Source organism: Pseudomonas sp. LBUM1646 (assembly GCF_059716165.1).
The window spans coordinates 1,145,296-1,260,363 of the sequence record NZ_CP166810.1; the positions used below are offsets into that span (position 1 = coordinate 1,145,296).

A 115,068-nucleotide genomic window follows, 5' to 3' on the forward strand; every position below is an offset into this window, starting at 1 on the left:
CGCCGAACCTTTGGCAGCTCCTACGAGGGGATCAGGCATTGACGATCGTTCCCACGCTCTGCGTGGGCATGCAGCCCGGGACGCTCCGCGTCCCTTCGGGAGCCGAACACGGAGCGTCCGTTGAGGCATTCCTTTGCTGCGCGTGGGAACGATCAGATCGGGCGTTGGCTAAATGGCGATCAGTTCGCCAACCGCGCCCCGCCCAGACTCCCACTCAATTCATACGCCGCCAATTCCGCCTGATGCGCCGCCAATATCTCCGGCAACGACCCGCGCAAGTACTCGACCCAGGTCTTGATCTTCGCATCGAGGTACTGCCGCGACGGGTAGATCGCGTACAGGTTCAACTCCTGCGAGCGGTAGTTCGGCATCACCCGCACCAACGTGCCGTTGCGCAAGCCTTCAATCGCCGCATACACCGGCAACACGCCCACGCCCATGCCGCTGGTGATTGCGGTTTTCATCGCATCGGCGGAATTCACCAAGAACGGTGAGCTGTTAATGGTGACCATTTCCTGGCCTTCGGGGCCGTCGAAGGTCCATTTCTCCAGGGGGATTACCGGGCTGACGAGGCGCAGGCAGGCGTGGTTCAGCAGGTCGCTGGGTTTGTGTGCGCAGCCGTTGGCTTTCACGTACGCCGGGGAGGCGCAGACGATGCTGTAGGTGATGCCCAAACGCTGGGAGACGAAGCCCGAGTCCGGCAGTTCGCTGGCGAGCACGATGGACACGTCATAGCCCTCGTCGAGCAAGTCCGGCACGCGGTTGGCCATGGTCAGGTCGAAGGTGACGTCAGGGTGAGTCTTGCGATAACGGGCGATGGCGTCGATCACGAAATGCTGGCCGATGCCGGTCATGGTGTGCACTTTCAACTGCCCGGCCGGGCGTGCGTGCGCGTCGCTGGCCTCGGCTTCGGCTTCTTCGACATAGGCCAGGATCTGCTCGCAACGCAGCAAGTAGCGCTTGCCGGCCTCGGTCAGGGCGATACGGCGTGTCGTTCGGTTGAGCAGACGGGTTTGCAGGTGGGCTTCCAGGTTGGAGACCGCGCGCGAGACGTTGGCTGTCGTGGTGTCCAGTTGCACGGCGGCGGCGGTAAAGCTGCCGGCTTCGGCCACGTAACTGAAGGCGCGCATGTTTTGCAAAGTGTCCATGGGGTGCTCTCGGGTTCGATGGCAAATTGTGACACAAGGTTTCAAGGTCGGAGACCCCGACCAAGGGATTATCGCAGTAACGGTAACAAAGATTCACAGGAATCCCGGCTTATCGCCGTTCAGGCGTGCCCATAGAATTGCGCCCACCTCCGTAGGCGCTGCCGCAGGCTGCGATCTTTTGATCTTGCTTTTAGAAACAAAGATCAAAAGATCGCAGCCTGTGGCAGCTCCTACAGGGACCGTATTTCAAGCGTATTGAAAGGCGGTCCATGCATGAAACATCCCCCACCTCAGGAATTTGCAGCAGTGCCGCGTCGCATTAACAGAGCGCTCAAGACGCTCAGTGTTTTGGCTTTAACCCTGGCAATCAGCGGCTGCATCGGTACCGGAGGCATTGCCCCACAGGGCAAGGCGCTGGAGGCTGATTCACTGGCCACCGACGAAGCCATCCAGAACGCTGCACAGGACGCTCACTGGCCCACCGCGCAATGGTGGCAGGCCTATGGCGATCCGCAACTGAACCGCTGGATTGACCTCGCCGTACAAGGCAGCCCGACCATGGCCATGGCCACCGCGCGGGTGCGTCAGGCCAAGTCCATGGCCGGTATCGCCGAGGCTGCCGAGTCGTTGCAGATCAATGGCGAATCGACCCTCAAGCGCCACAACTGGCCCACCGATCAGTTCTACGGCCCTGGCGAACTCTCCAATACCACGACTTGGGATAACAACGCCGCGCTCGGCTTCAGCTACGCCCTCGATCTCTGGGGCCGTGAAAGCAACGCCACCGAGCGCGCCGTGGACATGGCACACATGAGCGCCGCCGAAGCGCGGTTGGCCCAGCTCGAATTGCAGAACAACATCGTGCGCGCCTACATCGAACTCTCGCTGCATTACGCGCAACGGGACATCGTTGCCGCGACGTTGCAGCAGCAACAGCAAATCCTCGACTTGGCGCAAAAGCGTTTGAACGGCGGCATCGGCACCCATTTCGAAGTCAGCCAGGCCGAAACGCCGCTGCCGGAAACCCATCGGCAGATCGATGCCCTGGACGAAGAAATCGCCCTGAGCCGCAATCAACTTGCCGCACTCGCCGGTAAAGGTCCGGGGGAGGGCGCGCAGTTGCAACGACCGATTCTGTCGCTGGGCGCGGCACTGAAACTGCCATCGTCGCTGCCCGCGCAATTGCTCGGCCAGCGCCCGGACGTGGTCGCCAGCCGCTGGCAAGTCGCGGCCCAGGCCCGAGGCATTGATGTGGCGCACGCCGGTTTCTACCCCAACGTCGACCTGGTCGGCAGCCTCGGCTACATGGCCACGGGCGGCGGGGCGCTGGAGTTTTTGACCGGCAAGAAGCTCAACTACAGCGTCGGCCCGGCGATCTCGCTGCCGATTTTCGATGGCGGCCGATTGCGTTCGGAACTGGGCGAAGCCTCGGCCGGGTATGACATCGCCGTGGCGAAGTACAACCAGACGTTGGTCAATGCGTTGAAAAGTATCTCTGACCAGTTGATCCGCCGTGAGTCCATGGACAAGCAACAGGTGTTCGCTGCCGAGTCGGTGGCTGCGGCGCAGAAGACTTACGACATCGCAATGATCGCCTATCAGCGCGGGCTCACCGACTACCTCAACGTGCTCAACGCCCAGACGTTGTTGTTCAAGCAGCAGCAGGTGCAGCAGCAGGTCCAAGCGGCGCGCTTAAGTGCTCATGCTGAACTGGTGACTGCACTTGGCGGCGGACTCGGTGCCGGCAGCGATGTGCCGAAAGACAGTCAGACCGCCGTGCCGAAAACCCCGGCCCTTCTCCAAGCACTCGACCACTGAGCAGGATTTGATGACTCCCTTGCCCGCACCTCTGCGCTGGCTTTACTCCCTCGAATGGCGTCGGGGTTTCTACGACTGGGCACGCAGCGATGGCGTGACCTGGGTCTACATTTTCAAGGTACTGCTCGCCGCGTTCCTGACCCTATGGCTGGCCATGCGCCTGGAGCTGCCACAACCGCGCACGGCGATGATCACTGTGTTCATTGTCATGCAACCGCAAAGCGGCCATGTGCTGGCCAAGAGTTTCTATCGCTTCCTCGGCACGCTTGCCGGGTCGGCGGTGATGGTCGCGCTGATCGCTTTGTTCGCGCAGAACACCGAACTGTTCCTCGGCTCATTGGCGATCTGGGTCGGCCTCTGCACCGCTGGCGCCGCCCGTTATCGCAACTTCCGCGCCTACGGCTTTGTGCTCGCCGGGTACACCGCGGCGATGGTCGGTTTGCCGGCATTGGCGCACCCGGACGGCGCGTTCATGGCGGCGGTCTGGCGGGTGCTGGAGATCTCGCTGGGGATTATCTGTTCGACCGTAATCAGCGCCGCGATCCTGCCGCAAACCGCCAGCGCCGCGATGCGCAACGCCTTGTACCAGCGCTTCGGCGTGTTCGCTTTGTTTGTCACCGACGGCTTGCGCGGTCGCAGCAAACGCGAGGCGTTCGAAGCCAGCAACGTGCGCTTCATCGCCGAAGCCGTGGGCCTGGAAGGCTTGCGCAGCGTCACGGTATTCGAAGACCCGCACATGCGTCGGCGCAACGGTCGGCTCAGCCGCTTGAACAGCGAATTCATGAGCATCACCACCCGCTTCAACGCCTTGCATCAACTGCTCGAACGCTTGCGCAGCAGCGAGGCGGACCACGTGGTGGTGGCGATCAAACCCGGTTTGCAGGACCTCGCTGAATTGCTCGACGGCTTCAGCGGCCGGGCGTTGACCAATGCCGATGCGGCACGCCTGGTCACGGCGTTGACGGCTTATAAGGAAGGCTTGCCAGCGCGGGTTCGCAGCTTGCGAGCGATCTTCCAGGAGAGCGACCCGAGCGACGCCGAGCAACTGGATTTCCACACCGCGTATGAGTTGCTCTATCGCTTCGTCGACGACCTGCACAGTTATGCACAGACCCACGCGTCCCTGGCCGATCACACTCATGCCCGCGAGCAATGGGATGAACCTTTCACCCCGCAAACCAACTGGCTGGCATCGGCCGCCTCGGGGATTCGCGCGGCGTTTATTCTCGTGGTGCTTGGCAGTTACTGGGTTGCTACTGCATGGCCGAGCGGGGCGACGATGACGTTGATTGCGGCTGCCACCGTGGGCCTGTCTGCGGCGACGCCGAACCCGAAACGCATGGCGTTCCAGATGGCTTGCGGGACGTTGCTCGGCGCGTTGATTGGCTTCGTCGAGATGTTTTTCATCTTCCCCTGGATCGATGGTTTTCCGTTGCTGTGCGTGATGCTCGCGCCGGTGATCGTGCTCGGTTCATTCCTCACTTCACGTCCGCAATACGCCGGGGTCGGCCTCGGGTTGCTGATCTTCTTCAGTACCGGTTCGGTGCCGGACAACCTCACGGTCTACAACCCCTACACCTTTATCAACGACTACATCGCCATGGTCCTCGGCATGCTGGTGTGCGCCGCTGCCGGGGCGATCATCCTGCCGCCGAACAGTCGCTGGTTGTGGCGTCGGCTGGAGCAGGACCTGCGCGAGCAAGTGGTGTACGCGATCAGCGGCAAGCTCAAGGGCTTGGGTTCGAGTTTTGAAAGCCGCACCCGGGATCTGCTGCATCAGGCTTACGGCTTGGCGGTAGGTTCGCCGCAAGTGCAACGGGACTTGCTGCGCTGGATGTTCGTGGTGCTCGAAGTCGGTCACGCGATCATCGAGTTGCGTAAGGAACAGGCGATTCTGCCGGTGCACCCGGCCTATGCCGAATCCCAACCGTGGCGCCAGGCGATCCGCGTGATGGGGCGTTCGCTGGTGCGGCTGTTTCTGCAACCGAGCCAGAGCAATCTGGAGCGCGGCTTGATCGCAGTCGATCATGCGATCAGCCGTGTGCAAGCGACCGACGAACCCTTTGCCCCGCACTTCGACACCTCCGCGTTGCGCCGGGTGAAGAGCTATCTGCACTTCATCCGCACCTCGCTATTGGACCCGCAATCGCCGCTCGCCGCGTATGCAATCACCAAGCCTCAAGGAGTTGAACATGCCGCGTGAAATCGCCTTCCACGGCGTGTACATGCCGACCATGACGCTGATGTTTTTCATCGCTGCGGCACTGGCCTGGGCGCTGGATCGGTTCCTGTCCGGGTTCGACCTGTACCGCTTCTTCTGGCACCCGGCGCTGCTGCGCCTGAGCCTGTTTACCTGTCTGTTCGGCGCCCTGGCGCTGACTGTCTACCGTTGACTCTCTATCACTGAAGAAGGCCCCGATGAAAAAGCTGTTCAGCCTGCTCGCCACCCTGCTGGTGCTGGCCCTCGCGATATGGATCGGCCGGACCCTGTGGGTGCATTACATGGACACCCCGTGGACCCGCGACGGCCGGGTGCGCGCCGACATCATCAACGTCGCTGCCGACGTTACCGGCGAAGTGGTGGACGTGCCGGTACGTGACAACCAACTGGTGAAGAAGGGCGACCTGCTGATGCAGATTGACCCCGAGCACTACCGCATCGCAGTCAAACAGGCGCAATCAATGGTGGCTTCGCGCAAGGCCACGTGGGAGATGCGCAAGGTCAACGCCCACCGCCGCGCCGACATGGACGCGTTGGTGATCTCCAAGGAAAACCGCGACGACGCCAGCAACATCGCCGACTCGGCCCTGGCCGATTACCAGCACGCCCAGGCGCAACTGGAAGCCGCCGAGCTGAACCTGAAACGCACCGAAGTGCGCGCGGCGGTGGACGGCTACGTCACCAACCTCAACGTCCATCGCGGCGACTATGCGCGTATCGGCGAAGCGAAAATGGCCGTGGTCGATATGAACTCGTTCTGGGTCTACGGCTTCTTCGAAGAAACCAAATTGCCCCACGTGCGGGTGGGCGATAAGGCCGACATGCAACTGATGAGCGGCGAAGTGCTCAAGGGGCATGTGGAGAGTATTTCGCGCGGGATTTATGACCGGGATAACCCGGAGAGTCGCGAGCTGATTGCCGATGTGAACCCGACGTTCAATTGGGTACGGCTGGCGCAGCGGGTGCCGGTGCGGATTCATATTGATGAAGTGCCGGACGGGGTGCTGTTGGCGGCCGGCATTACCTGCACGGTAGTAGTGAAACAATGAAGATCGTTCCCACGCTCTGCGTGGGAATGCATCCAGTGACGCTCCGCGTTACAGATTGGGACGCAGAGCGTCCCGGGCATCGCGCTACCACGCGGAGCGTGGGAGCGATCGGGGCTCACTCGCTACAAAACGTCTCGTGCAAATGCCGCCAAATCACCTTCCCGGACGCCTGTTTTTCAAACACCACCGTCGACCTCCGATCCGAGTGCAACCCCGTCGCATCGGTCTGCTGCTCGCGATAACTCACCGTCGCGCCGCGCTCATGCAAAGCAATCCCGCGTAGCTCGCTAAGCTCAATCCTGAACCCGCTCTTCTTCCCGCCCGCCATTCGAAGCAACGCGCTCAGCGCCTCCAGGTCCAGCACCCGGCCCAGCGGCGAGACCATGGAAAACTGCGGCGAGAAACGGGTCAGCAACCGATCCAGCGCGGCGTCGTCTGCTTCCACGGCAAACCACTGTTCAATGGCCACATGGGCCTGGATTACTTCGTCAAAATAGTCGGTGTAGTCAGTCATGCGGATTTTTCCTGAAGGGGAGGAGAGGTTAGCAGGGCCAGCACGTTCGTCGAGTCGAAGCGCAGGACGGCGGCCATTGGAACCAGGGTCAGCAGTGCGGCGGCGAGGAAGCAATAGTTGAAACCTTGAATACCCAGCGCCCCGAGCAATGAACTCAACAGCGCCGCGCCCAGGCAGAAACCGAGCTGGCGGTTGATGTTCCACAATGCACTGGAATGGCCCATTTTTTCCGGCGTTATGCCGACAAAGGCCAAGGTCTGCGCAGTGACGCTGCACAGGCTGCCGCCCAGGCCCATCACGGCGTAGGCAACGATCAGCAGCGCACCGGCGGGCTGTTCGATGCGCATCAGCAGCACGATGCCAAGGCATTGCAACAGCATTCCGGTGATCAGCAACGGCTTGGGGCCGATGCGATTGAAACTGCGTTTGCCCAGCATGATCGCCACCCCCGAGCCTGCCGCCCACGGCAACATCAGCGCACCGATTTGCGCGGCGCCGAAACCGAGCTCGTGCAGGTACAACACGGCAATCAGGTGGGTGCCGGTGAAGATGCCGGGTACGCAGAGGTAGATCAGCATCGCCAGGCGCAGTGATGGATTTTTGATCAGTTGCAGGTCGAGGATTGCACCGGGTTTACGCCAGCCGTCGCGCAGGTACAACGCCGCAATAGCGGCGCTGAGGATCAGCCCGAGCAGGCCGAAAATGCGCGTGTCGGGTTCGCTCAACAGGCTCACGGCGATCAACAACAGACTCAGGGCCGCGACGGCGAGCAGCAGGCCACGGGCGTCCAGTGTCGGGCGTTCGGTCGAGGCTTTTTCGGGTTTCAACCAGAGCATGCCGAGCCCGAAGGCAAGCAACGCCACTGGCAAATTCAGGTAGAAAATCCAGCGCCAGGACAACACCTGAACAATCAACCCGCCGGCCGCTGGCGACAGTGCCGGCACCATCAGCGCCACCAGCAACACCACGCCGGTGAAATGCGCACGCTGCGCCGGTGGAAATTGTCGATAGGCCAAGGCCTGACCGACCGGAAGTAACAACCCGCCACCGAGCCCTTGCAGCAGCCGCCAGCCGATCAGGCTTTCAATCGAGCCGGCCTGAGCTACCAGCGCCGAGGCAATCCCGAACAGCAGCAGCGAAGCAAGGATCAGTCGCCGCTCGCCCACCCGCGCCGCCAGCCACACGCTCATCGGAATGATCAGCGTCAGCCCGAGCATGTAGGCGTTGCCGATCCACGCCAGTTCTGTCACCGAGGCATGCAATTGCCGGGCGATGTCGGGGTAGGCGATGGTGGCGACAAACATGTTCAGCAGGTCGAGGGCGAACCCCAGCAAATACACCAGCGCGACTTTCGAGCGATAGGCCATGGCAGCTTCCCTGTAATGAGACGTGCAGGGTAGGGCGCTGACGGGGTTAGGAAAACGCTGGTTTGGCTGCTAGTTTGTCAAAATTATTTTGACAAAGGAGTGGAGCGAACATGGTCAGCCTGGACCGATTCGACACCTTCAAAGCCGTGGTCGAGGCCGGGTCGCTGACCGCTGCGGCTGATCTGTTGGGGCAGACCCGCGCGGTGGTGAGCTTCAATCTGAAGCGGCTGGAGGAGGAATTGGGCGTTACCTTACTGACCCGCAGCACCCGAAAATTAGCCATGACCGACGCTGGCGAGCGGTTTTATCGGCGCTGTTTGCGAACCCTGGACGAAGCTCGGCTGGCGATCGAGGAAGCCCGTTCGGAACATTCGCAGCTCAAGGGCACGTTGCGGATCACCACCACGGTGGAGTTTGCCTTGGCTCAGGTGGTGCCCGCGCTGGAAGTGTTTCGTGAACAGCAACCGCAACTGAATATTCACTTATCCACATCCTCTACTCACGCTGACCTCATCTCCGAACGCTTTGACGTGGCGATTCGGTTGGGACGGATGCTCGACTCCAATCTGCGGGCAGTACAGTTGTCGACGTTTGAGATTTTTGCGGTGGCGGCACCCGGGTTGGTCAAGCGTTTTGAGACTGTCACCTCACTGACGGCGCTGGAGTCGTTGCCGACGTTGGGGCACGGGCGAGTGCCGGAATTGACGGTGACCGACTCGACCGGGACTGAGCATCTGTACCAACCCAAACCGGGAAGAACCGCGATTGTCGCCGACAACTCGGCGACCCTGCGCGCCTTTGCGCTGACCGGGCAAGGGGTGGCGATCCTGCCGCAATGGCTGATTCAGGAGGATCTGGAGGCGGGGCGGTTACAGCGCTTGTTGGCGGATCACCGGTTTGCCCAGCAAGGCGTGTATGCGTTGTACCCGGACACCCGGCATCTTCCGCTGAAGGTGCGGGCATTTATTGATTTCATGAAGGGGTGGTGTTGAGGTTTTTGTGGTGAATGTTCGGGCCTCATCGCAAGCCCGCTCCCACAGGGTTTGGGTTTGCTGAGAAGAGGCCTGGGCTGGCCCCTGGCCTCTTCGTTGGCAAGGCGTCTTACAGTTGCGCCTGGCTGAGGATGACTTCGGCCTTCTTCACTGCATCAGCCACGTCCAGTTCTTTGTCACTGAGCAGCGCCATGACCTGCGGATTCTGCAGGACGTCCGCATTGGCGCTGTGCAACTGAGCCTGTCGTGAAATGATCACATATGCGTAAAGCTGATCACGGGTGCTGAACTCGGGACGAGCAATCACCGTGGCCAGTGCGTTCTCCATAAAGGCATGGCGATCTGTCGGCGACAATCCCTTGAAGGTGTCGGGGAACTGCAGATGGATGTTCGCCGAGTACGCCACGATGTTTTCCTCCCGCGCTTGCTTGCTCACCTCGTCCTTGCTGGTCACGTTCTTGCTCAGTTGCTCGTAACCTTTTTCGCCTTCGATGAGTTGCTGCGGGTTCATTTGTTGTTTCAGCGAGTCGACCTGTGCCGTGTCGTCGAGAACTCTGGCCCAACTGTAAGCCACGGGCAGATTGCCTTTGTGGGTATGCATGCGAATCAGGTTTTGCTGGGAGTCCGGATCGCCATGGCGTGCCGAGCGTTCCAGCCAACGTATACCGAGGTCGAGGTCCGGCGTCTGTCCGTACATGCCATAGGCAAAGCTCTGGAACATGCCGAACTCGGCGCACGAGTCATTTCTGACTGCGGAATACGCCATATAGCCGAAGGCTTCCCGGTCGCGCTGGGGGCTGTCCTTGCTCGTGTCCTGTTCCGCGATGCTGGCCAGATAACACAAGGCTCGCTCGTGGGTGGGCGCGGCCATGATCAGGCAACTGCGAGCTTGCTCGGGCTTTTTGTCGTTGTACAACTGGTAGCCGATGCCGTAGAGCAGATCGCTATCCATGTCGAGGTTGCAATACTCGTTGGCGACGGCTTGCGGCAACAGCTCCTTGAGGCTGAGATTGGGCAGGGTGGCGTTCAGCGTCTCATCCGGTGAAGCACCGCAGCCGACCAACAGGCTGGTCATGATCCATGGCAGTACGTTTAGCAATTTCAATGAAAGTTCCCTGATCGCAATGAGGTAACAGCGAGCATGAAGCGAGAGAGCAAGCTCCCTCGCCACCGCTGTGTCGGTTTACCTGTAGAACTTGTTGACCACCAGCAGGCCATGCTCGATGGTTTCAGCGACCGACAACTCGTCATCTTCCATGAGGGCGACGATCCTCTGGTCATTCGCGATATCCGTGTCAGGTTTTTTCAACTGAGCGGCTCGATTGATCACGATATAGCTCAGCACGTGACCACGGCTCTTGGTGAACGGCAGGTCAATGGCTTTGTACATCGACTGCTTCACGTAGTCGTAGCGCTCGGCAGACGACAGGCCTTTGAAGGTGTCCGGATAGTCTTGATAGATTTCGGCGGAGTAACGGCCGACGTCTTCTTCCCGCGCTTCGGCGAACATGGCTTTTTTGCTGGTGACCTGGCCAGCGAGCTCGGTATAACGCTTTTCACCGTCGGCGATTTGCGCGGCGGTCATCTTCGCTTTCAGGGCATCGGCAGCAGTCGAGTCATCGGCCTTGGCCATGATCTTCGTCCAGGCGTAGGCGGCGACCAGGTCGCCTTGCTCTTCGTACTGCTCGATCAGTTCCTTCTGAGCCTCGGGGTAACCATGCACCGAAGAACGCTCAAGCCAACGGCTGGCCAGCGCAGGATCTTGCTTGGCTCCGCTGCTGCCGTATTGGTAGGCCTGATACAGACCGTATTCTGCGCACCAGTCATTCTGCGTCGCCGAATAGGCCATGTAATTGAAGGCGTCGCTGTTGCGTTGATCCGGGGTTTTGCTTTCGTCCTGGCCGGCGATCATCGACAGATAGCAGAAGGCGCGAGGGTGTTTCGGCGCGGCCAGTTCCAGGCAGCTTTTGGCGGTGTCCCATTCCTGATCGCCGTACAGTTGAAAACCGAGACCGAACAGAATGTCGCTGTCCATTTGCGCATTGCACTGTTTATTGCTGGACGGTGACGGCAGCACACTTTGCAAGGTCAGCTTGGGCAGCGTGTCGTTGAGGGATGACGCTTTGCTGGTGGTGTGTTCGGAGCTGGCGCTGCAGCCGGCCAACAAGGCAACAAAGGCCAGTGGCAGCACGTTGAAAACGTTCAATGGATATTCCCTGATCTGCGATTGAATAAAGGTCGCATGGAACGGGCAGGGGAAGAGCGGGAAGGCAAAGCAATCCGTGCTTCAGTTTTAATGCCAGCGATTCCATGCTGTTTGAGTCGGCGTAAATGCGTCGAATGTCTCAAGTGCGCGCATTCTACTGAAAGCACCCGGGCATACAAACCTGTATCGAGGCAGCACCGGCGGTGTGATCGAGTTGTTGTTGCGCCATGGGCACCATGGCGCTGCTCAGTCTGATGATGATCGTGACGGTCTGGCGCGATTAGACCGGTTTGCCACGCTCAGAGTTGGCGATTCAAACCGAAGCGCTTCATCAGGGTCGACTCCAGCAAGCCCTGGGGCAGCAACGTTGCCAACAACGGCAACGCCCGGCTGCCATTGCCGATGCGGATCAACCGTGGCGGTTTGCTTTGTTGCACTGCTTTGAGCAGCTCAGCGGCAAACTCACGGGTTGGCGTGGGTTTGTCCTGCGACGCCTTGGCCCGTGCACGAATGCCTTCGCGCAGCGGCCACCAGGGCGATTGTTCGGTGATCAGTTGTTCGGCTTCTTGGCCGGCATTCTTGGCGAAGCTGGAGGCGATGGCGCCGGGCTGGACTTCCATCACGCGGATGCCGAACGGCGCCAGTTCCATGCGCAGCGCATCGCTCAGGGCATGCACCGCGGCTTTCGAGGCGCAGTAGGCGCCGGCGAACGGCGTGACCAGAACACCGGACACACTGCCGATATTCACCACCAACCCCTTGGCCCGGCGCAGTACCGGGAATAGCGCGCGGGTCACGCCAACCACCGCAAACACATTGGTTTCGAACTGGCGCTGCATCGCCGGCACGCCACCGTCGAGCAACGGACCCATGGCGCCATAACCGGCGTTGTTGATCAGCACATCGAGGCCGCCATGTTGTTGGTTGATTCGTTCGCTCAATTGTTCAAGCGCCGCGCCATCGTTGACGTCCAGTTGCACCGCCGTGAAACCGGCCGCCGCCAGAACGGCGACGTCTTCAGCCTTGCGGGCACTGGCCCAGACCTTGTATCCGGCGGTTTTGAACGCATCAGCCAGGGCGCGGCCAATGCCGCTGGAACAACCGGTAATCAACGCAACGGGCATGGCGCGGTCCTTGTGCAATAAGAAGTGGGGGGATCAGTCGGAGAAACTACCCTGCAATCGCTCGGCGCGAAACTCCAGGGTTTGCGGGCGGTAACCGGGGCGCAGCGGTGGCAATGGCAAACAATCTTCCCAATTGGCGCCGGCCTGCAATTCGCCGGGGCCGCGATAGCGCGGGGTGGCGTATTGATTGTCGGCCAGGTTCACCGTGTCACCCGGTGCGTAGGCGGCGATACGCCAGCGCAATTCGGTCAGCGGCACGTCGTTGCCGTTGTTCATGGTCAGCTGCAACGGGCGATCCGCAGGACAGTGTTCGGGGGCGTAGGTGATGCGCAACTCAAGGCGTGCCAGTTGCTTGACCTCGCGGTTGTCCATCCAGATGACCCAGGTGGCGACCAGACCCAGGCCAATGGCTGCGGCGATGGACACAGGCAAGGCTTTGGCGGGGTAGCGCAGCAACAGGATCAGCCAAGTAAGGACCAGCAGGACGCCGATGAACATGTTTGAACGCTCCGTGAACTCATGAGCACCATCCTACCGAAGGGCTTCGGGAATGGACATTCCAGATCAACGTCCACTGCCATTGGTCGGAACTGTAATTTATGACAGTAGCCATGACAGCCCTTTTTTCCTTAGATGGCAGCGGTAACCAGGGATGAAGGTCTGACCATGCACACTCCGGCGATCCACAACAGAACCCCTGACCTGCAGGCTATCGATCCGCGCGGATTGGTCGTGCGCAGGGTTGGCTATTGCCGCAAGACCGAGGGCGCAACCGCACAGGCCCATATCAACCGCACTTGTCACAACGCAGCGGGGCGAGCTGTTCAACAATGGGATCCGCGGCTGTGGTCGCAGGGTCACGACGACTCGGTCACTACGGCCAATGTCACCACCGTGTATTCGCTGTCGGGCCTGGTGCTGAACGAGGTCGGTGTGGATTCCGGGTTGCAGATCCATTTGTTCGGTGTAGCCGATCAAGCCGTATCGCGCTGGGACGGACGGGGTACCCGGCAGCGGGCCGAGTACGATCAGTTGATTCGCCCCCAGGTATTTTTTGAGCAACCGAAAGGCCTGCCGCAGGTGTGTGCCGAACGCTTTGAATATGGCACCGGGATGCCGGAATGGGCGCAAAGCAACCAGTGTGGAAAATTGGTTCGTCATGACGACCCGGCGGGCACATTGCACTTCAACGCGTTCAGCCTTCAGGGTGATTGTCTGGAACAACGCCGTTTATTCGAAGGCGCTGACGATGCGTGCACCACCCGCTGGCGTTTCAGTCCGCTCGGCGAGGTGCTGGAACAAATCGATGCCAGGGATAACCTTCAGGTCTTCGGTTTTACCGTGGACGGCAGGTTGCAAAACAGTCAACTGCAGTTGAAAGGCCAGAGTCGCTGGATGACCCTGGTGGGGGATATCCGTTATAGCGCCGAGGGGCAAATCGAGTGCGAAACCGCCGGGAACGGGGTCCGGACGACGCTGCTTTATCGCCCGCAAGACGGGCGTCTGGTGGAGCGACGAGCGTGCAGCCATGACGCCCGCCTTTTACAGCACTTGATTTACAACTATGACCCGCAGGGGAATGTTTTGGCGATCGAGGACAAGGCGTTGCCGGTTCGTTACTTTGCCAACCAGCGTATCGATCCCGTCAGTTGCTTTTCCTATGACAGCCTCTATCGATTGATTATGGCCACTGGCTGGGAGGCCGGGGGACTCAATCAGGGGCCGCAGTCCGGCACCGGTTTTGATCCGGGAGCCCTCAGCAATTACCGCCAGACCTACGACTATGACGAAAGCGGTAACTTGCTGAAGTTGACCCACGTCGGTGCGCAAAGCCCTGGGCATGAATTCAAGGTTGCCGACTACAGCAATCGTGGTTTGCCGTACCGCAACGGCAGGCCACCGACCGAAGACGAAATCGCCGCGGCGTTTGACGACAACGGCAATGTACTTGAACTGGGGCCGGGGCGCGCCGTGGTCTGGAATCCGCGTAACCAATTGCAGTCCGTCAGCCCGGTGCAGCGAGAGGAGGGCGACGACGATTGCGAGTGGTACACCTACGACGGTCAGGGGCAACGGGCGCTGAAGGTGCGGTCGCTGCAAACCCGTACCCGGACAGTCATCACCCGTGTGTGTTATTTGCCGGGGCTGGAGCTGCGCACAGACAGTGGCACCGGGCAGCGATGGCAAGTCATCAACGCCCGGGCGGGGCTCAATACCGTGCAGGTCTTGCACTGGGAAGTTGAGCCGCCGGCCGGCGTCAGCAACGATCAGTACCGGTGCAGCCTGGTCGATCAGTTGAACTCCTGCACCGTGGAGCTGACGGATGACGCCCGGATCATCAGTCATGAAACCTATTATCCGTTTGGCGAAACCGCCTGGTCATGCGCAGATGACAAGATTGAAGCCGACTATAAAACCATTCGTTATTCAGGCAAGGAGCGGGATGCGACAGGGCTTTACTACTATGGCCTGCGTTATTACATGCCGTGGTTGCAGCGCTGGCTCAATCCAGATCCCAAGGGCCAGATCGATGGATTGAATCTCTATCAAATGGTCGGTAACTCACCGTTGACCCATGTCGACCTGGAGGGTGACAAGAAAACCAAGGCCGAGCTCTTGCAAGTCAGTGTGGACAAGCAGGCAACGCTACTGGATGTGATTGGAGACCGAGCGTTCGATCTCAAGCATTCATTACTCAACACCGCTTATCTCAGCCATCGGTTGAAGGCGACAGCCAGACGGATGGGGGCTGCAGCGGGGCCGCAGCTTTTGAAGGGGGCGCTTGAAACAGGGGGTGCTGCCTTGGGAGCGACGGTGGCCGGACCTTTGGGAGCCAAGGGCGGAGAAATGGCAGGCGGGAAAATCGCCGACGCCGTTTCGGGGAATATCGTTACGAAATACCGAATGGACCGGCCGATCCGATTCACTGGGCACGAAATGAATCCGAAAGCGATTATCGAAGCAGTTGAGCCCTCAAAACCGATCAGCCTGGCGACGATAAAATTGAGCCTGGCGGCCATGGATCCGCGGGAAAAAGAAGGACGGATGCAATTGGGGAAAAACCTCGCCGAGGTCGTCCTTGATAAGGCGGTCAATAAAGTGGGTGGAAAACTGGGGGTGCTAGGCCCTGAGACCCTCAAGATAGGTTTTGAAGCCGCCAAGGCGTCGATGGGACTCAAGGCCGAGGCCCTGAGTGAGGTTTATGACGACACGTCGACGGACATTGATCTGCTGGCGTTTCGCATGGACGCAATAAGAACCGAGTTTGCAGCAGCAGGCAGTACAGACGAAGGACTCTTTACTCAGGTGGCAGATTTGTCACAACAGACACAGGATCGGGTCGAGATGCTGCAGGGGATCAAGACGACGATCGAGCTTCTGGCACCCAACCCTTATGCCGGGCGACGGCATTCTTTGAAGGGCCAGCGCGGGGGTCAACTTCTGACTCGCCAGGCATCAATCTGAAACCTTCAGGCGGGACGTAAAAAGCCCCCGACCAACCCACTGCGGATAGGGAACGCAGCGGGCTGGACGGGGGCTTCTGGTGTTACCGGTCAATCACTGCGCGATGGTTTTCACCGACACGCCGCGTTCGATCGGGGTGGAGCGACCGTAGATATCTTCAAACCGCTCGATATCGTCTTCGCCCAGGTAGCTGCCCGATTGCACTTCGATGATCTCAAGTGGAATCTTGCCCGGGTTGCGCAGACGGTGAACCGATGCGATTGGGATGTAGGTCGATTGGTTCTCGCAGAGCAGGAACACGTTCTCGTCGCAGGTCACTTCAGCGGTGCCGCTGACCACGATCCAGTGTTCGGCGCGGTGGTGGTGCATTTGCAGCGACAGGCACGCGCCCGGCTTGACCGAGATGTGCTTGACCTGGAAACGCCCGCCCATGTCCACCGAGTCGTAGGAACCCCACGGACGATAGACTTCGCAATGGTTCTGGGTTTCGCTGCGACCCTGTTCGTTGAGGGTGTTGACCATCTGTTTCACGCCTTGGACCGAGTCCTTGTGGGCGATCATCATGGCGTCCTTGGTTTCGACGACTACGATGTTTTCCAGGCCGATCACCGACACCAGTTTGCCGTTGCCGTGGATCATGCAGTTCTTGCTGTCCTGAATGACCACGTCGCCTTTGGACACGTTGCCGTTGGCGTCTTTTTCATTTACTTCCCACAGCGACGCCCAGCAACCGACATCGCTCCAGCCGGCGGTCAGCGGCACAACGCAGGCGCGCTGGGTTTTTTCCATCACCGCGTAGTCGATGGAATTGTCCGGGCAGCAGGCGAAGGTGGCTTCGTCGAAGGTAATGGTGTCGGCATCTTGCTCGCTGCGCTCGAGAGTCAGCATGCAGGTGTCGTAGATGTCCGGGTCATGCTTTTTCAGCTCTTCGAGGAAGCGGCTGGCGCGGAACAGGAACATGCCGCTGTTCCAGAAATAACCGCCGGACTCAACGTACTCGGTGGCGCGCTTGACGTCGGGTTTCTCGACAAAATGCGAGACGCGGCTGACGCCTTCGGGCAGCAACGAATCATTGGTCGACTTGATGTAGCCATAACCGGTTTCCGGTTTGGTGGCCGGTACGCCGAACAGCACCATTTCGCCGTTTTCCGCAGCGACGGTAGCCAGGGCCAACGCACGTTGCAGGGCTTTCTGGTCTTCCAGCACGTGGTCGGCCGGCAGCACCAGCATCAACTCATCGCGACCTTCATTAACCAGCATCATCGCGGTCAGGGCCACCGCCGGTGCAGTGTTGCGACCGAACGGTTCCATCAGGATGCGCTGCACTTCCAGTTTGCGAGTGCTCAGCTGCTCGTTGACGATGAAGCGGTGGTCTTTGTTGCAGACCACGATCGGGGTGTCCATGCCTTCGAACACCAGGCGTTCCAGGGTTTGCTGGAACAGGGTGTGCTCGCCGGTCAAGGCCAGGAACTGTTTAGGGAACTGTTTACGCGAAAGCGGCCAAAGACGTGAGCCGCTACCACCTGACAAGATTACCGGAATCATGTTGTTACTCCTTAAAATCGATTGGTTAGAGCTACTGCGTTCTGTCGTTTCACTCTTGTTCTTATTCCGTAGCCAGACCGGTTCATGTAGCAGCTGCCGAGCCTGCGAGGCTGCGTTCGGCGGCGGAGCCGTCGTCAATCCAGGCAACGCGATCTCTCTGAAAGACCGCATTGACCGGTTTTACGACGGCTTCGCCGTCGGACGCAGGCTTCGCCAGCTGCTACAAAGGGATCACCGTTCTGACGAATGTGTTAGCGCGTCGAAACCGGGCGTTTTACCCAGACTGGCGACAGGCTGCTGCCTTTGCCGGTGACGTACAGCACGGCCGCTTCACCGCGTTCCAGGGCAACCGGTTTCACTTCGCCGACTTTGGTGGCGCCGTCGTACAGGGCCAGGCTGACTTTCACCGGGTTGATTTCACGCTCGCCACGGCCTTTGGCCGCGACCGACGGAATCACTTCGGTCTTGCCGTCAGCGGTTTTCAGGGTCAGGGCCTTGTCGCTGAGGTTCTGCACGCGGACCAGGGATTTCTGCTTGTTCTTGAACGGCGGCTCTTCGATCAGTTGCGGCGCGCCGCTGGCGTTGTTGACCAGGGTGTAATAGTGGTCACCGGCGAGTTTGACCGGCAGGGTCTGGCTGCCGACCTTGGCGCTGTAGTCGCCGCCCGGCATGAAGCTGAAGTCGCTGCTGCCCAGTGGCGCAACATCGCTCAGGTTGGTGGTGCCGACGGTGGCGCTGACTTCAGCATTACCGGCGTTGTAGACCCGTACGAAGGACGAGCCTTTTGGTGCGGTCGGGCCGTAGAGTGCGGCGTCGCCAGCGAAGGCGGACATCGACAGAACGCTCATGCCTGCAACGAGTGCGAAGGTCTTGGCGAGACGGCGAGGAGTAGTAGTGAAAGTCATGGTAGTACCTCTCTCTTTCAGTTTTGCGCCCGGTCGGGCGTCTCGGATTTAGTGTTTGCGGCTACGTTTTGTTGGCGCACGCCAGCTTCTTTGAGCTCTGCGACCCACTGCGGGTCGGCGTCACCGATTTCGTTGTTCACAGGCAGATAACGTTCAGGAAACTCCCAGATCAGCACCTGTGGCGGGCTGTTCTTGAAAGCATCACTTTTCAGGTAGCTGAGCATCGGCAGAATCGGGCCATGGCCGTCTTCGGCGTAATTGACCACGTCGCTCTTCAGCGCTTGCTTCAGCGCACCGACGAAGTTCCAGTTCGGGTTGGCGCTGTAGCTGGTGCCAATCAGGGCCACCGGCACTTCGTTGTTGGCGAACAGGGCATCGTCAGCGGCGGGCTGGTCGTCAGCCGCCACGGTGTTGCGCTTCTGCAACGGCTCGGTGGCCGGCATCAGGTTTTCGAACAGCGGATCCAGCGGCAGGAACAGTCGCAGGTCGCCTTTGTGGGTGACTTTTTCCGCCGGTGTCGTGACGAACTTTTGCGGTTCGCCGCTGAGCGGGGTTTTCGCGGCAATGGTCTTGGCCAGGGTTTCGGCGGCGATTTGCGCGCCTTCCGGGGTCCAGTGAGTGTCGGTGCGCAGGAACACTTGTTCACCCGCGAGCTTGGCCTGATTGAACGGGCCGAGCAGGTCGGGAGCGAGGATCTTGTCGGCCGCTACACGAGCGTGGAAGTCCTGGTAGAGATTGGCGTGGATGCTCGCCGGTTTCACTTCACCCAGGTGTTCCGGGTACAGGCGAACCTTGGCCGGCACAATCGCCATCACCAGCTTCACGCCTTTGGCTTTCAACTGTTGGCGCACGCCTTCGACCAGCGCGTAGTTGCCTTGCAGGTTCAGCTCTTCGTTGACGATCGGGTTGAACTCTTCATCGCTGTACAACCATTGATCGCGACCGAGCACGACGCCCGGACGACCTTCGTTGAACAGTTTGAAATCCAGCGCGGCCCAGAGGTTGGTGCCCAGGCGCTTGATCGGGAACTCAGCGTCGTAGTGCGTCTCCACAGCTTTGGTCCAGCGGCCATTGAGCACCGTGGTTTCGGCACTGGTGCTGAAACCGAAGAAGCTGCGCGTGGACCACAGGCCCAGGACCAACAGGGTCACCAGGAACAGGGCGATGTAGAGAATGCGTAATGAGCGGGTCATGGTCAGATCCCTCAGAACTGGAAGTAAAGGAACGGCGAGAAGCTTTGCGCCGAGAGTTTGAAAATCGAGGCGATGAACAACACCAGCACCAGCGTGCGCATCACGTAACGCGACCAGTCAGCGGTCCAGTAGGCCGGTTGCACGGTGGCTTCAACGCCAACGGTGTAGCCCGGTTCGTGGATGCTGCCCGGGTTGTCGCCCGGTACGGCTTTGATCATTCCAGGCGTTGCGGTCGCCGGGCCATCGGCCTCGACATTCACCACAGGCTTGGTCTTTTCTGGCGGCAAGTTGGTGTAGAAATCACGGATGCCGAAGAACGCCAGGGTCATGTAAGCCACCACCAGGGTCGCGACTTGCAGGCCGGTGAGGCTGGCCTGGTTGAGTTCCGACAGCGACCATTCGCCGAAGCTGAACATCGCGCCGTACATGCGACCGGCAACGTGCAGGTTTTCCGAGCGGAAGATCACCCAGCCCATCACCACCAGCAGGAAGGTCAGTGCCCAGCGGATCGGGTTGATGCTGCGTGGCGAAGTGTTCAGGCCCAGGGCCTTTTCAATCGCCAGCCACATGCCGTGCCACGCACCCCAAACGATGTAAGTGATGTTCGCGCCGTGCCACAGACCACCGAGCAGCATGGTCAGGAACAGGTTGCGATAGGTCATCAGCGTGCCTTTACGGTTGCCGCCCAGCGTGATGTACAGATAGTCACGCAGCCAGGTGGACAGGCTGATGTGCCAGCGACGCCAGAACTCGGTGATCGACTGGCTGATGTACGGCTGCTTGAAGTTTTCCATGAAGCGGAAACCCATCATCAAGCCCAGGCCGATGGCCATGTCGCTGTAGCCGGAGAAGTCGAAATACAGTTGCGCGGTGTAGGCCAGGGCGCCGAGCCAGGCGTCACCCGTGGTTGGGGCTTGCAAGGCAAAGCAATGGTCAGCCACCACCGCGAGGGTGTCGGCAATGAAGACCTTCTTGATGAAGCCCTGCATGAACCGCGTGGCACCTTCGGAGAACTTGTCGAGGGTGTGGGTGCGGTTGTTGAACTGGTCGGCGAGGTCGCGGAAGCGCAACACGGGACCGGCAATCAAGTGCGGGAAGATCGCGACGAATGCGGCGAAGTCGATCAGGTTGCGGGTCGCCGGGGTGTCACCACGGTAGACGTCGATGATGTAGCTGATGGACTCGAAAATGTAGAACGAGATCCCGATCGGCAACAGCACGTGGGTCAGGATGAACGGCGACAGACCGACCGAGGTCATCATCGTATTGATACTGTCGACGCCGAAGTTGGCGTACTTGAAGTAGCCGAGAATGCACAGGTCGACAGCCACGCCCAGGAGCAACCAGCGCTGGGCCGGTTTGGTCCTGACGCCTGCGGCACCGACTTTGAGGCCGATCCAGTAGTTCCACAGCGTGACGGCCGCGAACAGCGCAAGGAAGTCCACGCGCCACCAGGCATAGAACACATAGCTGGCGAGCAGCAGCAGCAGGTTGCGATAGCGAATCCCGCTCAAGTAATACATGCCGAGAAAGATCGGCAAGAACAAAAACAGGAACACATTGGACGAAAATACCATCCCGATCTCTCCATGTTTAACCAACAGACAAGGGCCAACGGCCCCCCCAAACCCCCCACCGAAAACCGGAGAGCTACGATCGTTCCCACGCTCAGCGTGGGAATGCCTCAATGGACGCTCTGCGTCCGCTTCGGCATGTGACGCTGAGCGTCACGGGATGCATTCCCACGCAGAGCGTGGGAACGATCAAACCTAGGAGCCTTTGTTGCCTTTTTCATTGGCCGGGTCGTAGACCTTGGTCAAGTCACCACCGAGGCGGAAGGTCTTGAACGGCTGCATCTCGTGTTTTTTCTCAAGCACATCCGGCGTGCAGGTGTAGAGCGAGCAGAACGGTTCGAGCCAGGCGAATTTCGAATCGACCTTGAGGTCTTTCATGTCCTGTTCCTTGCCGTTCTTTTTCTCGAACTCTTCCGGATCTTTCACCCCGGAAAGCACTCGATCACCCAGGCGTTTCAGCGCGCCGTTGTTTTCCTGACGCAAATCCACACCGTTGACCAATGCGAAACTGGCGATCATCGACAGTGGCGGCAGGGCGTAGTTGTGATAGGAGAGGGCGCGTTGCTGGCGCTTCAGTTCGTTCGGCAGGAAGCCTTCGGCATCAATCTGATTGGCGCCGACTTTGTATTCCTTCACCGACCAGTCGAACAGGTCGCGACGGTTGGTGGCGATGGACGTTGCCATCACCGACCAGGCGGACCAGTACGAGTGGTTGTTGGTTTTGTCGAGCGGCAGGTTGTCCCAATCGCTGACCACCTGGTCCGCCATTTTGCTGAACCAGGCTTCGATCAACTGCGACTCTTGCTGGTGGTTGGCCAACGGATGCGAGTCGGAGAACTTCAGGCGAATGTACGACGACGCCATGCTGCCCAATGCCCATTTGCGCATCGACTTGCCGGTGTGGTTGAAGTCCTTGGACATCAACGCATCGGCCTTGGCCCACGCGGTCAGCCAGTTGAGCGTGCATTCGAGTTGTTCCGGGCGACCGTCACGCATGTACTGCATCACGCGCTTGCTGGTGCCGCGTTCCAGTTTGGTGATGTCGGCGGTGGTGTCGCGGAAGGCTTTTTCCGACTGCACGTTCAGGGTCGAACGGGCCTTGTCGGAACCTTCGTATTTGCTGCGAAATTGCAGGGCGCCGGTGTAGGGCGTCGGCATCGCGTCACAGCCTTCGCTCTTGTCGCCGGTTTTGACTTTTTCAATCGGCGCGAAGTAGCCCTGGGGCGGACGCAATGGCGCGGCGGCCTGGGTGGCGCCGGCGAACATCGCCAGCGTCAGCAGGGAAGGAGCGAGTAAATTCTTCAAAGTTCGGGTTTGCATGCATGTCATAAGAGGTGGCCTCATTGTCCGGCTTGAGCGGTGCGCTGCTCATTGCCAGGGAACACGTTGCGTTTGCAGATTTTCGCTTCGACTTTTTGTGGCGCGGCGCCTGCTTCAGGGCCCTGGACTTCGACGGCCAGCAGATTTTGCGAGGCCCAGTCTTCGTCCGTGCGCAACTCAAAGGCGAAACGCCCGTCGGTGTCGGAGGTTTCCGGTTTTTCGATCTTGATGTCCTCGTGGCGACCGTTCATGTACCAGAGGGTGGCTTGCAGGACTTTCACCGACGCATCGGCGAACTGGATGTCGACCTGGTGACTGCTGTTTTGCAGGTTCAGGTTCTTGCTGTTGACCATTAATTCGTTTTTGCCCGGCTTCAATGTGGCGCTACCGGTCATTTGTGTTTCCTTGCCTTCGCAACCGTTGTCCAACAGCGCCATCATCTGGCGGTAGATGGTTTCCTGGTCGAGGCGATAGAGCGGCGAGAATTCCCAGATGAGGATTTTCGGTGGCTTCTTCTGGAACTCGTCGCTGCCCAGGTACTGCAGCATCGAACCTTCCAGACCACCGCCGGGGAATGCCACGTTGAGGATGTCGGCGCCGATAGCCTCTTCGAGGAAACCGGCGAAGTTGTAGTTCTTGCCACTGTGGCTGGTGCCGACCAGGGTGATCTCCGGATTGCCGGAATCACTGAACAGATCGCCATCGGCCGCTTCGCCTTTTGGCTCCGTGGTGAACTGATCCATGTACTGGATCGCGTAGCTCGTGCCACAGAGTTGACCGGCCATGTTGTGTAATGTTCCGGTCTTGCCCATGCGGCCCGACTTATGGCTCTCGAATTCGCGTTTCGGCACGTCGGCGAAGGCCGGCATTTGCTTGATTTGCTCACCGACGATTTTCGCCGTGCGCTGGGCGCCATACGGCGTCCAGTGTTGGTCGCCGCGGAAGTAGAAATCGTGGGCCGGCAGGGTATCGGGCAGCGACTCGTTGGTCAGCGGCGACAGGTCCGGCACGGTGTAGCCCATGGCGGCGAAACGCCCGAGCATGGTTTTGTAGTTGCGCAGGGCCTTGTCGAAATCGTACTTGGCCTTGTCTTCCGGGTTGAGCTTGTTGCGGTTCACCAGGCCACGGGTCGGCTGGTAGACGACGACCAGTTCCACGCCTTTGCTCTTGAACGCATCGTGCAGTTCTTTCATGCGTTTGTAGCCGGCCGGGGAGGTGTCGAACTCGGTGCGCAAGTCTTCTTGCGTACGGAACAACCAGTCGCCCTGGGCCTGTACCAGCGTGGTGAAGTTCTGCTGATAACGGGTGGTGTAATTCTTCGCGTCGTGAGCTTCCGGGCACAGGTTGCAGCACGGGTCGGCGCTGAAGCTCGGTGCTTTGACGGCATCGGCATCGTCGGCACGGGCCCCGGCGCTGGCCGCGAGAATCCCGGCGGTCAGGGCCGACAGGCTGAGTAATTTGATCAAGTGTGGGTGCATAAAATTATCCTCAGTCCTGCATTTCGGTCTGGCGTTCGACAGGGTCGATCAGCACGGCTTTCTGCTGGCGCACCAGCAGGTCGAGAATTTCATCCTGGCGCTCGCCAAGAATCCCGTTGAAGCTGATGCCACTGGATTTGGTCGGCGCGAGCATGGACACGCGGTACAACTCGACGCTCAGCGGCGAGTCGATGGCCAGCGGTCCGCTGCCATTGCCGGCCAGTTCGCCGCCGACCACGATCAGCGACACCTGGGCGTCGAACGGGTCGAGCTTGATGTCCCGGTCGGTGTCGCTCAGGTCCTTGATGTGGCCGAAGACACCGGTCAGGCCGTTGGCCATGGCGAGGTTTTCGTACAGGCGAATGTTCACGCTGTTCCGAATCCGGATGCCGTGGCGTTTGTTGCCCATCACCTTGTTGCCCCACAGCAGGTTGTCGCCACTCTCGTAGAGGGTGATGCCGTCGGTGTGGTTCTTGTAGATCTCGTTGTAGGCGATCAGGTTGTTGACGCTGTTACGGTCGATCACCAGGCCCGACAACTTGTTGTCGTAGCTGCGGTTGTTGAAGATGAAGCTGTCGTTGACCTCACGGGAAATGATGATTCCGTGCTTCTTCTTGGTCCCGTGTACGGTGTTGTCCGCGATGATCAGACCGTGGGAACGGTCATGCGGGTCAATGCCGTAGACGATGTTGTCTTTGTAGGTGTTGCCCTTGACCACGAAGTCGCGGGTTTCGTAGCAGTAGAAGCCGTACCACATGTCCGAGAACTCGGAACCGACGATCCAGCCGGTCGGTTCGGAGCGCTTGAGCACCTTGGCCATGTTCGGCGTGTATTGGGAAATACTCACGCCGTAGGACTTACTGTTGGCGTAGCCGAAACTGGCGATCTTGCTGTTGGCGATGTAGGTCTCGGTGCCGCCCCAGGACAGCAGGAACGGACGGAATTCCTTCGGCGTCTTGAACAGCGCCGGGCCATTGTTCTTCTCGCTCCACCCAGTGATTTTGGTGTCACGTACAAACAACTGGCCGTCGTTGACCAGGAACGCACCGGCCTCTTGGGACAGGCGCAATTCCTGGGTCTGTTTGTCGATTTCGAGGATGCCCTTGCGACCGACCACGATCGGCAACTTCGCCAGGTACACACCCGGCGAAGGTTCGCTGATGTACTTCGGTTCTTTCTTGGCCAGGTCCTTGAGGTTCATGTAGCCGTCGTCGACGAAGATCGCCTGCGGGATGCCGTGCTGACGCACCACCCATTCGGCCATCTTGTTGTCGCCGCCGATGAAGTCCTTCAAGGCGTCTTCCTGCATCATCCGGCGCACGCTGACCTTGCCCGGTTTGGTGCGCACGACTTTCGCCGCAATGGCTTCGGCGGTGTAGCCGGAAGTGTCCGGCAGCTTGGGCTTGGCCAGTTCCAGCGGCGCGGTCGGTGCGCTGCTGACGGTGTAGGTCTTGGCTTGCTGCAGCCCCTTGGCCAGGGTACTCGGTTGGCCTTTTTGCACAGGCGCAACCGGCTCCGCACTGGCGAAGGCGACCGAGCTGGCCAGCAGCATCGCGCCGGCCAGCAAAGAGATCGAACCTCTCTTCGGATAGGTCATGTCGGGCACTCCTTTCGCGGCTCGCATCAGAAGCGCCAGATCACGTCGATGAACGCGCGGTGCATGTACGAATCGACTTCTTTGCCGTAGGCATCGCCGGGCTTGAACACACCGCCACGGAAACGCACCAGGGCCGAAGGCTCATCGATCGACTGGCTCAAAGCGGCAGGCAGCAGCCCTTGCTTGAAGTACTTGGTGACCACCAGGTCCATTTCCTGACCGAGGTCTTTGTTGCCATCTTCCAGTGGCAGGGAAGTGCTGGAGAGGATCGCGCCGGTCACATCGTCGGTGTTGTTCTCGACGGCGTTGATGCCGTTGCTGCCCACGGGCTTGTTGCCGTCCACGCGCCAGAACTTGTGGTAGATCAGGCTGGCGTCGTATTCGTCGTTGAGCATCCACGAACCGAACAGGGTCGCGGTTTGCATGTTGTTCATTTCGCCACGGAAGGCCTCGCCGAAACGGTGAACCCGCGAGCGAGTACCGGTGTAGTTCGAGCGGTTGCTTTCCAGGCCGTTCTGTTCGTAATCGGCGCTGGCACGGGCATACGCTGCACCGACTTGCCATTGCGGATCGAGGCGCAGACGCACGCCGACATCAGTGGCCCAGCCGTTGAGGTCTTCACCGGTCTTGGCTTCGGTCGGGCGGGTGCCATCGGCATTCAGCGCGTTGACCGTGTCGGTGTCGCCGCTCATACCGGTGATGCTGCCCCAGTAGTTGACGGTGTTGGTGTTGCGCCAGTTGTAGGCGTCGCTGTCGGCGGTGAGGCCGAGCCAGGTGAGGTCGCCGTTCTGTTTCTTGTCCAGCGAGTCGCTGGCCACGCCCGGTTCCGGGTAGTCGAGCTTGCCGTCATCGTGGGTGTGATGACCGCGAATGCCGACCCAGTTGCCCGGGGTCCACTGATACGCCGCATCGGCGTAAGCGTGCAGGCGATCCTTGTCTTTGGGCGCCAGCTCTTTCAAGTCGGTGCGGTATTCGCTGAAGCGTTCGGCAACACCGGCGTTGGCGCGCAACAGGGTGGTGTCGAAGGTCCAGTTCAGGGCTTCGATGTTGGTGTCGCGCCATTGCCCGTCGTCATTGCGCAGGCGTTGGCGACCGAGCTTGAGCATCTCGCCGGGGTAAGGCGTGAGGCCGCTGTAGCCGACCCAGAACTCGCGCATGGCCAGGTAGTTTTTCTTCGACTTGCGATCACCGTTGTCGGTGGCCTGGGTGGTGTCATCGGCCTGTTGCAAGGTGTCGGTTTCGATGATGTCGGTGGACGTTACCGCCTGACCCATCGCGTAGGCGCTCCACGCGCCGCTTTCACCGTAGACCCATGGACGCAGGTCGAGGCCCAGGCCATTGACGTCGCCGCCCTTGGCCGTACCGAGGTCGGCGTCGTCTTCCGACTGGCCGGTGACTTTCACTTCAAGACCGTAGTTCTTGGCTTCGGTCATCGCAGCCAGGGTCGGACACGACCACAGCAGCGCGAATGTCAGGCCAATACCGGCCTTAACGAATGGATTGAGCTTCATAGTGTTTCCTCGCCGTCTTCTTCTTGCAGGGCATGCAAATCCAGCTTGTTCTGGCTCGAGGAACCACGAACGGCCTGTTCTTGTTTCAACAGGCGTTGGGCCTCGGCGAGCTGGGCAGGCGGCAGTTGGGCTTCGAGTGTTGTCGCAAGCTCATTGGCTTGCGGGGTGTCCTGAGCCTTGGCCAACTGGCTGAAGACGTAAGCGTTGAGCGGGTTGGGCTTGGTGCCCTTGCCTTGGGAAAACAGCTGGGCGATGGCGAAGTCGGCGCTGTTCTGGCCGTTGCGCGCAGCGGTCAGCAGGTGATCCAGGGCTTTCTGCGAATAGACCTTGCCCAGGTAACCACGACGGTAAATCTGGCCGAGGTAGTAATCGGCGGCCACTTCACGGCCAACGGCTTTCTGGAAGTGTTCTTCGGCGACCTTGGCGTCGGCCGGCACCCATTTGCCTTCGTAGTAGAGCTTGCCCAGCAACAGTTCAGCGCGGGGTTGATCCGCGGCGCGACCGTTGTCCAGGTACTTCATCATCGTGTCGACGTCGCCCAGTTCCGGGAAGTCGTAGAGCAATTGCGCCAGGCTGACCCAGGAAGCGGGGTAGCCAGGGGCGATGCCTTCGAGCAGCGACTGCGCGGTTTTCTCGTCGGTCTTGCCCAGGGTCGCATCGCCCAGCACACGAGCCACACTGTCGACGCGTTGAGCGGAAACGGTGCCGCGAGCGTGAGCGGCTTGCATCTGCTTGATCAGCTCGGCGGTTTGTTCTGGCTTGGCTTGTTTCTGATAGACCGTGGCCAGTTCGACGTAGCAGATGTCGGTGGTGTTCAACGCGGCTTTGCAGATGGTTTCCACTTCGTCCAGGTGCTGGTCGTAAGTGCCTTGGGTGCGATACAGCAGCACTTGGGCCAGGCCTGCTTCCGGTTTGCCTTCGGCGCGCCATTGGCTGATCTGCTGCTGGGCGTTGACGTTCGGGAAACTGTGCGGGTATTGCAGGTACAGCATCGCCAGCGGGATCAGGGTGTTGCCTTCGCCATTGGCCCCGGCTTTTTTCAACAGGCCTTCGGCTTCGTGCTGTTCGGCTTCGGTGGAACCGGGCTTGGCCACCAGCAGGCGACCCAGGCGAGCCTGAGCCCGCGGCGAGACGTCGACCGCGGCGCGGTAAGTCGCCTCGGCCTGTTTCATCTGCGCCGGGTCACGGCTGTCGACCTGGATATCGGCGAGGCCAACCTGTGCTTCGCTGTAGCCCAGGTCTGCCAGTTGCTGGTAGTTCTGCTGAGCCAGCGCGGTGTCGCCGCGCTTGAGCGCTTCGTTCGCCAGGCGTTGGTCGGGCAGGCCGGCGCAACCGGCCAGGGCAATTGCCATGGCCAGAGTCAGCGGGACCGGCAGGATTCTGAGTGGGCTCGTCACAGGCATGTCCTCTGCTTAAATACCGGCGGCCATGGCTTTGTCGATCAGCCAGTTCAGGTTCGGGCCACGATTGCTGTTCACTTCCACCGGGCGACCGGCGAAGGTGGTGTCCAGCGGCTCGTCAGGCTTGATCTGTACGCGGATGTCGGAAGACAGGTCGGCACTTTTCAGGCTGGTGCTGCTGACGATCTTGCCGGTGCGGGTCTTGTCTTCGCCGGCGATTTCGAAAGTCACTGGCGCGCCTGGACGTACGTCGGCGAACTGGCGATAGGTGAAGCGCGCGTCGATGTTGGCTTCGCTGTTACGCGGCACCAGATTGAAGATCACATCGCCTTTGCTGGCGTACTGACCGTTGGCAACCAGTTGCTGGGCCACGGTGCAATCGCACGGCGAGGTCAGGGTGCCAGTCATTTGCTTGCCGAACAGTTCTTCAACCTTGGCCGGTTGCAGCTGGTCTTCGTCCAGATGGCCCTTGAGGACATCGAGCATGCTGGTGCTGAAGGTCGCCAACGGCGCGCCTTTGGCGGCAACGCCGTCGCTTTTGATCAGGCTCTGCACGGTGCCGTCGCGGGGCATGGTGATGTTCATGCCCGGTACGCTGACGATGCCGGCCTGGGCGTGGCTGACGAAGTACATGCCGTACACCGACTTGAAGATGAAACCGAAGGCGGCGAGGCCAACCAGGAAAATCGCGAAGCTGAAGGTCACTGCACGCAGACGTCCGAACGGGGTCATGCCGTGGCCGCCATCCTTGACCTTGCGCGCCTTGGTGAAGTTGTCGCGCTGCAGGGTCGCCAGCACTTCACCCATGCTGACGATGTCGCCGGCCAGGTGAGAGGTGATCAAGTGACGCAGGGTCGAGATGTCTTGCGATTCCAGGTTCTGGAACTGGCAGCCGACGCGCCCGGTCTGGCGATCGAAGGAGCGGATCTGCAACTCCACGTCCATGGCCAGGCCGAGGTTATCGATGACGAATTGCAGGCGAGCCTTGTACACCTCGCCGACTTTCAGCGGCAGCTGACCGGCGTTGAACGCCAGACCGCCAGCGGACAGGTCGATGACCCGGGCGTCTACCGGAGTCCGGTCGGGGCCGAAGAACCGCAGCTTGGCCGGGATTTTCACTCGGGCATGTTGGCGCTGGGCTTCGGATTCGTGCACTACGTTGGCGTTGACGGCGGTATTCATAGGGGCAATGTCCTGGTTAATTCAATAAGGGGGCGGTCAGACCATCATCAGCAGCACGGCGACGAAAACGCTGCCGGCGGAGAAGGTCATGGTCCGAGACGACCAGGTGTTGAACCAACGTTGAAAGCTGGCGAGATCACGGGTCAATTTGGTGTCCTGGCGAGTCCAGGATTGTTGGTCGAGGCGGAAGAACACGTAGATCTTCACCAGCGCGCCGACGATCTGGTTGTAATAGAGAATCATCGGGTAGGCCGGGCCGATCCGGTGACCGGAGCACGACAGCAGCAAGGTCAGGATCAGGCGGGTGATGCCGATCCACAGCAGGTACGCGAGGATGAACGCAGCGCCGTACTTGAAGCTGGCGATGATCGCCACCGTCAGGCCGAGCAGGGAGGTCCACATCGACACACGCTGGTCGAACAGCACCACCGAGGTGAACAGGCCAAGGCGTTTCATCCCCAGGCCCAGGGCGCGGGAGTTCTGGCGCAGGTTGTTGCCGTACCAGCGGAACATCAGTTTGCGGCTGGCTTTGATGAAGCTTTTTTCCGGCGGGTGTTCCACGGTGTGGATCGCCGCGTCCGGAACGTAGAAGGTGTCGTAGCCCAGGCGCATCAGGCTGAACCAGCTCGACTTGTCGTCACCGGTCAGGAACTTGAAGCGGCCCAGGCGCCAGTGTTGCAGCGAGTCGCTTTCCACGTCGGCGATGAAGTCCGGGTCGGTCACGACCGTGGCGCGGAACACCGACATCCGACCGGTCATGGTCAGTACGCGCTTGGACAAGGCCATCGAGCACATGTTGATGTGGCGTTGGGCGAAGCGCAGTTTGTGCCATTCGGCCATGACGTAGCCGCCGCGCACTTCGCAGAACTCGTTGGTGGTCAGGCCGCCGACATTGCCGAACAGCTGGAACCACGGCACGGTCTTGAGCACGACGCCCGGGGCGAGCACGGTGTCGCCATCGATCACTGCAACCACGGCGCGGTCGTCCGGCAAGTGGCGGGAGATGGCGCGGAAACCGTAGGCCAGGCCATCGCGCTTGCCGGTGCCGGGAATACGCACGAAGTCGAGCTTGACTCGATCCGGCGGGTTCATCCGGGACCAGAGGCTCTTGACCAGCTTCTCATCGGACATTTCCACGATGGAGCAGACCATGGTGGTCGGCAGGCCGCAGTCGATCGCTTCGCGAATCACCGAGGCGTAGACCTGGGCGGTGGTCAGGGCGTCGATGCGAAAACTGGTGACCATCAGGTACACATGGGACGGGTCTGCCGCTTTACCCAGCTTGCGCACTTTGCGCCGCAGGTGCGGGTAGACCACGTACAGGAACAGCATGCCGCGCAGAAAGTGCGTGGCACCCATCGAATAACGCCAGATCCCGATGAAACCGATCAGGAAAATAAAATCCTTCGAGTCGGAGTCGAACGTGGACGAAGGCAACGCCATGGCGATGCCCATCAATAAACTTAGGTAAAACAGCCAACCGGCGGCCTGTAGTAGGCCGTGCTTTAGCCTGTGCATAATCTGCATCCGTCTCTATCTCGGGCGAGCCTGTTGGGTGGCCCGATGGGGTTAAGGCAGGCGAAAGTCCGGCCGGAGGTTCAAATCCCCCGGCCGGAAAATTGACTTACCAGCAGATGCCTTCTGTGCGGCCGCTTACGCTGGTGGCTTTGGACATGAAGCCGACCAGGTCAACCACTTGCTTGCCGTGTGGAGCCTGTTCCGCCAGGGCGCGGAATTTCTCGTCACGGTTGCCGAGGATGATCACGTCGGAGTTGTTGATCACTTCGTCGAAGTCGGAGTTGAGCAGGGACGAAACGTGCGGGATCTTCGACTCGATGTAATCCTTGTTCGCACCGTGGACACGGGCGTACTCGACGTTGCTGTCGTAGATGCTCAGGTCGTAACCCTTGCCGATCAGCATTTCCGCCAGATCCACCAACGGACTTTCGCGCAGGTCATCGGTGCCGGCCTTGAAGCTCAGGCCCAGCAGGGCGACTTTGCGTTTGTCGTGGCTGGAGACGATGTCGAAAGCGTTCTGCACTTGCGACACGTTGCTGCGCATCAGCGAGTTGAGCAGCGGCGCATCGACGTCCAGGGAACCGGCACGGAAGGTCAGGGCGCGGACATCTTTCGGCAGGCAGGAGCCGCCGAACGCGAAGCCTGGACGCATGTAGTACTGCGACAGGTTCAGGGTTTTGTCCTGGCAGACCACTTCCATCACTTCGCGACCGTCGACGCCGACAGCCTTGGCGATGTTGCCGATCTCGTTGGCGAAGGTCACCTTGGTGGCGTGCCACACGTTGCAGGTGTACTTGATCATCTCGGCGACAGCGATGTCCTTGCGGATGATCGGTGCGTCGAGTTCTTCGTACAGGGCTTGCAGCACGTCGCCGCTGGCCTTGTCGAATTCGCCGATGACGGTCATCGGTGGCAGGTCGTAGTCGGCGATCGCAGTGCTTTCACGCAGGAACTCAGGGTTGACCGCAACGCCGAAGTCGACGCCGGCTTTCTTGCCGGAGCAGTCTTCGAGAATCGGGATGACAACGTTTGCGACCGTGCCCGGCAATACGGTGCTGCGAACCACGATGGTGTGGCGGGTGGTCTTGTCACGCAGGACAAAACCGATCTCGCGGCACACAGCTTCGATGTAGTTCAGTTCCAGGTCGCCGTTCTTCTTGCTCGGCGTACCGACGCAGATCATCGACAGGTCGGTGTCGCGAATCGCCTCGGCGAAGTTGGTCGTGCCGCGCAGTTTGCCCGTCTCGATACCCTTCTGCAGAAGCTCGCCCAGACCCGGTTCAACGATCGGCGATTTGCCGGCGTTGATCATATCGATCTTGTCTTTGGCAACATCGACGCCAATGACGTCATGGCCACGTGCAGACAGGCAACCGGCACATACTGCACCGACGTAACCCAAACCAAATATGCTGATGCGCATCGCATTTACCTCTGTAATTATCAAGCCATTAGATGGCCGGAGTTAATGGTGTTCAGCGGTCGTAGTGCACTCGCAAGTGCAGCCTTACAGGCGCCACAATGCAGCGTGCAGGCATACTAAGTTCCGAGTGACTAAATAAGTGCACTCAAGATGTGCGCAACTAGGCCTTATTATTGTGATGTGCCCTGTTATGCATCCAATCCCCTGTTCAGAGGATGTTCGTGCAAAAGTCTTGCGCGCTCAATGCCAGGTCGAAAGCCCGTAAATCAAGCGGTTGGGTGCTCAGGTGAGCACGTTTATAGGGGCGCTGCCTTGGCCGTGTAGGGGATAATAATGGTGCGTATCTCCTGTCCTATATGTGTTGCTCAAATAAGAGGCCATTAAGCGGAAGTTAGTGTGACAACTTGGCTACATGAATCTCGTCTCTGCGTAAGTTATCTCCTACACGCTCAAGGAGAATCGTTACCGGTGGTATGAGCGACGCATTTGGACATAGTTCCTGTCCGCCCATCGCGAATCCTGAAATTTCTTGAAATATTGAATAAGATGGCACTGCTTTCAAATTGATAGCACTTACGGTTTGGCCCTTTATATATAGGGTAATAATCTAATTGGATGTGTATGTGCCACTACCGATAAAAATTTTCGGTGCCACTACTGAAAAAAATGACGATTGTCGAGTGAAACTAAAGTTAGAAATTGGAGTGATGTATTTTTGGCGCCGGCTAAATGGCGAAATGGGCGGGGATTGTTAGACGATTAAGCAGTGCGCACGACCAACGGTCGTGCGCCGAATGAGTGCGTTACTCGGGAGCGTGATCGCGCAGGAAAACCAGATTGTCCGGTTTGGACTGTTCGGCGCTGTAGCGATAACCCTGGATGTCGAACTGCTTGAGGGCTGCCGGGTCGTTGATGCGCTCTTCGATGACGAAACGGCTCATCATCCCGCGGGCTTTTTTCGCGTAGAAGCTGATGATCTTGTACTGGCCGTTCTTCAGATCCTTGAAGTCGGTATTAATGATGCGCGCGTTCAAGGCGTTGCGTTTGACCGCCGAGAAGTACTCGTTGGAAGCCAGGTTCAGCAGTACGTCGTCGCCTTGATCGGCCAGCGCTTCGTTCAGCCATTCGCTGATCCGCGTGCCCCAGAAGGCGTACAGGTCTTTGCCACGGCCATTGGCCAGTTTGGTGCCCATCTCTAGTCGATAGGGCTGCATCAGGTCCAATGGGCGCAGCAGTCCATAGAGGCCGGACAGCATGCGCAAATGCTGCTGGGCGTAATCGAAGTCGGCTTCGCTGAAGGTTTGCGCGTTCAAGCCGGTATACACGTCGCCCTTGAAAGCCAGCAGCGCCTGCTTGGCGTTTTCCGGGGTGAAGGCGGGCGTCCAGCTGCCGAAACGCGCGGCGTTGAGCCCGCCGATCTTGTCGGAGACGTGCATTAACTCGCTGATCTGTGCCGGCGTAAGGTCGCGCAACTGCATGATCAGCTCCTGGGAATGGTCCAGGTATTGCGGCTGGGTAAAGCGTTGGGTCGCCGGCGGTGTTTCGTAATCGAGGGTCTTGGCGGGGGAAATCACCATCAGCATGAAGTCGTCTCCTTTAATCGTGGGGGCGATTCTAGGGGGTTGTCCGTGTTGACTCCAGCTATCACGTCCATAGGTGATCGGTGGTTTGCGCAGATGATCGTTCTCACGCTCTGCGTGGGAATGCGGCCAGTGACGCCCCGCGTCACCGCCAAAGCGGACGCGGAGCGTTCGGGGAGGCGTTACCACGCAGAGCGTGGGAACGATCATGTCGGCGGGATCAGCTATAGTGCCGCGCGGGTTTTGTTATGGAGACATCCCTTTGCGTATCGTTTTTTTATTCTCGGCCTGGCTCTTGAGCTTCGGTGCCCTGGCGGCACCCGGTGATGTGGCGACGCTGGATCGCAGCACTTGGCCGGAACAACTCACCAGCCCAACCCTGTTCGACGTCGCATCACGCGCCGAAATCCTCATGTTTGCCCGGGTGCTGCTGGCCAGCGAATCCCTGAATGAAGTGGGCCTGGCCCAACGCCTGGGCCTGCGCACCATCAATCTTGAGTCGGTCAACGCCCTGCGCGGGCGCCTGTGGCAGCGCTTGCTGACCAACTACAATTTCGCCCAGCAGAGCTGCGATCAGGATGCGTCGTTCTGTTTCCTGGTCGAAGACCTCCCGACCCTGCGCGAGCAAGCGGCCAAGTTCCAGGTCAGTGACGACAGCTTCTATACCAAGTGGTCCGAGCCGAGCCGTTTGTTTCACGCCCAGTACCTGGACGAGCAATTGCGCAAGGCCGCTCTGTTTCCGCAAACCAGCAGTGAAGTCGATCGTTTTGGCGACTACGAGCGCAATGGCGACGAGATGCATGACCGGTTGTTTTTGCTGACGTTCGACAGCGCCGCCAATGCCGTGCCAGACAACACCGCATGGGTGACCGAGTACCTGCGCAAGTCGAACATGAACGGCACGTTCTTCGTGCTCGGCAAGGACATCCAGGCGCGTCTGGCCGAACGTTCGGTGGCCGGGCTGCAAACGATGTATTCACAGCAGTGCATTGGCGTGCAGGGCTGGGAGTTCCGCTCCCACAGCCATTGGCAAGACTGGCAGGACTCGGTGCGGCGTAGCGCCGATCTGGTCAAAACCAAATTGCCGGAGAACTACGTGCCGCTGTTTCGCCCGCCCGATGGTCAGCGTCGTTCCGATGCGCAGGGCTTCTTTGAGTCCCAGGGTTTGCAGGTGGCCTTGTGGGACATCGATCCCCAGGACGGCGCCGGCAAGCTCAAGGGCCCACAAAGCGCGCAACGAGTGCTGACCCTGATGCTTTTATGGCGCCACGGTGTGATCAATTTCAATGTGAAGCAGGATGCGGTGAAAACGTCGATGCCCTGGCTGATCGCGCAAACGGCGCAAAGCGGGATCGGTTGGGAAGACTGTCAGGAGGCGTTTCGCTGAAATCGTGAAAAGCCCGCAATCATTGGGGCAGAGGGCTGGGCGGGGTGATTTTGAGAGGGATTTCGATGCAGGCGGACTTCCGACTTTAACGGCACAATGCCTGCACGCCAAGGGCTATTCGTCACTCTGAAAAATAAACTTCAAAAAAACGTCAAAGTGCTTTTTTCTGTCATGGGTTTTGGAGTATTACGAAGACAGACCGCCGAAACCTGCAACACAGGTGGCGTCTTCCAAGACCCTACTTGTTCGCAGTTCACTTGAGTCCCAACAGGTGAGTTCGGTGGCCACTTCGAGGCGCAGCACTGTCACGGTATTGCGTCGAATGGCTCCCACAAAGGTGACCGAGTATGGATGATCACGGACGTAGTTCTTCTTCCAACCAGCCAATCCTTTATGTACTCGATACCAACGTATTGATTCACGATCCAAACGCCCTGCTTAACTTCGAAGAACACCACGTTGCGATCCCGATGACCGTGCTTGAGGAGCTGGATAAGCTCAAGAGCGGGCATCACAGCGTTGCGGCCGAATGCCGTCAGGCGATCCGCCTGATCGACAAGACCCTGGGCGATGCCAGCCCCGAAGACGTCGAACTCGGTGTGCCGATCCAGCGCGGCAAGAGTGGGCCCAAGGGTTTGCTGTCAATTCTGATGAGCAAGCGCGCCGAGCCGAACATCATTCTGCCCGAGCACCTGAACGACAACATCATCATCAACCAGTTGATCGACCTGCACGCGCGCGAACCAAAGCTGCCTGTGGTGCTGGTCACCAAAGACATCAACATGCGCCTCAAGGCCCGGGCGTGCGGGATCGCGGCCGAGGACTACAGCACCGACCAACTGGTCGACGACGTATCGCTGCTGCCTAACGGCTATCACAACATGACCGGCTCCTTTTGGGACCTCGTGAGCAAGGTCGAAACCCGTCAGGATCATGGCCGGACCTGGCACCAGGTGAAGTTGATCGACAACTTGCCGGCGGTGCACATCAATGAATTCATCATCGACGAACAAGGGTTTGTCGGCTGGATCAAGGAGATCGAGGAAGACCGTCTGCTGATTCTCGACCTGCATCAGGAGCCCCTGTTGCACCAGGAAGCCTGGGGTCTGAAACCGCGTGACATCTATCAAAGCCTGGCGCTGTATGCCTTGCTTGATCCGGACATCCACCTGGTCAACCTGACCGGTGCTGCCGGTTCCGGTAAAACCATCCTGGCCTTGGCCGCAGCGATTGAGCAGACCATGGTCAGCAAACGCTATCGCCGCATTATTGCGACTCGTAGCGTGCAGGGCCTGGACCAGGAAATCGGTTTCCTGCCCGGCACTGAAGCGGAAAAAATGGAGCCTTGGCTGGGCGCCATCACCGATAACCTCGAAGCCTTGCACATGGATGACGAAAACACCCATGGCAGCGTCGACTACATCCTCAGCAAAGTGCCGTTGCAGTTCAAATCCCTCAACTACATTCGAGGCCGAAGCTTCCAGCAGAGTCTGATTTTGATCGATGAATGCCAGAACCTCACGCCGCACCAGATGAAAACCATCATCACCCGTGCCGGCGCCGGTTCCAAAGTGGTGTGCCTGGGCAACCTGGCGCAGATCGACACCCCTTACCTGTCCGCAACCAGTTCCGGGCTGACCTACCTGACCGAACGCTTCAAGGATTTCCCGAACGGTGTACACATCACCCTGCAAGGGGTGCCACGTTCGATCCTGGCCGAATACGCCGAATCGCATCTGTAACCGCTTGACCCGAACCGGGCGGCCCAACAGCCGCCCGGTTTTTTATGCCTGGCAAAATCTCCCGTGGGCGTGTCGATACGATAATCAAACGTGCGGAAAATTGACCCGCAGGTTTACAATCGACGCTCCTGATCAGGAGTAACCCTGTGCTGACTCATCTCGATTCCCAAGGTCGCGCCAACATGGTCGACGTCACCGAAAAAGCCGTGACGTTCCGTGAAGCGACCGCCCAAGCGCTGGTGCGCATGCAGCCCGAAACCCTGCAAATGATCGTCAGCGGCGGTCACCCGAAGGGTGATGTGTTCGCCGTGGCGCGCATTGCCGGCATCCAGGCGGCGAAGAAAACCAGCGATCTGATTCCCCTGTGCCATCCGCTGATGCTCACCGGCGTCAAGGTCGAACTCAGTGCCGAAGGCGACGACACCGTGCGCATTGTCGCGCGCTGCAAGTTGTCCGGGCAGACCGGCGTCGAGATGGAAGCCCTGACCGCCGCCAGCGTCGCTGCGCTGACCATCTACGACATGTGCAAGGCCGTGGACCGTGGCATGACCATCGAAAACGTGCGGCTACTGGAGAAAGTCGGTGGCAAGAGCGGTCATTTCCAGGCAGACCCGTCATGAACGTTACGGTGAAGTTTTTCGCCCGTTACCGTGAAGCGCTGGGCGTGGACTCGGTCAAGATTGAAGGCGATTTCGCCACGGTAGATGACGTGCGGGCGTTGCTGGCCTTGCGCGACGGTGCTGAGGTGTTGAGCGAGCAGAATCTGATGTGCGCCCGCAATGAAGACCTTTGCCAACTCGACGAGCCGGTGGTCGATGGCGATGAAGTGGCGTTTTTTCCGACCGTGACCGGGGGCTGATCATGGCGATTCGGGTGCAGTCCACGGCGTTCGATCCGGGCGCTGAAGTCAACGCCATGCACGCTGCCAATGTCGGCGTCGGCGCGGTGGTGAGTTTTGTCGGCTATGTGCGCGACTTCAATGACGGGCTCGATGTCGCGGGGATGTTTCTCGAGCATTATCCGGGCATGACCGAAAAAGCCCTGGGCAAGATTGCCACGGAGGCCGAACAGCGCTGGCCGCTGCTCAAGCTGGAAGTGTTGCACCGCATCGGCGCCCTGGAGCCGGGCGAGCCGATCGTCTTCGTCGGCGCGGCCAGCGCCCACCGCCAGGCCGCGTTCGATGCCTGCGCCTTTGTCATGGACTATCTGAAAACCCGCGCGCCGTTCTGGAAGAAAGAAAACACCAGTGATGGACCGCGTTGGGTGGAAGGGCGGGACAGTGATCATGCGGCGGCGGATCGCTGGAAGAAATAATTCGCCAGCCTGATCGTTCCCTCGCTCTGCGTGGGAATGCTGCCCGGGACGCTCTGCGTCCCTGCTTCTGATGTGACGCAGAGCGTCACGAGATGCATTCCCACGCAGAGCGTGGGAATGATCAACACCTCAAATCCCCCTGATTCTCCTCCTGACCAGAGGCATGGCAGATCCTTGCGCGCCCGATTGACGATTTATACATAAAAGTCCAGTATGGAATTATAAGTACAAAAAAGGTCTTCGCCCGTTTCTGCTCTTTCTTCTGTCTTGCCAAACCAACAACAACCGCGAGAAAACGAACATGAAGAAATTCCCCCTCATCACCGGTCTGGCCCTGAGCCTGTTGGCGTGCAGCACACTGTTTGCCGCCGAAAAAACCCTGCGCATTGGCATTGAAGCGGCGTATCCGCCGTTCGCGTCCAAAACCGATAAAGGTGAGATCGTCGGTTTCGACTACGACATCGGCAATGCCCTGTGCGCGCAGATGAAGGTCAAGTGCACTTGGGTCGAAGGTGAATTCGACGGTCTGATTCCTTCCCTGAAAGTGAAGAAAATCGACATGGCGCTGTCGTCCATGACCATCAATGAAGACCGCAAGAAGTCGGTGGATTTCACCCACAAGTACTACTTCACTTCATCGCGTCTGGTGATGAAGGATGGCGCGGTGGTGGATGACCAGTACGCCAGCCTCAAGGGCAAGAACGTCGGTGTGCAACGGGCGACCACCACCGACCGTTTCGCCACCGAGGTTTTCGAACCCAAGGGCATCAACGTCAAGCGTTACAGCAACAACGAAGAGATCTACATGGACCTGGCCGCTGGCCGTCTCGATGCGATTTTTGCTGACACCATCCCGCTCAATGACTTCCTGTCGATGCCGCGCGGCAAAGGCTACGCGTTTGTCGGGCCGGAGCTCAAGGACCCGAAATACGTGGGCGAGGGCGCCGGGATTGCTGTGCGCAAAGGTAATGCCGAGTTGGTCAGTGAGCTGAACACGGCCATCGATGGCATTCGCGCGAATGGCGAATATCAGAAGATTTCCGACAAGTACTTCAAGTCCGACATCTACGGCGACTGATCGAAAAAGATCGCAGGCTCCTACTTTGGAATGCATTCCCCTGTAGGAGCTGCCGAAGGCTGTGATCTTTTGATCTTAGCCCTTCAATTCCTTCAAATGCTTGTACACCGTCGCCCGCCCCATGTTCAGTACATTGGCCACATAGTTCGAAGCGCTTTTGCCCTTGAATGCGCCTTCGGCGTGCAGCGCCAGCACCAACTCGCGCTTGTGGTCACGGGTCAGCACATTCAGGCTCAACTGACGTTCCCGCAGCCACGCATGCAGGAAGGTGTTGATCCGCTCCTGCCAGTCATCGCGAAACAGTGAATCCGGTTGCGGGATCAACTTGGTCGGCGACAGGAACAGATCCAGCGCAGCCTTGGCATTTTCGAACAGCGAAATATTCAGGTTGATGCACAGCACCGCCAGTGGATGGCCGTCGCTGTCGCGCAGCACGCTGCTGAGGCTGCGAATCTTCTGGCCGTCCCAATTGAGCTTTTCGTACGGCCCGATGTTTCGTTCGCTGACATCCTCACTGAGCATGTCCTCCAGCGCCGAGTCATCGCCGATTTCCCGTTTCGACAGGTTGTTGGCGATGTAATCGACTTTTTGCGTACGCAGATCGTGCAGCACCACCTCGGCGTGAGGAAAGAACAGCGTGGCGATGGCATCGGCGATCGCCCGGAAGTTGTCCAGGGCCAGGTCTTGTTCAGGTGCATTCATACAGGGAGCTCCAGGCAACGTCAGCGCCCCATCAAGCAGGGCGCTGGAAGTTTGCCGCAATCGGGTCGGCACGTCACTCAAGTCTGTGGCTCAGCCCAGGCGTGCCGGGGAGAGCATCGCGGCGTCCAGGCCGAATCGGCGCAGCTGTTCGGGCAACGCTTCGCCGCGTACCAGCGCCGCGCTGGCCTGGCCCATGGCCGGTGAGGTCTGGATGCCGTAACCGCCTTGCGCCGCGACCCAGAACAGTCCGGGTACCCGGGTATCGAAGCCGGACAGCAAATCACCGTCGCCTACGAAACTGCGCAGGCCGGCCCACGTGCGGGTCGGGCGGCGGATGGACAGGGTGGTGGCTTCTTCTATCTGGTAGATGCCCATGGCGATGTCCAGTTCTTCGGGCTGTACGTCGTGCGGTTCTACCGGGTCGGCGTTGGCGGGCGAACCGAGGAACATGCCGGCGTCGGGCTTCATATAGAAGGATTCATCGAGCGCCACCAGCATTGGCCAATGGTGGATGTCCACGCCCTCGGGTCCGGCGAAGATAAACGCCGCACGGCGCTTCGGCTGCAGGCCTACTGACGCGGCGCCGGCCAGCTCACCGACCTTGTCGGCCCAGGCGCCAGCGGCGTTGATGATGACCGGCGCAGTGAAGGTCTGTGCGCGGGTTTGCACATGCCACTGGCCGTCGGCATCACGGGCCAGGCCCAGCACTTCGCTGTCGGTATGGACTTCACCTTTATTACGCTTGATACCCCGCAGATAACCCTGGTGCAAGGCATCGGTATCGATGTCGCTGGCGGTTGGATCGTAGATCGCACCGTGGACTTTTTCCCGACGCAGGATCGGCAGGCGCGCGCAGGCTTCTTCGGCGCTGAGCAGTTGCATCTCCGGCACGGTGGCTTTGGCGCTCAGGTATTGATTGTTCAGCTCGGCCGGGTCGCCAGTGAAATCCACGGTCATCTCGCCGCGCGGGGTCAGCAGCGGGTGATCGCAGAAGCCGCTGGGCGGGGCGTCGAAGAAGTCACGGCTGGCCTGGGTCAACGCCCGTACCTGCGGTGTGCCGTAAGCGGCGGTGTACAGCGCCGCCGAACGTCCGGTGGAGTGATAGGCCGGATGGGTTTCGCGCTCCAGCACGATGACGCGTGCGTGCTGCGACAGCCAGTAACCGGTGGAAGCGCCGGCAATCCCGCCGCCGATGATGATGAAGTCTGCCTGGCTCATGAACGTCTCCTGAAAAGGCGTAAATAATAATCCCGTGTAGGAGCAAGGCTTGCCCGCGATGGCATCACTGCGGTTTATCAGACAGACCGTGGCGTCTGCATCGCGGGCAAGCCTTGCTCCTACAGGGGCGTGGGGTTAGTGCTGGAGTTGGTAGATCGCATTGGCCAGCGCAATGTCTTCCAGGCCCAGGCCAATGGAGCGGAAGAACACATGGCGGTCGTAGCCCGGGCGCTGGACTTTTTCGCTGAGCAGATCGGGCAGGTCACCGACGATCGCGCGCTTGTCCCAGCCATGCTGTTCACCGGCAATCAGCATTTCACCGGCCGAGCCCGGGGTGGTCTGACGATAGTCGCAGAACACCTGCATGTCGTTGAGGCTCTGGGGCGGCACTTCGTGGGCGCGCGGTGCGTTGGTGCTGATCGAGGTGATAAGCGCAGGTTTGGTCAGCGTGGCCGGATCAATCACCGGACCGGCGGACGAGGTGCAGAGCATGATCACGTCGGCGTCTTGAATCGCTGCTTCGCGACTGTCGACGAGGCTCAGCCGTGGATCGAGGCTTTGCAGATGCGCCCGAGCGTCGGCATTCAGTGCGCTCAAGCCTGGCGAGTACAGGCTGATACTCTGCCAGTCCCGCAGGTCCTTGACGTAATGCAGATGCGCCAGGGCTACCTTGCCGCTGCCGATAATCGCCAGGCGCCGGGCTTGCAGCGGGGCAAGGGCATCGACGGCAACTGCCGTGGTCGCCGCAGTGCGGGCGGTGGTCAGTTCACCGGCATCGCAGAGCAGCAGCGGCTGCCCGGTCTGCATCGACATCAACAACGTCCACGCCGTGACCAGCGGACCTTGTTCGCGCACGATATAGGGCGAAGTCTTGACCCCGTAGACCCCATCTTCCGCCAACACGCCCAGGTAGTTGATGAAGTCGCCAGCGCTCTGGGGAAACTCCACCAGTTGTTGCGCCGGTTGCACGGCCTGCCCGGCAGCCAGATCACGGAACAGCTTGCGCAGGATCTTTGGCACGTCGATCTGGGTCAGCAGTTCACGAGCCTGCAGTTGGTTGATCACGTAGGGCGTACTGGACATGGCGGCTCCGGCGCTGAAAGTAAACTAATTTGTCTATTATGGACTTTTAGTTGTCTCGAGCAAGCGCCTGTTGAAAGCCAGACGAAAAAAAAGCGCAGTCCGTTACCGGCTGCGCCTCTTTCACTGCGTCCCGCGTTACGTGCGCTTGCGCTCGACCGCCCGCAATAGATGCGTCGGTGGCGTTTCACAGCTGATTTTTTTGCCCAGCAATGCTTCGATGGACGGTAGCTGGTAGGAGTCATCTTCACCGGCGAAGCTGATGGACACGCCATCGGCGCCCGCACGGCCAGTCCGACCGATGCGGTGCACGTAGTCGTCCGGGACTTCCGGCAGGGTGAAGTTGATCACATGGCTGATGCCGTCGATGTGGATACCGCGACCGGCAACATCGGTGGCCACCAGCACGCGGATCTTGCCTTCGCGGAAACCTTCCAGGGTCTTGATCCGCTTGTGCTGCGGCACATCACCCGACAGCTGCGCAGCGTTGACGCCATCGCGCACCAGGCGTTCTTCGATGCGTCGCACTTCATCCTTGCGGTTGGCGAAGACCATCACCCGCTCCCAACCGTTGTCGGTGACCAGGTTGTAGAGCAGTTTGTATTTGTCGGCACCGGCTACGGCGTAGATGTGTTGCTCGACGTTTTCGCTGGCCACGTTTTGCGCTTCGATCTCGACGATCGATGGCTCGGTGGTCCATTGCTTGGCCAGGTTCATCACGTCTTCGGTGAAGGTCGCGGAGAACAGCAGCGTCTGACGTTCGTTTTTCGGCGGGGTCTGGCGAATGATCTGACGCACTTGTGGGATGAAACCCATGTCGAGCATCCGGTCGGCTTCGTCCAGGACCATGACTTCGACCATGTCCAGGTGCACGTCGCCGCGCTGGTTGAAGTCCAGCAGACGGCCCGGGGTGGCGACGAGGATGTCGCAGTGACGGGCTTCGAGGTGCTTGAGCTGCTTGTCGAAGTCCATGCCGCCGACAAATGTCATGACGTTGAGGCCGGTGTACTTGGTCAAGTCGGCCGCGTCCTTGGCGATCTGCACCACCAGTTCGCGGGTTGGCGCGATGATCAACGCCCGCGGTTCACCCATGTAGCGTTCCTTAGGCGGCGGGGTTTCCAGCAACTGGGTGATGATCGAAATCAGAAACGCTGCGGTTTTGCCGGTGCCGGTCTGGGCGCGACCGATGGCATCTTTGCCAGCCAGGGTGAAGCCGAGGACTTGCGCCTGGATCGGCGTGCAGTACGGAAAGCCGAGGTCCTGGATGGCATGCATCAGTTCAGGGGCGAGCTTGAAATCGTGGAAACGGGTTTTGCCTTCTAGGGGCTCGACGGCGAAGTCTTCAAGTTTCCAGGGAATAACCGGCGCCTTTGGCTTCGGTTCGCGACGCGGTTTGGCAGGTTTCGGGGTTTCGGCGAGCGGTTGCTCGGCAACGATTGCCTCGACAGGTGGGGCGGCCGGTGTGGTCACGGGCTCTTGTTTCGGTGCCGCTGCGGCTGCGGTCCGGCCAGGCTGACGACCGTCGGTGCGGTGGCTGGGGGTGTGAGACGGAGCGCTGGCGACTGGCGCGAGCTGCTCAGTCTCGCTTTTACCGAACATTTTTTTGAGTGCTTTGAGCACGGTCATCTCATCAATTGGTTAAGGAATGTACGCCGGCCAGTGTAATGCAAGAAACGGGCGCGGCGTAGCGGGATGATCAAAGGAAGCTAAAGGACGTTCTGTTCATATAAAGAGTTAACCCAAGCGCTCGGCGAGCCAGGTACCAATGTCGCGAATTTCTTCGGGTAACACTTCGTGGCCCATTGGGTATTCCTGCCATGTCACGGTGACACCACGCTGCTTTAAATGCTCATAAGCGCTACGGCCCATGGCGTTTTGCACAACGTCATCGTACTGGCCGTGCAGGCATAGCACAGGAATGCGCTGCTGACTGGCGGAGAGCTCCAGTTCATCGCTGAAAGTCGGTGCATAAGTGGACAGGGCAAGTACGCCGCCCAGCGGTCCCTGCCATTTCAGGAAAGCGCTGTGCAACACCACCGCGCCACCCTGGGAAAAACCGGCGAGGAAAATCCGCGAGGCGTCTATTCCGCTGGCCTTCTGCTCTTCGATCAGATTAATGACCATTTTTGCCGACTCGTCCAGCTGCTCGCGGCTGATGGCGCGTGCCGGGTTCATGGCCAATATGTCGTACCAGCTAGGCATCTCGTAGCCACCATTAATGGTGACCGCGCGTGTTGGCGCCTGGGGCAACACGAAGCGGGTGGTCAGCAGGCTTTCCTGCAGCGCCTCGGCCACCGGGAGAAAGTCGTAGCGATCGGCGCCCAGGCCGTGCAGCCAGATAACGCAGGCGTCTACGGGCTTGCCGGGCTGAAGAATCAAGGGCTGGGTCATGTCTGCTCCAATTTTGTGCGTGCGCTCTCATTAAGTGCGAGATGTGAGTGCGCGTCTGGTTGATCAGTTAAGAAGATGTCGCAAGGCTACAAGTTTTGCTATTGACCTGTCGCTGAATCGCTTGAGCGAGCGGTGTGGTACGGGCTTTGCTATGGGGAAACCTGTGCAACCAATCTCGCGCCTGGCGGTAACACTATCAGTGTACTGCCGGAGACGGGATAGCAAAGAATCCGGTGATGGATGTTCGCCAGCGGCCGTTACGGGCTTAGCGAACGTGAAAGGGCTACAGCCCGTTCGGCCGATTGGTGAGAAGTGAGTGGTCCATGATGTGGATTTTCTCCTAATAGACTCATAGCTACGGTCCTGACGTCGGTTGACCCCAAAAAAAGCCAACACGGGTCAACAACGCCTCAAAAGGGTGCGACTGGACTGACGCTCCGACACAACAAGAGCAAAACTGGAGGTTTGAATGAAAATGTTGAAATCCACCCTGGCTATCGTGACTGCAGCCGCAGTGCTCGGTGTCAGCGGGTTCGCTCAGGCGGGTGCAACCCTGGATGCAGTGCAGAAGAAAGGTTTCATTCAGTGCGGCGTGAGTGACGGTCTGCCGGGTTTCTCGGTTCCGGACTCCACCGGCAAGATCCTCGGGATCGACGCTGACGTCTGCCGCGCTGTGGCAGCCGCCGTATTCGGCGACGCCACCAAGGTCAAGTTCAGCCAGTTGAACGCCAAGGAGCGTTTCACCGCGCTGCAGTCCGGCGAAATCGACATTCTTTCGCGTAACACCACCATGACCAGTTCCCGTGACGCGGGCATGGGCTTGAAATTCCCTGGCTTCATCACCTATTACGACGGCGTTGGCTTCCTGGCCAACAGCAAGCTGGGCGTGAAAAGTGCCAAGGAACTGGACGGTGCAACCATCTGCATTCAAGCCGGTACCACCACCGAGCTGAACGTTTCCGACTACTTCCGCGCCAACAACCTGAAATACACCCCGATCACTTTCGACACCTCCGATGAAAGCGCCAAGTCGCTGGAATCCGGTCGTTGCGACGTGCTGACCTCTGACAAGTCGCAGCTGTACGCACAGCGCAGCAAACTGGCTTCGCCAAAAGACTACGTGGTACTGCCGGAAACCATCTCCAAAGAACCACTGGGTCCAGTCGTACGTAACGGCGACGACGAGTGGCTGGCGATCGTTCGCTGGGTTGGCTACGCGCTGCTGAACACCGAAGAAGCTGGTATCTCTTCGAAAAACGTTCTGGCTGAAGCCAAGTCGACCAAGAACCCGGACGTTGCCCGTATGTTGGGTGCTGACGGCGAATACGGTAAAGACCTGAAGCTGCCGAAAGACTGGGTCGTCAAGATCGTTTCCCAAGTCGGTAACTACGGCGAAATCTTCGAGAAAAACCTCGGCAAGGGCACTCCGCTGGAAATCGACCGTGGCTTGAACGCCCTGTGGACCAACGGCGGCATTCAATACGCACCACCAGTGCGCTGATGGTTCTGTCACCCGGTGGGCCAACCACCGGGTGATGTTCTGTTCCATTATTTCCGGGGCACTTCATGCAAAAATCAATCGGCGCACCAAAGCAGAGGCTCAGCCTCAGCGATCCGAAAGTGCGTGCGTGGCTATTTCAGATCATCACGATTGTCGCGGTCGTCGCGATGGGCTGGTATCTGTTCGACAATACGCAAACCAACCTGCAACACCGGGGCATTACCTCCGGCTTCAGTTTTCTGGATCGCAGTGCCGGGTTCGGCATCGCTCAACACCTGATCGACTACACCGAATCGGACACGTATGCCCGGGTGTTTGTCATCGGTTTGCTCAACACGCTGCTGGTGACCGTCATCGGCGTCGTCCTGGCAACCCTGCTCGGTTTCATCGTCGGCGTGGCACGGCTGTCGCCGAACTGGATCATCAGCAAGCTGGCGACGGTTTACGTGGAAGTTTTCCGTAACATTCCGCCGCTGCTGCAAATCCTGTTCTGGTACTTCGCGGTGTTCCTGACCATGCCGGGCCCGCGCGCCAGCCATAACTTCAGCGACACCTTCTTCGTCAGCAGCCGTGGTCTGAACATGCCCGCCGCGCAAATGGCGGACGGGTTCTGGGCGTTCTTCGTCAGCGTCGTTATCGCCATCGTCGCCATCGTGCTGATGTGCCGCTGGGCCAACAAGCGCTTTGAAGCCACCGGCGTACCGTTTCATAAATTCTGGGTGGGACTGGCGATCATCGTGGTGATCCCGGCCCTGTGCGCGCTGATCTTCGGCGCCCCGTTGCACTGGGAACTGCCGAAGCTGCAAGGTTTCAACTTCGTCGGTGGCTGGGTATTGATCCCTGAATTGCTGGCGTTGACCCTGGCCCTGACCGTGTACACCGCGGCGTTTATCGCCGAGATCGTGCGTTCGGGCATCAAGTCGGTCAGCCACGGCCAGACCGAAGCGGCGCGTTCGCTCGGGCTGCGCAACGGTCCGACCCTGCGCAAGGTGATCATCCCGCAAGCCCTGCGCGTGATCATCCCGCCACTGACCAGCCAATACCTGAACCTGGCGAAGAACTCCTCGCTGGCGGCCGGTATCGGTTATCCGGAAATGGTGTCGTTGTTTGCCGGTACGGTGCTGAACCAGACCGGACAGGCGATCGAGGTGATTGCCATCACCATGAGCGTGTACCTGGCGATCAGTATCAGCATTTCCCTGCTGATGAACTGGTACAACAAGCGCATTGCGCTGATCGAACGGTGAGGAAACGCGCATGACATCCCATACTTTCAAACCCGACATGCCACCCCCGAGCAGCAGCATCGGTGTGGTGGCGTGGATGCGCGCCAACATGTTCTCCAGCTGGATCAACACCCTGCTGACCCTGTTCGCGTTCTACCTGATCTACCTGATCGTCCCGCCGATCCTGCACTGGGCCATCCTCGACGCCAACTGGGTCGGTACCACCCGCGCCGACTGCACCAAGGAGGGCGCCTGCTGGGTGTTCATCCAACAGCGCTTCGGCCAGTTCATGTACGGCTACTACCCGGTGGACCTGCGCTGGCGTGTAGACCTGACCGTGTGGCTGGCGGTTATCGGCGTGGCACCGTTGTTCATCTCGCGTTTTCACCGTAAAGCGGTGTACGGGCTGAGCTTCCTGGTGGCGTACCCGATCATTGCCTTCTTCCTGTTGCATGGCGGCCTCTTCGGCATGACCAACGTGGCGACCAGCCAGTGGGGCGGCCTGATGCTGACCCTGGTGATTGCTACCGTCGGTATTGCCGGTGCGTTGCCGCTGGGGATCATCCTGGCGCTGGGTCGTCGTTCGAACATGCCGGCGATTCGGGTGGTCTGCGTGACCTTCATCGAGTTCTGGCGCGGCGTGCCGTTGATCACGGTGCTGTTCATGTCCTCGGTGATGCTGCCGCTGTTCCTGCCCGAAGGCATGAACTTCGACAAACTGCTGCGGGCGCTGATCGGCGTGATCCTGTTCCAGTCGGCCTACGTGGCCGAAGTGGTGCGCGGCGGTCTGCAAGCGATCCCTAAAGGTCAGTACGAAGCGGCTGCGGCGATGGGCCTCGGTTACTGGCGCAGCATGGGCCTGGTGATTCTGCCGCAAGCCCTGAAGCTGGTAATTCCTGGCATCGTCAACACCTTCATTGCGCTGTTCAAGGACACGAGCCTGGTGATCATCATCGGCCTGTTCGACTTGCTCAACAGCGTCAAGCAAGCCGCCGCCGACCCGAAATGGTTGGGCATGGCGACTGAAGGCTACGTGTTCGCGGCCCTGGTGTTCTGGATTTTCTGTTTTGGTATGTCCCGCTACTCCATGCATTTGGAACGTAAGCTGGACACTGGCCACAAGCGTTAGGAGTTTTGTCATGAGTGAAGCGATCAAACAGCCTGTGAGCCCTGAAGGCATTATTCAGATGCAGGGCGTGAACAAGTGGTACGGCCAGTTCCACGTGTTGAAAGACATCAACCTGAACGTCAAGCAGGGCGAGCGTATCGTCCTGTGCGGCCCGTCGGGTTCCGGCAAGTCGACCACCATCCGTTGCCTTAACCGTCTGGAAGAACACCAGCAGGGCCGCATCGTGGTCGATGGTGTGGAACTGACCAACGACCTCAAGCAGATCGAAGCGATCCGCCGCGAAGTCGGCATGGTGTTCCAGCACTTCAACCTGTTCCCGCACCTGACCATCCTGCAGAACTGCACCCTGGCGCCGATGTGGGTGCGCAAGATGCCGAAACGCAAGGCCGAAGAAATCGCCATGCACTACCTGGAACGCGTACGCATTCCGGAGCAGGCGCATAAATTCCCGGGGCAACTGTCCGGCGGTCAGCAACAGCGTGTGGCGATTGCCCGTGCCCTGTGCATGAAACCGAAAATCATGCTGTTCGACGAACCGACTTCGGCGCTCGACCCCGAGATGGTGAAAGAGGTGTTGGACACCATGATCGGCCTGGCCGAAGACGGCATGACCATGCTCTGCGTGACCCACGAAATGGGCTTTGCCCGCACCGTGGCCAACCGCGTGATCTTCATGGACAAGGGCGAAATCGTTGAACAGGCTGCACCGAATGACTTCTTCGATAACCCGCAGAATGATCGGACCAAGTTGTTCTTGAGTCAGATTTTGCATTGATCGACGTCATGCAATGAAATAAACCCGGACAGTGTTCCGGGTTTGTTTTGTCTGATGTTCGGGATCAGGACGCCAGCACGGTTTCCTGTTTCGGAAAGCGTGCAGCCAGTAGCCGTTTCAAGTCAGTGCCTTCGTTCATCGCTTGTATTTCAGCCAGCAAGTGAGGATGACGATCCAGCAAGCGCATCAGCGTGAACAACGCTTGAGGCGGTTGCAGTTCGCCGCGCTCATATCGTGAAAACGCGTTGTGGCCAGCGCCGGAAAGCAGTTTCACCGCTTCCTTTTGCGTGAGGTGCAGTTTGCGGCGGATGCGTTTCATCTCGGTGCCCATGATCTGAAAGCAATCTTCGAGCAATTTGTCGCCAGCGTCAGAGTAGCGCTCGGCGCTGTCGGTATCATTGTCAAAAATGATTTCACCGCAAACCTTGCACTCCCAGCCGGCAATATCGTGCACCCATCGTGAAACGTTCTTGTAGTCGACACTGAGACTGCGACCTTCGAAATATTGCATTGAGTCTTGAGCGCCACAACTCATGCATTGCCGCGTGTTCATACGTTCTTCTCCTTGAAAGAGATCACAGGGGGCCCACCGTTGGAGCAGTAGGTCACTTTGATGTAGAGCTCCATGTCTTGAAATGTTGTGTGGTAGACGTCCTGCCAGTTTCGGTGATCGGTGTAGCACGTCATCGACTTGTAGAGCATCCGGCGCTCCAGCGAACAAATGACGGATTCCATATCTCGCAGGACCAATCCCATTCGCTTGCCGGAACTCAATGCGACGTGAGTAAACGCTTTGGCTCCTTGCCTCCGGACCTCATCCTTGATGACGGACAAGGCGTAATGGGGTGTGTTCTTTTCCATAAGAAGCCGTAAACCCTATCCCTGAAATTACCCTGAGAGGGTAATTTTGACTAATCGAAAATCCCGCTCCTTTTCTCTCCCATTGACCGTAGGCGGTTGCCGTCCTACACGGAGCTGACTAACATGTCGGAAAATTCATCCTATGATTGGATGAAAGGGCGAATCCTATGTCAGACATTTCTCCACTCGTTAAACGATCCTTGGTCGATCAGGCCCTGGAACAGTTGCGCCTGCGCATCACAAAAGGCGTCTGGACGGTCGGCCAGCGCTTGCCCACCGAACCCGAGCTGTCCGCGGAGCTGGGCATCAGCCGCAACACCGTGCGTGAAGCCATGCGCGTGTTGGCGTTTTCCGGGTTGATCGAGATCCGCCAAGGCGACGGCAGTTATCTGCGGGCCGTGATTGATCCGCTGGACACCATGAAAGCGTTGTCGCAATGCACCCACGAACAGGCCCGGGAAACCCGGCATATCCTGGAAGTCGAGGCCATTGGCCTGGCGGCATTACGTCGCACTGACGAAGACCTGGTGGCCCTGCGCGAAGCCTTGGGCGTCAGCGGCAGCCACTATCACGGCGATCTCGACAGCTACATCGCCTGCGACCTGGTGTTTCACCGCCGTCTGGTGGACGCGGCGCACAATCCGACCCTCAGCGAGTTGTATCGCTACTTTTCCAGCATTGTCGGCGCGCAACTGCGCAAGACCCTGAACATTTCCCCGCGACGCCAAGAGGTGTTCGATCTGCATGTCGAACTGCTGGAGGCCGTCGAACAACGTGACCCGGAGCGGGCCAAAGCCCTGTCGAGGCAGTTGATCAATGAACCTTGAAACCGAGAAATCCATGCCTGCCCATCACAGCAACATCCCGCAACCCAAACGCACGGCGGAGCTCGAAGAACTGTTGATCGATGCCGAGGCCGATGACGAACAGGTCCAGCAAAGTCACCCGATTCTGCGACGGCCGTGGCTCCTGTTGCTGGGGCTGATCCTGGTGGCGCTTAACTTGCGTCCGGCACTGTCGAGCATGGCGCCCATGCTCAGCGAGGTCTCGAAGACCCTCGGCTTGTCCGCGGCCCAGGCCGGTTTGCTGACCACGTTGCCGGTACTTTGCCTGGGGTTGTTCGCGCCGCTGGCGCCAATCCTGGCCCGGCGTTTCGGTGCCGAACGAGTGGTGCTGGGGATTTTGCTGGTGCTGGCGGGCGGGATCATCCTGCGCAGTTCCTTCGGTGAAGTTGGTCTGTTCGCCGGCAGTGTGTTGGCCGGGGCCAGCATCGGCGTGATTGGCGTGTTGCTGCCAGGGATCGTCAAGCGCGACTTCCCGAAACAGGCCGGCACCATGACCGGCGTCTACACCATGGCCCTGTGCCTGGGCGCGGCGATGGCGGCGGGTGCGACCGTGCCGTTGAGCGAGCATTTCGACAAGAGCTGGGCGTTGGGCCTGGGTTTCTGGGTGGTACCGGCCGTGGTTGCGGCGATTTTCTGGCTGCCGCAAGTGGGGCAGAAACACGGCTCGCATAACGTTGCCTATCGTGTTCGCGGTCTGCTTCGCGATCCATTAGCCTGGCAAGTGACGCTTTACATGGGCCTGCAATCGTCCCTGGCCTACATCGTGTTTGGCTGGTTGCCGTCGATCCTGATTGGCCGGGGGCTGACGCCAACTCAGGCCGGTCTGGTGCTGTCGGGTTCGGTGATCGTTCAGTTGGCGAGTTCCCTGTCCGCACCTTGGCTGGCCACTCGCGGCAAAGATCAGCGCTTGGCGATTGTCGTGGTCATGCTGCTGACTCTCGGTGGCTTGTTCGGTTGCCTTTATGCGCCGATCGAAGGCTTGTGGGGCTGGGCGATCCTGCTGGGCCTGGGGCAGGGTGGTACGTTCAGCCTGGCGCTGACCCTGATAGTGCTGCGCTCGCGGGACGCCCACGTGGCCGCCAATCTGTCGAGCATGGCCCAGGGCTTCGGTTACACCCTGGCGTCCATGGGGCCGTTCGCGGTCGGCATCGTGCATGACTGGACCGGTGGCTGGAACGCGCTGGGCTGGATCTTCGGCATCATCGGTCTCGGCGCGATCATCGCCGGCCTCGGTGCCGGGCGTTCGTTGTACGTGCAGGTGCAAAGCGAAAAAATCTGAATCCTCGTACTGCTGGCATTCGGCCCACGAATGCCGGTGGTCTTGCGTGCATTTGCAGACTATCGTGCAGGCAATCTTTTTGAAGCCTTTTACACCTGCACGGAGCCAGCCCATGAGCGATGCCCACAACGCCCTGATCACCCGCTTCTATGAGGCTTTCCAGCGGCTGGATGCCGAGGCCATGAGCGCCTGCTACACCGACGACGTGGTGTTCAGTGATCCGGCGTTCGGCGAGTTGCGCGGCCGTGATGCCGGCGATATGTGGCGCATGCTCACGACCCGGGCCAAAGATTTTTCCCTGACCTTCGACAACGTACGCAGCGACGAGCGCGCGGGCGGTGCCCATTGGGTGGCGACGTACCTGTTCAGCCAGACCGGCAACACCGTGGTCAACGACATCCAGGCGCGTTTCGTGTTTCGCGACGGCAAGATCTGTGAGCACCACGACAGCTTCGATCTGTGGCGCTGGTCCCGTCAGGCGCTGGGCACCAAAGGCTTGTTGTTGGGCTGGACGCCGCTGGTGCGCAACGCTGTTCGCGCCCAGGCGTTGAAGGGGCTGAAGGCATTCCAGGCCAGTCGCTGATAAGATCGCGGCTTGTTTCCTTTCAAGCCCTGATCGTCACGTGACCACCCTCAGCGAATCCTCCGTCATTGCCGTCGAACCGGTGCCTGCCAGCAAACCCTGGTTCGTCTACCTCGTTCGCGCGGCCAACGGTTCGCTGTACTGCGGGATCAGCGACGATCCGGTGCGCCGCTTCGCCAAGCACCAGAGTGGCAAGGGCGCCCGGTTTTTCCTTTCCAGCCCCGCCATGGCGCTGGTCTATACCGAAATTTGCCGCGACAAAAGCGAAGCGCTGCGTCAGGAACGGCTAATCAAGAAACTCAAGAAAAGCGCCAAGGAATGTCTGGTGCTGACTTATCAAGCAGACTGATAAGTTCCCATCAGGCAGATCTGTGGGCTGCCGCCTGATTGCACGCTAAGCTGCGAGCTCCTTATCCGAGCGGCGGAGCCGAGCATGTCAGAGCTGATTCTTCACAATTACCCGACGTCCCCATTCGCTGAAAAGGCCCGTCTGTTGCTGGGCTTCAAGGGGCTGTCGTGGCGCTCGGTGAGGATCTCGCCGGTGATGCCCAAGCCCGAGCTGACGGCGCTGACGGGCGGCTACCGCAAGACCCCGGTGTTGCAGATCGGCGCTGATATTTATTGCGACACCGCATTGATCGCCCGTCGCCTGGAACAGGAAAAAGCCCTGCCGGCGTTTTTCCCGGAAGGTCAGGAAATGATCACCGCGACCTTCGCCACCTGGGCGGACTCGGTGGTGTTCCAGCATGCGGTGAGCCTGGTGTTCCAGCCCGAATCGGTGGCGGTGCGCTTCGGCAAATTGCCGCCGGAAGCGATCAAGGCGTTCCTGGCCGACCGCGCCGGGTTGTTCAGCGGTGGCAGCGCGACGAAGTTGTCGGCCGAACAGGCGCGGCATCAATGGCCGACGATCATGGGGCGTCTCGAATTGCAGCTTCAGCGTGAACAGGGCGACTTCCTGTTCGGCGAGCCATCGCTTGCCGACTTTGCCCTGGCCCATTGCCTATGGTTTCTCAAGGCAACACCGGTGACTTCACCGTTGGTGGATGCTTATCCGGCGGTTTTGGCGTGGTTTGGTCGGGTGATGGGCTTCGGTCACGGTGCATTCAGCGAGATGACTGCTGAGGAGGCGCTGGAGGTGTCGCGCAATGCCACGCCCGCTGCGTTGCCGGATGAGCAGTTTGATGAGCCTAACGGCTTTGAGGCAGGCCAGCAGGTGGTGATCGCGGCCACCGACTATGGTGTTGACCCGGTGGCCGGTGAGTTGGTGTTTGCGGGGCGTGAGGAATTGATTTTGCGTCGTGAAGACGAGCGGGCCGGGGTGGTGCATGTGCACTTTCCGCGATTTGGATTCCGTATCGACGCTGTCTGATCTGGCGGTAAATCTTTGGTGAAAGGGACATCGCCAAGATTGCAGCCTTCGGCAGCTCCTACATGGGATGGGTGTACACCCTATAGGAGCTGCCGAAGGCTGCGATCTTTTGATCTTCAATCATTTCAGTGCAGCAAGAATCTCATCCGGGTCATACCCGCGAATCAACGTCCCGTTCACATCAATCAACGGAATCCCGCGGCCGCCCAACGCTTCATAAGCTTTGCGCGCCTCGGCATCCTTCTCGATATCGAATTCCTTGTACGGAATGCCTTTCTGGTCGAGAAAGCGCCGGGTCAGCTTGCAGTAGCCGCACCAGTCGGTGGCGTAGAGCACGACGTTAGCCTTGGCCTGCGTCTGCTCGGACACCACTTGCGCCGGGTGGATGTAGCGCTCGATCTTGCCCCAGTTCTGGTAAACCACGACCACCAACAGGATCAGCAGGAATTTCTTCAGGATGCCGTTCAGCATCAGTTGCGTCGCTTGAGCTGGTCGGTCAGTTGGGTCGGCAAGCCTTTGATGATCAGTGTGCCGGCTTCTTCGTCGTATTCGATCTTCGAGCCCAGCAGGTGCGCTTCAAAGCTGATGGACAGTCCTTCGGCGCGCCCGGTGAAGCGGCGGAACTGGTTCAGGGTGCGCTTATCCGCCGGAATCTCCGGGGACAGGCCGTAATCCTTATTGCGGATGTGATCGTAGAACGCTTTCGGGCGCTCTTCGTCGATCAGTTCCGAGAGCTCTTCCAGGCCCATCGGCTCACCGAGTTTGGCCTGGCTGCTGGCGTAATCCACCAAGGTCTTGGTCTTCTCGCGGGCGGACTCTTCCGGCAGGTCTTCGCTTTCAACGAAATCGCTGAAGGCTTTGAGCAGGGTGCGAGTTTCGCCGGGGCCGTCGACGCCTTCCTGGCAGCCGATGAAGTCGCGGAAATACTCCGAAACCTTTTTCCCGTTCTTGCCTTTGATGAACGAAATGTACTGCTTGGACTGCTTGTTGTTCTGCCACTCGGAGATGTTGATCCGCGCCGCGAGGTGTAACTGGCCCAGATCGAGGTGGCGGGACGCGGTGACATCCAGCGCTTCGGTCACGGCCACGCCTTCGCTGTGGTGCAGCAGGGCGATGGCCAGGTAATCGGTCATGCCTTGCTGGTAGTGCGCAAACAGGACGTGGCCGCCGACCGACAGGTTCGATTCTTCCATCAGCTTCTGCAGGTGTTCCACTGCCACCCGGCTGAACGCCGTGAAATCCTTGCCGCCTTCGAGGTATTCCTTCAGCCAGCCGCTGAACGGATGCGCGCCGGACTCGGCGTGGAAGAAGCCCCAGGCCTTGCCTTGTTTGGCGTTGTAGCTCTCGTTGAGGTCGGCGAGCATGTTCTCGATGGCTGTGGACTCTGCCAGTTCGGAGTCGCGAGCGTGAAGAACTGCAGGTGTGCCGTCGGGTTTTTTGTCGATCAGGTGGACGATGCAATGACGGATCGGCATGGGCTTCTCGGCTGATTGAAGAGAGGAGGGCGTGCTCCCCCAAAAAGTGCCAAGTGTACCGCAACCACTGGTTTTGGCGCGTCTCGAAGGGCAATTCGACGGTGCGCAGCGGCCCTTATGCAGTTTTTTCCCTGTTTAGAGCAATAAAGCTGACCAAATGGGTAGCAAGAGGCGGATATTTCCCCGTCTCTGTGCTAGTTTTGCCCGGTCTTACGCGAAGTCACTGCGTTAAGCGTGCATTCAGCATTTGTCAGGTCGAACCAAACCCTGATTTCGGTATCTATAACCCCGACTCGTCGTGGTTATAGCCGAGGGTGCCAGATCCAGAAGATCGGGCTCGATGGCTGACACTGCACTCTGCAATCCATATGAATTTGATAGGGAAGGAACACTACATGGCTCTTACTAAAGACCAACTGATCGCCGACATCGCTGAAGCTATCGACGCGCCAAAAACCACCGCGCGTAACGCTCTGGACCAACTGGGCCAAATCGTTGCCGATCAGCTGGAAAACGGCGGCGAAATCACTCTGCCAGGTATCGGCAAACTGAAAGTGACCGAGCGTCCTGCCCGTACTGGCCGTAACCCTTCGACTGGCGCTGCCATCGAAATCGCTGCCAAGAAAGTTATCAAGCTGGTTGTGGCCAAAGGCCTGACCGACGCTGTTAACAAGTAAGACGCAGTAAAAAAAAGCCGTGCTCCGGAGTGATCCGGGCACGGCTTTTTTGTGTCTGCGATTCAGCGATTGGCCCAAGGCCAATCGCTGTTTCAGATGTTACTTGCGGGCCCAGCGCTCGCGCCAGACTTGCTGTTCGGACTTGGTCTGGAAGGTCCAGGCGACGAAGCGGCTTTGCTTCTGGCCCTGAGACATTTCCACGACCTGGCTTTCCAGCACACCAGCCTTTTTCAGCGCGGTCTGGATCGCCGGCAGGTTCGAGGCTTTCGACACCAGGGTGCTGAACCACAGCACTTTGTGCTGGAAGCTCGCGCTCTCGGCGATCAGTTGCGTCACGAAGCGTGCTTCGCCACCTTCACACCACAGTTCGGCCGATTGACCGCCAAAGTTCAACACCGGCAGTTTGCGTTTCGGGTCGGCGCGGCCCAGGGCGCGCCATTTGCGCTCGCTGCCCTTGGTCGCTTCGTCCATCGAGGCGTGGAACGGCGGATTGCACATGGTCAGGTCAAAGCGTTCGCCAGGTTCGAGCAAGCCCAGCAGGATGTGCTTGGGATTGCTTTGCAGGCGCAGCTGGATGGCTTTGTTCAGCCCGTTGGACTGCACGATCGCTTTGGCAGCAGCCACGGCCGTCGGGTCGATTTCCGAGCCGAGGAAGTGCCAGCGGTAATCGCTGTAGCCGATCAGCGGATAAACGCAGTTGGCACCCATGCCGATATCGAGCACCTTGACCGGCGCGCCGCGAGGGATCTCGCCGTCGTTGACGCTGGCCAGCAGGTCGGCAAGGAAGTGCACATAGTCGGCGCGCCCCGGAACCGGCGGGCACAGATAATCAGCCGGGATGTCCCAGTGGGCCACGCCGTAGAACGACTTGAGCAGTGCCCGGTTGAACACCCGCACCGCGTCGGGGCTGGCGAAGTCGATGCTTTCCTTGCCGTACGGGTTGAGGATCACGAACTTCGCCAGTTCTGGCGTGCTCTTGATCAGCTCCGGGAAGTCGTAACGACCCTGATGGCGGTTGCGCGGGTGCAGGCTGGCCTTCGGACGGGGTTCCACGGCGTTGGCCGGGGTGGCGGAGTCAGGCTTCTTGCGCGCAGGGCGGGGTGTGCGGGGGGCGTTCATGGGTGTGGTCGATTCGGGTATGGCTGAAAGTGGGGGGCATTGTCCCACATTCGCTCCCTGATAACGCATATCCCCTGTAGGAGCTGTCGAGTGAAACGAGGCTGCGATCTTTTGATGTTGTTTTTTAAGAGCAAGATCAAAAGATCGCAGCCTCGTTTCACTCGACAGCTCCTACGGGGGGAGGGCGTGGCGGGCACAAAAAAGGGAAGCCGTTGCGGGCCTCCCTCTTTCATTGCGATTTACCGTTACAGGCTGGCAATCCGCGCATGCTGCTCCGCCAGCTTGCCCAAAGCCTGTTCAGCTTCAGCCAGTTTGGCGCGTTCCTTGTCGATGACTTCGGCCGGGGCCTTGTCAACGAAACCGGCGTTGGACAGCTTGCCGCCCACGCGCTGGACTTCGCCCTGCAAACGCAGGATTTCTTTGTCCAGGCGCGCCAGTTCAGCGTCCTTGTCGATCAGGCCAGCCATCGGCACCAGCACTTCCATCTCGCCAACCAGAGCGGTGGCGGACAGCGGTGCTTCTTCGCCGGCAGCCAGCACGGTGATCGATTCCAGACGCGCCAGCTTCTTCAGCAGCGCTTCGTTCTCGGTGAGACGGCGCTGATCTTCGGCACTGACGTTTTTCAGGAACAGGTTCAGCGGTTTGCCTGGACCGATGTTCATCTCGGCGCGAATGTTGCGCGTGCCGAGCATCAGTGTCTTCAGCCACTCGATGTCATCTTCGGCGCCCTGATCGATGCGTGCTTCGTTGGCCACTGGCCAAGGTTGCAGCATGATCGTCTTGCCTTCGATACCGGCCAGCGGCGCGACGCGCTGCCAGATTTCTTCGGTGATGAACGGCATGAACGGGTGCGCCAGGCGCAACGCGACTTCCAGTACCCGCACCAGGGTGCGACGGGTGCCGCGCTGGCGTTCAACCGGGGCGTTTTCGTCCCACAGCACAGGCTTGGACAGTTCCAGGTACCAGTCGCAATACTGGTTCCAGATGAACTCGTACAAGGCTTGTGCGGCCAGGTCGAAGCGGAACTGGTCGAGTTGACGGGTCACTTCGGCTTCGGTGCGTTGCAGCTGCGAGATGATCCAGCGATCCGCCAGCGACAGCTCGTAGGCTTCGCCGTTCTGGCCGCAGTCTTCGCCCTTGTCCAGAACGTAACGCGCGGCGTTCCAGATCTTGTTGCAGAAGTTGCGATAGCCTTCAACGCGGCCCATGTCGAACTTGATGTCGCGACCGGTGGACGCCAGCGAGCAGAAGGTGAAGCGCAGGGCGTCGGTGCCGTAGCTGGCGATGCCGTCGGCGAACTCGTCGCGGGTCTGCTTCTCGATCTTCTTCGCCAGTTTCGGCTGCATCAAGCCGGAGGTGCGTTTCTGCACCAGCTCTTCCAGCTCGATACCGTCGATGATGTCCAGCGGGTCCAGGACGTTGCCCTTGGACTTGGACATCTTCTGGCCCAGGCCATCGCGCACCAGGCCGTGTACGTACACGGTTTTGAACGGTACTTGCGGCGTACCGTCTTCGTTCTTCACCAAATGCATGGTGAGCATGATCATCCGGGCAACCCAGAAGAAAATGATGTCGAAGCCAGTCACCAGTACGTCGGTGGAGTGGAATTTCTTCAGGAATTCGGTTTGCTCAGGCCAACCCAGGGTGGAGAACGTCCACAGCCCCGAACTGAACCAGGTGTCGAGCACGTCGTTGTCCTGTTGCAGCGCAACATCCGGCCCGAGATTGTGCTTGGCGCGCACTTCGGCTTCGTCACGACCGACGTAGACTTTGCCCGACTCGTCGTACCAGGCCGGAATCCGGTGGCCCCACCACAGCTGACGGCTGATGCACCAATCCTGGATGTCGCGCATCCACGAGAAGTACATGTTTTCGTACTGTTTCGGCACAAACTGAATGCGGCCGTCTTCAACGGCAGCAATTGCAGGCTCGGCCAATGGTTTGGTCGACACGTACCACTGGTCGGTCAGCCACGGCTCGATGATGGTGCCGGAACGGTCGCCTTTCGGCACTTTCAGGCCGTGATCATCCACGCTGACCAGCAGACCGGCGGCGTCGAAGGCTGCAACGATTTGCTTACGTGCTTCGAAACGGTCGAGACCGGCGTATTCGGCCGGGATCTTGCCGTCGATGCTTTCGTTCAGCGTGCCGTCGAGGTTGAACACCTGGCAGGCCGGCAGTACGGCGGCGTTCTTGTCGAAGATGTTCAGCAGCGGCAGGTTGTGGCGCTTGCCGACTTCGTAGTCGTTGAAATCGTGGGCCGGGGTGATTTTCACGCAGCCGGTGCCGAATTCAGGGTCGCAGTAATCGTCGGCGATGATCGGGATGCGGCGGCCGACCAGCGGCAGCTCGACAAATTTGCCGATCAAGGCTTGGTAGCGTTCATCGTTCGGGTTAACAGCTACGGCGGCGTCGCCGAGCATGGTTTCCGGGCGAGTGGTCGCGACGATCAGGTAATCATTGCCTTCAGCGGTCTTGGCGCCGTCGGCCAGCGGGTACTTCAGGTTCCACAGGAAACCTTTCTCGTCGTGGTTTTCCACTTCGAGGTCGGAAATTGCCGTGTGCAACTTGGTGTCCCAGTTGACCAGACGCTTGCCGCGGTAGATCAGGCCGTCCTCATGCAGACGCACGAAGGCTTCTTTAACCGATTCCGACAGGCCGTCGTCCATGGTGAAGCGCTCGCGGCTCCAGTCTACGGACGAGCCGAGGCGGCGGATCTGACGGCTGATGTTGCCACCGGACTGATCCTTCCATTCCCAGATTTTCTCGAGGAATTTCTCGCGGCCCAAGTCGTGACGACTCTGGCCCTGGGCTTCGAGTTGGCGTTCCACCAGCATTTGCGTGGCGATACCGGCGTGGTCGGTACCCGGCTGCCACAGGGTGTTGCGACCCTGCATGCGACGGAAACGGATCAGGGCGTCCATGATCGCGTTGTTGAAGCCGTGACCCATGTGCAGGCTGCCGGTGACGTTCGGCGGCGGGATCATGATGGTGTAAGACTCGCCCGCGCCTTGCGGGGCGAAGTAGTTCTCGGACTCCCAGGTGTTGTACCAGGAAGTTTCAATGGCGTGCGGCTGGTAGGTCTTATCCATGCGCGGCGGGACCCTATTGGCATTTATTCAGGAAAAGCCGGCAAGTATAGCGGGGCATGGGGCCGAGGGCGAGCGGGGCCAGACCGGGCACCCATCAAATAGAGAAAGTGGACCCTGTAGGAGCTGCCGAAGGCTGCGATCTTTTGGCGTCTTCAAAAACAATGAAGATCAAGATCAAAAGATCGCAGCCTGCGGCAGCTCCTACACAGGGGTATAAGGGGTTATTCGTACTGGCTGAGAAGTCGTTCCATCCGCGCATCCAACCGACGTTTGATCTCGGTTTCAATATGCGGAGCGAAGTCGTCGATCACGTCTTGCATGATCAATTGCGCGGCGGCGCGCAGTTCGCTGTCCAGGTGCAGCAAGGCGTCGGGGCCTTTGCTCACAGCCGGTTGGGCGGCAGTCGCGGGTGCAGGCTCGACGGCGGGCGATGTGTCGCCAACGTTGTCGAACAGCATCGGAATCTGTTCCTGCTCATCGTCATTGACCGTGTCGGTCAACAAGGGTGGCTGCAGGTTGTCATCACCGAGCAGTTGGCGGATCGACTCAAGGTCATCCAGCAGGTGCGCGGACTTTTGCTGCGGTTTTGGAGTGTCCATCGGAATGCTCAGAGTCGCTGTAAACGGTGATCTTGCAGAGGATAGCCCTGTTCGCGGTAGAAACGGAAACTCTCCCGCGCAGCCGCACGAATCGTCGGATCTTCCACCACCACTTCCGCCACCCGGGCGAACTTGTTGGCGAATGCCGGGACTTTCAGATCGAGATTGACCAGCAGGTCCTGATGCGGACCGCAGTCATCGCCAAGCCCCAGGACAATCAACCCCTCGGGTTCGCTTTCGGCGGGACCGTGAGGGACGAAGCTTTCACCTTTGAACGCCCACAGGCGCGCATCGAGGTCGTCACGCTGGGCGGCATCGCTGCAATGCAGGTAGATGCGGTGGCCCATGCGCCAGGCTTTTTCGGTGAGCTTGCAGGCAAAGTCCAGCCGCGCTGACGGATCGGCGCTGGGCAGGATATAGAAGTCGACTTTGGTCATTGCGGTTCCTGAGCCAAGGGCGGCGTTGCCCGAAAGCAACACCGCCCAAGGTCATTGGTTTCAGGCTTTGGCGCGGTCCAGCAGGTATTGGGTCAGCAATGGAACCGGACGGCCAGTGGCGCCCTTGTCCTTACCGCCGCTGGTCCACGCGGTGCCTGCGATGTCCAGGTGCGCCCAGTTCAGGTTCTTGGTGAAACGCGACAGGAAGCAAGCCGCGGTGATGGTGCCGGCTTTTGGGCCACCGATGTTGGCGATGTCGGCGAAGGGGCTGTCCAGCTGCTCTTGATACTCATCGAACAGCGGCAGTTGCCAGGCGCGATCGTCAGCCGATTGGCCGGCGCTCAGCAGTTGGCCGATCAGCTCGTCGTTGTTGCCCAGCAGGCCGGAGGTGTGAGCGCCCAGTGCAACGACGCAAGCGCCGGTCAGGGTCGCGATGTCGATCACGGCTTGTGGCTTGAAGCGCTCGGAGTAGGTCAGGGCGTCGCACAGCACCAGACGGCCTTCGGCGTCGGTGTTGAGGATTTCCACGGTCTGGCCGCTCATGGTGGTGACGATGTCGCCAGGGCGCGAAGCATTGCCGCTCGGCATGTTCTCGGCGCAGGCCAGGATGCACACCAGGTTGATCGGCAGTTTCAGTTCGAGCACGGCACGCAGGGTACCGAATACGCTAGCCGCGCCGCCCATGTCGTACTTCATCTCATCCATGCCGGCGCCCGGTTTCAGGCTGATGCCGCCGGTGTCGAAGGTGATGCCCTTGCCGACCAGTGCGAACGGCTTCTCGGATTTCTTGCCGCCGTTGTATTGCATCACGATCAGGCGCGGTGGCTGGGCACTGCCCTGGCCAACGGCGTAGAACGAGCCCATGCCCAGGTCCTTGATCTTCTTCTCATCGAGGACTTCGACTTTCAGGGTCTTGAATTCCTTGCCCAGGTTCTTGGCTTGTTCGCCGAGGAACGTCGGGTGGCAGATGTTCGGCGGCAGGTTACCCAGATCACGGGTAAATGCCATGCCATTGGCAATGGCGGTGGCGTGGGCCACGGCGCGCTCGACTTCAGCCTGGGCAGCCTTGATGGTCACCAGGGTGATTTTTTTCAGAGCGCGAGGTTCGGCTTTCTGGCTCTTGAACTGGTCGAAGGTGTATTCGCCGTCCACCAGGGTTTCGGCCAGCAGGCGGGTCTTGCCGTAGCTGTCGCGGCCTTTGACGACCACTTCGTCCAGCGCCAGCACGGCATCGCTGCCGCCCAGGCCTTTAAGTGTGTTGAGGACGCCGGCAATGATTTTACGGAACGGGCGGTCGCCCAGCTCTTCGTCCTTGCCCACGCCCACCAGCAGCACGCGCTCGGCCTTGAGGTTCGGCAGGCTGTGCAGCAACAGGCTTTGGCCGACTTTGCCGGCCAGGTCGCCACGCTTCAAGACGGCGCTGATGGCGCCGCCGCTCAGTTCGTCGAGTTGTTTGGCGACGGCGCCGAGCTTGCGGCTTTCGCCGACGGCGACCACCAGAGTGGCGGTTTTCAACGTTTCTGGGCTAACGCTTTTTACAACCAGTTCCATGTCCGGGTCCCTGAATTAATGGTCAACACGCAGCGTTCGACAGTGTGTGCAAACGCCTGCTTATATAGGTAGAAAGACGCAGGTCACGGCCCGCGACAAAGGCCGCAGTTTGAACCTCGCTACCGGCGCCTGACAACCCTCGGTTGTACGATCTTCGGTGCTTTGGGCACGTGCTTGAGCATGCGCAGTGACAGGCGCACCCAATCACAGGATAATGCGCCATCTTTTTCGGCGGCTCTGCCCTGCGGGCCGTCTGATACGTTTGCTTGTTTGGCCGCCTTAGCCTGACAACCCTGGAGTGTCTGGTTTGATCGTCTTCCGTTATCTATCCCGCGAAGTCCTGTTGACCTTGAGCGCCGTCAGCGCCGTGCTGCTGGTCATCATCATGAGCGGTCGCTTCATCAAATACCTCGCGCAGGCGGCTTCGGGCCAACTGGACCCGAGTTCATTGTTCCTGATCATGGGCTTTCGCCTGCCGGGTTTCCTGCAGCTGATCCTGCCATTGGGGTTGTTCCTCGGGATTCTGTTGTCGTATGGCCGGCTGTACCTGGAAAGCGAAATGACCGTGCTGTCGGCCACCGGCATGAGCCAGCAGCGGCTGTTTCGTATCACCCTGTTTCCGGCCACCCTGGTGGCGCTGGTGGTTGCATGGCTGAGCCTGAGCCTGGCGCCGCAAGGGGCCAACCAATTCCAGTTGCTGTTAAACAAGCAGGACGCCCTGACCGAGTTCGATACGCTGGAGCCAGGTCGCTTCCAGTCCTTGCGTGACGGTACGCGAGTGACCTACACCGAAACGCTGACGGACGACCGGATCAACCTGGGCGGCGTATTCATTTCGCAAAAGAATATTTCGTCCGACCAGAAGGATCGCGGGATTTCCGTGCTGGTGGCCGAAAAGGGCCGTCAGGAAATCCGCCCTGATGGCAATCGTTACCTGATTCTCGATAACGGCTACCGCTACGACGGTAACCCGGGGCAGGCTGACTACCGGAAGATCAAGTACGACGAATACGGTGTATTGCTGCCCAAACCTGACGTCAGCGACGAAGTGACCGACCGTGACGCAATGACCACCAGCTCCTTGGTCGGCAGTGATGACATTCGCTCGCGCACCGAACTTCAATGGCGCCTGTCCCTGCCGTTGCTGGTCTTTATCGTGACCCTGATGGCGGTGCCGCTGTCGCGCGTTAACCCGCGCCAGGGCCGTTTCCTCAAGCTGCTGCCGGCGATTCTTCTTTATATGGCTTACCTGACCATCCTGATTGCCGCTCGCGGCGCCCTCGAAAAGGGCAAGATTCCGCCGGCGCTGGGCTTGTGGTGGGTGCACGGGATCTTCCTGGCCATTGGCCTGGTCTTGCTCTACTGGGAGCCGATGCGCTTGAAACTGGCGAGTCGCCGCGATGCGCTGGAGGTGGCTCGTGGTTAAGCTCGATCGCTACATTGGTAGCAGCGTTTTCGTAGCGATCCTGGCGGTGTTGGGGATCATTCTCGGTCTGGCGACACTGTTCGCCTTCATCGATGAGATGGGCGACGCCAGCGACACCTACACCTTGATGGATGTCCTGAGCTACGTGCTGCTTACCGCGCCACGACGTCTTTACGACATGTTGCCCATGGCGGCGCTGATCGGTTGCCTGATCGGCCTCGGCAGCCTGGCCAGCAACAGCGAACTGACCATCATGCGCGCCGCTGGCGTGTCGATCGGGCGGATCGTCTGGGCGGTCATGAAGCCGATGCTGGTCCTGATGGTCGTCGGGGTATTGATTGGCGAGTACGTGGCGCCCGCCACCGAAGTCACCGCCCAGGCCAACCGCTCGCTGGCCCAGGGCAGCGGCGACGCGCAAAGTGCCAAGCACGGCCTATGGCATCGCCAGGGTGACGAGTTCATTCACGTCAACTCCGTGCAGCCTAATGGCCTTTTATATGGCGTGACCCGTTATCACTTCGACAAAGAGCGCCACATGCTGTCGGCGAGCTTCGCCAAGCGTGCGGAGTTCGACAAGGATCACTGGCAACTGAGCGACGTGACGACCACGCTGTTCCATGAAAAGAATACTGAGGTGGTCAACACGCCAGTCGAGCGCTGGGAAGTTGCCCTGAGCCCACAGCTGCTGAGTACCGTAGTGATGTCGCCCGAGTCACTGTCGATCAGTGGTTTGTGGGGTTACATTCACTACCTGGCCGACCAGGGCCTGGCCAACGGTCGTTACTGGCTGGCATTTTGGGTCAAGGTGTTGCAGCCGCTGGTCACGGCCGCGCTGGTGTTGATGGCTATTTCCTTCATCTTCGGTCCGTTGCGTTCGGTGACCCTCGGTCAGCGGGTATTTACCGGTGTGCTGGTGGGCTTCACCTTCCGCATTGTCCAGGATCTGCTCGGGCCTTCGAGCCTGGTGTTCGGTTTCTCGCCGCTGTTTGCGGTGTTGGTGCCGGCCAGTGTCTGTGCCCTGGCCGGGGTCTGGTTGTTGCGTCGGGCCGGTTGATTCCGGGGTTTTCCTGACCTTGCCGTTCACTCAAAACGCCCTTGTCGCAAGACCGGGGCGTTTTTGTATTCGCCGTCTGACCTGCGAACGTGACGCTTGCGCCGTGGATCAGGTACAATTCCCGGCTATTTTTCGGCGGGCTATGCCTGCAGCCTTTTTGAGTGTTGATCCGTGAGTGATTTGAGTCATATCCGCAATTTCTCCATCATCGCCCACATTGACCATGGCAAGTCGACGCTGGCCGATCGCTTCATCCAGATGTGTGGCGGCCTTGCCGAGCGCGAAATGGAAGCCCAGGTTCTGGACTCCATGGACCTGGAACGTGAACGCGGGATCACCATCAAGGCCCACAGCGTCACCCTTTATTACACTGCCCGCGATGGCATCAAGTATCAGTTGAACTTCATTGACACCCCCGGCCACGTCGACTTCACCTATGAAGTCAGCCGATCGCTGGCGGCCTGTGAGGGTGCGTTGCTGGTGGTCGATGCCGGTCAGGGCGTTGAAGCGCAATCGGTTGCCAACTGCTACACGGCCATCGAGCAGGGCCTGGAAGTCATGCCGGTCCTGAACAAGATCGACCTGCCACAGGCCGATCCGGACCGCGTCAAAGAAGAAATCGAAAAAATCATCGGCATCGATGCTACCGATGCGGTCGAGTGCTCTGCCAAGACTGGCCTGGGCGTCGACGAGGTGCTCGAGCGCCTGGTCAAGACCATTCCTGCGCCGACCGGCAACTACGAAGATCCGCTGCAAGCGTTGATCATCGATTCCTGGTTCGACAACTACCTGGGCGTTGTTTCCCTGGTTCGCGTGCGCCACGGTCGTGTGAAGAAGGGCGACAAGATCCTGGTTAAATCCACCGGCAAGATCCACCTGGTGGACAGCGTCGGTGTCTTCAACCCGAAACACACCGCCACCGTTGACCTGAAGGCTGGCGAAGTGGGCTTCATCATCGCCGGTATCAAGGACATTCACGGTGCACCGGTCGGTGACACCCTGACCTTGAGTTCCACCCCCGACGTTGACGTGCTGCCCGGCTTCAAGCGCATTCAGCCGCAGGTTTACGCCGGCCTGTTCCCGGTCAGCTCCGACGACTTCGAAGATTTCCGTGAAGCCCTGCAAAAGCTCACGCTCAACGACTCGTCCCTGCAGTACACCCCGGAAAGCTCCGACGCCCTGGGCTTCGGCTTCCGTTGCGGGTTCCTCGGCATGCTGCACATGGAAATCATCCAGGAGCGCCTCGAGCGCGAGTACGACCTGGACCTGATCACCACGGCGCCGACGGTGATTTTCGAGCTGTTGCTGAAGACCGGTGAAACGATTTACGTCGACAACCCGTCTAAGCTTCCAGACCTGTCCTCGATCGAAGACATGCGTGAACCGATCGTGCGGGCCAATATTCTTGTGCCGCAAGAGCACCTGGGCAACGTCATTACCCTGTGTATCGAAAAGCGTGGCGTACAACACGACATGCTGTTCCTCGGTACCCAGGTGCAGGTGACCTACGATTTGCCGATGAACGAAGTGGTCCTGGACTTCTTCGATCGTCTGAAATCCACCAGTCGCGGCTACGCTTCGCTGGATTACCATTTCGATCGTTATCAATCAGCTAATCTGGTGAAACTGGATGTGCTGATCAACGGTGACAAGGTCGACGCCCTGGCGCTGATCGTGCACAAGGATAACGCGCACTACAAAGGTCGCCAGTTGACCGAGAAGATGAAAGAACTGATTCCGCGCCAGATGTTCGACGTCGCGATCCAGGCCGCCATTGGCGGGCAGATCATTGCGCGGACCTCCGTCAAGGCACTCAGAAAGAACGTATTGGCCAAATGCTACGGCGGTGACGTTAGCCGTAAGAAAAAACTGCTTGAAAAGCAAAAGGCCGGTAAGAAACGCATGAAGCAAGTCGGCAACGTGGAAATTCCACAAGAAGCCTTCCTTGCAGTGCTCAGGTTGGATAGTTAGGTCCTATGTCACTAAATTTCCCGCTGTTGCTGGTCATCGCCGTGTTCGTCTGCGGCCTGTTGGCGTTGCTCGATCTGGTTTTCCTGGCTCCGCGTCGGCGTGCCGCCATTACCTCCTATCAGGGCAGCGTCAGCCAGCCTGACGGGGTGGTGGTCGAAAAACTGAACAAAGAGCCGCTGCTGGTCGAATACGGCAAGTCGTTCTTCCCGGTGTTGTTCATCGTGCTGGTGCTGCGTTCGTTCCTGGTGGAACCGTTCCAGATTCCTTCCGGCTCGATGAAACCGACCCTGGACGTTGGCGACTTCATTCTGGTGAGCAAGTTTTCCTACGGGTTCCGTCTGCCAGTGCTCGACCAGAAAGTCATCAATGTCGGTGATCCACAGCGTGGCGATGTGATGGTGTTCCGCTATCCGAGCGATCCGAACGTCAACTACATCAAGCGTGTCGTCGGCCTGCCGGGTGACCAGATTCGTTACACCGCCGACAAACGACTGTTCGTCAACGGTGAATCGATCGCCGAGCAACTGGTCGGCTCCGAGCCGGGCACGTTGGGCAGTGCCGAGCTCTACAAGGAAAAACTCGGCGAGGCCGAGCACTTGATCCGCAAGGAAATGAGCCGCTACCGCGCAACCCCGGACCATACCTGGACCGTGCCTGCCGGGCACTACTTCATGATGGGCGACAACCGCGACAACTCCAACGACAGTCGCTACTGGGATGATCCGAACATTCCCAAGGATATGCTGGGCATGGTTCCCGACAAGAATATCGTCGGCAAGGCCTTCGCAGTCTGGATGAGCTGGCCGGAACCCAAACTCAGTCACCTGCCGAATTTCTCGCGGGTTGGCCTGATCAAGTAATCACACACGGCGCTGTTGAACACAGCGCCGAATGCATTTCTGGAGCCGACACAATCGACGCCAGAAGCATGAAGCCAACGATATTCAGGACGTTATTTTTGAACACAGCGTTAATTGTCCCAAGCCTGCGCCGCATCATGGCGATGGCGGTGGAATCCAACCACGAACTCAGCGTGGGTAAACCGTGAGCGTCTCCTTAAGCCGTCTAGAGCGTCAGCTCGGCTACACCTTCAAGGACCAGGAACTGATGGTCCTGGCCCTGACTCACCGCAGTTTTGCCGGGCGTAACAACGAACGCCTGGAATTCCTCGGTGATGCCATCCTCAACTTCGTCGCTGGCGAGGCGCTGTTCGATCGCTTCCCGCTGGCCCGCGAAGGCCAGTTGTCGCGTTTGCGCGCACGACTGGTGAAAGGTGAGACCCTGGCCGTACTGGCCCGTGGTTTCGATCTGGGCGATTACCTGCGCCTGGGCTCTGGCGAATTGAAGAGCGGCGGTTTCCGTCGCGAGTCGATTCTGGCCGATGCCCTGGAAGCGCTGATTGGTGCGATCTACCTGGACGCCGGCATGGACATGGCGCGCGAACGCGTGCTGGCCTGGCTGACCGGGGAGTTCGAGGGCCTGACCCTGGTCGACACCAACAAAGATCCGAAAACCCGCCTGCAGGAATTCCTGCAATCCCGGGGCTGTGAGCTGCCACGTTACGAAGTGGTGGATATCCAGGGTGAGCCGCATTGCCGAGTCTTCTTCGTCGAATGCGAAATCACCTTACTGAATGAAAAAAGCCGAGGTCAGGGTGTGAGTCGTCGTATTGCCGAACAGGTAGCGGCCGCCGCAGCACTGATTGCCCTGGGTGTGGAGAATGGCAATGACTGATACAACCGCAACACGCTGTGGCTATGTTGCCATCGTCGGCCGTCCCAACGTGGGCAAGTCCACGCTGCTGAACCATATTCTGGGTCAGAAGCTGGCGATCACCTCGCGCAAGCCGCAGACCACCCGTCACAACATGCTGGGCATCAAGACCGAAGGCGCCATCCAGGCCGTCTACGTCGACACCCCGGGCATGCACAAAGGTGGCGAAAAGGCTCTGAACCGCTACATGAACAAAACCGCTTCGGCTGCGTTGAAAGACGTCGACGTGGTGATCTTCGTGGTTGACCGCACCAAGTGGACCGACGAAGACCAAATGGTCCTCGAACGCGTGCAGTACGTGACCGGCCCGTTGATCGTGGCGCTGAACAAGACCGACCGCATCGAAGACAAAGCCGAGCTGATGCCGCACCTGAGCTGGTTGCAGGAACAGCTGCCGAACGCGCAGATCATGCCGATCTCGGCCCAGCACGGGCACAACCTGGAAGCGCTGGAACGCGTGATCGCGGGCTACCTGCCGGAGAACGAGCACTTCTTCCCGGAAGACCAGATCACCGACCGCAGCAGCCGCTTCCTCGCCGCTGAACTGGTGCGCGAAAAAATCATGCGCCAGATGGGCGCCGAGTTGCCGTACCAGATCACCGTCGAAATCGAAGAATTCAAGCAGCAGGGCAAAACCCTGCATATCCATGCCTTGATCCTCGTCGAACGTGATGGCCAGAAGAAGATCATCATTGGCGACAAGGGCGAGCGCATCAAACGCATCGGCACTGAGGCGCGCAAGGACATGGAGTTGCTGTTCGACTCCAAGATCATGCTCAACCTCTGGGTGAAAGTGAAAGGCGGCTGGTCCGACGACGAGCGTGCGTTGCGTTCGCTGGGTTACGGCGACCTGTAAACCGGGTCTGCGCTACACCGTAGATCCCCTGTGGGAGCGGGCTTGCTCGCGAAGACGATGTAACATTCAGCATTGATGTTGACTGTCACGCCGCATTCGCGAGCAAGCCCGCTCCCACATTGGTTTTGGGTTGTTTGTAAAACTGCGTTCCGCCATTGAGAGCTCCATGTCCCAGCCAATCGGCCAACTCGCCTACGTGCTCCACAGCCGCGCCTATCGCGAAACCAGTGCGCTCGTGGATTTCCTCACGCCGCAAGGTCGGCTACGGGCGGTGTTGCGCAGTGCGCGGGGCAAGGCCGGGACGTTGGCGCGGCCGTTTGTGCCGCTGGAAGTCGAGTTTCGTGGGCGCGGTGAACTGAAGAATGTCGGGCGCATGGAAAGTGCGGGGACTTCGACATGGCTCATTGGTGAGGCGCTGTTCAGCGGTCTCTACCTCAATGAGCTGCTGATTCGCCTATTGCCGGCTGAAGATCCGCACCCCGGTGTCTTCGATCACTACGCTGCGACGTTGCTCGCCCTGGCCGAAGGCCGCCCATTGGAACCGCTGCTGCGCTCCTTCGAATGGCGCTTGCTGGACGATCTCGGGTACGGCTTTGCGCTGAGCACCGACATCCACGGCGAGCCTGTCGCGCCGGACGGTCTCTATCGTTTGCAAGTGGATGCGGGGTTGGAGCGGGTCTACCTGCTGCAACCCGGTCTGTTCAACGGCATCGAACTGCTGGCCATGGCCGAGGCCGACTGGACCGCCCCCGGCGCACTATCGGCCGCCAAGCGTTTGATGCGTCAGGCGCTGGCCGTTCACCTGGGCGGTCGTCCCTTGGTTTCTCGCGAGTTGTTTCGAAAGCCGTAGAGTCTGTTGATGCTTGGAGGCGAGTCGCGTTGTGGGCCAACGGGTGCGAGGCAAGGCGCGGGATGCTGTTAATGGCGTTCCCTTAACAAATCCCGCAACGTAGCCTCGCGCCCGCCGGCACGCAACGCGGCCGTCACCAAGCATCAACAGACCCTATCTCCCCGTGTATGCTGTGCACCGAACTTTCCCTTCTTCAGGAGCGCTTCCGTGACCACCAGCAATCGCATTCTTCTTGGCGTGAACATCGACCACGTTGCCACCCTGCGTCAGGCCCGGGGCACTCGTTACCCGGATCCGGTCAAGGCAGCACTGGACGCGGAAGAGGCGGGCGCTGACGGCATCACCGTGCACCTGCGCGAAGACCGCCGGCACATCCAGGTGCGCGACGTGCTGCTGCTCAAGGACGTGCTGCAAACCCGCATGAACTTCGAAATGGGCGTCACTGAAGAAATGATGGTGTTCGCCGAACGCATCCGCCCGGCGCACATTTGCCTCGTCCCGGAAACCCGTCAGGAACTGACCACCGAAGGTGGCTTGGACGTCGCCGGGCAGGAAGCGCGAATCAAAGCCGCGGTGGATCGCCTGTCGAAGATCGGTTGTGAGGTGTCGTTGTTCATTGATGCTGACGAGCGTCAGATCGCGGCGTCCAAGCGCGTTGGTGCCCCCGCCATCGAGTTGCACACCGGCCGTTATGCCGATGCCGAGACGCCGACTGAAGTGGCTGAAGAACTCAAGCGTGTGGCCGATGGTGTGGCGTTTGGTTTGACCCAGGGCTTGATCGTCAATGCCGGCCACGGTTTGCATTATCACAACGTTGAATCGGTCGCGGCGATCAAGGGCATCAACGAACTGAACATCGGCCACGCGCTGGTGGCGCATGCGTTGTTTGTCGGGTTCAAGTCGGCGGTTTCGGAGATGAAGGCGCTGATTCTGGCGGCGGCCCTGAAGGGTTGAGATAGGCGGCGCTACCTTCGCGGGCAAGCCTCGCTCCTACAGGTTGATCGTTCCCACGCTCCGCGTGGGAATGCTGCCGGGGACGCTCCGCGTTCCGCTTCACCAACTGACGCAGACCGTCAGGGGATGCATTCCCACGCGGGCCGTGGGAACGATCAGCGTCAGAGCGGCGGGGTTTCCTGATTCGGCTTGGACTTGTCGATCCCCGGCACATGCAGGTTGCCCTCGGCCACCTGATCACCTTCAAGCTGTGGCTGCGTGACCCAGGTCAGGATGTCGTAGTAGCGACGGATGTTCGCCACGAAGTGCACCGGCTCGCCGCCCCGGGCGTAGCCATAGCGGGTTTTGCTGAACCACTTCTTCTCTGAAAGCCGCGGCAGGATCTTTTTCACATCCAGCCATTTGTCCGGGTTCAGCCCTTCCTTGGCCGCCAGTTTGCGCGCGTCGTCCAGGTGGCCGCTGCCGACGTTGTAGGCCGCCAGGGCAAACCAGGTGCGATCCGGTTCCTGGATCGAGTCGTCCAGTTGATCCTTCATATAGGCCAGGTACTTGGCGCCGCCCATGATGCTCTGCTTGGGGTCGAGGCGATTGGATACGCCCATGGCCTGCGCAGTGTTCTGGGTCAGCATCATCAGACCGCGCACGCCAGTCTTGGACGTGACCGCCGGTTGCCATAGCGATTCCTGATAACCCACCGCCGCCAGCAGGCGCCAGTCGACCTTCTCTTTCTTGGCGTAGTTCTTGAAGTGCTGTTCGTATTTGGGCAGGCGCTGCTGCAAGTGCTGGGCGAAGGTGGTAGCGCCCATGTAGCCGAGCACATCGACGTGGCCGTAATAGCGGTCTTTCAGGCGTTGCAGGGTGCCGTTTTTCTTCACCTTGTCGAGGTAGGTGTTGATCTCGTTGAGCAGGCTGTTGTCTTCGCCGGCGGCCACCGCCCAGCTCTGGTTGCTGGCATCGCCGAGATCGAAGGCGACCTGGATTTTGGGGAAGTAGACCTGGTTCATCGCCACTTCATTGGAATCGACCAGTGTCAGGTCGATCTGGCCCTCATCCACCATGCGCAGCAGGTCGACGACTTCAACCGCGTCGGACTCTTCGTATTCAATGCCGGGATATTTCTTTTTCAGCTCCGCCAGTTGCTCGGCGTGGGTGCTGCCTTTGAGCACCATGATCTTCTTGCCGACCAGATCGCCAGCGTCCGTCGGCCGTGACTGGCCGTTGCGGTAGATGACCTGTGGGGTGACTTCCAGGTAGGAATGGGAAAACCGCACCTGCTTCTTGCGTTGCTCGCTGCTGACCAGACCGGCAGCAGCCAGCACCGGGCCGTTAGGCTTGCCTACCTGGTTGAACAGGTCGTCGAGGTTGTCAGCGGTTTCGATTTTGAGCTCGACCCCCAGATCTTCGGCAAAGCGCTTCACCAGCTCGTATTCGAAGCCGGTCTCGCCGTTACGATCCTGGAAGTAGGTGGCGGGGCTGTTCCGGGTAATGACCCGCAGCACACCATCCTCCTTTACGCGCTCCAGCGTGTTGGGTTTATCAACACAGCCACTGAGCACCAGGAAGAGTCCGGTTGCGATCAGCCATTTGGCGTACCGCGGACGCAAAGCCGTTGGGGAAAACATCTGCGCAGTATACGCAAAGGACCACGACCGCCATATCTCGACAGCGAAGGGCTTGTCTGCTAGGCAACGCAAAACTGCCCGAAAGCCCGCAGGAATGGGCCCGAACGGCATTTTGTGACAGAAAAAATAACCCGCAGAACGCAGCTGTTCGCGGCCCGGATACCCGGCCCGACGTTCGGGTGCGGCCGCGCGTACCGTTTCGGGTGATGTCGCGGGCGGTTTAGGCTAGAATGCACGGCCTCAAAGCACACCCCTTCCCGAGGCTGTCCCGAAGATGTTGATCCTGCGCGGCGCTCCTGCCCTTTCTGCCTTTCGCCACAGCAAACTCCTTGAGCAACTGAGCCAGAAAGTTTCGGCTGTCAGCGGCTTGTATGCTGAATTCGCTCACTTCGCCGAAGTTACCGGCGTCCTGACCGGCGACGAACAGCAGGTGCTTGCGCGCCTTCTGAAGTACGGCCCAAGTGTCCCGGTGCAAGAACCGACCGGTCGTCTGTTCCTGGTGTTGCCGCGTTTTGGCACCATTTCGCCGTGGTCCAGTAAAGCCAGCGACATCGCTCGCAACTGCGGCCTGAGCAAAATCCAGCGCCTGGAGCGCGGCATCGCGTTCTACGTGGCTGGCCAGTTCAGCGACGCCGAAGCGCAGCTGATTGCTGATGTGCTGCACGACCGCATGACCCAGATCGTGTTGGGCAACCTTGAACAAGCCGCCGGCCTGTTCAGCCACGCCGAGCCTAAACCGCTGACCGCAATCGACGTGTTGGGTGGCGGCCGCGCCGCGCTGGAAAAAGCCAACACCGAGCTGGGCCTGGCCCTGGCCGAAGACGAGATCGACTACCTGGTCAACGCCTTCGTCGGCTTGAAGCGCAACCCGCATGACATCGAACTGATGATGTTCGCCCAGGCGAACTCCGAGCACTGCCGTCACAAGATCTTCAACGCCAGTTGGGACATCGACGGCCAGAGTCAGGAAAAAAGCCTGTTCGGCATGATCAAGAACACCTACGTGATGCACAGCGAAGGCGTTCTGTCGGCTTATAAGGACAACGCATCGGTGATCGTCGGCAACGTTGCCGGCCGTTTCTTCCCGGACCCTGAAACCCGCCAGTACGGCGCGGTGCAGGAACCGGTGCACATCCTGATGAAAGTCGAGACGCACAACCACCCGACTGCGATTGCCCCGTTCCCGGGTGCAGCCACCGGCAGTGGCGGCGAGATTCGCGACGAAGGCGCTACCGGTCGCGGCGCCAAGCCCAAGGCTGGCCTGACCGGTTTCACCGTATCCAACCTGCAAATCCCGGGTTTCGAACAGCCGTGGGAAGTGCCGTACGGCAAGCCTGAGCGCATCGTTACCGCGCTGGACATCATGATCGAAGGCCCACTCGGTGGCGCCGCGTTCAACAACGAATTCGGTCGTCCGGCCCTGACCGGCTACTTCCGTACCTTCGAGCAGTCGATCACCACCCCCCGTGGCAACGAAGTTCGCGGTTACCACAAGCCGATCATGCTGGCCGGCGGCATGGGTAACATCCGTGCCGAACACGTACAGAAAGCCGAGATCACCGTTGGCTCCAAGCTGATCGTCCTCGGCGGCCCGGCGATGCTGATCGGCCTGGGCGGCGGCGCCGCTTCCTCCATGGCCACCGGCACCAGCTCGGCTGACCTGGACTTCGCATCCGTACAGCGCGAAAACCCTGAAATGGAACGTCGCTGCCAGGAAGTCATCGACCGCTGCTGGCAGTTGGGCGACAAAAACCCGATCAGCTTCATCCACGACGTGGGTGCGGGCGGTCTGTCCAACGCCTTCCCGGAACTGGTCAACGACGGCGACCGTGGTGGCCGCTTCGAACTGCGCAACATTCCAAACGACGAGCCGGGCATGGCCCCGCACGAAATCTGGAGCAACGAATCCCAGGAACGCTACGTTCTGGCAGTCGGCCCGGCGGACTTCGAACGCTTCCAGGCAATCTGCGAGCGTGAGCGTTGCCCGTTTGCCGTGGTCGGCGAAGCCACTGCCGAGCCGCAACTGACGGTCACCGACAGCCACTTCGGCAACGATCCGGTCGACATGCCGCTTGAAGTGCTGCTGGGCAAAGCCCCGCGCATGCACCGTTCGGCCGTTCGTGAAAACGAATTGGGCGACGACTTCGATCCAAGCACCCTGGAAATTGCCGACTGCGTTGAACGCGTTCTGCATCACCCGGCTGTGGCGAGCAAAAGCTTCCTGATCACCATCGGCGACCGCACCATCACCGGCCTCGTGGCCCGTGACCAAATGGTTGGCCCGTGGCAGGTTCCGGTGGCCGACGTTGCCGTCACCGCCACCAGCTTCGACGTCTACACCGGTGAAGCCATGGCCATGGGCGAGCGCACTCCGCTGGCCTTGCTGGACGCTCCGGCGTCGGGCCGCATGGCCATCGGCGAAACCCTGACCAACATCGCCGCTTCGCGCATCAACAAGATTTCCGACATCAAGTTGTCGGCGAACTGGATGTCCGCTGCCGGTCACCCCGGTGAAGACGCGCGCCTGTACGACACCGTGAAAGCGGTCGGCATGGAACTGTGCCCGGACCTGGGTATCACCATTCCGGTGGGCAAGGACTCCATGTCCATGGCCACCCGCTGGACCGACGAAGGCGTCGACAAGACCGTCACCTCGCCGATGTCGCTGATCGTGACCGGTTTCGCGCCTGTGGCTGACATCCGTCAGACCCTGACGCCTGAACTGCGCATGAACAAGGGCACCACCGACCTGATCCTGATCGACCTGGGCCGTGGCCAGAACCGCATGGGCGCCTCGATCCTGGCCCAGGTTCACGGCAAGCTCGGCTCACAAGCGCCGGACGTCGATGATGCCGAAGACCTCAAAGCCTTCTTCGCCGTGATCCAGGGCCTCAACGCCGACGGTCACCTGCTGGCTTACCACGACCGTTCCGACGGTGGTCTGCTGACCAGCGTTGTCGAGATGGCCTTCGCCGGTCACTGCGGCCTGAGCCTGAACCTCGACGGTCTGGCAGAAACGTCCGCCGACATCGCTGCGATCCTGTTCAACGAAGAGCTGGGTGCTGTGATCCAGGTTCGTCAGGACGCTACTCCAGACATCCTCGCGCAATTCAGCGCGGCCGGTCTGGGTGATTGCGTGTCGGTGATCGGTCAGCCGATGAACAACGGCCAGATCAACATCACCTTCAACGGCGAAACCGTGTTCGAAGGCCAGCGTCGTCTGCTGCAGCGTACATGGGCTGAAACCAGCTACCAAATCCAGCGTCTGCGTGACAACGTCGACTGCGCCGAACAAGAGTTCGACGTGCTGCTGGAAGAAGACAACCCGGGCCTGAGCGTCAAGCTGAGCTACGACGTCAACCAGGACGTCGCCGCGCCTTACATCAAGAAAAACATCCGCCCACAGGTTGCCGTACTGCGTGAGCAGGGCGTCAACGGCCAGGTGGAAATGGCAGCAGCGTTCGACCGCGCCGGTTTCAACGCGATCGACGTGCACATGAGCGACATTCTGGCCGGTCGTGTCGACCTGAATGAGTTCAAAGGTCTGGTCGCTTGCGGCGGTTTCTCCTACGGCGACGTACTGGGTGCCGGCGAAGGCTGGGCCAAGTCCGCGCTGTTCAACAGCCGCGCTCGCGATGCGTTCCAGGGCTTCTTCGAACGTAACGACAGCTTCACCCTCGGCGTGTGCAACGGTTGCCAGATGATGTCCAACCTGCACGAGCTGATCCCGGGCAGCGAGTTCTGGCCGCACTTCGTGCGCAACCGTTCCGAGCAGTTCGAAGCCCGCGTGGCGATGGTTCAGGTCCAGGAGTCGAACTCGATCTTCCTGCAAGGCATGGCCGGTTCGCGCATGCCAATCGCCATCGCTCACGGTGAAGGTCATGCCGAGTTCTCAAGCGAAGAAGCGTTGCTGGAAGCCGATCTGTCCGGTTGCGTGGCGATGCGTTTCGTCGACAACCACGGCAAAGTCACCGAAAACTACCCGGCCAACCCGAACGGCTCGCCGCGCGGGATCACCGGGCTGACCAGCCGCGACGGTCGCGTAACGATCATGATGCCGCACCCGGAACGCGTGTTCCGCGCCGTGCAGAACTCGTGGCGTTCGGAAGACTGGAACGAAGACGCACCTTGGATGCGTATGTTCCGTAATGCTCGCGTCTGGGTTAACTGATAGCTGTGTATAAGCTCAGTTTTTTTGTTCCGGCCAGTCATGTGGAACAGATCAAAAGCGCCGTATTCGCCGCCGGTGGCGGGCGGATCGGTGCTTATGATCACTGCGCATGGCAAGTGTTGGGCCTGGGCCAGTTTCGACCTTTGGACGGCAGTCAGCCGTTTATTGGCGAAGCGGGGCAGGTCGAGCAGGTTGAGGAATGGAAGGTTGAGCTGGTGGTGGCGGATGAGTTGATCGTGGCTACGGTGGCCGCGTTGAAACTCAGCCATCCCTATGAGACGCCGGCTTATGAAGTGTGGCGGTTGGAGGATTTCTGATCTTTCTGGCTGCTGAAATGAGAAACCCGCTGATGCAGATCAGCGGGTTTTTTGTTGCCCAGGGTTTTCAATGATCGTTCCCACGCTCTGCGTCACTAGTGTCCGGTAAACATGTTTCAAAGCTGAAGGTTGCCCTGGGCAGCCTTTAGTTTTTCTTGTTCCTGCCTTCGTCGGTCTTTGAATTCTTGGGTAGCGGGCCGTTCATGCAGGACATGTGCAATCCGCACCGTCAGCTCAAACAACGAGCCGGGAAACCCTGAGCGACGGTGAAAAAGGTGCAGTAACAAGTAGCTGATCAAAGCACTGTAAATCTGCAGGCGAACGGCATTTTCGGAGAAGGCATAGAACCGCTTGAGTTTCAGATGTTGCTTGATCCACTTGAAAAACAACTCGATCTTCCAGCGATTCTTGTACAAACCCGCGATTTCTTCAGCTGTTCTGGCAAAGTCGTTGGTCACCAGGATTAACGGTGTCACGTGCCCTTCGCGTTCAATCACGACACGTCTTACTGGTTCGTCTCGATAGTCATTCACACGTTTGCCACCCAGACGTTTTTTGCCGAACTGAACGACCTCATCACTCATGACCGGGCTTTGTTCGGCAACGGTTGAGTGCTCGTGCAGCACCTCGTAGTTGGCATTTTTCTTAAACCGAGTGACGAAATAAGCACCTTTGCTCTGCAACTGGTACCACCAGTTGTAATCGCAGTAACCTTTGTCAAAGACATAAGTCATGCCGGCCTGAATCGGCATATTCAGCGCATCGCTCATGTCGTTGACGTTGGCGGGGGTAATGTTCACGTACACCGGGGCCAACTGAGCCAGATCCAACCCTACGTGTACCTTGAGGCCTTGTGTGATGCGGGTTTTAGTTGCGGCAGTCCAGTCATCAAAGTGAGGTCCACGCAAGGTAATCGAAGTGGAATCAATCAGACTAACCATGGCGCCGACTTCCTTGCGCTGTTGACGGCCGACACCGCGCAACAGGTTCTCACAGAGGTCTTGGAACGGCCGGTAATCACGTTTGTTCAACGCATCTGACAGGGTCGAGCGGGCAATGGGGCCGGCTTGGAGATGGTAGCTATGCGCAGCCAGCGTTTCGGAGAAAGTCGCCAATGACCGCAGGCTTAAGGCTTGGGTTACATGGCCGCTGACCAGTGTTACCAGCAATTGCCAGGATGTGCAGCGTTTGACGTAGCGATCCGCCTGGTACTTTTCGGTGGATTGCTGGAAGGACGGGCGAGGGATCGCACTGAGCAGTTGGGCTAAACGGGTGCTGGAGAACATGAGTCAAAATCGAGTCTGAAAAATCCGATTATGACTGAAGTCCGCCAACAGCAAGGGGGAGCAAGCTCCCCCTTCAGTTTTTACCGGACACTAGTGACGCTCTGCGTGGGAATGCATCCCGTGACGCTCTGCGTCACATTCTGAAGCGGAACGCAGAGCGTCCCTGGCTGCATTCCCACGCAGAGCGTGGGAACGATCGGTGTAAGGATGATGAGAGCGTGCTTACCCGCGAAGGCTGACTAAACATCACCGCAGGGCTCACGTTTAAAAGCGCTCAAAGTTACTTCCTGAGACCTACAAAATCTTGCGCCGTTGCCTACGGCTCCGCCAGAATCCGCCGGCTTGTGCGCCTTTGGGCTGCTCGGTAACTTGATTCCTGTCACTGCCCATCAATGACCGGGTTTAGCAGCCCAGGACAATTAACAAGTTGCACAAGCTCCGTCAGTCAGGCATTTCCGTGCCTGCACTCGATGGTGGCTGTGCGCAGGGCGCCTTCGGGCGCGCCGGCTTTGTTAGTTTCCCCGGTCTGCTAACCTGCGCACAGCTGCCTCCCTCTCGTTTAGCAGCAGGAGGGTTGGCACTCAATCAGAGAAATTGACTATGTCTAAGGTTACGCCCGACCCGCCAGAAACCGATCCAACAGCCCCGCAACAACCCGAATCAAAACCACGCGACATCCCTTCGTTCGCCGACATCAAAGCCACACCGCGTACACCCAGCACCCTGTTCTCCGTAGACCCACAGGCCACCAGCGAAACCCTCATGGTTTACCTGGTCGAGACCCTGGCCTCGGTCGACGTGATGGTCCATCAACTGGTGGACCTTCTGGACGGCGGTTCGCGCAATGCCCTGCTGGGCATTTCAAACAGCGTGATGCTGGCGGAAATCACCGCGAACCGCGTACTGGATCAGATAGATCCACACGAATAGACCCGGCCTCATCGCGAGCAAGCTCCCACATTGGATCGTCGTACATCGAACCATTGTGGGAGCGAGCTTGCTCGCGATGGCGAACTGTCAGGCGCCGAAGATCTAAACCTTGGCACTCACCTCACTACGATTAACCAACGCCTCCAACGCCCCACTCAAACTCGGCGCCTTGTCGCCAATCAACAGATGCCAAACCCCTCCCTCAAGTTGACTGACGCCCTGACACCCCAATTCCTTCAACTGACACTCCGACAACGCCTTGCCATCCGCCAGTTGCAGGCGAATCCGGGTCATGGCGATGCAGTCCATTTGCAACACATTGTCGCCACCGCCCAAGGCATTCAACCATTGCTGCGCTTCCGGTAGAGCAACAGGTTTCGCCACTTCGACAACAGCTAGGGGCTCAGTAATAACCGCGCGACCCAACGCCGGCATCGCCAGGCGAATCTCATCGGCAATGCTGTCCGCCATCGGCCCCACCACAACCTGCAAGCTCCCACCCTTGCCCGGACGCACCACGGCCATCGCGCCCAGCGCTTTCAACTCGGCATCGTTGGCCTTGTTGCGATCCACCATGTCCAACCGCAGTCGCGTGGTGCAGGCGCCCACAGTGATCAAGTTGTCCGCGCCGCCCAGGGCCTTGATATAGGCCCCGGCGCGTTCATTTTCGGCGAACACAACCTTCTCGGCTGAAGCCACATCTTCACGCCCCGGCGTCTTGAGGTTGAAGCGGCGAATACAGAAATCAAACACCACGTAGTAGATCACTGCATACGCCAGCCCAACCGGGATCACCAGCCAGCCGTTGGTGGATTTACCCCAGCCGAGGACCATGTCGATGAAACCGCCGGAGAAGGTAAACCCGAGGTGAATGTTCAGCATATTGGTGACGGCCATCGACAGGCCGGTCAGCACGGCGTGCACCAGATACAGCATCGGTGCGAGGAACATGAACGCAAACTCGATCGGCTCAGTCACACCGGTCAAAAACGAGGTCAGCGCCATCGACAGGAAAATCCCGCCCATGACCTTGCGGCGTTCCGGCAATGCATTGCGGTACATCGCCAGGCACGCGGCGGGCAGGCCGAAGATCATCATCGGGAACATGCCAGTCATGAACTGGCCACCTTTCGGGTCGCCAGCGAAGTAGCGCGACAGGTCGCCGGTGACCATGGCGCCGGTAGTCGGGTCGGTGAAGTTGCCGAACACAAACCACGCCATGTTGTTGAGGATGTGGTGCAGGCCGGTGACGATCAGCAGGCGGTTGAACACGCCGAAGACGAAGGCGCCGAAGCTGCCGCTCTCCATCATCAACGCGCCGAAGCTGTTGATGCCTTGCTGGATCGGCGGCCAGATCAGACCGAACACCAGGCCGAGGCCGACGGCGGCAAAACCGGTGACGATAGGCACGAAGCGCCGGCCACCGAAGAACGCCAGGTACTCCGGCAGCTTGATGTCCTTGAAGCGGTTGTACAGCGCGCCGGCCATCAAGCCGCTGACGATCCCGGCCAGCATGCCCATGTTGATGCTGGCATCCAGCACCTTTAGGGTCGAGACCATCACTAGGTAGCCAATGACCCCGGCCAGCCCTGCTGTGCCGTTGTTGTCTTTGGCGAACCCGACCGCGATGCCGATGGCGAAGATCATCGCCAGGTTGGCGAAGATCACCTGACCGGCGTCGTGGATGATCGCGATGTTCAGCAGGTCGGTGTCGCCCAGACGCAGCAACAGGCCGGCGATGGGCAGGATCGCGATCGGCAGCATCAGCGCGCGACCGAGGCGCTGCAAGCCTTCGATAAAGTATTGGTACATGGCGGTTCTCCCTGTGTTCTTTTTGTTTTAGAGCTGTTGTTGTTCAGCTCAGAGGCCAATGTTGGTGACAGGCATGACGCACCGCGCTGGCGCTGCTCAACTTGAGCAAGTCCTGGCTGATGCGTCGGCATTCGCTCGCATCCAGATGGCGGACGCGGTCTTTGATTTCACCGATCTGCACCGGGCTCACCGACAACTCGCGAACCCCCAGGCCAATCAGTACCGGTGTGGCCAACGGGTCGGAGGCCAGTGCACCGCACACCCCAACCCAACGGTTATGCACCGCAGCACCGGCGCAGGTCTGCGCGATCAATCGCAGCAGCGCCGGGTGCAGCGCATCGACCCGCGAGGCCAGGCCCGCGTGGTCGCGGTCCATGGCCAGGGTGTACTGGGACAAATCGTTGGTGCCGATGGACAGAAAGTCCGCGTGTTCGGCCAGTTGCTCGGCCAGCAGTGCGGCGGCCGGGACTTCAATCATCACGCCCAGCTCCGGGCGCTGCGCCAGCTCAAGCTCGGTGCACAAGGCATCGAGGCGTTGGCGGATGTGCAGCAATTCATCGACTTCGGTGACCATCGGCAACAGGATCCGGCAGCGCGACAACGGGCTGACGTGCAACAGCGCGCGCAGTTGCTGGTCGAGCAATTCCGGGCGCACCTGAGCGAGGCGAATGCCGCGCAGGCCGAGTACAGGGTTGGCTTCGGCGGGCAGTGGCAGATAGTCGAGCTGCTTATCGCCACCGACATCGATGGTGCGAATGATCACCGACTTGTCGCCCATGGCGTCGAGCACGGCTTGGTAGGCGAGGCGTTGTTCCTGCTCGTCCGGCGCCGTGTTGCGGTCCACAAACAGAAATTCGGTACGCAGCAGGCCGACACCATCGGCGCCATTGGCCAGCGCATCCGCCGCTTCGGCGCTGGACGCGACGTTGGCTGCGACTTCAACGTGCAAGCCATCGAGAGTCAGCGCCGGAGTGTGCGCCTGCGCCTGTTGTTGGGCGCGACGTTGTTGGTGATCGAGTTGTGCCTGCCGCACCTCGGCCAGGCGTTCGGTGGATGGCGTCAATTCGAGGCGACCGCCGTCGGCATCCAGCACCACCGATTGGCCTTGCGCCTGATCCAGCAGCGCCGAGCTCAGTGCCACCAGGCATGGCAGGCCTTTGCCGCGAGCGAGAATCGCCACATGGGACGTCGCGCCGCCCGCTGCCATGCACAACCCGGCGACACCGTGCTGACTGAGTTGCAGCAAGTCGGACGGGGTCAGTTCATGGGCGGCGACGATGGCGCCTGCCGGAATATCGTAGTGCCAGGTTTCCCCGAGCAGGGCGCGCAGCACCCGTTGCTTGAGGTCACGCAAATCGTTGGCGCGCTCGGCCAGCAATGCACTGCCGAGTTGCTGGAGGACGTCGCACTGCACATCGATGGATTCACTCCAGGCGTGAGTCGCGGCGCTGCCTTTATCAATGGATTGCGCTGCGGCGTCCAGCAATGCCGGGTCTTCGAGCAGCGCAAGGTGCGCCGCGAAGATCGCTTCTTCGTCGGTGTTCTTGTGCTTTCTGGCTTGGGTCAGTGTGTGATCGATTTCGCTGCGCACGACGGCCAGTGCGGCATCGAGGGCTTGCAGTTGTTGCTCGGGATCGTGGTTGCCGGCGTCCACCGGCAGGCTGATCGCGTTCAAACGAAACAGTGGCCCGGCGACCAGGCCGGGTGCAGCACAAACGCCGTGCAACACGCCCACTTCGGCAGGGCGATTGCGCTGGGCAATCGGCGTCGGCGCGATGGTGTGATTGTCTTCGGCCAATGCTGTGGATAACGCAATCAGCAACGCTTGCAACGCCGCCTCAGCATCCGGGCCCTGACTGCTGACCTGAACTTCTTCCTGCTCGCCAACGGCCAGGCTCATGAGCCCGATCAAGCTATCGCACGACGCCGACTTACCGGCGAAATGCAGCTGCGATTTGCTCTTGAAACCTTGCGCCGTCTGCCGAATCAGCGCCGCTGGCCGAGCGTGCAAACCGCCGCGATGCGCGATGCGGATATGCCCGTGGACTTCGATGCCTGAAAGGTCGACTTCGGCCTGCACGCCATTGGCCAGTCGCCGGACGATATGCAGCAGCGGATCGCCGACCTTCACCGATTTCAAGGTGATCGGCCGCGCCTGAAAGTCCTGGCTGTTGGTCAGGATCATCAGGCTGACCAGGCTTTTGCACTGTTGCGCGACCTTGTCCAGGTCATAGCGCAACAGCGGTTGGCCGTTCGCAACCCGCGCACCTTCCTTGACCAGCATCGAAAAGCCTTCGCCCTGCAACTCGACCGTATCGAGGCCCAGGTGCAGCAGCAATTCGGCACCGTTGTCGGCGCGCAAGGTCACGGCGTGGCCGGTACGGGCGACATGCACCACCACGCCGGCGCAAGGCGCGTAAAGGGTGTCATTCAATGGATCGATTGCAATCCCGTCACCCATCGCGCCACTGGCGAACACCGGGTCCGGGACTCTGGCGAGCGTGAGCACCGGGCCGCTGAGCGGGGCGCTGAGGGTCAGCTCTTTATTATTGTTGTGCATGGCTCGGTACTCATCAGTAAACAATTCGGTTCGGATCACTTGTCACCCTGTAGGAGCTGTCGAGTGAAACGAGGCTGCGATCTTTTGATTTTGCTTTTGAAAATCAAAGTCAAAAGATCGCAGCCTCGTTTCACTCGACAGCTACTGCAGGGCTGTGCACGCCATTCGACTTAGTGCGTGCGCGTCACTTTGCTCAAATGCCGCGGCTGGTCCGGGTCCATGCCTCGGGCGACGGCCAAACCAGCGGCCATCACGTAGAAACTCTGGATCGCCAGAATCGGATCGAGGGCCGGGTGCTCGGCGCGGGTCAGGGTCAGGTCGCGTTCACTGACGTCATCCGGCGCCGCCAGCAATACACGGGCGCCGCGCTGGCGCATGTCGGCAGCCAGGCTCAGCAAACCGGCCTGCTCGGCACCGCGCGGGGCGAACACCAGCAACGGGTATTGATCGCCGATCAACGCCATCGGGCCGTGACGGACTTCGGCACTGCTGAAGGCTTCGGCCTGGATCGCCGAGGTTTCCTTGAATTTCAGCGCGGCTTCCTGAGCGATGGCAAAACCGGCGCCACGGCCAATCACCATCAGCCGTTCGCAATCGCGCAGGGTGTCGATGGCCAGGCTCCAGTCCTGTTTCGCTGCATCGCGCAGACCTTCTGGTAGCGCGTTACCGGCCTCGAGCAATTCCACGTCTTCTTTCCAGTGAGCGATCAACCGGGCGCTGGCGCTGAGGGTGGCGATAAAACTCTTGGTCGCGGCGACGCTGCTTTCGATGCCGGCCAACAGCGGCAGGCTGAATTCACACGCCGCTTCCAGCGGCGAACCCTCGGCGTTGACCATCGAAATGCTCAAGGCGCCACGTTTGCGCAGCAGACGCAGGCTGTTTACCAGGTCCGGACTTTGCCCCGATTGCGAAAAGGCGAACGCCACCTGACCGCTGACCTTCAACGGCGCTTGCTGCATGGTCACCACCGACATCGGCAACGACGCGACCGGAATGCCCAGTTGCTGCATGGTCAGGTAGGCGAAGTAGCTGGCGGCGTGGTCGGAGCTGCCACGGGCGACGGTCATCGCCACTTGCGGCGGCTGACGGCGCAGGCGCCCGGCGATCTCGATCATCTGCGGGTCGAGTTGCTGCAATTGGGCTTGCACGGCCTCGAACGAGGACAGCGCCTCTTCAAGCATTTTTGAAGTCAATGTCTTCTCCTTCGACCATGACGGCGGTCAGTGTGAGTGAGCGATCCAGCCGCACGCAGTCGGCCCAGGCGCCGGGTTGCAGGCGCCCGCGTTCGGTGATGCCGAGGTAGTCGGCGGGGAATTGCGAAAGGCGTTGCGAGGCTTCGGCAATCGGCAAACCGATCTTCACCAGGTTGCGCAACGCCTGATCCATGGTCAGGGTGCTGCCCGCCAGCGTGCCGTCGGCCAGGCGCACACCGCCCAGGCATTTGGTCACGGTGTGGCTGCCGAGCTTGTATTCACCGTCCGGCATGCCAGCGGCAGCGGTCGAATCGGTGACGCAATACAGGCACGGGATCGAACGCAGGGCCACGCGCATGGCGCCGGGGTGCACGTGCAGTAAGTCCGGAATCAGCTCGGCGTATTTGGCGTGGGCCAGGGCCGCGCCGACGATGCCGGGCTCGCGGTGATGCAGCGGGCTCATGGCGTTATAGAGGTGGGTGAAACTGCTGGCGCCGGCGTCCAGCGCGGCCACGCCTTCCTCATAACTGCCGAGGGTGTGGCCGATCTGCATGCGCACGCCGCGAGCGCTGAGGGCGCGGATCAAACCATCGTGGCCAGCGATTTCCGGGGCAATGGTGATCACGCGGATAGGCGCCAGGGCCAGGTATTCCTCGACTTCGGCCATCAACGCGGTGTGGGCGAAATTTGGTTGGGCACCGAGTTTGCCGGGGTTGATGTACGGACCTTCGAGGTGCACGCCGAGCACCCGGGCGCTGCCTGTCGGACGTTGCTCGCAGTACTCGCCGACGGCTTTGAGCACGCTGGAAATTTCTTCCGATGGCGCGGTCATGGTGGTCGCCAGCAGCGACGTGGTGCCGAAACGCACGTGGGTTTTGGTGATGGTTTCGAAGGCTGTCGCGCCTTCCATGATGTCTTTGCCGCCGCCGCCGTGAACGTGCAGGTCGATGAAACCCGGCAGCAGGTAAGGCAGGTCATTGTCCGCCGGATCGCAAGGCACGCCTTCGATGGACACGACTTTGCCGTGTTGGTGAATCAGCCGGCCGCGAACCCAGCCGTGGGCGGTGAGGATGTTGTCTTCGGACATGATCGGTTCTCGGTAGCTTGGTTAGCGGCGAAGCTCTGCGACAAAGTCGTAGTAGTCATTGCGGCAATAGGTGTCGGTGACTTCGATCGGCGTGTTGTCTTCCAGGTAGCCGACCCGGGTCATCAGCAGCATGGCGGTGCCGGGGGCGATGCCGACCAGCGCGGCGAATTCGTCCGAGGCGTTGATCGCCTGGATGTGTTGCAAGGCGCGGACGATCGGTTTGCCGATGCCGTCGAGGTATTCGTAGAGGGAATCGCCCACCGCTTGCGGCTTGGGAATGATCGAGGCGGGCAGGGTGCTCATCTCGATCGCCATCACCGTGTCATCGGCTTTGCGCAGGCGTTTGAGCCGCGCAACCTTGTCGTTGGGCGAGAGGCCGAGGCGGATCAGCTCTTCGTGGGTCGGCGGGGTGATTTCCCGTTCCAGCCATTGCGAACCGGGGACGAAGCCTTTCAGACGAAGCATTTCGCTGAAACCCGAGAGGCGCGACAGCGGTTGTTCCAGGCGTGGGGTGATGAAGGTGCCGGAACCTTGATTGCGACGGATCAAACCTTGTTCGAACAGCACTTCCAGCGCTTTGCGAGCGGTCACGCGGGAGATGCCCAGCGACTCGCAGAGGCTGCGCTCCGACGGCATGGCCTGCTCGGCTTTCCATTGGCCGGCGTGGATCGCCGCTTCCAGGTTACGCGCCAGTTGCAGGTACAGGGGCGTCGGCTGGGTGTCGTCAGGACGTAGGGCCTGGATGTCATTCATGTAGGTTTTGTCCGAGGCGGATATTGGATTGTTGTCGCCTGCTTGTAGGACGAAACCTAATACCACTTAAATACCATGTCAATGAGACCACTTTGCTCGAAGCGCGGGAAAACCGGGCCTATTAGGCGTGTTTAGAGGGGGTTGGCTTTAAGTGGTATTAGCGGTGGGAGTTTTGGAAGCAAAGATCGCAGCTTTCGGCAGCTCCTACGGGTGGGAGTGGTATCAACCCTGTAGGCGCTGCCGAAGGCTGCGTTTTTTTGATTTATTTTTTCGAAGGGCGACCGAAGGTAGGCGTTACGGCGGGGATTGATCGTTCCCATGCTCCGCGTGGGAATGCCTCAAGGGACGCTCTGCGTTCCAGCTTTGGAGGGGACGCGGAGCGTCCCGGGCTGCATTCCCACGCGGAGCGTGGGAACGATCAATTACGGCCGAATCTCGATCATCGTGCCATCCGGCACCAAGCCCCAGACCTCGCGCATGTCCATGTTGCGCATGGCGATGCAGCCGTCGGTCCAGTCCAGGGTGTGGAACAGGTTTTCCGGGTAGTCGTAGGTGTCGGGGGTGCCGTGGATCATGATCATGCCGCCGGGGGCGACGCCTTCGCGCCGGGAGCGGGCGGAATCGGCGATGTTCGGATAAGAGATGTGCATGGCGAGATTGAAGCGGTCACTGACCTTGCGCCAGTCCACCCAGTAAAAACCCTCTGGCGTGCGCTTGTCGCCTTCCATCAGCTTCGTGCCCCGGGGGTTTTTGCCCAGGGAAATGCGGTAGGTTCGCAGCGGCTTGCCGTCGGCAATCAATTGCAGTTGATGGGCCGATTTGAGCACCAGTACTTTTTCGATGGGTTTGCCGTCCAGGGTGACCACGGTGGAGGCCTGGGAAACCACAACGAACGATAGGCAAAACAGGGCAAGCAACCAGCGCATTGAAACGATATCCCTAGAGGTGTCGCGACTATTTTAGTTATAGATGTTTTTTAACGGATGGCGGGCTGAGCAAGCGGCGGAATCGACTCGGATCGCACCGGATAGGTCTCGGTCCGCCGGTCAGCGAAGAAGCATTCTAAGGTACGGCCCACTGTGCGGAAAGCCAGCTCGGACCAAGGGATCTCGGCTTCTTCGAAAAGCTGTACTTCGAGGCTCTCGGGGCCGGCTGCAAAGTCCAGGTCCACCAGTTCGGCGCGGAAGAATACGTGCACCTGGCTGATGTGCGGCACGTCGATCAGCGTGTAGATGCTCAAGTTACGTACCCGGGCGCAGGCTTCTTCGGCGGTCTCGCGGACGGCGGCCTGTTCGATGGTCTCGCCGTTTTCCATGAAACCGGCGGGCAGGGTCCAGTAACCGAGCCGTGGCTCGATGGCGCGACGGCACAGCAACACCTTCGAGCCCCAGGTCGCGACACAACCGGCGACGATATTGGGGTTCTGGTAATGAATGGTCTGACAGCTGTCACAGACAAAACGCAGGCGCGAATCGCCTTCGGGAATGCGCTGGGTGACCGGGTTACCGCACTGACTGCAAAATTTCATGCTTGGGTTCCTGGAGGCTGCGCCTATCTTGGCGTGCGGCGGTGTCAGTCGGCAAGTTGTCGTTTCGCGACATGGGGCAGTTCGGGGGTTGGGCGGTCGGTTCTATTGGTGCATGATGCGAGGTAGCCAACAGATCGAGAAGACTCATGCTGGACGAGCTACTTCACCGAGTAAGCAACCACACGCCACGCACCCTTGAAACCGACAAGCGTTTCCCCGAGGCTGCCGTATTAGTGCCGATCACCCGCAGCGACGAACCGGAACTGGTTCTGACCCTGCGCGCCAGCGGGCTCTCGACCCATGGCGGCGAAGTCGCCTTCCCCGGTGGACGACGCGACCCTGAAGACCCTGACCTGATCTTCACGGCCTTGCGCGAAGCTCAAGAAGAAATCGGCCTGCCGCCGGGGCTGGTGGAAGTGATCGGTCCGCTCAGTCCGCTGATCTCTCTGCACGGGATCAAGGTCACGCCTTATGTTGGCGTTGTTCCCGATTTCGTTGAATACCTGGCCAATGATGCCGAGATCGCAGCGGTGTTCAGCGTGCCGCTGGAGTTCTTTCGCAAGGACCCGCGGGAACACACCCACCGCATCGATTACCAGGGCCGCAGTTGGTATGTGCCGAGCTATCGCTATGGCGAATACAAGATCTGGGGTTTGACGGCGATTATGATCGTCGAATTGATCAACCTGCTTTATGACGCTGACATCAGCCTGCACCATCCCCCGAAAAGCTTTATCAATAATTAAATGTGAACCCGCGGCTGCCTGAGCCTTGAGGACAACAAGATGAAATACCGCCTGGGCGACGCCCGCGTCGAAACCCATCCACAGAGCTGGGTTGCGCCCAATGCCGTGCTGGTGGGCAAGGTCAAACTGGAAGAGGGCGCCAACGTCTGGTTCAACGCTGTGTTGCGCGGCGATAACGAACTGATCCTGATCGGCAAGAACAGCAACGTCCAGGACGGCACCGTGATGCACACCGACATGGGCTACCCGCTGACCATCGGCACCGGCGTGACCATCGGCCACAACGCCATGCTCCACGGCTGCACTGTCGGCGACTACAGCCTGATCGGCATCAACGCGGTGATCCTCAATGGCGCGAAAATCGGTAAGAACTGCATCATTGGCGCCAATTCGCTGATCGGTGAAAACAAAGAGATTCCCGATGGTTCGCTGGTCATGGGCTCGCCGGGCAAAGTCGTGCGCGAACTCACCGAGCCGCAGAAGAAAATGCTCGAAGCCAGCGCCGCCCACTATGTGCATAACTCACAGCGCTATGCCCGCGATCTGGTCGAGCAGGAAGAATGAACACCACCGAACGACCGGTGCGATCGCCCTGTGTGAACATCTGCGCACTGGATGACGACGATATTTGCACCGGGTGCCAGCGCACGGTGGAGGAGATCACCCGTTGGAGCCGGATGGATAACGAGGAGCGGCGCAGGGTGCTGGGGTTGTGTCATGAGCGTGCCAAATCCAGTGGGTTGATCTGGATGCTCAACAAAACGCCGGACCTGTAGGCGCTGACGAGTGCAACGAGGCTGCGATCTTTTGATCTTGTTCTTGAAAAACAACACCAAAAGATCGCAGCCTCGTTGCACTCGTCAGCTCCTACGGTACTCTGTGCACCAAACTGACAGGTATCTTCGCGCCCCATGTTCTTCCTGATCACCTACATCAGCAGCGTCGTGCTGATCAACTTCGCCTTTTCCACCGCCCCGCACCTGGACATCATCTGGTCAGCCTGGGGCGGTCTGGTATTCGTGCTGCGCGACATGGTGCAAACCCGTTTCGGCCACGGCGCCATCGCGGCGATGCTGGCGGCGCTGGTGTTGTCCTACGTCACGTCCGATCCATCCATCGCCCTGGCCAGCGCCACGGCGTTCGCGGTGTCCGAGTGCATCGACTGGCTGGTATTCAGCATCACCAAGCGCCCGTTGCACGATCGCCTGTGGATAAGTTCGGCCCTGAGCATTCCCCTCGATACCTTCATCTTCTTCGGGATGATCGATGCGTTCACCCCGGCCGTGATCCTGACCGCCATGGGTTCGAAATTCGCCGGTGTGACGGTCGTGTGGCTGATCATGGCCTGGCGCCTGCGCAAACAGGCCGTCGCCAGCTGAAGCCAAACCCTGCGGTTCATGTAAAATGCCGCGCTTTCTCCCCATGGGAAGTGCGCCTTTGGCCGCATCCCTCGATGATCCGCTTCTTTGAGGACCTGAGATGACCCGTATCGGAACTCCATTGTCGCCAACCGCGACCCGCGTATTGCTGTGTGGCTGTGGCGAGTTGGGCAAGGAAGTGGTGATCGAACTGCAACGCCTGGGTGTTGAAGTGATTGCCGTGGATCGCTACGCCAACGCGCCGGCCATGCAAGTCGCCCATCGCAGCCATGTGATCAACATGCTCGACGGCGCCGCCCTGCGTGCCGTGATCGAAGCCGAGAAGCCGCACTTCATCGTGCCGGAAATCGAAGCCATCGCCACCGCGACCCTGGTTGAACTGGAAGCCGAAGGCTTCACCGTGATCCCGACTGCCCGTGCCGCGCAGCTGACCATGAACCGCGAAGGCATCCGTCGCTTGGCCGCCGAAGAGTTGGATCTGCCGACCTCGCCATACCACTTCGCTGACACGTTCGAGGATTACAGCAAAGCCGTTGAAGACCTGGGCTTCCCATGCGTGGTCAAACCGGTGATGAGTTCTTCGGGCAAAGGCCAGAGCCTGCTGCGCAGCGTCGATGACGTGAAAACCGCGTGGGATTACGCGCAAGAAGGCGGCCGTGCCGGTAAAGGTCGGGTGATCGTTGAGGGCTTTATCGATTTCGATTATGAAATCACCCTGCTGACCGTGCGCCACGTCGGTGGCACCACGTTCTGCGCGCCGGTCGGTCACCGTCAGGAGAAGGGCGACTACCAGGAATCCTGGCAGCCACAAGCCATGAGCCCGATTGCCCTGGCCGAATCCGAGCGCGTCGCCAAAGCCGTGACTGAAGCCCTGGGTGGCCGTGGTCTGTTTGGCGTTGAGTTGTTTATCAAAGGTGATCAGGTGTGGTTCAGCGAAGTCTCGCCGCGTCCGCATGACACTGGCCTGGTAACGCTGATTTCCCAAGACTTGTCGCAGTTCGCACTGCACGCCCGGGCGATTCTGGGCCTGCCGATTCCATTGATTCGTCAGTTCGGCCCATCGGCGTCGGCGGTGATTCTGGTGGAAGGGCAGTCGACCCAGACCGCTTTCGCCAATTTGGGCGCTGCGCTGAGTGAGCCGGATACGGCGTTGCGTTTGTTCGGCAAGCCTGAAGTGAACGGTCAGCGCCGGATGGGTGTGGCGTTGGCGCGGGATGAGTCGATTGAAGCGGCTCGGGCTAAGGCGACCCGTGCTGCTCAGGCTGTAAAAGTAGAACTGTAAGACTACTCAGATCGTTCCCACGCTCTGCGTGGGAATGCCTCAACGGACGCTCCGCGTCTGCTTTGGGACGCGGAGCGTCCCGGGCTGCATTCCCACGCCGAGCGTGGGAACGATCCTTGTCAGGCCACCCGATTCAAATCGTTGTTACGCGTCTCCTTCAGGCACAGCACCGCGATCAAACTCAGCACCGCCGCCCCCGACACATACCCGCCGACGTAGCTCAAACCACCCATCGCCACCAGTTTCTGCGCAAAGAACGGCGCCGCCGAGGCCCCGACAATGCCGCCCAGGTTGTAGGCTGCCGACGCCCCGGTATAACGCACGTGGGTCGGAAACAGCTCTGGCAACAATGCCCCCATCGGCGCAAATGTCACGCCCATCAGAAACAGCTCAATGCACAGGAACAGCGCCACGCCCCAGGTCGTGCCGTGGGTCAGCAACGGTTCCATCAGGAAACCGGACAAAATCGCCAGCACGCCACCGATGATCAGCACCGGTTTGCGCCCGTAACGGTCACTGGCCCAGGCCGACAATGGCGTGGCGGCGGCCATGAACAACACTGCGAAGCACAGCAGCGCGAGGAAGGTTTCGCGGGTATAGCCGAGGGTCGAAACCCCGTAGCTCAGGGAAAATACGGTCGAGATGTAGAACAGCGCATAGCAGACCACCATCGACCCGGCACCCAGCAACATCGGCGCCCAGTACTGGCTGAACAGCTCGACCAGCGGGATCTTCACCCGCTCCTGGCGTGCCATGGCGTTAGCGAATACCGGGGTTTCATGGAGTTTGAGGCGTACGTACAGGCCAACCATCACCAGCACGGCGCTCAGCAGGAACGGAATCCGCCAGCCCCACGAGCGGAACTGCTCGTCATCCAGGGTCATGGCCAGGGTCAGGAACAACCCGTTGGCCGCCAGGAAACCAATCGAAGGACCCAGCTGCGGAAACATGCCGAACCAGGCGCGTTTGCCCTTGGGCGCATTCTCTGTCGCCAGCAGCGCCGCGCCGCCCCATTCACCACCCAATCCAAGGCCCTGGCCGAAGCGCAGCACGCAAAGCAGGATCGGCGCCCAGGCCCCGATGCTGTCGTAACCCGGCAGTACGCCGATCAGGGTGGTACAGACGCCCATCAGCAGCAGAGACGCGACCAAGGTCGATTTGCGCCCGATACGGTCACCAAAGTGGCCGAACAGCGCCGAACCCAGCGGCCGCGCCAGGAACGCGATGCCAAAGGTGAGAAACGCCGAGAGCATCTGCGCGGTGCCGGAGGTCTGCGGAAAGAATACCGGCCCGATCACCAGCGCGGCGGCGGTGGCGTAGACGTAGAAGTCGTAGAACTCGATGGCGGTGCCGATGAAGCTCGCGGTGGCCACGCGGGTGGCGGAGTTCGTCGGTTGGGCAGGCGTGGTTTCGCTGTAAGCGGTGCTGGTCGTCATGCGGTGATCCCTGACAGTCATGCTCCAGTGGAGCGAATTATTATGGTCGAACACCCAGGGATGTGGGTTTAACGCAGCGTGCGGGTAGCACGGGGGTAGGGCGGCGCTTGGGTAAGCGACTCGATTATAGGAAGGCGGCTAACGATCGAACAAGAGGCAAAAAGATCGCCGCCTTCGGCAGCTCCTACAGGGGAATGCATTCCAAATGTAGGCGCTGACGAAGGCTGCGATCTTTTAACAATTCAGCGGACGGGCACAACCGCTGGAACCGAACTGGTATGCCAGACCAACACCCGCGTCACCCGGTTGTCTTCAGTCTCGAGAATCTCCAACCGATAACGTCCGATCTTCAGGCACACCGAGCTCTCCGGAATCGTCTCCAGCGCCTCGGTCACCAAGCCGTTAAGGGTTTTCGGCCCATCGCTGGGCAGGTGCCAGCCCAGGCTCTTGTTCAGTTCGCGAATCGACGCCGCACCCTCAATCACCAGTCGGCCATCGGCCTGTGGGTGAATGTGCGGGTTGTCCAGGCTGTGCTCGCTTTCGAATTCGCCGACGATTTCTTCGAGGATGTCTTCCAGGGTCACGATACCGAGCACTTCGCCGTACTCGTCCACCACCATGCCCAAGCGCCGCTGCTGTTTGTGAAAGTTCAGCAACTGCAGCTGCAACGGGGTGCTTTCCGGCACGAAGTACGGTTCGTGGCAGGCTGTCAGCAACGCTTCCAGGGTCAGGGTGGCATCCGGCAGCAGATGGCGGATCTGCCGGGTGTTGAGCACCGCTTCGACCTGGTTGATGTCGCTGTGGAACACCGGTAGCCGTGTGCGTCGGTTGTTGCGCAACTGTTCGATGATCTCTTCGAGGGAATCGTCGAGGTTGATCCCGTCGACGTCACTGCGCGGCACCAGGATGTCGTTGACCGTGATGTTGTCCAGCGCATGGATACCCGACAGTGCGTGGGGGCGGCAGGGCGCATGCTCGTTATCTTCGTGCCGATCCGCCGGCGCCTCGTCTTCGCTCTGTTGCACCACTTTGACTTGGCGGGCGAACGGTCGCATCAGCAACTGGCTGATGCCACTGAGCAGCCAGGCGGCGGGGTAGATGATTTTCAGCGGCGCGCCGAGCAAGGTGTTGCCCAGGCTCAGGATCGCATCCGGATAGCGCACGGCGAGGGTGCGCGGCAGGTAGTCGGCGAACACCAGCAGAATCACACCGGCGCCGATGCCAGCGACCCAGGGACCGTTCTCTGCCCAAGTGAAAATCGCCAGCAAGGTGCTGATGACCATCGCCAGCGCACGGCACAGGGTGTTGCAAAGGATCAGGCTGTTGAGCGGGAAGCTCAGCTTCGCCACCGGCTTGTCGCTCGAGCGCGAGGCGGTGCGTTGGGCCAGCAAGTGTTGTTGCGCGACTTCGATGGCGGTAAACAACCCGGACCACAAAATCAGCAGGGCGATCACTGCGAGCATCGGCCCTATGGGCAAGTCATCCATTATTGCCGCCCGTCAGATGTGCAGAATGTATTCACGGACCAACTTACTGCCGAAATAGGCCAGCATCAGCAGGCAGAAACCGGCGAGGGTCCAGCGAATGGCCTTGTGTCCGCGCCAGCCGAGGCGATTACGGCCCCACAGCAACACGCTAAACACGATCCAGGCCAGACAGGCCAGCAAAGTCTTGTGTACCAGATGCTGGGCAAACAGGTTCTCGACGAACAGCCAACCGGAAATCAGCGACAGCGACAGCAGGGTCCAGCCGGCCCAGAGGAAACCGAACAGCAGGCTTTCCATGGTTTGCAGCGGCGGAAAGTTCTTGATCAGCCCGGACGGGTGCTTGTGCTTGAGCTGGTGATCTTGCACCAGCAGCAGCAAGGCCTGGAACACCGCGATGGTGAACATGCCGTAGGCCAGGATCGACAGAAGAATGTGGGCGAGGATGCCCGGCTCTTCGTCGATGATCTGCACCGTGCCGGCGGGGGCGAACTGTGCCAGCAGGACGGTTGCGAGCCCCAGCGGGAACAACAAGACCAGCAGGTTCTCAACCGGAATCCGAGAGCAGGCAATAAGGGTCAGGGCGATGACTGCCGCGGCAATCAGGCTGGCGGCGCTGAAGAAGTCCAGGCCCAGGCCGATTGGCGTCAGCAAGTGGGTAAACAGACTGGCGCTGTGAGCCAGCACGGCCAGTATGCCGAGCGTGACCAGCAGGCGTTTGTTCGCCTTGGCGCCGGAGGCCAGGCGAGTGCCCTGATAGAGAGTCGCAGCGGCATATAAGCAGGCGGCGGCGAGGGTGGTAAGCAAGCTGGGTGACAAGGGGAGCATAAATCCTGTTAGGCAAGCCCGAAAGGCGCTGAGTTTGGCATAGAACCCACATCGCACGAAAGACCATAGAACCTGACAGCGAGGTGTCCGCCAGCCGCAGTCTTCGCTATAATCCGCGACCTGCCCACGCCGCAGGCTCGCCGAGCACATGTTTATTCCGGTCTGGGCCGCCATTATCCCGGTCTACACAGGGCCTGAAAGGATCGCGCAATGTTTGAAAACTTAACCGACCGTCTCTCGCAGACGCTGCGCCATGTCACCGGCAAGGCCAAGCTGACCGAGGACAACATCAAAGACACCCTGCGCGAAGTGCGCATGGCGTTGCTCGAAGCCGACGTCGCCCTGCCGGTGGTCAAGGACTTCGTCAATTCGGTCAAGGAACGCGCCGTTGGCACCGAGGTGTCGCGCAGCCTGACGCCGGGCCAGGCCTTCGTGAAGATCGTCCAGGCCGAACTCGAAAGCCTGATGGGCGCGGCTAACGAAGACTTGAACCTGAGCGCCGTTCCACCTGCCGTCGTGCTGATGGCCGGTCTGCAGGGCGCGGGTAAAACCACCACCGCCGGTAAACTTGCGCGCTTCCTTAAAGAACGCAAGAAGAAGACGGTCATGGTCGTGTCTGCGGACGTTTACCGTCCGGCGGCGATCAAGCAGCTGGAAATGTTGGCCGCTGAAGTCGGTGTTACCTTCTTCCCGTCCGACCTGAGCCAGAAGCCGGTCGATATCGCGCAAGCGGCTATTAAAGAAGCAAAACTGAAATTCATCGACGTAGTTATCGTCGATACCGCCGGTCGTCTGCACATCGACGAAGAGATGATGGGCGAGATCAAGGCGCTGCACGCCGCGATCAACCCGGTCGAAACCCTGTTCGTGGTCGACGCCATGACCGGCCAGGACGCCGCCAACACGGCCAAGGCCTTCGGTGATGCACTGCCGCTGACCGGTGTGATCCTGACCAAGGTTGACGGCGACGCCCGTGGCGGTGCCGCTCTGTCGGTTCGCGCCATCACCGGCAAGCCGATCAAGTTCATCGGTATGGGCGAGAAGAGCGAAGCGCTCGAACCGTTCCACCCTGAGCGTATTGCTTCGCGCATCCTCGGCATGGGCGACGTGCTCAGCCTGATCGAACAGGCCGAGCAGACCCTCGACAAGGACAAGGCCGACAAACTGGCCAAGAAGCTGAAGAAGGGCAAGGGCTTCGACCTCGAAGACTTCCGCGATCAGCTGCAACAGATGAAGAACATGGGCGGCCTCGGCGGCCTCATGGACAAACTGCCGAATATCGGCGGTGTGAACCTGGCGCAAATGGGCAATGCCCAGGGCGCGGCAGAGAAACAGTTCAAGCAGATGGAAGCCATCATCAATTCCATGACCCCGGCCGAGCGCCGCGACCCTGACCTGATCAGCGGTTCGCGCAAACGTCGGATTTCGTTGGGTTCCGGCACCCAGGTGCAGGACATCGGTCGCTTGATCAAGCAACACAAGCAGATGCAGAAGATGATGAAGAAATTCTCCGCGAAAGGCGGAATGGCCAAAATGATGCGCGGCATGGGCGGAATGTTGCCCGGCGGCGGCATGCCGAAAATGTAAAGAATCTGCGCAAGGGCTTGCTCTTGCGCTGCCCACAGCAATGTGGGAACTCCAGCAAACCCGCACTTGGCGGGAGCTGACTGGCCGTTTTCAACGACGGCTCTATAGCAAATCTTGATGGCGACCGGAAGGCCGCCGGAAAAAGTCATTTGCAAAAGTCCGGATATTCCTTAGAATATGCGGCCTTTCGGGCACCTATGCCCGCTGTGCCTTTAGATTTGCAGCACCGACTACAGGAACGATGTTCACATGCTAACAATCCGTCTTGCCCTTGGCGGCTCCAAAAAGCGCCCGTTTTACCACTTGACCGTAACCGACAGCCGCAACCCGCGCGACGGTTCGCACAAGGAACAGGTTGGTTTCTTCAACCCTGTTGCTCGTGGTCAAGAAGTCCGTCTGTCCGTGAACCAAGAGCGCGTAGCCTACTGGCTGAGCGTTGGTGCACAACCTTCTGAGCGTGTTGCTCAGTTGTTGAAGGATGCATCTAAGGCTGCGGCCTGAGCAATATGAACGCGACGCCTGCCATTGCTGATGATTTGATCGTTATCGGCAAGATTTATTCTGTTCATGGCGTTCGCGGCGAAGTGAAGGTTTATTCCTTTACTGATCCGACTGAAAACCTGTTGCAGTACAAAACCTGGACGCTCAAGCGCGAAGGCAATGTGAAACAGGTCGAGCTGGTCAGTGGACGTGGGAACGACAAGTTCCTGGTCGCAAAGCTCAAGGGTCTTGATGATCGTGAAGAAGCTCGTCTTCTGGCCGGTTATGAGATCTGCGTGCCGCGCAACCTGTTCCCTGAATTGACCGACGGCGAGTACTACTGGTACCAGCTGGAAGGTCTGAAGGTTATTGACCAACTCGGGCAATTGCTCGGGAAGATCGATCATCTTCTGGAAACCGGCGCCAATGATGTAATGGTGGTCAAGCCTTGCGCTGGCAGCCTGGACGATCGCGAACGCCTGTTGCCCTATACGGAGCAATGCGTGTTGGTAGTCGACCTTGCCGCAGGCGAGATGAAGGTGGAATGGGATGCGGACTTCTAAGCGTGGCTAACTTGCGCGTAGAAGTGATCAGTTTGTTTCCCGAGATGTTCTCCGCCATCAGCGAGTACGGCATCACCAGTCGTGCGGTGAAACAGGGGCTATTGCAGCTCACCTGTTGGAATCCGCGAGACTACACGACGGATCGACATCACACTGTGGACGATCGCCCATTTGGCGGTGGCCCGGGCATGGTGATGAAGATCAAGCCCCTGGAAGATGCTCTGGTTCAGGCCAAGGCAGCAGCCGGGGAGGCGGCGAAGGTAATTTACCTGTCCCCCCAAGGCCGTCAACTGACTCAGTCGGCGGTACGCGAGTTGGCGAATTCGGATGCATTGATCCTGATTGCCGGCCGCTATGAAGGCATTGACGAGCGTTTTATAGAGGCTCACGTCGATGAAGAGTGGTCGATTGGCGACTATGTACTGTCTGGCGGCGAGCTGCCGGCGATGGTCCTGATCGATGCGGTTACACGGCTGCTGCCTGGAGCTTTAGGGCATGCGGACTCCGCTGAGGAAGATTCCTTTACGGATGGTCTGCTGGATTGCCCGCACTACACCCGACCGGAGGTGTATGCGGATCAGCGTGTTCCCGACGTGTTGCTAAGTGGCAATCACGCGCATATCCGGCGTTGGCGTTTACAGCAGTCCCTTGGTAGGACCTTTGAACGACGCGCCGATCTTCTGGAAAGCCGCTCGCTTTCTGGAGAAGAGAAGAAGCTGCTCGAGGAATACATCCGCGAGCGGGACGATAGTTAACAACGTATCGATGGTAAATCCGACGATTTACCTTAGGAGCACAGCATGACTAACAAAATCATTCTTGCACTCGAAGCAGAGCAGATGACCAAAGAGATCCCTACCTTTGCCCCGGGCGACACTGTTGTCGTTCAGGTGAAAGTGAAGGAAGGCGACCGTTCGCGTCTGCAGGCGTTCGAAGGTGTTGTTATCGCCAAGCGTAACCGCGGCGTAAACAGTGCATTCACCGTTCGCAAAATCTCCAACGGTGTTGGCGTAGAGCGTACTTTCCAGACCTACAGCCCGCAAATCGACAGCATGGCCGTTAAACGTCGCGGTGACGTACGTAAAGCCAAGCTGTACTACCTGCGTGACCTGTCCGGTAAAGCAGCTCGCATCAAGGAAAAACTGGGTTAATTCCAGCTTCCGATGCAGAAAAAAGCAGCCTGCGGGCTGCTTTTTTGTTGCCTGCAATTTATCGGTGCCGCTGGGGTATGCGTGCCTGGTCCGGGACCGAGTTGCGGCGTTCGCGCGGCAAGCCTCGCCCGCGAACCGATCTACCAGTCGCCGCAATTGCATCAGGCTCTATAAAGCCACCGCAGGCTATGAAAGACTTGCCGTCAGTTTTCCAGTGACCTGAGCCTTTATGCCCGCGATCGACCACCCCCTGATAGACCAGTTTCTCGATGCCCTGTGGCTGGAAAAAGGCCTCTCCGATAACACCCGCGATGCCTACCGCAGCGACCTCGCCCTGTTCAACGGCTGGCTGCAGGAAAAGAACCTGGAGCTGATCAATGCCGGGCGCGAGTTGATCCTCGACCACCTGGCCTGGCGACTCGAGCAAAACTACAAACCCCGTTCCACCGCCAGATTTCTCTCCGGCGTGCGTGGCTTTTATCGCTATCTGTTGCGGGAAAAGCTGATCGCTGTCGATCCGACTTTGCGCGTCGATATGCCCCAGCTCGGTAGGCCGTTGCCCAAATCCCTGTCGGAAGCCGACGTCGAGGCCTTGCTAAAAGCGCCGGACTTGAGCGAAGCCATCGGCCAGCGCGACCGCGCCATGCTGGAAGTGCTCTACGCCTGCGGCTTGCGGGTAACTGAGCTGATCAGCCTGACCCTGGAGCAGGTCAACCTGCGTCAGGGCGTGCTGCGAGTGATGGGCAAGGGCAGCAAGGAGCGGCTGGTGCCGATGGGCGAGGAGGCGATTGTCTGGGTCGAGCGCTACCTGCGTGACGGCCGTGGTGAACTGCTCGGCGGACGGCCCAGCGATGTGATGTTCCCGAGCCAGCGCGGCGAGCAGATGACCCGCCAGACCTTCTGGCACCGTATCAAGCACCAGGCCAAGGTCGCCGGCATCGGCAAGTCACTGTCGCCGCACACCCTGCGCCACGCCTTCGCCACACACCTGCTCAACCACGGCGCCGACCTGCGGGTGGTGCAAATGCTGCTCGGCCACAGCGACCTGTCGACCACCCAGATCTACACCCACGTCGCCCGCGCGCGCTTGCAGGATCTGCACGCCAAACACCATCCGCGCGGCTGACATAACTCCCGTTCTCTGGAGACTGGCTCGGGACTTTGTAGCAGCTGGCGAAGGCTGCGTCCGGCTGCGAAGCAGTCGTAAACCCTGAGCCCTCGTTTCTACTGAAACACCGCAGTGTCTGATTTCACGACTGCTGCGCAGCCGGACGCAGACTTCGCCAACTGCTACATAACGCGTATGCGCCCAAGCGAGATGTCTTACGACAGCCGCATTCGGCCCCACCAGCCTTATGTGGTAGGCTTTGCCGGTTTGCACGATGGGCGATTATGACCCGGTGTTTCGGCACGGGCGTTCTGATCGTCCCATTTGTCCGCCTTCAGGAGTTCTCATGCGTCTGACCCCTATTTTCGCCGCCGCAGCCATTGCGTTGGTCAGCACCTTTGCCGTCGCCGATGACGCGGCCGACAAAGCCATTCGTAAAAGCCTGGAAAGCCTCCAGCTTGAAACCCCGATCGATAGCATCAGCGCCAGCCCGCTGGCCGGCCTGTACGAAGTCAAGCTCAAGGGCAGCCGCGTGCTCTATGCCAGTGCCGACGGCCAGTACGTGATGCAGGGCTATATGTTCCAGCTCAAGGACGGCAAGCCGGTCAACCTGACCGAGAAGACCGAGCGCCTGGGCGTTTCCAAACTGATCAATGACATCCCGGTCGCAGAAACCGTGGTCTACCCGGCGATCGGCGAAACCAAGTCGCACATCACCGTGTTCACCGACACCACCTGCCCGTACTGCCACAAGCTGCACGCCGAAGTGCCTGAGCTGAACAAGCGCGGCATCGAAGTGCGTTATGTCGCGTTCCCGCGCCAGGGCCTGGGCTCGCCGGGTGACGAACAGCTGCAAGCAGTCTGGTGCTCCAAGGACAAGAAAGCCGCGATGGACAAGATGGTCGATGGCAAGGAAATCAAGGCCGCCAAGTGCGATAACCCGGTTTCCAAGCAGTTCGCCCTCGGTCAGTCGATTGGCGTGAACGGCACGCCGGCCATCGTTTTGGCCGACGGTCAGGTCATTCCGGGCTACCAGCCTGCGCCACAAGTCGCCAAACTGGCGCTGGGCGCGAAATAATTCGCATCGTCACGGTCAGCCTTTGACGATCATGGTCTGGCGGCAACTCGCCTGACCATTAATAGAGAACCGCGAGCATGCGGTTGTTTTCACGGCCGGCCTTGCGTCGGCCGTTTTATGGGGAGTTCACAGTGAAACCGGTCAAAGTAGGCATCTGTGGGTTAGGGACCGTCGGTGGCGGTACCTTCAACGTACTTCAGCGCAACGCCGAGGAAATTGCTCGTCGTGCCGGGCGTGGAATCGAAGTGGCACAAATTGCCACGCGCACGCCAAAGCCTCAGTTCCAGACGACCGGTATTGCGATTACCAACGATGTGTTCGAAGTGGCCACGAACCCAGAGATCGACATCGTTATAGAGCTGGTAGGCGGCTACACCGTTGCCCGCGAGCTGGTACTCAAGGCCATCGAGAATGGCAAGCATGTGGTCACCGCGAACAAGGCACTGATCGCCGTTCACGGTAATGAAATTTTCGCCAAGGCTCGCGAAAAGGGCGTGATCGTTGCGTTCGAAGCGGCTGTGGCCGGTGGCATTCCAGTGATCAAGGCGATCCGTGAAGGCCTGTCCGCCAACCGTATCAACTGGGTCGCCGGGATCATCAACGGCACCGGTAACTTCATCCTCACCGAAATGCGTGAGAAGGGCCGCACCTTCGAAGACGTCCTCGCCGAGGCGCAAGCCCTGGGTTACGCCGAAGCCGATCCGACCTTCGACGTTGAAGGCATCGACGCCGCTCACAAGCTGACGATCCTGGCGTCCATCGCGTTCGGTATTCCGCTGCAATTCGACAAGGCCTACACCGAAGGCATCACCAAGCTGACAACGGCTGACGTGAACTACGCCGAAGCGCTGGGCTACCGCATCAAACACCTGGGCGTAGCGCGTAGCACTGCGGCCGGTATTGAGTTGCGCGTACATCCGACGCTGATCCCGGCTGATCGCCTGATCGCCAACGTCAATGGCGTGATGAACGCAGTGATGGTCAACGGTGATGCTGCCGGTTCGACCCTGTTCTACGGCGCCGGCGCCGGCATGGAGCCGACCGCTTCGTCGGTGATCGCCGACCTGGTGGACGTGGTTCGCGCCATGACTTCCGACCCGGAAAACCGCGTTCCGCACCTGGCCTTCCAGCCGGACTCGCTGTCGGCCCACCCGATCCTGCCGATCGAAGCCTGCGAAAGTGCCTACTACCTGCGGATCCAGGCCAAGGACCATCCAGGCGTGCTGGCCCAAGTGGCGAGCATCCTGTCGGAGCGCGGCATCAACATCGAATCGATCATGCAGAAGGAAGTCGAAGAACACGACGGCCTGGTGCCGATGATCCTGCTGACCCACCGTGTGCTGGAGCAGCACATGAACGACGCGATCAAAGCCCTGGAAGCCTTGGCGGGTGTGGTCGGTCCGGTCGTGCGGATCCGTGTCGAACACCTGAATTGAATTGAAGCAGCGGCAAGTGGCAAGCTTCAAGCGGCAAGTTCAAAGGCAGTTTGGCTTTGACTTGTAGCTTGAAGCTTAAAGCTTGAAGCCCAAACCGAAGGTTTGCCCCTATGCGTTATATCAGTACCCGCGGCCAGGCACCGGCCCTGAATTTCGAAGACGTTCTGCTGGCCGGTCTGGCCACGGATGGCGGCCTGTATGTGCCGGAATGCCTGCCACGTTTCACCCAGGAAGAAATTGCCTCCTGGGCCGGCCTGCCATATCACGAGTTGGCCTTCCGGGTGATGCGCCCGTTCGTGGCCGGCAGCATCCCTGATGCCGATTTCAAAAAGATTCTTGAAGAGACTTACGGCGTGTTTGCCCACAGCGCCGTTGCACCGTTGCGTCAACTGAACGGCAACGAATGGGTCTTGGAGCTGTTCCACGGCCCGACCCTGGCGTTCAAGGACTTTGCCCTGCAATTGCTCGGTCGTCTCCTCGACTACACGCTGGAAAAACGCGGCGAGCGCGTGGTGATCGTTGGTGCGACCTCCGGTGATACCGGTTCGGCTGCCATCGAAGGCTGCAAGCATTGCGAAAACGTCGACATCTTCATCCTGCACCCGCACAACCGCGTGTCCGAAGTGCAGCGTCGCCAGATGACCACCATCTTCGGCGAGAACATCCACAACATCGCCATCGAAGGCAACTTCGATGACTGCCAGGAAATGGTCAAGAACAGCTTCGCCGACCAGAGCTTCCTCAAAGGCACGCGTCTGGTGGCGGTGAACTCGATCAACTGGGCGCGGATCATGGCCCAGATCGTTTACTACTTCCACGCAGCCCTGCAACTGGGTGGCCCGGCGCGTTCGGTGTCGTTCTCGGTGCCGACCGGCAACTTCGGCGACATCTTCGCCGGTTACCTGGCGCGCAACATGGGCCTGCCGATCAACCAGTTGATCGTCGCCACCAACCGTAACGACATCCTGCACCGCTTCATGAGCGGCAATCAGTACGTCAAGGAAACCCTGCACGCCACGCTGTCGCCGTCGATGGACATCATGGTCTCGTCGAACTTCGAACGCCTGCTGTTCGACCTGCACGGTCGCAATGGCGCGGCAATTGCCGGCCTGATGGACAACTTCAAGCAGGGCGGCGGTTTCAGCGTCGAGCAGGAGCGTTGGACCGAAGCCCGCAAACTGTTCGATTCCCTGGCCGTGGATGATGCACAAACCTGCGAAACCATTGCCGAGGTGTTCGAGCAGACCGGCGAGGTGCTGGACCCGCACACGGCCATCGGCGTCAAGGCTGCACGGGAATGCCGTCGTAGTCTGGATATCCCGATGGTGATCCTGGGCACGGCTCATCCGGTCAAATTCCCGGACGCGGTGGAAAAAGCCGGTGTAGGAAAAGCTCTCGAACTGCCTGCACATCTTTCTGATTTGTTTGAGAGAGAAGAGCGCTGCACGGTGTTGCCGAACGACCTGAAAGCCGTGCAGGCCTTTGTCAGTCAGCATGGCAACCGCGGCAAGCCGCTTTAAGCCCGCAATACTGTCACATTTTGAAGCCCGTCTCCTGACGGGCTTTTTTGTTTCTGCGTGCACACTTGTCGTGTTTTCGCCCCTGAAGGACGGGCGAGGTGATCACGAAGGAAGTGGCAATGTTGTTTATAAGAGGGTTGAAACCAGCCGTGTGCTGGATTTTTTTGCTCGGTGCAATGGGCCTTGGACAATGCGCGCGGGCGGCACAATTGATGGCTTATGAAGCGACCGTCAGCTCTATTGAACTGAACGCCGAAGAGCGGCGATGGATACGCGCGCAGCCGCAAGTCATCGTTGCTTCGAAGCAATATCCGCTGTACCAGTTCAAGGACAAGCACGGTCAATGGAGCGGTTTGAACATCGATGTGCTCAACCGTATCAGTGCGATGACGGGGTTGAATTTCGTCCATGAAGAGTCATTTTCCACCGAACATTTGCTCGGGCGCCTGGAAAGCGGCGCAGCGGACATGACCACGACGCTGGCGATTAATGACGAGCGCAAGCAGTTCCTGGATTTCAGCCATGCCTTCGGCGGTTCTGCCTGGGTTTTGGTCGGGCGGGCGGGAGCCCCGTCGTTGCAGTCCCTGGAACAGCTGTCGAAGAGGGTCCTGGTGTTACCGGCCAGGCATGCCATGGAAGAAACCATTCGCCGTGACTATCCGGCCATCGAGCTGCGCTCGGTCAAGACCTACGCCGAGGCTCGGGCGTTGGTTGAAAGTGGTGAGGCCTACGCCACCATCGAGAATGAAACCGGGGCGCAGCTCTATCCGATCGGGCAGTTGAAGGTAGGACATACCGTGGAGGGGTCGTGGGAGGCTGACCACTTGGCTGTGCGCAAAGGGCAGCAGCAGTTGCTGAGTATCCTCAACAAGGCACTTGAAGCTTTTCCCCCGGCCGAGTTGCGGGCCATTCGCCTGAAGTGGCTCGAAGGTATTGCCCCCAAACCGGCGCTGACCTTCTGGCAGCGCGTTACTGAATGGGGCTGCTGGGGCATGTTTTTCGTCAGCCTGTTCGGCCTGCTTTCCTTGTTCTGGAATCGGCGGCTGGCCGCGCTGGTCAAGCAACGCCTGGACGCCGAGAAAGACCTCAGTGATCAACTCGCCTTTCAGCATGCGTTGATCGACGCGATGCCCGACCCGGTGTTCGTTCGTGATCTGAAGGGGCGGCTGATCATGTGCAACAAAAGTTATGAGGAAGGATTATCGACCCGCTTCGACCAGGTTCAGGGGCGACAGCTGATCGAAGTCGACATCTTGCCCAGGGAGACTGCGCAGATGTTGCATGCCGAGTTCATGGCTCAGTTGAGTACTCGTAAAACCCGATTCAGTCAGCGTCAGTTGCGGTTCAACAACGGCGTGAGGGACATCTACCAGTGGACGGTCCCGTTTTACAGTGCCGACGGGCAATTGCGGGGGCTGCTTGGAGGGTGGACCGATATGGATCAGCGCAGAGGTTCGTGTAACTGCCAGGGTTCTTCAAGAGTTTAGGAATTGTCCTATCGGACACGGCTCCTTTTCCGATGGGACGCTGAAGGATGCTCGCCTAGAGTGTTCGACAACTGCGGTGAGAGTCCGCGAGTGTCGTTCCAGAGGTCGCCCATGCGCACGCTCAAAATCCTGATTCTTGAACACAATCCTTTCCAGATGATGGCGTTGCACCAAATGCTCAACGCCATCGGTGTCTATGACGTGCTTACGGCGCCGTCGATGTCGGCGGCGCTGCGTTCCCTGGGGCGCAGGGGCACGGTCGACATCGCTTTCTGCGATCCGCAACTCAAGGGCGGCGACGGGCTGGCACTGGTGCGGCATCTGGCGGAACACCGCGAGGCGCGTGCGCTGATCCTGCTCGGCAATGTGGTATCGAGCGTCATGCCGGACGTGACGGCCATGCTGGCGGACAGCGACGTCAAACTCCTGGGGCATCTGCACACACCTGTGTCCGCGGTGTTGATGCGCAGGCTGCTGGATGTCTATCTGCTGGAATCGATGCTTCACGTCAGGGCCTGAAACCGACTGTTTTTTCCCTGTCATCTTTGCGGTGCATGCTCAATTTCCCGCAGAGGCAGGTACCGCTAGCGTTCGGTATCCAGAACTTTCTTCTCGGGCCAAGGGTCATTAACTGTAGACACGCCCTCCCAGGCACTTTGTTTTCGGACTATTGAGTGGTGATTGCGAGATGGAAAGTATCAGTCTATTGCTCGGTGAGGCTCTGAGCCCGTATCAAGTATCGTTGACCCCGTCGGGTGCCCATGGCGAATGCCTGGTGACCTTGAAGAATTTGGCCGGCGCCATTGTGGTGGAACGTGCGTTCAACCAGGCGCAGTTACGCGACAAGTGGCAGCTGACGGATGTCGTCGACGGATTGCACCGTGATGTGCTGATCGCTGAAGGACGCCTGGAGCCCTGTGTGATCGCGGCGTTGCGCAATGCGGCACAGGACAAGATCCTGGCCAATCGAAATTGAATTGCCTTTTCGTGGGAACCTTCCTGCGCCAAGGTCGTCAGACCATGTAACAGCAGGATCAAGCATTGTGCTCCGGTGCTTGTAGCTTGCTGCCACTGGTCTTTATGTAGGCCACGTTTAACCCCGAGTCGTCTCCCCACTTCTCGGGGTTTCTTTTTGCCCGGAATTTGTCATAGCCCGTCCTGCTGTTCGAAAAACACCTTGGCTGCTTCCAGGTAATCGCTGCGCCGTTCCGGATCAAGCCAGTTGGCATAGGCCTGGGCCAGGCGCTCATGGGGCAGGGTGCGCAATAGCTGATTGATCTCGCTGATGGCTTGCTGGCCCAGGGGGGTATTCGAGCAGCCAATGTATGTAGAAATGTATTTGCCCGTGCCCTTGACCGGATAAAACAACAACTCGTTGTCGGCAATCCGTTCCTGTTGGGCCAGGTAGCGAATCTCTGGCCAGTAACCCAATACCCCGAGCAAACGCCCCAGACGCTGCATCTGCAACAGGCTTCCGAGTGCGTCGTTGCCATAATGGAGCGTCAGCGTATTGGCTGGCGCCTGCTTCAACTCGGCATCGACGAACTGACCGTAGCTGCGCTCGGCCACGGCACCGACTTTCTTGTTGCCATTGGCGAGCAGTGCCGCCAGATCGACTTCACCGTCTACGAGAAAAGGTTCCAGCTGCGGCCGGTCTTCCTGCCTGACAACAATGCCATTGCTGACGGCCCGGAACACCGGAATCGAAAATACGACCCACTGCGCCCGCTCTTTGCTCCAGACCAGTGAAGGATCACAGGTGAAGGATTCTTCGCGAAGCATCTGCATGCCACGGGCACGATTGACCCGCATTAACGCGTGGTTGTATTGCGGCATACCGGCGATGAGCTGTGGCATCAGTTGATCAATGACACCCTGGCTTTTTTCCGGGCCCTCGAAAATTGTCAGGGGCGGTAAATCGCGCAACAGCCAGATCAGCGTCTCTTTCGGTTGTGCCCAGGCGGGTGACGTCAGCCCGAGCAACAACCCGAAAAGCGCCAGCGCATACCCATCGCTGAAGCGTTTTATGAAGACCCAAAGCAGGCGCTTCAGCTTAGATAGCCCCGTTTTCACGCAGTTGTGCGATCTGTTCCGCGTCATAGCCAAGATCGTGGAGTACCTGCGCATTGTGTTCACCCAACTGCGGTCCGACCCATTCGGACGTGCCGGGTGTCTCAGAGAGTTTCGGCACGATCCCTGGCATCTTGAAGTCCTTGCCGTCCGGGAGCTTGGCGTGCAGGAACATTTCCCGGGCCAGGTACTGTGGATCGCTGAACATGTCTTCGGCACTGAAGATGCGGCTGGCCGGGACGTCGGCCTGGTTCAACAGCTCGATGACGCGATCGAGTGGCAGCGAGTTGACCCAGCGATCGATCACTCCGTAAATCTCGTCGCGACGGCTGTCGCGGCCATCATTGCTGGCCAGCACCGGGTCGTTGGCCAGGTCTTCGCGACCGATGATCAGCATGAAGCGTTTGAAGATCGCATCGCCATTGGCGCCGATCTGCACGTGCTTGCCGTCAGCACTGGTGTGAATGGAGGAGGGCGTGATGCCGGGCATGATGTTGCCGGTGCGTTCGCGGATAAAACCGAACACATCGAACTCCGGGACCATGCTTTCCATCATGGCGAAAATCGCCTCATACAACGCCACGTCCACCACTTGGCCCAGACCGCCGTTCACTTCACGGTGACGCAGGGCCATCAGCGCGCCAATCACGCCCCACAACGCGGCAATCGAGTCGCCGATGGAAATCCCGGTGCGTACCGGCGGTCGATCCTCGAACCCGGTGATGTAACGCAGACCGCCCATGGATTCGCCGACTGCGCCAAACCCCGGCTGGTCTTTCATCGGTCCGGTCTGGCCGAAGCCTGAGAGCCGCACCATCACCAGTTTCGGATTCAGGGCGTGTAAAACTTCCCACCCCAGGCCAAGCTTTTCCAACACGCCAGGGCGAAAATTCTCGATCAGGATGTCGGCTTCGCTGAGCAGTTTTTTCAGAATAGCCAGGCCGTCGGGGTGTTTGAGGTTCAGGGTCAGGGACTTTTTGTTGCGCGCCTGGACGAACCACCACAGCGAGGTGCCTTCATATAACTTGCGCCATTTGCGCAACGGATCACCGCCGTCCGGGGATTCGATCTTGATCACTTCGGCGCCGAATTCACCGCAAATGCGCGAGGCAAACGGCCCGGCAATCAACGTACCCAATTCGATGACTTTCAGACCTGAGAGCGGTTTTCCGGTGAATGGCATGCGCGATCCTTGTAGGACAAAGTCTTGTGAGTAGTGCGTTTTAACATAGCCGCGTGTCAGTCGCCCAAAGTTGATGGTCGTCAATTCTCTGATTGCCTGTTGCATCGGTTAGACTTGCCGCCTTTCCTCGTATCAAGAAGCCCGTTCATGGCCCAGCCGTCCACGACCTACAAGTTTGAACTGAACCTTACCGACCTCGACCGCAGTGTGTACGAGAGCGTGAAGCAGACCATCGCCCGTCACCCTTCGGAAACCGAAGAGCGCATGACCGTGCGGCTGCTGGCCTACGCCTTCTGGTACAACGAGCAGCTGTCGTTTGGTCGCGGTCTGTCAGACGTGGATGAACCGGCCCTGTGGGAAAAAAGCCTGGATGACCGTGTTCTGCACTGGATCGAAGTCGGTCAGCCGGACGCCGATCGCCTGACCTGGTGCTCGCGCCGCACCGAGCGCACCAGTCTGCTGGCCTACGGCAGCCTGCGGGTCTGGGAAACCAAAGTGATCCCGGCGATCAAGAACCTGAAAAATGTGCACATCGCCGCCGTGCCTCAGGACGTGCTGGAAACCCTGGCCAAAGACATGCCCCGCGTTATCAAGTGGGACGTGATGATCAGCGAAGGGACGATTTTCGTCACCGACGACCGTGGTCAGCACGAAGTCCAGTTGCAATGGTTGAGCGGCGAACGCGGCTGATTTTTCGCCGCTGCTGCGTTTCAACCGGTTTTATCCTACGTATTCAAGAGAAGCACCTGTCACCCCATGCGCATCGAACCTCGCCTGTTGCCCGACACCCTGCCATTCCTCGGTGATCTGCCACCGCTGCTGACCCGTCTGTACGCGGCGCGCGGTGTGCAAACCGAGGCTGAACTGGACAAGAGCCTGGCGCGGCTGATTCCGTTCCAGCAGCTCAAGGGCATCGATGCCGCAGTCGATCTGTTGGTGGTGGCCCTCGAACAGCGTCAGCGGATTCTGATCGTCGGCGACTTTGACGCTGATGGCGCGACGGCCAGCACCGTGGGCATGCTGGGCCTGCAGCTGCTGGGCGCGGCGCACGTCGATTACCTGGTGCCGAACCGTTTCGAGTACGGCTACGGCTTGACCCCGGAAATCGTCGAAGTGGCGCTGACCCGCACCCCGCAACTGCTGATCACCGTGGACAACGGCATTTCCAGCGTCGAAGGTGTGGCTGCGGCGAAAAAGGCCGGGCTCAAGGTGCTGGTCACCGATCACCACTTGCCCGGCGATGAATTGCCGCTGGCCGATGCCATCGTCAACCCGAATCAGCCCGGTTGCGAATTCCCGAGCAAGGCGCTGGCCGGTGTCGGGGTGATTTTCTATGTACTGATGGCCCTGCGCGCGCGTTTGCGCAGCCTCGGTTGGTACGAGAGCAAACCGCAGCCGAACATCGGCGAATTGCTGGACTTGGTGGCGCTGGGAAGCGTCGCCGACGTGGTGCCGTTGGATGCGAACAACCGGATTCTGGTGCACCAAGGCCTGGAACGGATTCGCGCCGGTCGTGCTCGGCCGGGGATCAAGGCGATCCTCGAAGTGGCCAAGCGTGACCATACGCGCATCACCTCTACCGACCTCGGCTTTATTGTCGGCCCACGCCTGAATGCGGCCGGGCGTCTAGATGACATGAGCCTGGGCATCGAATGCCTGCTCACCGAAGACGCTGCGGGTGCCCGTGAAATGGCGGCCCAGCTCGACGGCATGAACCAGGACCGCAAATCCATCGAGCAGGGCATGCAGCGTGAAGCGCTGGCCCAGCTCAAGGATTTGCCGGTGGAATCGATGCCGTTTGGCCTGTGCCTGTTCGATCCCGAGTGGCACCAGGGCGTCATCGGCATCCTTGCCTCGCGGATGAAAGAGCGCTATTTCCGTCCGACCATTGCTTTTGCCGATGCGGGTGACGGCTTGCTCAAGGGCTCGGGGCGTTCGGTGCAGGGTTTTCATATTCGCGATGCTTTGAGCGTCGTGGCGGCGCAGCATCCGAACCTGATCAGCAAGTACGGTGGCCACGCAATGGCGGCCGGTTTGACCTTGCCGGAAGCGAATTTTCCGCTGTTCGCTGAAGCTTTTGACGCTGAAGTGCGTAGGCAATTGCGCGAAGAAGACCTGACCGGGCGCCTGCTGTCGGACGGCACCCTGGCGGTCGAGGAATTTCACCTGGAATTGGCCCGCGCCCTGCGCCATGCCGGTCCTTGGGGGCAGCACTTCCCGGAGCCGCTGTTTCACGGGGTGTTCCAGTTGGTCGAGCAGCGGGTGGTTGGTGAACGGCACCTTAAAGTGGTGCTGAGAAGTGAATGTGGCTCGGTGAAGCTCGATGGCATCGCTTTTGGTATCGACCGCGATATCTGGCCGAATCCAACCATTAAATGGGTGGAATTGGCCTACAAGCTCGATCTCAACGAGTTTCGCGGGAATGAAACTGTTCAACTGATGATTGCCCACATCGAACCGCGTTGAACCCTTCGCGGGCAAGCCTCGCTCCTACAGACTGCGCATAACCTGTAGGAGCAAGGCTTGCCCGCGATAGCGATTTCCCAGGCGCCAAATATCCCCGGAACCCTCCCTCATCCCCCGTTGTCGACTAGGCTCTAAGCACTGCTTGATTGGCCTTGTGACGTCTTGTCGAATTTTTTACCCGCGGGGGCGGGTGCTGCACCTTTTTCCTGTCACTCGTCGACTTTTCAAACAGAACCCTGGAGCCTGCCCACTGATTCGAGAGGTGCCCCATGAGTCTGCTGCTTGAACCCTATACCCTTCGCCAATTGACCTTGCTCAACCGCATTGCCGTATCGCCAATGTGCCAGTACTCCAGCGTCGATGGCCTGGCCAATGACTGGCACCTGGTCCACCTCGGCAGCCGCGCGGTCGGCGGGGCCGGTCTGATTTTTACCGAAGCCACGGCGGTCACTGCCGATGGACGCATCACCGCCGAGGACCTCGGCCTGTGGAGTGACGAACAGATCGAACCGCTGCAACGCATCACCCGGTTTATCGCCGCCCAAGGCGCGGTCGCCGGTATTCAACTGGCCCACGCCGGGCGCAAGGCCAGTACCCATCGGCCGTGGATCGGCAAACACGGCAGCCTCAAACCCGAAGACGGTGGCTGGACCCCGGTCGGGCCTTCGCCGATTGCTTTCGATCCGCAACACACGCCACCTAAACAACTCGATGAAGCGCAGATCGCTGAAGTCATTCAGGCCTTCGTCGATTCGGCCAAACGCGCACTGACTGCCGGTTTCAAAGTGGTCGAGATCCACGCTGCCCACGGTTATCTGTTGCACCAGTTTCTGTCGCCACTGAGCAATCAGCGGCGCGATCAATATGGCGGTTCGTTCGAAAATCGCATTCGCCTGGTGCTGCAAGTTACCGACGCGGTGCGTGCGGTGTGGCCGGAGGAGTTGCCGCTGTTTGTGCGGGTATCCGCCACCGACTGGGTGGAAGACGGCTGGAACCCGGATGAAACCGTGGAGCTTGCGCGACGCCTCAAAGACCTGGGCGTGGATTTGATCGACGTCTCGTCGGGCGGCACCGCGGCCAATGCGGAAATTCCTACAGGGCCGGGTTATCAGACCCGCTTCGCTGAGCGCGTGCGTAAGGAGTCGGGGATTGCCACTGGCACCGTGGGGATGATTACCGAGCCGGCGCAGGCTGAGCACATCCTGCGGACGTGTCAGGCCGACATTATCTTCCTGGCCAGGGAGTTGTTGCGCGATCCGTACTGGCCGCTGCATGCCGATGATGACTTGGGTGGGCGCAAAGCGGTGTGGCCGGCGCAATATCAGCGGGCGACCCATCGGGATCAGCCGATTCATGAGTCGGATTTGCGGGATTGAGTCCTCTGTAAACAAAAAGCCCCGGCCAGATTGGTCGGGGCTTTTTTACGTCAAAAGATCGCAGCCTGCGATCTTTTGCTTTTGCTACGTCAGGTGTACTTACGCTTCTCCGGCGCCGGCGGGAAGTACTGGTACAACCAGGTTTCACTCAACGTCCGGTCATTGGTGCGAATAAACAACCGCAGCTCCACCGGCGCCACGCTGTCATTGGTCGGGAACCAGTCAAACGTAATCCGATAACCCTTGATGTCATCGAGCACCAGCACGTTGAAGTCCTTCACCTCGCCATTCGAGCAAGTGACCACCGGCTCGATCCCCGCGCCTTCCGGTAAACGATCCAGACCGCCACCGGTGAAGTCCACGGCAAAGCGTCGCGCCCAGACTTCAGGGTAATGCTCACCCGGCGCCCAGCCTTCGATAAAGCCGCCCATGCCCGAACGCGTCGCGTTGACCCGCGCCAGCGGTGTGCTGACCGGCGGCAATGCGCTCCAGTACAGCTTGTAGCCGAAGTTCAGCGAGTCACCGGCCGCGACCGGCTTCTTCGGCGTCCAGAACGTGACGATGTTATCCAGCGTCTCGCCGGTTGTAGGAATTTCCAGCAAATCGATAGAGCCTTCGCCCCACTCGGTCGTAGGTTCTACCCACAGGCTTGGGCGCTTGCTGTACCAGTCGACGGTGTCTTGATAACTGGCGAACTCGTGATCG

The 115,068-nt window shown here is 59.7% G+C and carries 102 protein-coding genes (1 of these 102 only partly in view); 53 read left to right on the top strand and 49 right to left on the bottom strand.

What is annotated here, in order from left to right; genetic code table 11:
• Positions 1-179: 179 nt before the first annotated feature.
• On the bottom strand, positions 180-1,148 hold the full coding sequence (locus ACA071_RS04975; protein WP_447788420.1) for a LysR family transcriptional regulator: 969 nt from the start codon (positions 1,146-1,148) through the stop codon (positions 180-182).
• A gap of 306 nt (positions 1,149-1,454) precedes the next feature.
• On the opposite strand from ACA071_RS04975, the gene ACA071_RS04980 reads away from it, so the two are divergent.
• From ACA071_RS04980 to ACA071_RS04995, 4 genes are read left to right on the top strand one after another with little or no spacing between them, the layout of a single operon-like run.
• Positions 1,455-2,966 (top strand): efflux transporter outer membrane subunit, encoded by a 1,512-nt coding sequence (locus ACA071_RS04980; RefSeq protein WP_497643384.1) that lies wholly within the window; start codon positions 1,455-1,457, stop codon positions 2,964-2,966.
• Positions 2,967-2,976: 10 nt separating this feature from the next.
• Complete coding sequence (locus ACA071_RS04985) at positions 2,977-5,169, top strand: FUSC family protein (protein ID WP_497643385.1); 2,193 nt, start codon at positions 2,977-2,979, stop codon at positions 5,167-5,169.
• Entirely contained in the window at positions 5,159-5,359 is a 201-nt protein-coding gene (locus ACA071_RS04990) for a DUF1656 domain-containing protein (RefSeq protein WP_007896379.1), read from the top strand. The genes ACA071_RS04985 and ACA071_RS04990 overlap by 11 nt, the downstream gene beginning before the upstream one ends.
• 25 nt (positions 5,360-5,384) lie before the next feature.
• Positions 5,385-6,236 carry an efflux RND transporter periplasmic adaptor subunit gene (locus tag ACA071_RS04995; RefSeq protein WP_497643386.1) on the top strand — a complete coding sequence of 284 codons (852 nt, stop codon included), beginning with the start codon at positions 5,385-5,387 and terminating at the stop codon, positions 6,234-6,236.
• Between the two features lie 115 nt (positions 6,237-6,351).
• On the opposite strand, the gene ACA071_RS05000 is transcribed toward ACA071_RS04995, so the two are convergent.
• Positions 6,352-6,750: a DUF4440 domain-containing protein gene (locus ACA071_RS05000; RefSeq protein WP_497643387.1), complete on the bottom strand. Its 399-nt coding sequence runs from the start codon at positions 6,748-6,750 to the stop codon at positions 6,352-6,354.
• Positions 6,747-8,117: an MFS transporter gene (locus tag ACA071_RS05005; RefSeq protein ID WP_497643388.1), complete on the bottom strand. Its 1,371-nt coding sequence runs from the start codon at positions 8,115-8,117 to the stop codon at positions 6,747-6,749. The genes ACA071_RS05000 and ACA071_RS05005 overlap by 4 nt, the downstream gene beginning before the upstream one ends.
• A 110-nt stretch (positions 8,118-8,227) precedes the next feature.
• Between ACA071_RS05005 and ACA071_RS05010 the strand changes: the two genes are divergently transcribed.
• Positions 8,228-9,109: a LysR family transcriptional regulator gene (locus ACA071_RS05010; RefSeq protein ID WP_497643389.1), complete on the top strand. Its 882-nt coding sequence runs from the start codon at positions 8,228-8,230 to the stop codon at positions 9,107-9,109.
• Positions 9,110-9,218: 109 nt separating this feature from the next.
• Here ACA071_RS05010 and ACA071_RS05015 read toward each other — a convergent pair whose 3' ends face one another.
• The 4 genes from ACA071_RS05015 to ACA071_RS05030 all read right to left on the bottom strand — a co-directional run bounded on the left by ACA071_RS05015 (position 9,219) and on the right by ACA071_RS05030 (position 12,937).
• Positions 9,219-10,214 (bottom strand): SEL1-like repeat protein, encoded by a 996-nt coding sequence (locus ACA071_RS05015; RefSeq protein ID WP_497643390.1) that lies wholly within the window; start codon positions 10,212-10,214, stop codon positions 9,219-9,221.
• A gap of 78 nt (positions 10,215-10,292) precedes the next feature.
• Positions 10,293-11,315, bottom strand: coding sequence for an SEL1-like repeat protein (locus ACA071_RS05020; RefSeq protein ID WP_497643391.1), 1,023 nt, complete (start codon positions 11,313-11,315; stop codon positions 10,293-10,295).
• A 299-nt stretch (positions 11,316-11,614) separates the two neighbouring features.
• Positions 11,615-12,439, bottom strand: coding sequence for an SDR family oxidoreductase (locus ACA071_RS05025; protein ID WP_497643392.1), 825 nt, complete (start codon positions 12,437-12,439; stop codon positions 11,615-11,617).
• A gap of 33 nt (positions 12,440-12,472) precedes the next feature.
• Positions 12,473-12,937: a multidrug transporter gene (locus tag ACA071_RS05030; RefSeq protein ID WP_497643393.1), complete on the bottom strand. Its 465-nt coding sequence runs from the start codon at positions 12,935-12,937 to the stop codon at positions 12,473-12,475.
• Between the two features lie 168 nt (positions 12,938-13,105).
• On the opposite strand from ACA071_RS05030, the gene ACA071_RS05035 reads away from it, so the two are divergent.
• Positions 13,106-15,904 (top strand): RHS repeat domain-containing protein, encoded by a 2,799-nt coding sequence (locus ACA071_RS05035; protein WP_497643394.1) that lies wholly within the window; start codon positions 13,106-13,108, stop codon positions 15,902-15,904.
• A 93-nt stretch (positions 15,905-15,997) separates the two neighbouring features.
• On the opposite strand, the gene ACA071_RS05040 is transcribed toward ACA071_RS05035, so the two are convergent.
• The 13 genes from ACA071_RS05040 to yaaA all read right to left on the bottom strand — a co-directional run bounded on the left by ACA071_RS05040 (position 15,998) and on the right by yaaA (position 34,133).
• Positions 15,998-17,449 (bottom strand): mannose-1-phosphate guanylyltransferase/mannose-6-phosphate isomerase, encoded by a 1,452-nt coding sequence (locus ACA071_RS05040; protein WP_497643395.1) that lies wholly within the window; start codon positions 17,447-17,449, stop codon positions 15,998-16,000.
• Between the two features lie 251 nt (positions 17,450-17,700).
• Complete coding sequence (locus ACA071_RS05045) at positions 17,701-18,354, bottom strand: alginate O-acetyltransferase AlgF (protein ID WP_497643396.1); 654 nt, start codon at positions 18,352-18,354, stop codon at positions 17,701-17,703.
• 17 nt (positions 18,355-18,371) lie between these two features.
• Positions 18,372-19,547: an alginate O-acetyltransferase gene (locus ACA071_RS05050; protein WP_497643397.1), complete on the bottom strand. Its 1,176-nt coding sequence runs from the start codon at positions 19,545-19,547 to the stop codon at positions 18,372-18,374.
• 11 nt (positions 19,548-19,558) lie between these two features.
• Positions 19,559-21,124, bottom strand: a complete 1,566-nt coding sequence (locus ACA071_RS05055; RefSeq protein WP_497643398.1) for an MBOAT family O-acyltransferase — start codon at positions 21,122-21,124, stop codon at positions 19,559-19,561.
• Positions 21,125-21,316: 192 nt separating this feature from the next.
• Positions 21,317-22,450, bottom strand: coding sequence for a mannuronate-specific alginate lyase (locus tag ACA071_RS05060; RefSeq protein WP_497643399.1), 1,134 nt, complete (start codon positions 22,448-22,450; stop codon positions 21,317-21,319).
• A gap of 11 nt (positions 22,451-22,461) precedes the next feature.
• Positions 22,462-23,919, bottom strand: coding sequence for an alginate O-acetyltransferase (locus tag ACA071_RS05065; RefSeq protein ID WP_497643400.1), 1,458 nt, complete (start codon positions 23,917-23,919; stop codon positions 22,462-22,464).
• Positions 23,920-23,929: 10 nt separating this feature from the next.
• Complete coding sequence (gene algG, locus ACA071_RS05070; protein ID WP_497643401.1) at positions 23,930-25,516, bottom strand: mannuronan 5-epimerase AlgG; 1,587 nt, start codon at positions 25,514-25,516, stop codon at positions 23,930-23,932.
• 26 nt (positions 25,517-25,542) lie between these two features.
• Entirely contained in the window at positions 25,543-27,027 is a 1,485-nt protein-coding gene (locus tag ACA071_RS05075) for an alginate export family protein (RefSeq protein WP_497643402.1), read from the bottom strand.
• Entirely contained in the window at positions 27,024-28,430 is a 1,407-nt protein-coding gene (gene algK / locus ACA071_RS05080; RefSeq protein ID WP_497643403.1) for an alginate biosynthesis TPR repeat lipoprotein AlgK, read from the bottom strand. The genes ACA071_RS05075 and algK overlap by 4 nt, the downstream gene beginning before the upstream one ends.
• Before the next feature lie 9 nt (positions 28,431-28,439).
• On the bottom strand, positions 28,440-29,609 hold the full coding sequence (locus tag ACA071_RS05085; protein ID WP_497643404.1) for a PilZ domain-containing protein: 1,170 nt from the start codon (positions 29,607-29,609) through the stop codon (positions 28,440-28,442).
• Positions 29,610-29,645: 36 nt separating this feature from the next.
• Positions 29,646-31,127: a mannuronan synthase gene (gene alg8, locus ACA071_RS05090; protein WP_497643405.1), complete on the bottom strand. Its 1,482-nt coding sequence runs from the start codon at positions 31,125-31,127 to the stop codon at positions 29,646-29,648.
• 106 nt (positions 31,128-31,233) lie between these two features.
• Positions 31,234-32,550: a nucleotide sugar dehydrogenase gene (locus tag ACA071_RS05095; RefSeq protein ID WP_497643406.1), complete on the bottom strand. Its 1,317-nt coding sequence runs from the start codon at positions 32,548-32,550 to the stop codon at positions 31,234-31,236.
• A gap of 803 nt (positions 32,551-33,353) precedes the next feature.
• On the bottom strand, positions 33,354-34,133 hold the full coding sequence (gene yaaA, locus ACA071_RS05100; protein ID WP_497643407.1) for a peroxide stress protein YaaA: 780 nt from the start codon (positions 34,131-34,133) through the stop codon (positions 33,354-33,356).
• A 259-nt stretch (positions 34,134-34,392) separates the two neighbouring features.
• Here yaaA and ACA071_RS05105 point away from each other — a divergent pair, with 259 nt between their 5' ends.
• The 6 genes from ACA071_RS05105 (at position 34,393) to ACA071_RS05130 (ending at position 39,651) form a co-directional block, all read left to right on the top strand.
• Positions 34,393-35,517: a polysaccharide deacetylase family protein gene (locus ACA071_RS05105; protein WP_497643408.1), complete on the top strand. Its 1,125-nt coding sequence runs from the start codon at positions 34,393-34,395 to the stop codon at positions 35,515-35,517.
• A gap of 347 nt (positions 35,518-35,864) precedes the next feature.
• A complete protein-coding gene (locus ACA071_RS05110; protein ID WP_497308206.1) occupies positions 35,865-37,259 on the top strand; it encodes a PhoH family protein in 1,395 nt (464 codons plus the stop codon).
• A gap of 146 nt (positions 37,260-37,405) precedes the next feature.
• Positions 37,406-37,879 carry a cyclic pyranopterin monophosphate synthase MoaC gene (gene moaC, locus ACA071_RS05115; protein ID WP_497643409.1) on the top strand — a complete coding sequence of 158 codons (474 nt, stop codon included), beginning with the start codon at positions 37,406-37,408 and terminating at the stop codon, positions 37,877-37,879.
• A complete protein-coding gene (locus ACA071_RS05120) occupies positions 37,876-38,118 on the top strand; it encodes a MoaD/ThiS family protein (protein WP_497643410.1) in 243 nt (80 codons plus the stop codon). The genes moaC and ACA071_RS05120 overlap by 4 nt, the downstream gene beginning before the upstream one ends.
• 2 nt (positions 38,119-38,120) lie before the next feature.
• Positions 38,121-38,573 carry a molybdopterin synthase catalytic subunit MoaE gene (moaE, locus tag ACA071_RS05125; RefSeq protein ID WP_169371503.1) on the top strand — a complete coding sequence of 151 codons (453 nt, stop codon included), beginning with the start codon at positions 38,121-38,123 and terminating at the stop codon, positions 38,571-38,573.
• A gap of 301 nt (positions 38,574-38,874) precedes the next feature.
• A complete protein-coding gene (locus ACA071_RS05130) occupies positions 38,875-39,651 on the top strand; it encodes an ABC transporter substrate-binding protein (protein ID WP_497643411.1) in 777 nt (258 codons plus the stop codon).
• A 75-nt stretch (positions 39,652-39,726) separates the two neighbouring features.
• On the opposite strand, the gene ACA071_RS05135 is transcribed toward ACA071_RS05130, so the two are convergent.
• From ACA071_RS05135 to ACA071_RS05155, 5 genes are all read right to left on the bottom strand, one after another.
• Positions 39,727-40,353: a helix-turn-helix transcriptional regulator gene (locus ACA071_RS05135; protein ID WP_497643412.1), complete on the bottom strand. Its 627-nt coding sequence runs from the start codon at positions 40,351-40,353 to the stop codon at positions 39,727-39,729.
• 90 nt (positions 40,354-40,443) lie between these two features.
• Positions 40,444-41,571, bottom strand: coding sequence for an NAD(P)/FAD-dependent oxidoreductase (locus tag ACA071_RS05140; RefSeq protein WP_497643413.1), 1,128 nt, complete (start codon positions 41,569-41,571; stop codon positions 40,444-40,446).
• A 135-nt stretch (positions 41,572-41,706) separates the two neighbouring features.
• The gene (locus ACA071_RS05145) at positions 41,707-42,654 is read right to left on the bottom strand and encodes an ornithine cyclodeaminase family protein (protein ID WP_497643414.1); all 948 of its coding nucleotides are present in this window, start codon (positions 42,652-42,654) and stop codon (positions 41,707-41,709) included.
• 135 nt (positions 42,655-42,789) lie between these two features.
• Complete coding sequence (gene rhlB, locus ACA071_RS05150; protein ID WP_497643415.1) at positions 42,790-44,277, bottom strand: ATP-dependent RNA helicase RhlB; 1,488 nt, start codon at positions 44,275-44,277, stop codon at positions 42,790-42,792.
• A gap of 108 nt (positions 44,278-44,385) precedes the next feature.
• Positions 44,386-45,042, bottom strand: a complete 657-nt coding sequence (locus ACA071_RS05155) for an alpha/beta hydrolase (protein WP_497643416.1) — start codon at positions 45,040-45,042, stop codon at positions 44,386-44,388.
• 469 nt (positions 45,043-45,511) lie between these two features.
• Between ACA071_RS05155 and ACA071_RS05160 the strand changes: the two genes are divergently transcribed.
• The 4 genes from ACA071_RS05160 to ACA071_RS05175 all read left to right on the top strand — a co-directional run bounded on the left by ACA071_RS05160 (position 45,512) and on the right by ACA071_RS05175 (position 49,673).
• Positions 45,512-46,543 carry an amino acid ABC transporter substrate-binding protein gene (locus ACA071_RS05160; protein ID WP_054049693.1) on the top strand — a complete coding sequence of 344 codons (1,032 nt, stop codon included), beginning with the start codon at positions 45,512-45,514 and terminating at the stop codon, positions 46,541-46,543.
• 65 nt (positions 46,544-46,608) lie between these two features.
• The gene (locus ACA071_RS05165) at positions 46,609-47,790 is read left to right on the top strand and encodes an amino acid ABC transporter permease (RefSeq protein WP_497643417.1); all 1,182 of its coding nucleotides are present in this window, start codon (positions 46,609-46,611) and stop codon (positions 47,788-47,790) included.
• Between the two features lie 10 nt (positions 47,791-47,800).
• Positions 47,801-48,898, top strand: a complete 1,098-nt coding sequence (locus ACA071_RS05170; protein ID WP_497643418.1) for an amino acid ABC transporter permease — start codon at positions 47,801-47,803, stop codon at positions 48,896-48,898.
• A gap of 10 nt (positions 48,899-48,908) precedes the next feature.
• The gene (locus ACA071_RS05175; RefSeq protein ID WP_003171943.1) at positions 48,909-49,673 is read left to right on the top strand and encodes an amino acid ABC transporter ATP-binding protein; all 765 of its coding nucleotides are present in this window, start codon (positions 48,909-48,911) and stop codon (positions 49,671-49,673) included.
• 64 nt (positions 49,674-49,737) lie between these two features.
• On the opposite strand, the gene ACA071_RS05180 is transcribed toward ACA071_RS05175, so the two are convergent.
• Both ACA071_RS05180 and ACA071_RS05185 read right to left on the bottom strand, forming a co-directional pair.
• On the bottom strand, positions 49,738-50,226 hold the full coding sequence (locus ACA071_RS05180) for a type II toxin-antitoxin system MqsA family antitoxin (RefSeq protein WP_497643419.1): 489 nt from the start codon (positions 50,224-50,226) through the stop codon (positions 49,738-49,740).
• Positions 50,223-50,534 carry a type II toxin-antitoxin system MqsR family toxin gene (locus ACA071_RS05185; protein ID WP_497643420.1) on the bottom strand — a complete coding sequence of 104 codons (312 nt, stop codon included), beginning with the start codon at positions 50,532-50,534 and terminating at the stop codon, positions 50,223-50,225. The genes ACA071_RS05180 and ACA071_RS05185 overlap by 4 nt, the downstream gene beginning before the upstream one ends.
• Positions 50,535-50,701: 167 nt before the next feature.
• Between ACA071_RS05185 and ACA071_RS05190 the strand changes: the two genes are divergently transcribed.
• The 5 genes from ACA071_RS05190 to ACA071_RS05210 all read left to right on the top strand — a co-directional run bounded on the left by ACA071_RS05190 (position 50,702) and on the right by ACA071_RS05210 (position 54,610).
• Entirely contained in the window at positions 50,702-51,361 is a 660-nt protein-coding gene (locus ACA071_RS05190) for a FadR/GntR family transcriptional regulator (protein WP_497643421.1), read from the top strand.
• Positions 51,351-52,658: a CynX/NimT family MFS transporter gene (locus tag ACA071_RS05195; protein WP_497643422.1), complete on the top strand. Its 1,308-nt coding sequence runs from the start codon at positions 51,351-51,353 to the stop codon at positions 52,656-52,658. Before ACA071_RS05190 ends, ACA071_RS05195 begins: the two co-directional genes overlap by 11 nt.
• Positions 52,659-52,770: 112 nt before the next feature.
• Positions 52,771-53,241, top strand: coding sequence for a nuclear transport factor 2 family protein (locus tag ACA071_RS05200; protein WP_497643423.1), 471 nt, complete (start codon positions 52,771-52,773; stop codon positions 53,239-53,241).
• Between the two features lie 40 nt (positions 53,242-53,281).
• Complete coding sequence (locus ACA071_RS05205; RefSeq protein WP_497643424.1) at positions 53,282-53,590, top strand: GIY-YIG nuclease family protein; 309 nt, start codon at positions 53,282-53,284, stop codon at positions 53,588-53,590.
• Between the two features lie 84 nt (positions 53,591-53,674).
• Positions 53,675-54,610: a glutathione S-transferase family protein gene (locus ACA071_RS05210; protein WP_497643425.1), complete on the top strand. Its 936-nt coding sequence runs from the start codon at positions 53,675-53,677 to the stop codon at positions 54,608-54,610.
• A gap of 120 nt (positions 54,611-54,730) precedes the next feature.
• On the opposite strand, the gene ACA071_RS05215 is transcribed toward ACA071_RS05210, so the two are convergent.
• Together ACA071_RS05215 and yejK are read right to left on the bottom strand one after the other, a co-directional pair.
• Positions 54,731-55,081, bottom strand: a complete 351-nt coding sequence (locus ACA071_RS05215) for a glutaredoxin family protein (protein WP_149657474.1) — start codon at positions 55,079-55,081, stop codon at positions 54,731-54,733.
• Positions 55,081-56,085, bottom strand: a complete 1,005-nt coding sequence (gene yejK, locus ACA071_RS05220) for a nucleoid-associated protein YejK (protein ID WP_123507853.1) — start codon at positions 56,083-56,085, stop codon at positions 55,081-55,083. The genes ACA071_RS05215 and yejK overlap by 1 nt, the downstream gene beginning before the upstream one ends.
• Before the next feature lie 395 nt (positions 56,086-56,480).
• On the opposite strand from yejK, the gene ACA071_RS05225 reads away from it, so the two are divergent.
• A complete protein-coding gene (locus tag ACA071_RS05225) occupies positions 56,481-56,762 on the top strand; it encodes an HU family DNA-binding protein (protein ID WP_007905514.1) in 282 nt (93 codons plus the stop codon).
• Positions 56,763-56,861: 99 nt separating this feature from the next.
• On the opposite strand, the gene rlmF is transcribed toward ACA071_RS05225, so the two are convergent.
• From rlmF to ACA071_RS05250, 5 genes are all read right to left on the bottom strand, one after another.
• On the bottom strand, positions 56,862-57,881 hold the full coding sequence (gene rlmF / locus ACA071_RS05230) for a 23S rRNA (adenine(1618)-N(6))-methyltransferase RlmF (RefSeq protein ID WP_133837144.1): 1,020 nt from the start codon (positions 57,879-57,881) through the stop codon (positions 56,862-56,864).
• Positions 57,882-58,126: 245 nt separating this feature from the next.
• Positions 58,127-60,973 (bottom strand): valine--tRNA ligase, encoded by a 2,847-nt coding sequence (locus ACA071_RS05235; protein ID WP_497643426.1) that lies wholly within the window; start codon positions 60,971-60,973, stop codon positions 58,127-58,129.
• A gap of 221 nt (positions 60,974-61,194) precedes the next feature.
• Entirely contained in the window at positions 61,195-61,572 is a 378-nt protein-coding gene (locus ACA071_RS05240; protein ID WP_497643427.1) for a DNA polymerase III subunit chi, read from the bottom strand.
• Positions 61,573-61,580: 8 nt separating this feature from the next.
• The gene (locus ACA071_RS05245) at positions 61,581-62,009 is read right to left on the bottom strand and encodes a DNA polymerase III subunit chi (RefSeq protein WP_497643428.1); all 429 of its coding nucleotides are present in this window, start codon (positions 62,007-62,009) and stop codon (positions 61,581-61,583) included.
• A gap of 60 nt (positions 62,010-62,069) precedes the next feature.
• Positions 62,070-63,560 (bottom strand): leucyl aminopeptidase, encoded by a 1,491-nt coding sequence (locus ACA071_RS05250; protein ID WP_497643429.1) that lies wholly within the window; start codon positions 63,558-63,560, stop codon positions 62,070-62,072.
• A gap of 307 nt (positions 63,561-63,867) precedes the next feature.
• Between ACA071_RS05250 and lptF the strand changes: the two genes are divergently transcribed.
• From lptF to pdxJ, 8 genes are all read left to right on the top strand, one after another.
• Positions 63,868-64,986, top strand: a complete 1,119-nt coding sequence (lptF, locus tag ACA071_RS05255; protein ID WP_497643430.1) for an LPS export ABC transporter permease LptF — start codon at positions 63,868-63,870, stop codon at positions 64,984-64,986.
• The gene (gene lptG / locus ACA071_RS05260; RefSeq protein ID WP_497643431.1) at positions 64,979-66,040 is read left to right on the top strand and encodes an LPS export ABC transporter permease LptG; all 1,062 of its coding nucleotides are present in this window, start codon (positions 64,979-64,981) and stop codon (positions 66,038-66,040) included. The genes lptF and lptG overlap by 8 nt, the downstream gene beginning before the upstream one ends.
• Positions 66,041-66,211: 171 nt before the next feature.
• On the top strand, positions 66,212-68,011 hold the full coding sequence (lepA, locus tag ACA071_RS05265) for a translation elongation factor 4 (protein WP_008151572.1): 1,800 nt from the start codon (positions 66,212-66,214) through the stop codon (positions 68,009-68,011).
• Between the two features lie 5 nt (positions 68,012-68,016).
• A complete protein-coding gene (gene lepB, locus ACA071_RS05270; protein WP_497643432.1) occupies positions 68,017-68,871 on the top strand; it encodes a signal peptidase I in 855 nt (284 codons plus the stop codon).
• 184 nt (positions 68,872-69,055) lie between these two features.
• Positions 69,056-69,745, top strand: coding sequence for a ribonuclease III (gene rnc, locus ACA071_RS05275; protein ID WP_054054779.1), 690 nt, complete (start codon positions 69,056-69,058; stop codon positions 69,743-69,745).
• On the top strand, positions 69,738-70,640 hold the full coding sequence (gene era / locus ACA071_RS05280; RefSeq protein WP_054054777.1) for a GTPase Era: 903 nt from the start codon (positions 69,738-69,740) through the stop codon (positions 70,638-70,640). Before rnc ends, era begins: the two co-directional genes overlap by 8 nt.
• 166 nt (positions 70,641-70,806) lie before the next feature.
• Positions 70,807-71,490 (top strand): DNA repair protein RecO, encoded by a 684-nt coding sequence (gene recO / locus ACA071_RS05285; RefSeq protein ID WP_497643433.1) that lies wholly within the window; start codon positions 70,807-70,809, stop codon positions 71,488-71,490.
• 207 nt (positions 71,491-71,697) lie between these two features.
• Positions 71,698-72,444 (top strand): pyridoxine 5'-phosphate synthase, encoded by a 747-nt coding sequence (pdxJ, locus tag ACA071_RS05290; protein ID WP_497643434.1) that lies wholly within the window; start codon positions 71,698-71,700, stop codon positions 72,442-72,444.
• A 161-nt stretch (positions 72,445-72,605) separates the two neighbouring features.
• Here the strand turns inward: pdxJ and mltF are convergent, their stop codons facing one another.
• Complete coding sequence (gene mltF / locus ACA071_RS05295) at positions 72,606-74,066, bottom strand: membrane-bound lytic murein transglycosylase MltF (protein ID WP_497643435.1); 1,461 nt, start codon at positions 74,064-74,066, stop codon at positions 72,606-72,608.
• A 274-nt stretch (positions 74,067-74,340) separates the two neighbouring features.
• Here mltF and purL point away from each other — a divergent pair, with 274 nt between their 5' ends.
• Positions 74,341-78,237: a phosphoribosylformylglycinamidine synthase gene (gene purL, locus ACA071_RS05300; protein ID WP_497643436.1), complete on the top strand. Its 3,897-nt coding sequence runs from the start codon at positions 74,341-74,343 to the stop codon at positions 78,235-78,237.
• Positions 78,238-78,242: 5 nt separating this feature from the next.
• Positions 78,243-78,554: an NGG1p interacting factor NIF3 gene (locus ACA071_RS05305; RefSeq protein WP_497643437.1), complete on the top strand. Its 312-nt coding sequence runs from the start codon at positions 78,243-78,245 to the stop codon at positions 78,552-78,554.
• A 116-nt stretch (positions 78,555-78,670) separates the two neighbouring features.
• On the opposite strand, the gene ACA071_RS05310 is transcribed toward ACA071_RS05305, so the two are convergent.
• Positions 78,671-79,840, bottom strand: coding sequence for an IS4 family transposase (locus tag ACA071_RS05310; RefSeq protein ID WP_497641581.1), 1,170 nt, complete (start codon positions 79,838-79,840; stop codon positions 78,671-78,673).
• A 600-nt stretch (positions 79,841-80,440) separates the two neighbouring features.
• On the opposite strand from ACA071_RS05310, the gene ACA071_RS05315 reads away from it, so the two are divergent.
• Positions 80,441-80,770 (top strand): DUF6124 family protein, encoded by a 330-nt coding sequence (locus tag ACA071_RS05315; RefSeq protein ID WP_497643438.1) that lies wholly within the window; start codon positions 80,441-80,443, stop codon positions 80,768-80,770.
• Between the two features lie 102 nt (positions 80,771-80,872).
• Here the strand turns inward: ACA071_RS05315 and nagE are convergent, their stop codons facing one another.
• From nagE to ACA071_RS05350, 7 genes are all read right to left on the bottom strand, one after another.
• The gene (nagE, locus tag ACA071_RS05320; protein WP_497643439.1) at positions 80,873-82,582 is read right to left on the bottom strand and encodes an N-acetylglucosamine-specific PTS transporter subunit IIBC; all 1,710 of its coding nucleotides are present in this window, start codon (positions 82,580-82,582) and stop codon (positions 80,873-80,875) included.
• A gap of 43 nt (positions 82,583-82,625) precedes the next feature.
• Positions 82,626-85,142 carry a phosphoenolpyruvate--protein phosphotransferase gene (gene ptsP, locus ACA071_RS05325; protein WP_497643440.1) on the bottom strand — a complete coding sequence of 839 codons (2,517 nt, stop codon included), beginning with the start codon at positions 85,140-85,142 and terminating at the stop codon, positions 82,626-82,628.
• Positions 85,143-85,312: 170 nt separating this feature from the next.
• On the bottom strand, positions 85,313-86,335 hold the full coding sequence (locus ACA071_RS05330) for an SIS domain-containing protein (protein WP_497643441.1): 1,023 nt from the start codon (positions 86,333-86,335) through the stop codon (positions 85,313-85,315).
• Positions 86,316-87,422: an N-acetylglucosamine-6-phosphate deacetylase gene (gene nagA / locus ACA071_RS05335; RefSeq protein ID WP_497643442.1), complete on the bottom strand. Its 1,107-nt coding sequence runs from the start codon at positions 87,420-87,422 to the stop codon at positions 86,316-86,318. The genes ACA071_RS05330 and nagA overlap by 20 nt, the downstream gene beginning before the upstream one ends.
• Before the next feature lie 21 nt (positions 87,423-87,443).
• Positions 87,444-88,175: a GntR family transcriptional regulator gene (locus tag ACA071_RS05340; protein WP_497643443.1), complete on the bottom strand. Its 732-nt coding sequence runs from the start codon at positions 88,173-88,175 to the stop codon at positions 87,444-87,446.
• A gap of 422 nt (positions 88,176-88,597) precedes the next feature.
• Positions 88,598-89,101, bottom strand: a complete 504-nt coding sequence (locus ACA071_RS05345; RefSeq protein WP_497643444.1) for a L,D-transpeptidase family protein — start codon at positions 89,099-89,101, stop codon at positions 88,598-88,600.
• 50 nt (positions 89,102-89,151) lie between these two features.
• A complete protein-coding gene (locus tag ACA071_RS05350) occupies positions 89,152-89,703 on the bottom strand; it encodes an NUDIX hydrolase (protein ID WP_497643445.1) in 552 nt (183 codons plus the stop codon).
• A 146-nt stretch (positions 89,704-89,849) separates the two neighbouring features.
• On the opposite strand from ACA071_RS05350, the gene ACA071_RS05355 reads away from it, so the two are divergent.
• The 5 genes from ACA071_RS05355 (at position 89,850) to purT (ending at position 93,110) form a co-directional block, all read left to right on the top strand.
• Positions 89,850-90,449, top strand: coding sequence for a CoA pyrophosphatase (locus tag ACA071_RS05355; protein WP_497643446.1), 600 nt, complete (start codon positions 89,850-89,852; stop codon positions 90,447-90,449).
• A gap of 39 nt (positions 90,450-90,488) precedes the next feature.
• Positions 90,489-91,013 (top strand): gamma carbonic anhydrase family protein, encoded by a 525-nt coding sequence (locus ACA071_RS05360; RefSeq protein WP_054616048.1) that lies wholly within the window; start codon positions 90,489-90,491, stop codon positions 91,011-91,013.
• Positions 91,010-91,225 (top strand): DUF1289 domain-containing protein, encoded by a 216-nt coding sequence (locus ACA071_RS05365; RefSeq protein ID WP_497643447.1) that lies wholly within the window; start codon positions 91,010-91,012, stop codon positions 91,223-91,225. The genes ACA071_RS05360 and ACA071_RS05365 overlap by 4 nt, the downstream gene beginning before the upstream one ends.
• A gap of 135 nt (positions 91,226-91,360) precedes the next feature.
• A complete protein-coding gene (locus tag ACA071_RS05370) occupies positions 91,361-91,828 on the top strand; it encodes a preQ0 transporter (RefSeq protein ID WP_497643448.1) in 468 nt (155 codons plus the stop codon).
• 100 nt (positions 91,829-91,928) lie between these two features.
• On the top strand, positions 91,929-93,110 hold the full coding sequence (gene purT / locus ACA071_RS05375; protein ID WP_497643449.1) for a formate-dependent phosphoribosylglycinamide formyltransferase: 1,182 nt from the start codon (positions 91,929-91,931) through the stop codon (positions 93,108-93,110).
• Between the two features lie 119 nt (positions 93,111-93,229).
• Here the strand turns inward: purT and ACA071_RS05380 are convergent, their stop codons facing one another.
• The 3 genes from ACA071_RS05380 to ACA071_RS05390 form a co-directional block, all read right to left on the bottom strand.
• Positions 93,230-94,546: an MFS transporter gene (locus tag ACA071_RS05380; protein WP_497643450.1), complete on the bottom strand. Its 1,317-nt coding sequence runs from the start codon at positions 94,544-94,546 to the stop codon at positions 93,230-93,232.
• A 242-nt stretch (positions 94,547-94,788) separates the two neighbouring features.
• Positions 94,789-96,033 carry an HlyC/CorC family transporter gene (locus ACA071_RS05385; protein ID WP_497643451.1) on the bottom strand — a complete coding sequence of 415 codons (1,245 nt, stop codon included), beginning with the start codon at positions 96,031-96,033 and terminating at the stop codon, positions 94,789-94,791.
• A gap of 12 nt (positions 96,034-96,045) precedes the next feature.
• The gene (locus ACA071_RS05390) at positions 96,046-96,858 is read right to left on the bottom strand and encodes a cytochrome C assembly family protein (protein ID WP_497643452.1); all 813 of its coding nucleotides are present in this window, start codon (positions 96,856-96,858) and stop codon (positions 96,046-96,048) included.
• A 210-nt stretch (positions 96,859-97,068) separates the two neighbouring features.
• Here ACA071_RS05390 and ffh point away from each other — a divergent pair, with 210 nt between their 5' ends.
• From ffh to ACA071_RS05450, 12 genes are all read left to right on the top strand, one after another.
• On the top strand, positions 97,069-98,445 hold the full coding sequence (gene ffh / locus ACA071_RS05395) for a signal recognition particle protein (protein ID WP_497643453.1): 1,377 nt from the start codon (positions 97,069-97,071) through the stop codon (positions 98,443-98,445).
• A 249-nt stretch (positions 98,446-98,694) separates the two neighbouring features.
• A complete protein-coding gene (gene rpsP / locus ACA071_RS05400; protein ID WP_010463010.1) occupies positions 98,695-98,946 on the top strand; it encodes a 30S ribosomal protein S16 in 252 nt (83 codons plus the stop codon).
• A gap of 5 nt (positions 98,947-98,951) precedes the next feature.
• Complete coding sequence (gene rimM / locus ACA071_RS05405) at positions 98,952-99,488, top strand: ribosome maturation factor RimM (RefSeq protein ID WP_475265958.1); 537 nt, start codon at positions 98,952-98,954, stop codon at positions 99,486-99,488.
• Positions 99,470-100,243, top strand: coding sequence for a tRNA (guanosine(37)-N1)-methyltransferase TrmD (gene trmD, locus ACA071_RS05410; RefSeq protein ID WP_282377051.1), 774 nt, complete (start codon positions 99,470-99,472; stop codon positions 100,241-100,243). Before rimM ends, trmD begins: the two co-directional genes overlap by 19 nt.
• Positions 100,244-100,288: 45 nt before the next feature.
• Complete coding sequence (gene rplS / locus ACA071_RS05415) at positions 100,289-100,639, top strand: 50S ribosomal protein L19 (protein ID WP_497643454.1); 351 nt, start codon at positions 100,289-100,291, stop codon at positions 100,637-100,639.
• Between the two features lie 229 nt (positions 100,640-100,868).
• Positions 100,869-101,765 (top strand): site-specific tyrosine recombinase XerD, encoded by an 897-nt coding sequence (xerD, locus tag ACA071_RS05420; RefSeq protein WP_169371463.1) that lies wholly within the window; start codon positions 100,869-100,871, stop codon positions 101,763-101,765.
• A gap of 328 nt (positions 101,766-102,093) precedes the next feature.
• Complete coding sequence (dsbC, locus tag ACA071_RS05425) at positions 102,094-102,825, top strand: bifunctional protein-disulfide isomerase/oxidoreductase DsbC (RefSeq protein ID WP_169371462.1); 732 nt, start codon at positions 102,094-102,096, stop codon at positions 102,823-102,825.
• Between the two features lie 131 nt (positions 102,826-102,956).
• Positions 102,957-104,261 carry a homoserine dehydrogenase gene (locus ACA071_RS05430; RefSeq protein ID WP_497645272.1) on the top strand — a complete coding sequence of 435 codons (1,305 nt, stop codon included), beginning with the start codon at positions 102,957-102,959 and terminating at the stop codon, positions 104,259-104,261.
• A gap of 110 nt (positions 104,262-104,371) precedes the next feature.
• Positions 104,372-105,781 (top strand): threonine synthase, encoded by a 1,410-nt coding sequence (gene thrC, locus ACA071_RS05435; RefSeq protein ID WP_497643455.1) that lies wholly within the window; start codon positions 104,372-104,374, stop codon positions 105,779-105,781.
• A gap of 119 nt (positions 105,782-105,900) precedes the next feature.
• The gene (locus ACA071_RS05440; protein WP_497643456.1) at positions 105,901-107,268 is read left to right on the top strand and encodes a transporter substrate-binding domain-containing protein; all 1,368 of its coding nucleotides are present in this window, start codon (positions 105,901-105,903) and stop codon (positions 107,266-107,268) included.
• A 111-nt stretch (positions 107,269-107,379) separates the two neighbouring features.
• Complete coding sequence (locus tag ACA071_RS05445; protein WP_497643457.1) at positions 107,380-107,787, top strand: response regulator; 408 nt, start codon at positions 107,380-107,382, stop codon at positions 107,785-107,787.
• A 169-nt stretch (positions 107,788-107,956) separates the two neighbouring features.
• Positions 107,957-108,244, top strand: coding sequence for a DUF3509 domain-containing protein (locus tag ACA071_RS05450; protein ID WP_497643458.1), 288 nt, complete (start codon positions 107,957-107,959; stop codon positions 108,242-108,244).
• Between the two features lie 170 nt (positions 108,245-108,414).
• On the opposite strand, the gene ACA071_RS05455 is transcribed toward ACA071_RS05450, so the two are convergent.
• Positions 108,415-109,341, bottom strand: a complete 927-nt coding sequence (locus ACA071_RS05455; RefSeq protein WP_497643459.1) for a TIGR02285 family protein — start codon at positions 109,339-109,341, stop codon at positions 108,415-108,417.
• Positions 109,322-110,521 carry a CaiB/BaiF CoA transferase family protein gene (locus ACA071_RS05460; protein WP_497643460.1) on the bottom strand — a complete coding sequence of 400 codons (1,200 nt, stop codon included), beginning with the start codon at positions 110,519-110,521 and terminating at the stop codon, positions 109,322-109,324. Before ACA071_RS05460 ends, ACA071_RS05455 begins: the two co-directional genes overlap by 20 nt.
• A gap of 147 nt (positions 110,522-110,668) precedes the next feature.
• Here ACA071_RS05460 and ACA071_RS05465 point away from each other — a divergent pair, with 147 nt between their 5' ends.
• The 3 genes from ACA071_RS05465 (at position 110,669) to ACA071_RS05475 (ending at position 114,363) form a co-directional block, all read left to right on the top strand.
• A complete protein-coding gene (locus tag ACA071_RS05465; RefSeq protein ID WP_008151638.1) occupies positions 110,669-111,211 on the top strand; it encodes a YaeQ family protein in 543 nt (180 codons plus the stop codon).
• A gap of 66 nt (positions 111,212-111,277) precedes the next feature.
• A complete protein-coding gene (gene recJ, locus ACA071_RS05470) occupies positions 111,278-112,987 on the top strand; it encodes a single-stranded-DNA-specific exonuclease RecJ (protein ID WP_497643461.1) in 1,710 nt (569 codons plus the stop codon).
• Between the two features lie 269 nt (positions 112,988-113,256).
• A complete protein-coding gene (locus ACA071_RS05475) occupies positions 113,257-114,363 on the top strand; it encodes an NADH:flavin oxidoreductase/NADH oxidase (RefSeq protein WP_497643462.1) in 1,107 nt (368 codons plus the stop codon).
• A gap of 89 nt (positions 114,364-114,452) precedes the next feature.
• On the opposite strand, the gene ACA071_RS05480 is transcribed toward ACA071_RS05475, so the two are convergent.
• On the bottom strand, positions 114,453-115,068 hold the 3' portion of the coding sequence (locus tag ACA071_RS05480; protein WP_497643463.1) for a glucan biosynthesis protein D. Its footprint extends 1,010 nt past the window's final position; 616 of the gene's 1,626 nt are visible here — the last part of the coding sequence; its start codon lies beyond the right edge, outside the window; it ends in the stop codon at positions 114,453-114,455.

Bases quoted from the DNA above. Each gene is read 5' to 3' on its own strand.
- ACA071_RS04975 (WP_447788420.1), bottom strand. From the start codon at position 1,148: ATGGACACTTTGCAAAACATGCGCGCCTTCAGTTACGTGGCCGAAGCC.
- ACA071_RS04985 (WP_497643385.1), top strand. From the start codon at position 2,977: ATGACTCCCTTGCCCGCACCTCTGCGCTGGCTTTACTCCCTCGAATGG.
- ACA071_RS04990 (WP_007896379.1), top strand. From the start codon at position 5,159: ATGCCGCGTGAAATCGCCTTCCACGGCGTGTACATGCCGACCATGACG.
- ACA071_RS04995 (WP_497643386.1), top strand. From the start codon at position 5,385: ATGAAAAAGCTGTTCAGCCTGCTCGCCACCCTGCTGGTGCTGGCCCTC.
- ACA071_RS05000 (WP_497643387.1), bottom strand. From the start codon at position 6,750: ATGACTGACTACACCGACTATTTTGACGAAGTAATCCAGGCCCATGTG.
- ACA071_RS05005 (WP_497643388.1), bottom strand. From the start codon at position 8,117: ATGGCCTATCGCTCGAAAGTCGCGCTGGTGTATTTGCTGGGGTTCGCC.
- ACA071_RS05010 (WP_497643389.1), top strand. From the start codon at position 8,228: ATGGTCAGCCTGGACCGATTCGACACCTTCAAAGCCGTGGTCGAGGCC.
- ACA071_RS05025 (WP_497643392.1), bottom strand. From the start codon at position 12,439: ATGCCCGTTGCGTTGATTACCGGTTGTTCCAGCGGCATTGGCCGCGCC.
- ACA071_RS05030 (WP_497643393.1), bottom strand. From the start codon at position 12,937: ATGTTCATCGGCGTCCTGCTGGTCCTTACTTGGCTGATCCTGTTGCTG.
- ACA071_RS05035 (WP_497643394.1), top strand. From the start codon at position 13,106: ATGCACACTCCGGCGATCCACAACAGAACCCCTGACCTGCAGGCTATC.
- ACA071_RS05040 (WP_497643395.1), bottom strand. From the start codon at position 17,449: ATGATTCCGGTAATCTTGTCAGGTGGTAGCGGCTCACGTCTTTGGCCG.
- ACA071_RS05045 (WP_497643396.1), bottom strand. From the start codon at position 18,354: ATGACTTTCACTACTACTCCTCGCCGTCTCGCCAAGACCTTCGCACTC.
- ACA071_RS05050 (WP_497643397.1), bottom strand. From the start codon at position 19,547: ATGACCCGCTCATTACGCATTCTCTACATCGCCCTGTTCCTGGTGACC.
- ACA071_RS05055 (WP_497643398.1), bottom strand. From the start codon at position 21,124: ATGGTATTTTCGTCCAATGTGTTCCTGTTTTTGTTCTTGCCGATCTTT.
- ACA071_RS05060 (WP_497643399.1), bottom strand. From the start codon at position 22,450: ATGACATGCATGCAAACCCGAACTTTGAAGAATTTACTCGCTCCTTCC.
- ACA071_RS05065 (WP_497643400.1), bottom strand. From the start codon at position 23,919: ATGCACCCACACTTGATCAAATTACTCAGCCTGTCGGCCCTGACCGCC.
- algG (WP_497643401.1), bottom strand. From the start codon at position 25,516: ATGACCTATCCGAAGAGAGGTTCGATCTCTTTGCTGGCCGGCGCGATG.
- ACA071_RS05075 (WP_497643402.1), bottom strand. From the start codon at position 27,027: ATGAAGCTCAATCCATTCGTTAAGGCCGGTATTGGCCTGACATTCGCG.
- algK (WP_497643403.1), bottom strand. From the start codon at position 28,430: ATGCCTGTGACGAGCCCACTCAGAATCCTGCCGGTCCCGCTGACTCTG.
- ACA071_RS05085 (WP_497643404.1), bottom strand. From the start codon at position 29,609: ATGAATACCGCCGTCAACGCCAACGTAGTGCACGAATCCGAAGCCCAG.
- alg8 (WP_497643405.1), bottom strand. From the start codon at position 31,127: ATGCACAGGCTAAAGCACGGCCTACTACAGGCCGCCGGTTGGCTGTTT.
- ACA071_RS05095 (WP_497643406.1), bottom strand. From the start codon at position 32,550: ATGCGCATCAGCATATTTGGTTTGGGTTACGTCGGTGCAGTATGTGCC.
- yaaA (WP_497643407.1), bottom strand. From the start codon at position 34,133: ATGCTGATGGTGATTTCCCCCGCCAAGACCCTCGATTACGAAACACCG.
- ACA071_RS05110 (WP_497308206.1), top strand. From the start codon at position 35,865: ATGGATGATCACGGACGTAGTTCTTCTTCCAACCAGCCAATCCTTTAT.
- ACA071_RS05120 (WP_497643410.1), top strand. From the start codon at position 37,876: ATGAACGTTACGGTGAAGTTTTTCGCCCGTTACCGTGAAGCGCTGGGC.
- moaE (WP_169371503.1), top strand. From the start codon at position 38,121: ATGGCGATTCGGGTGCAGTCCACGGCGTTCGATCCGGGCGCTGAAGTC.
- ACA071_RS05130 (WP_497643411.1), top strand. From the start codon at position 38,875: ATGAAGAAATTCCCCCTCATCACCGGTCTGGCCCTGAGCCTGTTGGCG.
- ACA071_RS05135 (WP_497643412.1), bottom strand. From the start codon at position 40,353: ATGAATGCACCTGAACAAGACCTGGCCCTGGACAACTTCCGGGCGATC.
- ACA071_RS05140 (WP_497643413.1), bottom strand. From the start codon at position 41,571: ATGAGCCAGGCAGACTTCATCATCATCGGCGGCGGGATTGCCGGCGCT.
- ACA071_RS05145 (WP_497643414.1), bottom strand. From the start codon at position 42,654: ATGTCCAGTACGCCCTACGTGATCAACCAACTGCAGGCTCGTGAACTG.
- rhlB (WP_497643415.1), bottom strand. From the start codon at position 44,277: ATGACCGTGCTCAAAGCACTCAAAAAAATGTTCGGTAAAAGCGAGACT.
- ACA071_RS05155 (WP_497643416.1), bottom strand. From the start codon at position 45,042: ATGACCCAGCCCTTGATTCTTCAGCCCGGCAAGCCCGTAGACGCCTGC.
- ACA071_RS05160 (WP_054049693.1), top strand. From the start codon at position 45,512: ATGAAAATGTTGAAATCCACCCTGGCTATCGTGACTGCAGCCGCAGTG.
- ACA071_RS05165 (WP_497643417.1), top strand. From the start codon at position 46,609: ATGCAAAAATCAATCGGCGCACCAAAGCAGAGGCTCAGCCTCAGCGAT.
- ACA071_RS05170 (WP_497643418.1), top strand. From the start codon at position 47,801: ATGACATCCCATACTTTCAAACCCGACATGCCACCCCCGAGCAGCAGC.
- ACA071_RS05175 (WP_003171943.1), top strand. From the start codon at position 48,909: ATGAGTGAAGCGATCAAACAGCCTGTGAGCCCTGAAGGCATTATTCAG.
- ACA071_RS05180 (WP_497643419.1), bottom strand. From the start codon at position 50,226: ATGAACACGCGGCAATGCATGAGTTGTGGCGCTCAAGACTCAATGCAA.
- ACA071_RS05185 (WP_497643420.1), bottom strand. From the start codon at position 50,534: ATGGAAAAGAACACACCCCATTACGCCTTGTCCGTCATCAAGGATGAG.
- ACA071_RS05190 (WP_497643421.1), top strand. From the start codon at position 50,702: ATGTCAGACATTTCTCCACTCGTTAAACGATCCTTGGTCGATCAGGCC.
- ACA071_RS05195 (WP_497643422.1), top strand. From the start codon at position 51,351: ATGAACCTTGAAACCGAGAAATCCATGCCTGCCCATCACAGCAACATC.
- ACA071_RS05200 (WP_497643423.1), top strand. From the start codon at position 52,771: ATGAGCGATGCCCACAACGCCCTGATCACCCGCTTCTATGAGGCTTTC.
- ACA071_RS05210 (WP_497643425.1), top strand. From the start codon at position 53,675: ATGTCAGAGCTGATTCTTCACAATTACCCGACGTCCCCATTCGCTGAA.
- ACA071_RS05215 (WP_149657474.1), bottom strand. From the start codon at position 55,081: ATGCTGAACGGCATCCTGAAGAAATTCCTGCTGATCCTGTTGGTGGTC.
- yejK (WP_123507853.1), bottom strand. From the start codon at position 56,085: ATGCCGATCCGTCATTGCATCGTCCACCTGATCGACAAAAAACCCGAC.
- ACA071_RS05225 (WP_007905514.1), top strand. From the start codon at position 56,481: ATGGCTCTTACTAAAGACCAACTGATCGCCGACATCGCTGAAGCTATC.
- rlmF (WP_133837144.1), bottom strand. From the start codon at position 57,881: ATGAACGCCCCCCGCACACCCCGCCCTGCGCGCAAGAAGCCTGACTCC.
- ACA071_RS05235 (WP_497643426.1), bottom strand. From the start codon at position 60,973: ATGGATAAGACCTACCAGCCGCACGCCATTGAAACTTCCTGGTACAAC.
- ACA071_RS05240 (WP_497643427.1), bottom strand. From the start codon at position 61,572: ATGGACACTCCAAAACCGCAGCAAAAGTCCGCGCACCTGCTGGATGAC.
- ACA071_RS05245 (WP_497643428.1), bottom strand. From the start codon at position 62,009: ATGACCAAAGTCGACTTCTATATCCTGCCCAGCGCCGATCCGTCAGCG.
- ACA071_RS05250 (WP_497643429.1), bottom strand. From the start codon at position 63,560: ATGGAACTGGTTGTAAAAAGCGTTAGCCCAGAAACGTTGAAAACCGCC.
- lepB (WP_497643432.1), top strand. From the start codon at position 68,017: ATGTCACTAAATTTCCCGCTGTTGCTGGTCATCGCCGTGTTCGTCTGC.
- era (WP_054054777.1), top strand. From the start codon at position 69,738: ATGACTGATACAACCGCAACACGCTGTGGCTATGTTGCCATCGTCGGC.
- recO (WP_497643433.1), top strand. From the start codon at position 70,807: ATGTCCCAGCCAATCGGCCAACTCGCCTACGTGCTCCACAGCCGCGCC.
- mltF (WP_497643435.1), bottom strand. From the start codon at position 74,066: ATGTTTTCCCCAACGGCTTTGCGTCCGCGGTACGCCAAATGGCTGATC.
- purL (WP_497643436.1), top strand. From the start codon at position 74,341: ATGTTGATCCTGCGCGGCGCTCCTGCCCTTTCTGCCTTTCGCCACAGC.
- ACA071_RS05310 (WP_497641581.1), bottom strand. From the start codon at position 79,840: ATGTTCTCCAGCACCCGTTTAGCCCAACTGCTCAGTGCGATCCCTCGC.
- ACA071_RS05315 (WP_497643438.1), top strand. From the start codon at position 80,441: ATGTCTAAGGTTACGCCCGACCCGCCAGAAACCGATCCAACAGCCCCG.
- nagE (WP_497643439.1), bottom strand. From the start codon at position 82,582: ATGTACCAATACTTTATCGAAGGCTTGCAGCGCCTCGGTCGCGCGCTG.
- ptsP (WP_497643440.1), bottom strand. From the start codon at position 85,142: ATGCACAACAATAATAAAGAGCTGACCCTCAGCGCCCCGCTCAGCGGC.
- nagA (WP_497643442.1), bottom strand. From the start codon at position 87,422: ATGTCCGAAGACAACATCCTCACCGCCCACGGCTGGGTTCGCGGCCGG.
- ACA071_RS05340 (WP_497643443.1), bottom strand. From the start codon at position 88,175: ATGAATGACATCCAGGCCCTACGTCCTGACGACACCCAGCCGACGCCC.
- ACA071_RS05345 (WP_497643444.1), bottom strand. From the start codon at position 89,101: ATGCGCTGGTTGCTTGCCCTGTTTTGCCTATCGTTCGTTGTGGTTTCC.
- ACA071_RS05350 (WP_497643445.1), bottom strand. From the start codon at position 89,703: ATGAAATTTTGCAGTCAGTGCGGTAACCCGGTCACCCAGCGCATTCCC.
- ACA071_RS05355 (WP_497643446.1), top strand. From the start codon at position 89,850: ATGCTGGACGAGCTACTTCACCGAGTAAGCAACCACACGCCACGCACC.
- ACA071_RS05360 (WP_054616048.1), top strand. From the start codon at position 90,489: ATGAAATACCGCCTGGGCGACGCCCGCGTCGAAACCCATCCACAGAGC.
- ACA071_RS05365 (WP_497643447.1), top strand. From the start codon at position 91,010: ATGAACACCACCGAACGACCGGTGCGATCGCCCTGTGTGAACATCTGC.
- ACA071_RS05370 (WP_497643448.1), top strand. From the start codon at position 91,361: ATGTTCTTCCTGATCACCTACATCAGCAGCGTCGTGCTGATCAACTTC.
- purT (WP_497643449.1), top strand. From the start codon at position 91,929: ATGACCCGTATCGGAACTCCATTGTCGCCAACCGCGACCCGCGTATTG.
- ACA071_RS05380 (WP_497643450.1), bottom strand. From the start codon at position 94,546: ATGACGACCAGCACCGCTTACAGCGAAACCACGCCTGCCCAACCGACG.
- ACA071_RS05385 (WP_497643451.1), bottom strand. From the start codon at position 96,033: ATGGATGACTTGCCCATAGGGCCGATGCTCGCAGTGATCGCCCTGCTG.
- ACA071_RS05390 (WP_497643452.1), bottom strand. From the start codon at position 96,858: ATGCTCCCCTTGTCACCCAGCTTGCTTACCACCCTCGCCGCCGCCTGC.
- ffh (WP_497643453.1), top strand. From the start codon at position 97,069: ATGTTTGAAAACTTAACCGACCGTCTCTCGCAGACGCTGCGCCATGTC.
- rpsP (WP_010463010.1), top strand. From the start codon at position 98,695: ATGCTAACAATCCGTCTTGCCCTTGGCGGCTCCAAAAAGCGCCCGTTT.
- rimM (WP_475265958.1), top strand. From the start codon at position 98,952: ATGAACGCGACGCCTGCCATTGCTGATGATTTGATCGTTATCGGCAAG.
- trmD (WP_282377051.1), top strand. From the start codon at position 99,470: ATGGGATGCGGACTTCTAAGCGTGGCTAACTTGCGCGTAGAAGTGATC.
- rplS (WP_497643454.1), top strand. From the start codon at position 100,289: ATGACTAACAAAATCATTCTTGCACTCGAAGCAGAGCAGATGACCAAA.
- xerD (WP_169371463.1), top strand. From the start codon at position 100,869: ATGCCCGCGATCGACCACCCCCTGATAGACCAGTTTCTCGATGCCCTG.
- dsbC (WP_169371462.1), top strand. From the start codon at position 102,094: ATGCGTCTGACCCCTATTTTCGCCGCCGCAGCCATTGCGTTGGTCAGC.
- thrC (WP_497643455.1), top strand. From the start codon at position 104,372: ATGCGTTATATCAGTACCCGCGGCCAGGCACCGGCCCTGAATTTCGAA.
- ACA071_RS05440 (WP_497643456.1), top strand. From the start codon at position 105,901: ATGTTGTTTATAAGAGGGTTGAAACCAGCCGTGTGCTGGATTTTTTTG.
- ACA071_RS05445 (WP_497643457.1), top strand. From the start codon at position 107,380: ATGCGCACGCTCAAAATCCTGATTCTTGAACACAATCCTTTCCAGATG.
- ACA071_RS05450 (WP_497643458.1), top strand. From the start codon at position 107,957: ATGGAAAGTATCAGTCTATTGCTCGGTGAGGCTCTGAGCCCGTATCAA.
- ACA071_RS05460 (WP_497643460.1), bottom strand. From the start codon at position 110,521: ATGCCATTCACCGGAAAACCGCTCTCAGGTCTGAAAGTCATCGAATTG.
- ACA071_RS05465 (WP_008151638.1), top strand. From the start codon at position 110,669: ATGGCCCAGCCGTCCACGACCTACAAGTTTGAACTGAACCTTACCGAC.
- recJ (WP_497643461.1), top strand. From the start codon at position 111,278: ATGCGCATCGAACCTCGCCTGTTGCCCGACACCCTGCCATTCCTCGGT.
- ACA071_RS05475 (WP_497643462.1), top strand. From the start codon at position 113,257: ATGAGTCTGCTGCTTGAACCCTATACCCTTCGCCAATTGACCTTGCTC.